General features: G+C 68.1%; 107 protein-coding genes and 2 pseudogenes (2 of these 109 only partly in view). 53 read left to right on the top strand and 56 right to left on the bottom strand.

The window, feature by feature from the left end; translation table 11 throughout:
• A protein-coding gene (locus tag JYA75_RS07465) for a 3-hydroxyacyl-CoA dehydrogenase (protein ID WP_203329839.1) crosses the window boundary here: on the top strand, positions 1-47 show its 3' portion. It extends 820 nt beyond the left edge of the window; only the last 47 of its 867 coding nucleotides appear in the window; its start codon lies off the left edge, out of view; its stop codon occupies positions 45-47.
• A gap of 202 nt (positions 48-249) precedes the next feature.
• Positions 250-1,869, top strand: coding sequence for a bifunctional 3'-5' exonuclease/DNA polymerase (locus JYA75_RS07460; RefSeq protein WP_203329838.1), 1,620 nt, complete (start codon positions 250-252; stop codon positions 1,867-1,869).
• Here JYA75_RS07460 and JYA75_RS07455 read toward each other — a convergent pair.
• Genes JYA75_RS07455 through JYA75_RS07440 form a run of 4 tightly spaced genes read right to left on the bottom strand, consistent with a single transcriptional unit; the run spans position 1,848 to position 4,267 of the window.
• Positions 1,848-2,711 carry a DNA-3-methyladenine glycosylase 2 family protein gene (locus JYA75_RS07455; RefSeq protein WP_168580207.1) on the bottom strand — a complete coding sequence of 288 codons (864 nt, stop codon included), beginning with the start codon at positions 2,709-2,711 and terminating at the stop codon, positions 1,848-1,850. The two genes, JYA75_RS07460 and JYA75_RS07455, sit on opposite strands and share 22 nt — an antisense overlap.
• Positions 2,708-3,295, bottom strand: coding sequence for a methylated-DNA--[protein]-cysteine S-methyltransferase (locus tag JYA75_RS07450; protein WP_168580208.1), 588 nt, complete (start codon positions 3,293-3,295; stop codon positions 2,708-2,710). The genes JYA75_RS07455 and JYA75_RS07450 overlap by 4 nt, the downstream gene beginning before the upstream one ends.
• Positions 3,292-3,783 carry a sigma-70 family RNA polymerase sigma factor gene (locus JYA75_RS07445; RefSeq protein ID WP_006939896.1) on the bottom strand — a complete coding sequence of 164 codons (492 nt, stop codon included), beginning with the start codon at positions 3,781-3,783 and terminating at the stop codon, positions 3,292-3,294. Before JYA75_RS07445 ends, JYA75_RS07450 begins: the two co-directional genes overlap by 4 nt.
• Positions 3,770-4,267, bottom strand: coding sequence for a methylated-DNA--[protein]-cysteine S-methyltransferase (locus tag JYA75_RS07440; protein WP_102800137.1), 498 nt, complete (start codon positions 4,265-4,267; stop codon positions 3,770-3,772). Before JYA75_RS07440 ends, JYA75_RS07445 begins: the two co-directional genes overlap by 14 nt.
• A 390-nt stretch (positions 4,268-4,657) precedes the next feature.
• Here JYA75_RS07440 and JYA75_RS07435 point away from each other — a divergent pair, with 390 nt between their 5' ends.
• From JYA75_RS07435 to JYA75_RS07365, 15 genes and pseudogenes are all read left to right on the top strand, one after another.
• On the top strand, positions 4,658-5,695 hold the full coding sequence (locus JYA75_RS07435) for an AraC family transcriptional regulator (RefSeq protein ID WP_168580209.1): 1,038 nt from the start codon (positions 4,658-4,660) through the stop codon (positions 5,693-5,695).
• A gap of 56 nt (positions 5,696-5,751) precedes the next feature.
• Positions 5,752-6,795, top strand: a complete 1,044-nt coding sequence (locus JYA75_RS07430) for a putative sulfate exporter family transporter (protein ID WP_203329837.1) — start codon at positions 5,752-5,754, stop codon at positions 6,793-6,795.
• Between the two features lie 492 nt (positions 6,796-7,287).
• Positions 7,288-8,088, top strand: coding sequence for a polyphosphate kinase 2 (gene ppk2 / locus JYA75_RS07425; protein WP_082120332.1), 801 nt, complete (start codon positions 7,288-7,290; stop codon positions 8,086-8,088).
• 28 nt (positions 8,089-8,116) lie between these two features.
• Positions 8,117-10,903 carry a cation-transporting P-type ATPase gene (locus JYA75_RS07420; protein ID WP_168580211.1) on the top strand — a complete coding sequence of 929 codons (2,787 nt, stop codon included), beginning with the start codon at positions 8,117-8,119 and terminating at the stop codon, positions 10,901-10,903.
• Positions 10,904-11,384: 481 nt separating this feature from the next.
• Positions 11,385-12,359, top strand: a complete 975-nt coding sequence (locus JYA75_RS07415) for a quinone oxidoreductase (protein ID WP_168580212.1) — start codon at positions 11,385-11,387, stop codon at positions 12,357-12,359.
• 64 nt (positions 12,360-12,423) lie between these two features.
• Positions 12,424-13,323, top strand: coding sequence for a TauD/TfdA family dioxygenase (locus JYA75_RS07410; protein ID WP_050036010.1), 900 nt, complete (start codon positions 12,424-12,426; stop codon positions 13,321-13,323).
• A 42-nt stretch (positions 13,324-13,365) separates the two neighbouring features.
• Complete coding sequence (locus JYA75_RS07405; protein ID WP_006939913.1) at positions 13,366-14,418, top strand: 3-keto-5-aminohexanoate cleavage protein; 1,053 nt, start codon at positions 13,366-13,368, stop codon at positions 14,416-14,418.
• 175 nt (positions 14,419-14,593) lie between these two features.
• Positions 14,594-15,925, top strand: coding sequence for an MFS transporter (locus JYA75_RS07400; RefSeq protein ID WP_006939914.1), 1,332 nt, complete (start codon positions 14,594-14,596; stop codon positions 15,923-15,925).
• 51 nt (positions 15,926-15,976) lie between these two features.
• Positions 15,977-16,570, top strand: coding sequence for an alpha/beta hydrolase (locus JYA75_RS07395; RefSeq protein ID WP_029546440.1), 594 nt, complete (start codon positions 15,977-15,979; stop codon positions 16,568-16,570).
• Positions 16,571-16,667: 97 nt separating this feature from the next.
• Positions 16,668-17,432, top strand: coding sequence for a CoA transferase subunit A (locus tag JYA75_RS07390; RefSeq protein ID WP_006939916.1), 765 nt, complete (start codon positions 16,668-16,670; stop codon positions 17,430-17,432).
• Positions 17,429-18,076, top strand: coding sequence for a CoA transferase subunit B (locus JYA75_RS07385; RefSeq protein ID WP_006939917.1), 648 nt, complete (start codon positions 17,429-17,431; stop codon positions 18,074-18,076). Before JYA75_RS07390 ends, JYA75_RS07385 begins: the two co-directional genes overlap by 4 nt.
• Before the next feature lie 40 nt (positions 18,077-18,116).
• Entirely contained in the window at positions 18,117-19,697 is a 1,581-nt protein-coding gene (locus JYA75_RS07380; protein ID WP_203329836.1) for a long-chain fatty acid--CoA ligase, read from the top strand.
• Positions 19,694-20,101, top strand: coding sequence for a carboxymuconolactone decarboxylase family protein (locus JYA75_RS07375; RefSeq protein ID WP_006939919.1), 408 nt, complete (start codon positions 19,694-19,696; stop codon positions 20,099-20,101). The genes JYA75_RS07380 and JYA75_RS07375 overlap by 4 nt, the downstream gene beginning before the upstream one ends.
• Positions 20,102-20,179: 78 nt before the next feature.
• A pseudogene (locus tag JYA75_RS07370) lies at positions 20,180-20,278 on the top strand (dehydratase); the annotation flags it as partial.
• Positions 20,275-21,105, top strand: a complete 831-nt coding sequence (locus JYA75_RS07365) for an alpha/beta fold hydrolase (protein WP_168580216.1) — start codon at positions 20,275-20,277, stop codon at positions 21,103-21,105. The pseudogene JYA75_RS07370 and the gene JYA75_RS07365, both read left to right, overlap by 4 nt.
• 73 nt (positions 21,106-21,178) lie before the next feature.
• Here JYA75_RS07365 and JYA75_RS07360 read toward each other — a convergent pair whose 3' ends face one another.
• On the bottom strand, positions 21,179-22,915 hold the full coding sequence (locus tag JYA75_RS07360; protein ID WP_006939922.1) for a SulP family inorganic anion transporter: 1,737 nt from the start codon (positions 22,913-22,915) through the stop codon (positions 21,179-21,181).
• 199 nt (positions 22,916-23,114) lie between these two features.
• Here JYA75_RS07360 and JYA75_RS07355 point away from each other — a divergent pair, with 199 nt between their 5' ends.
• Together JYA75_RS07355 and JYA75_RS07350 are read left to right on the top strand one after the other, a co-directional pair.
• Positions 23,115-24,638 carry a serine hydrolase domain-containing protein gene (locus JYA75_RS07355; protein WP_203329835.1) on the top strand — a complete coding sequence of 508 codons (1,524 nt, stop codon included), beginning with the start codon at positions 23,115-23,117 and terminating at the stop codon, positions 24,636-24,638.
• Positions 24,639-24,776: 138 nt separating this feature from the next.
• Entirely contained in the window at positions 24,777-25,265 is a 489-nt protein-coding gene (locus JYA75_RS07350; RefSeq protein ID WP_006939926.1) for a hypothetical protein, read from the top strand.
• Between the two features lie 115 nt (positions 25,266-25,380).
• On the opposite strand, the pseudogene JYA75_RS07345 reads toward JYA75_RS07350, so the two are convergent.
• Positions 25,381-27,468 (bottom strand): annotated as a pseudogene (locus JYA75_RS07345) (type I restriction enzyme endonuclease domain-containing protein); the annotation flags it as partial.
• A gap of 387 nt (positions 27,469-27,855) precedes the next feature.
• Between JYA75_RS07345 and JYA75_RS28730 the strand changes: the two are divergent.
• On the top strand, positions 27,856-28,083 hold the full coding sequence (locus tag JYA75_RS28730; protein WP_239010544.1) for a hypothetical protein: 228 nt from the start codon (positions 27,856-27,858) through the stop codon (positions 28,081-28,083).
• Positions 28,084-28,234: 151 nt separating this feature from the next.
• On the opposite strand, the gene JYA75_RS07335 is transcribed toward JYA75_RS28730, so the two are convergent.
• The 7 genes from JYA75_RS07335 to JYA75_RS07305 form a co-directional block, all read right to left on the bottom strand.
• Positions 28,235-28,591 carry a HepT-like ribonuclease domain-containing protein gene (locus tag JYA75_RS07335; RefSeq protein ID WP_006939933.1) on the bottom strand — a complete coding sequence of 119 codons (357 nt, stop codon included), beginning with the start codon at positions 28,589-28,591 and terminating at the stop codon, positions 28,235-28,237.
• A 13-nt stretch (positions 28,592-28,604) separates the two neighbouring features.
• Positions 28,605-29,063 carry an XRE family transcriptional regulator gene (locus tag JYA75_RS07330; protein ID WP_006939934.1) on the bottom strand — a complete coding sequence of 153 codons (459 nt, stop codon included), beginning with the start codon at positions 29,061-29,063 and terminating at the stop codon, positions 28,605-28,607.
• A 155-nt stretch (positions 29,064-29,218) separates the two neighbouring features.
• Positions 29,219-30,025 (bottom strand): acyl-CoA thioesterase domain-containing protein, encoded by an 807-nt coding sequence (locus JYA75_RS07325; RefSeq protein WP_185713174.1) that lies wholly within the window; start codon positions 30,023-30,025, stop codon positions 29,219-29,221.
• Between the two features lie 43 nt (positions 30,026-30,068).
• Entirely contained in the window at positions 30,069-31,322 is a 1,254-nt protein-coding gene (locus tag JYA75_RS07320) for a hypothetical protein (RefSeq protein ID WP_203329834.1), read from the bottom strand.
• Between the two features lie 748 nt (positions 31,323-32,070).
• The gene (locus JYA75_RS07315; RefSeq protein WP_203329833.1) at positions 32,071-33,690 is read right to left on the bottom strand and encodes an alpha/beta fold hydrolase; all 1,620 of its coding nucleotides are present in this window, start codon (positions 33,688-33,690) and stop codon (positions 32,071-32,073) included.
• 133 nt (positions 33,691-33,823) lie between these two features.
• Positions 33,824-34,084: a Txe/YoeB family addiction module toxin gene (locus JYA75_RS07310; RefSeq protein ID WP_054372088.1), complete on the bottom strand. Its 261-nt coding sequence runs from the start codon at positions 34,082-34,084 to the stop codon at positions 33,824-33,826.
• A gap of 2 nt (positions 34,085-34,086) precedes the next feature.
• On the bottom strand, positions 34,087-34,347 hold the full coding sequence (locus JYA75_RS07305) for a type II toxin-antitoxin system prevent-host-death family antitoxin (RefSeq protein WP_003934441.1): 261 nt from the start codon (positions 34,345-34,347) through the stop codon (positions 34,087-34,089).
• A gap of 315 nt (positions 34,348-34,662) precedes the next feature.
• Here JYA75_RS07305 and JYA75_RS07300 point away from each other — a divergent pair, with 315 nt between their 5' ends.
• The gene (locus tag JYA75_RS07300; RefSeq protein WP_221776141.1) at positions 34,663-34,977 is read left to right on the top strand and encodes a hypothetical protein; all 315 of its coding nucleotides are present in this window, start codon (positions 34,663-34,665) and stop codon (positions 34,975-34,977) included.
• Positions 34,978-35,020: 43 nt separating this feature from the next.
• On the opposite strand, the gene JYA75_RS07295 is transcribed toward JYA75_RS07300, so the two are convergent.
• Positions 35,021-36,214 (bottom strand): RNA-guided endonuclease TnpB family protein, encoded by a 1,194-nt coding sequence (locus JYA75_RS07295; RefSeq protein WP_203329832.1) that lies wholly within the window; start codon positions 36,212-36,214, stop codon positions 35,021-35,023.
• A 25-nt stretch (positions 36,215-36,239) separates the two neighbouring features.
• Between JYA75_RS07295 and tnpA the strand changes: the two genes are divergently transcribed.
• Positions 36,240-36,710 carry an IS200/IS605 family transposase gene (gene tnpA, locus JYA75_RS07290; protein WP_185713179.1) on the top strand — a complete coding sequence of 157 codons (471 nt, stop codon included), beginning with the start codon at positions 36,240-36,242 and terminating at the stop codon, positions 36,708-36,710.
• Between the two features lie 95 nt (positions 36,711-36,805).
• On the opposite strand, the gene JYA75_RS07285 is transcribed toward tnpA, so the two are convergent.
• Positions 36,806-37,264, bottom strand: a complete 459-nt coding sequence (locus JYA75_RS07285; protein WP_185713180.1) for a hypothetical protein — start codon at positions 37,262-37,264, stop codon at positions 36,806-36,808.
• A gap of 311 nt (positions 37,265-37,575) precedes the next feature.
• Between JYA75_RS07285 and JYA75_RS07280 the strand changes: the two genes are divergently transcribed.
• A complete protein-coding gene (locus JYA75_RS07280) occupies positions 37,576-38,208 on the top strand; it encodes a ribulose 1,5-bisphosphate carboxylase large subunit (protein ID WP_185713181.1) in 633 nt (210 codons plus the stop codon).
• Between the two features lie 285 nt (positions 38,209-38,493).
• On the opposite strand, the gene JYA75_RS07275 is transcribed toward JYA75_RS07280, so the two are convergent.
• From JYA75_RS07275 to JYA75_RS07250, 6 genes are all read right to left on the bottom strand, one after another.
• Positions 38,494-40,188, bottom strand: coding sequence for an FAD-dependent oxidoreductase (locus tag JYA75_RS07275; RefSeq protein WP_185713182.1), 1,695 nt, complete (start codon positions 40,186-40,188; stop codon positions 38,494-38,496).
• Positions 40,189-40,240: 52 nt separating this feature from the next.
• Positions 40,241-40,876, bottom strand: coding sequence for a 3,4-dihydroxy-2-butanone-4-phosphate synthase (locus JYA75_RS07270; protein ID WP_203329831.1), 636 nt, complete (start codon positions 40,874-40,876; stop codon positions 40,241-40,243).
• Positions 40,863-41,660 (bottom strand): enoyl-CoA hydratase-related protein, encoded by a 798-nt coding sequence (locus JYA75_RS07265; protein ID WP_185713184.1) that lies wholly within the window; start codon positions 41,658-41,660, stop codon positions 40,863-40,865. Before JYA75_RS07265 ends, JYA75_RS07270 begins: the two co-directional genes overlap by 14 nt.
• A complete protein-coding gene (locus JYA75_RS07260) occupies positions 41,657-42,499 on the bottom strand; it encodes an alpha/beta hydrolase fold domain-containing protein (RefSeq protein WP_239010543.1) in 843 nt (280 codons plus the stop codon). The genes JYA75_RS07265 and JYA75_RS07260 overlap by 4 nt, the downstream gene beginning before the upstream one ends.
• Positions 42,500-42,573: 74 nt before the next feature.
• Positions 42,574-43,098: a flavin reductase family protein gene (locus tag JYA75_RS07255; RefSeq protein ID WP_185713186.1), complete on the bottom strand. Its 525-nt coding sequence runs from the start codon at positions 43,096-43,098 to the stop codon at positions 42,574-42,576.
• A gap of 124 nt (positions 43,099-43,222) precedes the next feature.
• The gene (locus JYA75_RS07250) at positions 43,223-44,119 is read right to left on the bottom strand and encodes an alpha/beta hydrolase fold domain-containing protein (protein ID WP_185713187.1); all 897 of its coding nucleotides are present in this window, start codon (positions 44,117-44,119) and stop codon (positions 43,223-43,225) included.
• A 308-nt stretch (positions 44,120-44,427) separates the two neighbouring features.
• Between JYA75_RS07250 and JYA75_RS07245 the strand changes: the two genes are divergently transcribed.
• Complete coding sequence (locus tag JYA75_RS07245; RefSeq protein ID WP_203329830.1) at positions 44,428-46,575, top strand: acetate--CoA ligase family protein; 2,148 nt, start codon at positions 44,428-44,430, stop codon at positions 46,573-46,575.
• Complete coding sequence (locus tag JYA75_RS07240) at positions 46,572-48,119, top strand: AMP-binding protein (RefSeq protein WP_203329829.1); 1,548 nt, start codon at positions 46,572-46,574, stop codon at positions 48,117-48,119. The genes JYA75_RS07245 and JYA75_RS07240 overlap by 4 nt, the downstream gene beginning before the upstream one ends.
• A 76-nt stretch (positions 48,120-48,195) precedes the next feature.
• On the opposite strand, the gene JYA75_RS07235 is transcribed toward JYA75_RS07240, so the two are convergent.
• Together JYA75_RS07235 and JYA75_RS07230 are read right to left on the bottom strand one after the other, a co-directional pair.
• Positions 48,196-50,058 (bottom strand): acyl-CoA dehydrogenase, encoded by a 1,863-nt coding sequence (locus JYA75_RS07235; RefSeq protein WP_203329828.1) that lies wholly within the window; start codon positions 50,056-50,058, stop codon positions 48,196-48,198.
• Positions 50,059-50,217: 159 nt separating this feature from the next.
• The gene (locus tag JYA75_RS07230) at positions 50,218-51,420 is read right to left on the bottom strand and encodes an acyl-CoA dehydrogenase family protein (RefSeq protein ID WP_203329827.1); all 1,203 of its coding nucleotides are present in this window, start codon (positions 51,418-51,420) and stop codon (positions 50,218-50,220) included.
• A 706-nt stretch (positions 51,421-52,126) separates the two neighbouring features.
• Between JYA75_RS07230 and JYA75_RS07225 the strand changes: the two genes are divergently transcribed.
• Positions 52,127-54,061, top strand: a complete 1,935-nt coding sequence (locus JYA75_RS07225; protein WP_203329826.1) for an NAD(P)/FAD-dependent oxidoreductase — start codon at positions 52,127-52,129, stop codon at positions 54,059-54,061.
• Between the two features lie 76 nt (positions 54,062-54,137).
• On the opposite strand, the gene JYA75_RS07220 is transcribed toward JYA75_RS07225, so the two are convergent.
• The 14 genes from JYA75_RS07220 to JYA75_RS07155 all read right to left on the bottom strand — a co-directional run bounded on the left by JYA75_RS07220 (position 54,138) and on the right by JYA75_RS07155 (position 71,944).
• The gene (locus tag JYA75_RS07220) at positions 54,138-55,355 is read right to left on the bottom strand and encodes an ABC transporter substrate-binding protein (RefSeq protein ID WP_203329825.1); all 1,218 of its coding nucleotides are present in this window, start codon (positions 55,353-55,355) and stop codon (positions 54,138-54,140) included.
• 99 nt (positions 55,356-55,454) lie between these two features.
• Positions 55,455-56,168, bottom strand: coding sequence for an ABC transporter ATP-binding protein (locus tag JYA75_RS07215; RefSeq protein WP_239010542.1), 714 nt, complete (start codon positions 56,166-56,168; stop codon positions 55,455-55,457).
• On the bottom strand, positions 56,165-58,906 hold the full coding sequence (locus tag JYA75_RS07210) for an ATP-binding cassette domain-containing protein (protein WP_203329824.1): 2,742 nt from the start codon (positions 58,904-58,906) through the stop codon (positions 56,165-56,167). The genes JYA75_RS07215 and JYA75_RS07210 overlap by 4 nt, the downstream gene beginning before the upstream one ends.
• A gap of 273 nt (positions 58,907-59,179) precedes the next feature.
• A complete protein-coding gene (locus JYA75_RS07205) occupies positions 59,180-60,718 on the bottom strand; it encodes a long-chain-fatty-acid--CoA ligase (RefSeq protein ID WP_203329823.1) in 1,539 nt (512 codons plus the stop codon).
• 54 nt (positions 60,719-60,772) lie between these two features.
• Positions 60,773-61,183, bottom strand: coding sequence for a hypothetical protein (locus JYA75_RS07200; RefSeq protein ID WP_203329822.1), 411 nt, complete (start codon positions 61,181-61,183; stop codon positions 60,773-60,775).
• Position 61,184: 1 nt separating this feature from the next.
• Entirely contained in the window at positions 61,185-62,252 is a 1,068-nt protein-coding gene (locus JYA75_RS07195; RefSeq protein ID WP_185713197.1) for a phosphotransferase family protein, read from the bottom strand.
• Positions 62,252-63,043 carry an SDR family oxidoreductase gene (locus tag JYA75_RS07190; protein WP_185713198.1) on the bottom strand — a complete coding sequence of 264 codons (792 nt, stop codon included), beginning with the start codon at positions 63,041-63,043 and terminating at the stop codon, positions 62,252-62,254. The genes JYA75_RS07195 and JYA75_RS07190 overlap by 1 nt, the downstream gene beginning before the upstream one ends.
• Complete coding sequence (locus JYA75_RS07185; protein ID WP_185713199.1) at positions 63,040-64,182, bottom strand: acyl-CoA dehydrogenase family protein; 1,143 nt, start codon at positions 64,180-64,182, stop codon at positions 63,040-63,042. Before JYA75_RS07185 ends, JYA75_RS07190 begins: the two co-directional genes overlap by 4 nt.
• 3 nt (positions 64,183-64,185) lie before the next feature.
• Positions 64,186-66,351: a 3-hydroxyacyl-CoA dehydrogenase NAD-binding domain-containing protein gene (locus tag JYA75_RS07180; protein ID WP_185713200.1), complete on the bottom strand. Its 2,166-nt coding sequence runs from the start codon at positions 66,349-66,351 to the stop codon at positions 64,186-64,188.
• A 47-nt stretch (positions 66,352-66,398) separates the two neighbouring features.
• On the bottom strand, positions 66,399-67,607 hold the full coding sequence (locus JYA75_RS07175) for an acetyl-CoA C-acetyltransferase (RefSeq protein ID WP_203329821.1): 1,209 nt from the start codon (positions 67,605-67,607) through the stop codon (positions 66,399-66,401).
• A gap of 27 nt (positions 67,608-67,634) precedes the next feature.
• Positions 67,635-69,194: an AMP-binding protein gene (locus tag JYA75_RS07170; RefSeq protein WP_185713202.1), complete on the bottom strand. Its 1,560-nt coding sequence runs from the start codon at positions 69,192-69,194 to the stop codon at positions 67,635-67,637.
• A 44-nt stretch (positions 69,195-69,238) separates the two neighbouring features.
• Positions 69,239-70,228 carry a hypothetical protein gene (locus JYA75_RS07165; RefSeq protein WP_185713203.1) on the bottom strand — a complete coding sequence of 330 codons (990 nt, stop codon included), beginning with the start codon at positions 70,226-70,228 and terminating at the stop codon, positions 69,239-69,241.
• Positions 70,229-70,253: 25 nt separating this feature from the next.
• Positions 70,254-71,105 (bottom strand): enoyl-CoA hydratase-related protein, encoded by an 852-nt coding sequence (locus tag JYA75_RS07160; RefSeq protein WP_185713204.1) that lies wholly within the window; start codon positions 71,103-71,105, stop codon positions 70,254-70,256.
• Positions 71,106-71,119: 14 nt separating this feature from the next.
• Positions 71,120-71,944 (bottom strand): SDR family oxidoreductase, encoded by an 825-nt coding sequence (locus JYA75_RS07155; RefSeq protein WP_185713205.1) that lies wholly within the window; start codon positions 71,942-71,944, stop codon positions 71,120-71,122.
• A 225-nt stretch (positions 71,945-72,169) separates the two neighbouring features.
• Here JYA75_RS07155 and JYA75_RS07150 point away from each other — a divergent pair, with 225 nt between their 5' ends.
• From JYA75_RS07150 to JYA75_RS07115, 8 genes are all read left to right on the top strand, one after another.
• Positions 72,170-73,354 carry a lipid-transfer protein gene (locus tag JYA75_RS07150; RefSeq protein ID WP_185713206.1) on the top strand — a complete coding sequence of 395 codons (1,185 nt, stop codon included), beginning with the start codon at positions 72,170-72,172 and terminating at the stop codon, positions 73,352-73,354.
• A complete protein-coding gene (locus JYA75_RS07145) occupies positions 73,354-73,809 on the top strand; it encodes a MaoC family dehydratase N-terminal domain-containing protein (protein WP_185713207.1) in 456 nt (151 codons plus the stop codon). The genes JYA75_RS07150 and JYA75_RS07145 overlap by 1 nt, the downstream gene beginning before the upstream one ends.
• Complete coding sequence (locus JYA75_RS07140; RefSeq protein ID WP_185713208.1) at positions 73,806-74,249, top strand: MaoC/PaaZ C-terminal domain-containing protein; 444 nt, start codon at positions 73,806-73,808, stop codon at positions 74,247-74,249. Before JYA75_RS07145 ends, JYA75_RS07140 begins: the two co-directional genes overlap by 4 nt.
• A gap of 24 nt (positions 74,250-74,273) precedes the next feature.
• Positions 74,274-75,500: a TetR/AcrR family transcriptional regulator gene (locus tag JYA75_RS07135; protein WP_185713209.1), complete on the top strand. Its 1,227-nt coding sequence runs from the start codon at positions 74,274-74,276 to the stop codon at positions 75,498-75,500.
• 40 nt (positions 75,501-75,540) lie between these two features.
• Positions 75,541-76,314: an SDR family NAD(P)-dependent oxidoreductase gene (locus JYA75_RS07130; RefSeq protein ID WP_185713210.1), complete on the top strand. Its 774-nt coding sequence runs from the start codon at positions 75,541-75,543 to the stop codon at positions 76,312-76,314.
• Positions 76,315-76,807: 493 nt separating this feature from the next.
• Positions 76,808-78,034, top strand: coding sequence for a cytochrome P450 (locus JYA75_RS07125; protein WP_185713211.1), 1,227 nt, complete (start codon positions 76,808-76,810; stop codon positions 78,032-78,034).
• A gap of 37 nt (positions 78,035-78,071) precedes the next feature.
• Positions 78,072-79,040, top strand: coding sequence for a PDR/VanB family oxidoreductase (locus tag JYA75_RS07120; RefSeq protein WP_185713212.1), 969 nt, complete (start codon positions 78,072-78,074; stop codon positions 79,038-79,040).
• Positions 79,041-79,071: 31 nt separating this feature from the next.
• The gene (locus tag JYA75_RS07115; protein ID WP_185713213.1) at positions 79,072-79,896 is read left to right on the top strand and encodes an SDR family oxidoreductase; all 825 of its coding nucleotides are present in this window, start codon (positions 79,072-79,074) and stop codon (positions 79,894-79,896) included.
• Between the two features lie 670 nt (positions 79,897-80,566).
• On the opposite strand, the gene JYA75_RS07110 is transcribed toward JYA75_RS07115, so the two are convergent.
• Entirely contained in the window at positions 80,567-81,622 is a 1,056-nt protein-coding gene (locus JYA75_RS07110; protein ID WP_203329820.1) for a 2,3-butanediol dehydrogenase, read from the bottom strand.
• A gap of 220 nt (positions 81,623-81,842) precedes the next feature.
• Between JYA75_RS07110 and JYA75_RS07105 the strand changes: the two genes are divergently transcribed.
• The gene (locus tag JYA75_RS07105; protein ID WP_006939953.1) at positions 81,843-83,108 is read left to right on the top strand and encodes a GAF domain-containing protein; all 1,266 of its coding nucleotides are present in this window, start codon (positions 81,843-81,845) and stop codon (positions 83,106-83,108) included.
• Between the two features lie 4 nt (positions 83,109-83,112).
• On the opposite strand, the gene JYA75_RS07100 is transcribed toward JYA75_RS07105, so the two are convergent.
• The 5 genes from JYA75_RS07100 to JYA75_RS07080 all read right to left on the bottom strand — a co-directional run bounded on the left by JYA75_RS07100 (position 83,113) and on the right by JYA75_RS07080 (position 88,057).
• Complete coding sequence (locus tag JYA75_RS07100; RefSeq protein ID WP_203330160.1) at positions 83,113-83,850, bottom strand: SDR family oxidoreductase; 738 nt, start codon at positions 83,848-83,850, stop codon at positions 83,113-83,115.
• 11 nt (positions 83,851-83,861) lie between these two features.
• Positions 83,862-84,893: a phosphotransferase family protein gene (locus JYA75_RS07095; protein WP_029546452.1), complete on the bottom strand. Its 1,032-nt coding sequence runs from the start codon at positions 84,891-84,893 to the stop codon at positions 83,862-83,864.
• Entirely contained in the window at positions 84,890-86,107 is a 1,218-nt protein-coding gene (locus JYA75_RS07090; protein ID WP_043798040.1) for an acyl-CoA dehydrogenase family protein, read from the bottom strand. Before JYA75_RS07090 ends, JYA75_RS07095 begins: the two co-directional genes overlap by 4 nt.
• A 113-nt stretch (positions 86,108-86,220) precedes the next feature.
• A complete protein-coding gene (locus JYA75_RS07085; protein ID WP_203329819.1) occupies positions 86,221-86,841 on the bottom strand; it encodes a TetR/AcrR family transcriptional regulator in 621 nt (206 codons plus the stop codon).
• 88 nt (positions 86,842-86,929) lie between these two features.
• Positions 86,930-88,057 carry an NDMA-dependent alcohol dehydrogenase gene (locus JYA75_RS07080; protein ID WP_203330159.1) on the bottom strand — a complete coding sequence of 376 codons (1,128 nt, stop codon included), beginning with the start codon at positions 88,055-88,057 and terminating at the stop codon, positions 86,930-86,932.
• Between the two features lie 143 nt (positions 88,058-88,200).
• Between JYA75_RS07080 and JYA75_RS07075 the strand changes: the two genes are divergently transcribed.
• Entirely contained in the window at positions 88,201-88,644 is a 444-nt protein-coding gene (locus JYA75_RS07075; RefSeq protein ID WP_006940694.1) for an SRPBCC family protein, read from the top strand.
• A gap of 28 nt (positions 88,645-88,672) precedes the next feature.
• On the opposite strand, the gene JYA75_RS07070 is transcribed toward JYA75_RS07075, so the two are convergent.
• A complete protein-coding gene (locus JYA75_RS07070; RefSeq protein ID WP_050036026.1) occupies positions 88,673-89,485 on the bottom strand; it encodes an ABC transporter permease in 813 nt (270 codons plus the stop codon).
• Positions 89,482-90,441, bottom strand: a complete 960-nt coding sequence (locus tag JYA75_RS07065; RefSeq protein WP_185713215.1) for an ATP-binding cassette domain-containing protein — start codon at positions 90,439-90,441, stop codon at positions 89,482-89,484. The genes JYA75_RS07070 and JYA75_RS07065 overlap by 4 nt, the downstream gene beginning before the upstream one ends.
• 94 nt (positions 90,442-90,535) lie before the next feature.
• Here JYA75_RS07065 and JYA75_RS07060 point away from each other — a divergent pair, with 94 nt between their 5' ends.
• The gene (locus JYA75_RS07060) at positions 90,536-91,228 is read left to right on the top strand and encodes a TetR/AcrR family transcriptional regulator (protein ID WP_231385959.1); all 693 of its coding nucleotides are present in this window, start codon (positions 90,536-90,538) and stop codon (positions 91,226-91,228) included.
• A gap of 160 nt (positions 91,229-91,388) precedes the next feature.
• Entirely contained in the window at positions 91,389-91,832 is a 444-nt protein-coding gene (locus JYA75_RS07055; protein WP_006940686.1) for an SRPBCC family protein, read from the top strand.
• 16 nt (positions 91,833-91,848) lie between these two features.
• On the opposite strand, the gene hppD is transcribed toward JYA75_RS07055, so the two are convergent.
• A complete protein-coding gene (gene hppD, locus JYA75_RS07050) occupies positions 91,849-93,054 on the bottom strand; it encodes a 4-hydroxyphenylpyruvate dioxygenase (protein ID WP_006940681.1) in 1,206 nt (401 codons plus the stop codon).
• A gap of 185 nt (positions 93,055-93,239) precedes the next feature.
• Between hppD and JYA75_RS07045 the strand changes: the two genes are divergently transcribed.
• The 3 genes from JYA75_RS07045 (at position 93,240) to JYA75_RS07035 (ending at position 96,627) form a co-directional block, all read left to right on the top strand.
• Positions 93,240-93,749: a winged helix-turn-helix transcriptional regulator gene (locus JYA75_RS07045; RefSeq protein WP_006940680.1), complete on the top strand. Its 510-nt coding sequence runs from the start codon at positions 93,240-93,242 to the stop codon at positions 93,747-93,749.
• 210 nt (positions 93,750-93,959) lie between these two features.
• Positions 93,960-95,225, top strand: coding sequence for a Glu/Leu/Phe/Val dehydrogenase dimerization domain-containing protein (locus tag JYA75_RS07040; RefSeq protein ID WP_006940679.1), 1,266 nt, complete (start codon positions 93,960-93,962; stop codon positions 95,223-95,225).
• Positions 95,218-96,627, top strand: a complete 1,410-nt coding sequence (locus JYA75_RS07035) for an amino acid permease (RefSeq protein ID WP_006940674.1) — start codon at positions 95,218-95,220, stop codon at positions 96,625-96,627. The genes JYA75_RS07040 and JYA75_RS07035 overlap by 8 nt, the downstream gene beginning before the upstream one ends.
• Positions 96,628-96,708: 81 nt before the next feature.
• On the opposite strand, the gene fabG is transcribed toward JYA75_RS07035, so the two are convergent.
• From fabG to JYA75_RS07015, 4 genes are all read right to left on the bottom strand, one after another.
• A complete protein-coding gene (gene fabG, locus JYA75_RS07030; RefSeq protein ID WP_185713216.1) occupies positions 96,709-97,470 on the bottom strand; it encodes a 3-oxoacyl-ACP reductase FabG in 762 nt (253 codons plus the stop codon).
• A 32-nt stretch (positions 97,471-97,502) separates the two neighbouring features.
• Complete coding sequence (locus JYA75_RS07025) at positions 97,503-98,264, bottom strand: 3-oxoacyl-ACP reductase family protein (protein ID WP_006940669.1); 762 nt, start codon at positions 98,262-98,264, stop codon at positions 97,503-97,505.
• A gap of 152 nt (positions 98,265-98,416) precedes the next feature.
• Complete coding sequence (locus JYA75_RS07020; protein WP_168580228.1) at positions 98,417-99,634, bottom strand: acetyl-CoA C-acetyltransferase; 1,218 nt, start codon at positions 99,632-99,634, stop codon at positions 98,417-98,419.
• A 36-nt stretch (positions 99,635-99,670) separates the two neighbouring features.
• Positions 99,671-100,816, bottom strand: a complete 1,146-nt coding sequence (locus JYA75_RS07015) for an acyl-CoA dehydrogenase family protein (protein WP_006940667.1) — start codon at positions 100,814-100,816, stop codon at positions 99,671-99,673.
• 110 nt (positions 100,817-100,926) lie between these two features.
• Between JYA75_RS07015 and JYA75_RS07010 the strand changes: the two genes are divergently transcribed.
• The 10 genes from JYA75_RS07010 to JYA75_RS06965 all read left to right on the top strand — a co-directional run bounded on the left by JYA75_RS07010 (position 100,927) and on the right by JYA75_RS06965 (position 108,550).
• Positions 100,927-101,529, top strand: coding sequence for a TetR/AcrR family transcriptional regulator (locus JYA75_RS07010; protein WP_029546461.1), 603 nt, complete (start codon positions 100,927-100,929; stop codon positions 101,527-101,529).
• A gap of 32 nt (positions 101,530-101,561) precedes the next feature.
• Positions 101,562-102,167 (top strand): DUF3558 domain-containing protein, encoded by a 606-nt coding sequence (locus JYA75_RS07005; RefSeq protein ID WP_185713217.1) that lies wholly within the window; start codon positions 101,562-101,564, stop codon positions 102,165-102,167.
• Positions 102,168-102,181: 14 nt separating this feature from the next.
• Positions 102,182-102,508, top strand: coding sequence for a hypothetical protein (locus JYA75_RS07000; RefSeq protein WP_185713218.1), 327 nt, complete (start codon positions 102,182-102,184; stop codon positions 102,506-102,508).
• Positions 102,509-102,805: 297 nt separating this feature from the next.
• Entirely contained in the window at positions 102,806-104,086 is a 1,281-nt protein-coding gene (locus JYA75_RS06995) for a WXG100 family type VII secretion target (protein WP_185713219.1), read from the top strand.
• The gene (locus JYA75_RS06990) at positions 104,083-104,841 is read left to right on the top strand and encodes an ESX secretion-associated protein EspG (protein ID WP_065921965.1); all 759 of its coding nucleotides are present in this window, start codon (positions 104,083-104,085) and stop codon (positions 104,839-104,841) included. The genes JYA75_RS06995 and JYA75_RS06990 overlap by 4 nt, the downstream gene beginning before the upstream one ends.
• On the top strand, positions 104,834-105,307 hold the full coding sequence (locus tag JYA75_RS06985; protein ID WP_006940659.1) for a DUF309 domain-containing protein: 474 nt from the start codon (positions 104,834-104,836) through the stop codon (positions 105,305-105,307). Before JYA75_RS06990 ends, JYA75_RS06985 begins: the two co-directional genes overlap by 8 nt.
• Positions 105,307-105,927, top strand: a complete 621-nt coding sequence (locus JYA75_RS06980) for an LON peptidase substrate-binding domain-containing protein (protein WP_029546465.1) — start codon at positions 105,307-105,309, stop codon at positions 105,925-105,927. The genes JYA75_RS06985 and JYA75_RS06980 overlap by 1 nt, the downstream gene beginning before the upstream one ends.
• A gap of 246 nt (positions 105,928-106,173) precedes the next feature.
• Positions 106,174-106,962: a hypothetical protein gene (locus tag JYA75_RS28725; RefSeq protein WP_239010539.1), complete on the top strand. Its 789-nt coding sequence runs from the start codon at positions 106,174-106,176 to the stop codon at positions 106,960-106,962.
• Positions 106,962-108,182 carry a hypothetical protein gene (locus tag JYA75_RS06970; RefSeq protein ID WP_065921963.1) on the top strand — a complete coding sequence of 407 codons (1,221 nt, stop codon included), beginning with the start codon at positions 106,962-106,964 and terminating at the stop codon, positions 108,180-108,182. Before JYA75_RS28725 ends, JYA75_RS06970 begins: the two co-directional genes overlap by 1 nt.
• Before the next feature lie 50 nt (positions 108,183-108,232).
• Positions 108,233-108,550 carry a hypothetical protein gene (locus JYA75_RS06965; RefSeq protein WP_232334139.1) on the top strand — a complete coding sequence of 106 codons (318 nt, stop codon included), beginning with the start codon at positions 108,233-108,235 and terminating at the stop codon, positions 108,548-108,550.
• A gap of 74 nt (positions 108,551-108,624) precedes the next feature.
• Here the strand turns inward: JYA75_RS06965 and JYA75_RS06960 are convergent, their stop codons facing one another.
• From JYA75_RS06960 to JYA75_RS06950, 3 genes are all read right to left on the bottom strand, one after another.
• Positions 108,625-110,133 carry a cation acetate symporter gene (locus JYA75_RS06960; RefSeq protein ID WP_065923364.1) on the bottom strand — a complete coding sequence of 503 codons (1,509 nt, stop codon included), beginning with the start codon at positions 110,131-110,133 and terminating at the stop codon, positions 108,625-108,627.
• 5 nt (positions 110,134-110,138) lie between these two features.
• Complete coding sequence (locus tag JYA75_RS06955; protein WP_006940653.1) at positions 110,139-110,465, bottom strand: DUF485 domain-containing protein; 327 nt, start codon at positions 110,463-110,465, stop codon at positions 110,139-110,141.
• A gap of 109 nt (positions 110,466-110,574) precedes the next feature.
• Positions 110,575-111,141 carry a MarR family winged helix-turn-helix transcriptional regulator gene (locus JYA75_RS06950; protein ID WP_037201204.1) on the bottom strand — a complete coding sequence of 189 codons (567 nt, stop codon included), beginning with the start codon at positions 111,139-111,141 and terminating at the stop codon, positions 110,575-110,577.
• Positions 111,142-111,241: 100 nt separating this feature from the next.
• On the opposite strand from JYA75_RS06950, the gene JYA75_RS06945 reads away from it, so the two are divergent.
• Together JYA75_RS06945 and JYA75_RS06940 are read left to right on the top strand one after the other, a co-directional pair.
• On the top strand, positions 111,242-112,204 hold the full coding sequence (locus JYA75_RS06945) for an MBL fold metallo-hydrolase (protein WP_185713220.1): 963 nt from the start codon (positions 111,242-111,244) through the stop codon (positions 112,202-112,204).
• Between the two features lie 28 nt (positions 112,205-112,232).
• Positions 112,233-113,864, top strand: coding sequence for an FAD-dependent monooxygenase (locus JYA75_RS06940; protein WP_185713221.1), 1,632 nt, complete (start codon positions 112,233-112,235; stop codon positions 113,862-113,864).
• 51 nt (positions 113,865-113,915) lie between these two features.
• On the opposite strand, the gene JYA75_RS06935 is transcribed toward JYA75_RS06940, so the two are convergent.
• The 3 genes in view from JYA75_RS06935 to JYA75_RS06925 are tightly spaced (each overlapping or abutting the next) and all read right to left on the bottom strand, a layout consistent with a single transcriptional unit that may run on beyond the window.
• The gene (locus JYA75_RS06935; RefSeq protein ID WP_185713222.1) at positions 113,916-114,173 is read right to left on the bottom strand and encodes a WhiB family transcriptional regulator; all 258 of its coding nucleotides are present in this window, start codon (positions 114,171-114,173) and stop codon (positions 113,916-113,918) included.
• A complete protein-coding gene (locus JYA75_RS06930) occupies positions 114,170-114,793 on the bottom strand; it encodes an LUD domain-containing protein (RefSeq protein WP_006940643.1) in 624 nt (207 codons plus the stop codon). The genes JYA75_RS06935 and JYA75_RS06930 overlap by 4 nt, the downstream gene beginning before the upstream one ends.
• Positions 114,790-115,343, bottom strand: the final stretch of a protein-coding gene (locus tag JYA75_RS06925; RefSeq protein ID WP_185713223.1) for a LutB/LldF family L-lactate oxidation iron-sulfur protein. It continues 949 nt past the right edge of the window; the window shows 554 of its 1,503 coding nt (coding positions 950-1,503); the start codon falls outside the window, past its right edge — the gene reads right to left on this strand; its stop codon occupies positions 114,790-114,792. The genes JYA75_RS06930 and JYA75_RS06925 overlap by 4 nt, the downstream gene beginning before the upstream one ends.

The raw sequence follows: 115,343 nt of genomic DNA, 5'->3' as shown, positions 1-115,343 counted from the left end.
GTGCGGCGACCGGCGAAGGGTTCTACCGCTACCCCAACGACAAGTAGCGGCAGATACCGCGAAGGGGCGACGCCTCGCGTCCTACAGCAGCCCCGCAAGCCCACAGGGGTGGACGAGAGGACAGCATGGTTCGTCGGGGCCGGGCTCGCCTCCCTGTCCGAAACTGTTGCGTGAGAATCTGATCGCAAAGCTGGAGACGACGGAGATCGGCGACCTGCTCGAGGAGTCCGGCCTGCTTTCCGAGTAACCGTGCGGGTCCGGAGGCGACGGTGGACGGGACCGTCCGCCGGCGGTGTCGGCACGGCGGTGCAGACTGGACGGGTGCGCACCGTACTGGTTCCCGACACCGCCGGCGGGCAGCCGCCCGGCGGATGGACCGTTCCGGTCGGCGCCGACGGACGCCCGCTCGCCGCGGCCGAATACCACGACGACCTCGCGACGGCCGCGCGGACGCTCGAGGCGGCGGACCCGCCGCGGTGGATCTGGACCGGCACCGCGACCGTGTACCCCGCCCTGCTGCACGCCGGGGTCCGGGTGCGCCGATGCCACGATCTGGCGTCCACACGCGCGATCCTGAACGTACGCGCCGGGATTCCCGCACCACCGGAGCAACAACCGGTCGACGAGCGCCCCGGGCTGTTCGACGTCGCCCCCACCGTCGACCCCGAGACCGTGCTCGCCGAGTTCGAGCGGCAGCGCACCGAACTCGCCGGCAATGCCCGGCTCGAACTGCTCGTCGCCGCCGAATCGGCGGGCACGCTGGCCGCCGCGGAGATGGGTTTCGACGGGTTGCCGTTCTCCGCCGACGCCCACCGCCGCGTGCTCGAGCGCACCCTCGGTCCGCGTCCCGCCGACGACGGGCTGCCGCCCCGGATCACCGAACTGAACGCACGGATCGGCGAGGTGTTCGGCCGTGCGCTGAATCCGGCCTCGCACACCGAAATTCTCGAGGCGTTCCGACGCGAAGGCATCGACCTGTCGTCCACCCGCAAATGGGTGCTGCGCGAACTCGACCATCCGGCGGTGCCGCTGCTCTTGCAGCACCGGGATCTGTCGAAGCTGCACAGCACCAACGGGTGGCAGTGGCTCGACACCTGGGTGCGCGGCGGGCGGTTCCATCCGGTCTATGTGCCCGGTGCCGTGGTGTCCGGGCGCTGGGCGAGCCGCGGCGGCGGGGCCCTGCAGATCCCGAAGGCGCTGCGGTCGAGCGTGATCGCCGAGCCCGGGCACGTCTTCGTGATCGCCGACGCCGGCCAGCTCGAACCGCGCATCCTGGCCGCGATGTCCGGCGACCCGCGGATGACGGCGGCGGCGGGCGGCGACGACCTGTACGCACCGGTGGCTGCGGCCGCGTTCGGCGGTGACCGGGCGAAGGCGAAGGTGGCCGTGCTCGGCGTGCTCTACGGTGCGACGGCCGGCGAGTCACGTGCGCTGCTCACCCTGCTGCGCAGGAGCTTTCCCGAGGCGGTGGAGTTCGTGGAACGCGCCGCACGTGCCGGCGAGCGCGGTGAGGTGGTGCATTCGTGGCTCGGCCGCGCGTGCCCGCCGCCGGGTGCCGACTTCTTCGCGCACGGCGACGCGCGGGCGCGGGGGCGGTTCACCCGCAACTTCGTCGTTCAGGCGACGGCCGCCGAATGGGCGCTGTGCGTGCTGGCCGATCTGCGCCTGCGCCTGGCCGCCGACGACACCGGCGAACTCGTCTTCTTCCAGCACGACGAGATCGTGGTGCACACCCGCACCCCGGAGGCCGCGACGGCGCACCTGTCCGCCGCGGTGGAGTCGGCGACCCGGCTGTTGTTCGGTGACACGAAAGTGATTTTCCCCATGCATGTCTCGATACGGGACCGTTACGGCGAGGACGAGCCGTAGGCGGAGTGCGTCCACAGGTGGAACGCGGCGTAGGCCCGCCACGGACTCCACTGCCGGGCCCGGACCGTCGCCTCGCGGGCAGAACCCACGCCGAGGGCCCTGCGCAGCACCAGATCTCCGGCGGGATACGCGTCACGGTCCCCGAGGACGCGGACGGCGAGGTAGTCCACGGTCCACGGCCCGATGCCGGGCAGTGCCGCCAGATCGGTGCGGAACCGCACCGGTTCGGCCGGATCGAGCCCGTCGGCCGCGGCGCGAGCGAGCGCCAGCACGGTCCGCACCCGCGCCCGGGTGAGCCCCACCGCCCCCTGCACCTCGTCGGCATCCGCGGCGGCGAGCCGCTCCGGGGCCGGAAAGCAGCGCATAGCACCGGATCCCGGATCTCCGTAGCGGGCGACGAGCCGACCGGCGAACGTGGCGGCGGCGGCGACGCTGACCTGCTGGCCCAGCACGGTCTGCACGGCGGTGTCGAACCAGTCCGTCGTCCCGAGCACGCGCAGTCCCGGCCGGGCCGCCACCATCGGGGCGAGCTGCGGATCGGCGCCGAGCGCCGCGTCGATCACGGCAGGCTCGGCGTCGAGGTCCAGCCACCGCCGGACCAACTGCTCGACCTCGGGCAGGTCGCGGCGGTCCGCGTCGATCCGGACGGGCACGTGCTCGGCGGCCGGCCGGGGCCGGATCGCGACCACCGCCGGGCCGTGCCGGCCCCGCACCGACCGCACGTGCGTGCCGGTGGCCGCGTCGTGTCGTTCGAGACCGGCGACGGTGTGGCTGCGCAGGGCCGCCAGCATCGGGGCGGTGGCCAGCGGCGGGGTCACCGCCAACCGCAGGGCGACGCTCACGCCGCGGCCTCGAGCCGCAACAGCGTGCGTTTGGCGTCCACGCCGCCCACGTACCTGCCGAGGTCTCCGTCGCTGCGCACCACCCGGTGGCACGGCAGGACGACGGGCAACGGATTCCGCGCGCACGCCGTACCCACTGCCCGGACGGCACGCGGGCTGCCGGCCACGGCCGCCACCTCGGCGTAGCTGGCGGTACGGCCGTAGCCGATGCGCGGCAGGTGCGTGATGACCTCGCGGCGGAAGCCCCGGGCCAGGCGCAGGTCGAGCGGCAGGTCGAACGCGGTGCGGGCGCCGCGGAAGTACTCGTCGAGCTGGCGGGCGGCGTCGTCGAGCCGGGCGGGCGCGGCGAGGATGCGCGGGCTGATGTCGGCGGCGAGCCGGGCGAGGACCGCCTCGTGATCCTCGGCGGCGTAGGCGACCCGCACGAGGCCGGCGGGGGTGGCGGCGAGCAGCAGCGGTCCCACCGGGGTGTCGACGATCCGGTAGGCGACGTCGAGCAGGTCGGCGGCCTCGGCGTCGAGGATCAGCCGCGCGTGCAGGCGCGTCAGGTCGGCAGCATCGACAGGCGACGATTCGAGCGTCATGACGGTTCCTCCGTCGGGTAGCGGCGGCGCAGCGCGGCCCGGCCGTCGGCGGCGGCGCGGCGCGCGGCGTCGGTGGAGTTGCCGAGGATCGCGGCTATCTCGGCGTAGGGCAGGCCGACGACGTGGTGGTAGACGACGGCGGCGCGCTGAGTGAACGGCAGCGCGGCCACCGCCGACCACAGGTCGTCGTCGGGCTCGGGCATCCCGGAGGCGAGGGGGCGTTCCGGCAGGGCGGCGACGGGCACCGGGGTCCGCGCCCGGGCACGGTGGACGTCGACGGCCTTGCGGTGCGCGATCGTGACGAGCCACGCCTCGACGTTGCTGCCCGGACGCAGCGCCGGGTAGGCGCGCAGCGCGGCGAGGAACGTCTCGGACCACGCGTCGTCGGCGTCGACCGGACCGAGCAGCGCGCGGCACACCCGCAGGACGGTGGCGCCGTGCTCGGCGACGACCCGCTCGAACGGCGGCAGCGGGTCAGGGGACGGCATGGGTCACCTGCGCCTCCCGGTCGAGCAGGTAGCGCTTGCGGGCGAGACCCCCGGCATATCCGGTGAGGCTGCCGTCGCGGCCGATCACGCGGTGACACGGCACGACGATGCTGACGGGGTTGCGGCCGTTCGCGGCGGCTACCGCCCGCACGGCCGTGGGGTGCCCGACGGCGGCGGCCAGGTCCGTGTAGGTGCACACCGTGCCGTATGCGACGGTCCGCAGCGCCTGCCAGACGCGGAGCTGGAAGGCGGTGCCGTGCAGTGCCAGGGGCACGGTGAACTCGGTGCGCTGCCCGGCGAAGTACTCGGCGAGCTGCTCGGTGACCTCCTCGAAACCGGTCGCCGCGACGTCTCCGAAGGTGCGCGGGCCGGGCCGGTGCCGGTGTTCGGCGAGGTACAGGCCACTGAGTGCTCCGTCCGTCCGCACCAGGGTCAGCGGTCCGATCGGTGAGTCGACGACCGTGTGGGTTCGCGTCGCGTTCACGGGGTTGATCCTTCCATCCGGCGTATACGAGGTAGACGCATCGGCGGAGAGAAATGTGAGAAACCAGCGATCCGAGATGCAGTTCACCCGGGCGGGGATGGAATACCCGGGACAGGGGCGGTGTTGAAGAGTTCGGATCGGCACGCTCCGTGTCCCCCGGGCTCAGTTGTTTTGCCTTTGCAGAGTTCCGTCCGGCTGGAGCTGCATTGCGCCTGTCGCCGTGAGGCGACCGGACGTGCCGGTCCTTCTTCTTTCTTCCCGTCTCGGCGGGCGTGACCCCGTCCCGGGGCCGGGCGAACCCGCGGTCGCGGCGTCGAGCCTCCCGGTCGACGCCGATATAGTCGTCATCACTCGTCGCGTGGCTTATCGATTCGGGACAGGAAGCGGCAGTTGAAGCCTCTCGCACGCTATGCCTCACTGAACAACTACGTCGAGCTCGCCCACTCGCTGGGCTTGAATCCCGCCTCTCTCGCCAGGAGCGCGGGCCTGGACCCGGCCAGCCTGAGCCTGCAGGACCGCTGGGTGCCGGCGGCGGCGATCGCCGAGTTGCTCGAACGCTCCGCCGCCGAGTCCGGCCGGGACGACTTCGGCCTCGCCCTCGCCGAGCGCCGGCGATTCTCCAACCTCGGCCCGCTGAGCCTGGTCATCAGGGAGGAACCGGACGTCCGCAGCGCCCTGAAGGTCCTCATGCGCCACGAGCACATGTACAACGAAGCCCTGCGCATCCGCCTGAACGAGCATGGCGGTGTCGCAACCCTCCGGCTCACCCTCGACCTGGGGCAGCCGGGGACCTTCCGCCAGTCTGTCGAACTCGCCGTCGGAGTTCTGCACCGGTTGCTGCAAGGCTTTCTCGGGCCGGCCTGGCAGCCCGTCACCGTGTCGTTCGCCCATCCGGCTCCGCGCAGCATGCGCACTCACCTCCGACTCTTCGGACCCGTCGTCGAATTCGAGCAGGACTTCGACGGAATCACCCTCTATGCCAAAGATCTCGACGCCCCCAATACGATGTCCGATCCGCTGTTGCGGCCGTACACCCAACAACTCCTGGACTCCATGCACGCCACACGCGAGGCGACGACTCTCAATCGTGTCCGCGAACTGATCGAACTCCTGCTTCCCACCGGTCGTTGCTCGATCGAGCAGGTCGCTCGCAGCCTGGGGGTGGACCGCAGGACGGTGCACCGCAGACTCGCCGAGGAAGGCCACACCTTCTCGTCGCTCCTGGATTCGGTCCGCGCCGAACTGGCCGGGCACATGGTCGGCAACCGGCGCTACTCCCTGACCGAAGTCTCCGACCTGCTCGGATTCTCCTCGCCCAGCAGCTTCTCGCGCTGGTTCCGGAAGCGCTTCGGGTGCACCCCCAGCCGGTGGCGCGCCAGAGAATCGTCGTCGGATCAGCACCGGGTGCGTCATATCGAATCGATATGACGTGATGCGGAAACACGGTCTATCCGCCCACCCCGGGAGCCGTCAGGCTGGGCACCATGGCCGTATCCCCCACCACGCCCGCACCGCCGGTCTCGGTTCGCCTGCGCACGCCCGTCCCCGGACTCGTTCTCTGCGGCGCGGGTGCCGCGGCTGCGCTCGCTGCGTCGGCACTCGTCGACGGCCTCAGCCCCCTGCTGATCGCGATTCTCGCCGGTGCACTGCTGGCCAACACCACGAGGTTGCCGACCGTCACCGAACCGGGCATCACCATGGCTTCCCGGCGGTTGCTCCGCGTCGGAGTCGCGCTCCTGGGACTTCAGCTCCTGGTCACCGACGTCCTGGACCTCGGCTGGGGCGTGCTCGGCATCGTCGTCGCCGTCGTGTCCTGCGGCATCGCCGGAACCATGGCACTGGGCCGGATCCTCGGTCTCGGCTGGACGCAGCGACTGCTCATCGCGTGCGGATTCTCGATCTGTGGAGCGGCCGCCGTCGCAGCCGCGGACGGGGTCGTCGAGGCCCGGAAGCAGGAGGTGGTCACCGCCGTCGCACTGGTGGTCGTCTTCGGCACTGCGATGATCCCCGGCCTCCCGCTCGCGGCGTCCGCGCTCGGGCTCGACCACACTCGGGCAGGCGTGTGGGCCGGTGCCGCGATCCACGAGGTGGCGCAGGTCGTGGCCGCCGGCGGGGCCATCGACGCCCACGGTGCCGGCGCGGCCGGAGCGACCGCTCTCACGGTGGCGGTGACGGTGAAACTTGCCCGGGTCGCGCTGCTCGCGCCCGTGATCGCCTGGATCGGCGTGGCCTCGCGCCGCGTCACCGCCACGCAGGCCGACACGCGGCGCCCACCGCTGGTGCCGCTGTTCCTGCTCGGCTTCCTCGGCTGCGTGGCCCTGCGCGCCACCGGTCTGCTCCCTGATCAGGTTCTCGGGTCGGCTCGACTCGCGCAGACCGCGCTGCTCACCGCCGCCATGTTCGCGCTCGGGACCGGCGTACGCATCGACGTCCTCCGAGGCGTGGGCTGGCGGCCCTTCGCCCTCGCCGCCGCATCCACGGCATGGGTCTCGGCCCTCGCACTCACGGGAATCATGCTGTTCGGATGAGCGAACCCGTCCGGTGACCGGCACCGAGCAGGGTCGCAGGAACGAGGGCAGGAGGCACCCCGCCGCTCCGCGAAATCGGCACAGCTCCTCGAAATCGGCGCCGATCCTCGAAATCGGCACCACTCCTCGAATTAGGCACCACTCCTCGAATTCGGCACAGCGCCGACCGTCCTGCCGCGAAACGCGGCCAATCGGGCGGGGTGGGGAGGAGAATCCCACCCATGCACGCCATCGACGGAACACGCGAGCGCGACGTCCGGCGATTCCCCCTCGATTCATCCGCATCGTCCGCACCTCCGGTGCAGGACTCGAGAACTCGACGTCGGACCGGAAAGGCCCCGGGCCGGTCCCGGGTTTGATCGCATCGGATTCCTGGTGGCAGGAGATACAGCTGTGGGATCGAAATCCGCACCCTCGAAATCGAAGAAGAAGAAGGGCACGGCGCACAGGGACGCGAAGCACGGGCCGCAGCCTCGTGCCGATACCGGCGAATTGCACGCGCCGACCGTCGAGTTCACCCCACCGATGAAGAACAAGGAGTACCGGCGCCTGCTCAGACCGCTGCACGCCGAACTCGTCGCAGTGCAGGAATGGGTGAAGGCGTCGGGCGCGAAGATCTGCATCGTGTTCGAGGGGCGTGACACCGCCGGGAAGGGTGGGGTCATCAAGGCGATCACCGAGCGGGTGAGCCCGCGGGTGTTCCGCGTGGTCGCGTTGCCCGCACCGACCGAGCGGGAGAAGACGCAGATGTATGTGCAGCGGTATCTGCCGCATCTGCCCGCCGGTGGAGAGGTCGTGATCTTCGACCGCAGCTGGTACAACCGCGCCGGCGTCGAACGGGTGATGGGCTTTTGCACCGAGGAGGAGTCGCGCCACTTCCTCCAGCTCGTTCCGGCGGTCGAACGCGCAATCGTGGAGTCGGGTGTAATCCTGCTGAAGTACTGGCTCGAGGTGAGCGAGGAGCAACAGACCGCACGTTTGCAGAGCCGGATCGACGATCCGCGCAAGATCTGGAAGCTGTCGGACCTCGATCTGCAGTCGTACAGCCGGTGGTACGACTACTCACGGGCGCGGGACGAGATGTTCCGCTTCACCGACACCGGCTGGGCACCGTGGTACGTCGCCGACAACGACGACAAGAAGCGCGGGCGGCTCAACCTCATCAGCCATCTGCTGAGCAAGATCCCCTACGAGCCCCTGGAAGGTCGCGACATCAGCCTGCCGGCGCGGCAAAGCCCCGACGGTTACCGGGTGACGACGCAACCGCTGCACTGGATCCCCACTCCCTACTGACGTCCGCGCCGGGAAGGACCTGCCAGTCATGGCCTCGACAGAACGCACGCCGAAACGGTCGGACACCCCCGCGACTGGGCAAGCACCCACGACGTGGCACACCCAAAGGGCCGACGTCGTGGTGTCCGCACTGGCCACCGACACGCAGACCGGACTGACGAGCGACGAGGCGGTCGAGCGTCGCCGACGCTACGGGTCCAACAGCATCGTCTCCGAACCCGCACCGTCGGCACGGGCGCTCGCGCTGCTCCAGCTGAAGGACCTGATGAACCTGATGCTGGTCGCGGTGGCGGTCGTCAGCGTCGTCATCGGGGAGATCCCCACGGCGATCGTCGTTGCCGTACTCGTCGGACTCAACGTGGTCCTGGGCACCCGGCAGGAGTTGAAGGCCCGCGCCAGCGTCGACGCACTGGCGAAGATGCAGACCCCGCAGGCGCGGGTGACCCGTGACGGGACACTGGTTCAGCTCGCCGCCACCGACCTGGTGCCGGGCGATGTCGTGCAGCTCGAGGCGGGCGACATCGTCCCCGCGGACGGCCGACTGCTCACCTCGGCCACCCTCGAGACGCAGGAGGCGGCACTGACGGGCGAAAGCGCCCCCGTCCCGAAGGATCCCCAGACCCTCGGCGCCGCCGACGTCCCCCTCGGCGATCGCAGCAACATGGTCTTCCAGAACACCTCGGTCACGCGCGGCACCGCCACCATGGTGGTCACCGAAACCGGCATGCACACCCAGATGGGCCGCATCGCCTCGATGCTCTCGGCCGTCACGCCGAGCAAGTCGCCGCTGCAACGCGAACTGAATTCGCTCACCAAGGTGCTCGGCATCATCGCGTGGACCGCGGTCGCCCTCATCGTCGTCCTCGGAGTGATCCGCGGACAGAGCGTGACCACGGTCTTGCTGCTGGGCATCTCCATGGGCGTCTCCGCGATCCCGACCGGCCTGCCGACGTTCGTCCAGGCCATGCTCGCCTACGGCGCCCGCCAGCTGGCCGAGGCGAAGGCCGTCGTGAAGAACCTCACCGACGTCGAGACCCTCGGCGCCACCAGCGCGATCAACTCCGACAAGACCGGCACGCTGACCATGAACCAGATGACCGTGCGGTCACTGTACTTCCACTGCCGCTGGTACAGCGTCGACGGTGAGGGATACAGCAAGTCGGGGCGCGTCACCCACGTCGCGGGCGAGTCGGCCCCCGACTTCACCCTGCTCGCCTACGGGCTGTGCCTCGACAGCGACGCCACCGTCTCCGACACCGGACAGGTGGTCGGCGATCCCACCGAGGCCGCCCTGGTGGTGCTCGCAGCGAAGGTCGGCGTCGACGCTCCCCAGACCCGGCGGACGTATCCCCGCGTCGCCGCCGTGCCGTTCGACTCCGCGTACAAGTTCATGGCGACGTTCCACTATCTACCGGTCGACGGCACCACCCGATTCGTGGAACTGGTCAAGGGCGGACCGGACGTCGTTCTCGCGCGGTGCACGAACGCCTTCCGTCCCGGCCGGCAGGCGGTACCGATCGGCGACGTCCGGCAGGAGCTGATCGCGGCGAACCAGGCCATGTCCGAGAAGGGCCTGCGCGTCCTGGCGTTCGCAGCACGCGTGCTCGACGGGCAGGAGCAGGCCGTGCAAGCCGACCCCATGTCGTTCGTCGAGGACCTCACGTTCGTCGGTATGGTCGGCATCATCGACCCACTCCGGCCGGAGGCAATCGATGCCGTGCGCACCGCCCACGAGGCCGGCATCGAAGTCCGAATGATCACCGGAGACCACGCGATCACCGCATCCGCCATCGCCGCCGAACTCGGCCTCGGACCGGGCGCGATCGGTGGCACCGAACTGCAGGCCATGACCGACGAGGAATTGTCGGCTGCCCTGCCCGACCTGCACGTGTTCGGCCGCGTCACCCCGCAGGACAAACTCCGCCTCGCCGACGTCATGCAGAAGACCGGCGCGGTCGTGGCGATGACCGGCGACGCCGTCAACGACGCCGCCGCGCTGAAGAAGGCCGACATCGGTGTCGCCATGGGATCGGGCAGCGAAGTCACCAAACAGGCCGGCAAGATGGTCCTCACCGACGACAACTTCGGGACCCTGATCAGCGCGATCCGCCTTGGCCGCAACATCTACGACAAGATCGTCTCCTACATCCGTTACCAGATGTCGAAACTGTTCTCACTGGTTCTGCTGTTCCTCGTCGCGAGCATCTTCGACATCAACGACGGCGTCGCACTCACCCCGCTGATGGTGCTGTTCCAGCACTTCTTCATCACTCTGTTCCCGGTCGCCGTCATCATGCTCGACCCGCCGGCGCCCGACCTGATGAACAAAGCGCCCCGCGATCCGAAGCTGCCCATCGCCAACCGGAGGGCGTTCACGCAGTGGCTGGCCTACGGCATCCTGCAGTTCGCCGTCACCCTCGCCGCGATGCTCCTCGCCCCGGGCGAGATGAGCACCACCGAAGCGAACGTCCCCATGACGACGGCATTCGTGGTGCTGTCGTTCGGATCCGTTCTCGCCGGACTCGTCATGCGCCGCGATCCGGAATCCGGCCTGGAGGCCCCGATACTCGGGGCGCTGAAGATCCTGTCGATTCCCGTCGTGGTCACCGTATTCGCCGTCGAAATCGGCTTCCTCCAAGAACTTCTGATGACCACGTCGCTGACCGGAGGCCAGTGGCTCGCCTGCCTCGGCTGGGCGCTGATCGTCCCGATCGTCGTCGAAGCGGAGAAGGCGCTGCGCCGCCGCCGATCGGGACCGCCGGCACTGCTTTCGCCCGAGGCCGCAGTCGGCCCGCAACGAGCCGGTACGCACTGACGTCGACTCCGGCGGGCACGAGCCGGTTCGGTAGTCGACACCGGTGGGGTTGTCGGCCTGCTGCGCCGTCCCCTGGAACCGGCCCGGGACGCGCTGATTCCTCACCGGGTTCGCGGCCCGCGTCGACCTGATCCGATCGACGAGTCCGGATGTGGTGATCCGCCCGGACCGGGAGCCTTCCCCAGTGCACAGGGCATGTCCCCAAATGAACAGAATTACGTCCCTCAGGGATAAGCATTCGGGCATGCACTCCACTACTGTTAGGTCCATCACACAGAGCCGGTTGGGGAGAGGGAACGTCGGCCACGGCCGCGACATCGCCCACCTCCTCCCGCCGGAACACCGACCGCCGTCGAGCACGGCAACGTGCCCTCGACAGCCCGGATCCCGTACAGCGGGAAGCAATTACATCCCGAGAAACATCAAAGGCGCCGAAGCCTGCCCGGTGGAACGGGCCGGCAGGCGCGACAAGGAGAAGACTGTGGCAAAAGCCGTCCGCTTCTACGAAACCGGTGGCCCCGAGGTCATGCGGTGGGAAGCCGTCGAGGTCGGAGACCCCGGCCCGGGCGAGGTCCGGATCCGGCACGAGGCCGTGGGTCTCAACTTCGCCGACACGTACTTCCGCACCGGCCTGTACCCCGCCCCCCTGCCGGCCGGCATGGGCGTCGAAGCCGCCGGCGTGGTCGAGGCCGTCGGACCGGACGTGGCGCACGTGCGGGAAGGCGATCGGGTGACCTACACCGGCAGCCCGCTCGGCGCCTACAGCACCGAGCGCGTGATGCCCGCCGAACACCTGATCCCACTGCCCGATGCCATCGGGTTCGACACCGCCGCGGCGATGACCATGCGCGGCTTGACCACCGCCTACCTGCTGCGCCGCATCCACCCGCTGAAGGCCGGGGACACCGTGCTGCTGCACGCCGCGGCGGGAGGCGTGGGCCTGATCTTCACCCAGTGGGCGAAGTTGTTGGGAATCAACGTGATCGGGACGGTCTCGAGCGAGGAGAAGGCCGAGACAGCGCGCGCCCACGGGTGCGATCACGTCGTGATCTACACGCAGGAGGACGTCGCGCAGCGAGTGCGGGAACTGACGGACGGCGCCGGCGTTCCCGTGGTGTACGACAGCATCGGCAAGACGACGTACTCGACCTCCCTCGATTCGCTGGCGCGCCGCGGTCTGCTGGTCTGCTTCGGTACCGCCTCCGGGCCCATCCCCCCGATCGACGCAATGCAGCTCGCGGTCAAGGGATCGTTGTTCGTGACCCGTCCGGCGCTCGCGGACTACATCGCCGACCCGGCCGAGCGCGCCGAACTCGCCGGAGAGCTGTTCTCCCACGTCGCCACCGGGAAGATCGCGATCGAGATCAACCAGCGGTATGCACTCGAAGACGCGGTCCGCGCCCACCACGATCTCGAAGCCGGTCGCAGCATCGGCTCGTCGGTCTTCACCCTCTGACCCCGGCCGGGCGGGATGTTGCTCCGGACGCCACCGCCATCCCACCACCCACGAAGGATCTGTCATGACTACCACCACCCGGCCGTCGGAGACGACCACGGCCACCACGCGGGAGTTCCGCGTCGAACCGCTCACCTGCACCATCGGCGCCGAGCTGTTCGACGTCGACCTCGGGGAGGTTTCGCGTGACCATGCGCTGTTCGAGCAGCTGCACGCGCTCCTGCTCGAACACAAGGTGCTCTTCTTCCGCGACCAGGACATCACTCGCGCCGAGCATGTGGCGCTGGCCGAACGGTTCGGTCCGCTCGAGGATCACCCGATGGTCGGCAGCGACCCCGACAACCCTGGCCTGGTGCGGATCTACAAGGACGTCGACAGCCCGCCCGAGCACTACGAGAACGCCTACCACTGCGACGCCACATGGCGGCAGAACCCGCCCATGGGGTGCGTGCTGCGGTGCGTGGAGACGCCGCCGGTCGGTGGCGATACCGTCTGGGTGAACATGGCCGAGGCGTACCGGCGGCTGCCCGCGCCGGTGAAGGAACAGGTCGCCGGACTGCGGGCCCGGCACAGCATCGAGGCGAGCTTCGGTGCCGCCCTGCCGATGGAACAGCGCCATCAGCTGCATGCGCGGTACCCGGACGCGGAGCACCCGGTGGTGCGCACCCACCCCGAGACCGGCGAGAAGATCCTGTTCGTCAACGCCTTTGCCACGCACCTGGTCAACTACCACACCCCCGGCAATGTCCGGTTCGGGATCGACTACGCCCCCGGCGCCGGCAATCTGCTGCAGTACCTGATCAGCCAGGCCGCGATCCCCGAGTACCAGGTGCGCTGGCGGTGGACGAAGAACAGCATCGCCATCTGGGACAACCGTTCCACCCAACACTATGCGGTGCAGGACTATTGGCCCGCCGTACGCAAGATGGAGCGCGCCGGGATCATCGGCGACCGCCCCTTCTGACTTCCTCTTCCTTCCTCATCGACTCTGAAACGGAGACCACAGATGCACTTCCTCGACGATTCCCTGTTCCCCGAGAACCAGGAGAAACTGGTCATCACCGCCGCGCCGTACGGCCCGGAATGGGAACTCGACGACTTCCGCGAGGACCTGCCGTTGACCATGGACGAGCACGTCCAGCAGGCGGTGGACTGCTACGACGCCGGCGCGACCGTCCTGCACATCCACGTGCGTGAACTCGACGGCAAGGGCTCCAAGCGGCTGTCGAAGTTCAACGAGCTGCTCGGCCGGTTGCGTGAGGCCGTGCCCGACATGATCCTGCAGGTCGGTGGGTCGATCTCGTTCGCCCCCGAGGGGGAGGGCGCCGACGCCAAGTGGCTCTCGGACGACGCCCGCCACATGCTGGCCGAGCTCGATCCAGCCCCGGATCAGGTCACCATCGCCATCAACACCAGCCAGATGAACATCGTGGAGTTGATGACCCCCGACGACATCCGCGGTACCTCCTTCGAGCGTCCCGAGGTGTGGGAGGCGTACCGTGAGATGGTCGTCCCGGCCGGCCCGGAATGGGTCGAAGAGCACCTGAAGCGCTTGCAGGCCAAGGGTATCCAGCCGCACTTCCAGCTCTCGAGTATCCCGCAGCTCGAAACCGTCGAACGGCTGATCCGCCGCGGCGTCTACACCGGCCCGCTGATGGTGACCTGGGTCGGTATCGGCGGTGGGTTCGACGGCCCCAACCCCTACAACATGATGGAGTTCATCCGCCGCACCCCCGACGGCGCGGTGCTGACCCTCGAGACCCTGATGCGGTCGGTACTGCCGATCAACACCATGGCAATCGCGATGGGCCTGCACTGCCGGGTCGGCAACGAGGACACCCTGTGGACGCCGACCAAGGAGAAGATGACCTCGGTCCAGCAGATCGAACAGCTCGTGCGCATCGCCGGTGAACTCGGCCGGCAGGTGGCCACCGGCAAGGAGGCCCGCGAGATCTACAAGCTCGACGAGCGCTACGCCGACGCCGACGAGACCCTCGCCAAGGTCGGCTTCGCACCCAACCGCAAGCCCGGCCAGCGCGGCTTCACCCAGCACGCCTGAGCCAGGCACACCGGACACCTCCCCGGAGGGGCACGCACACAGCACCGTGCGTGCCCCGGCCGTGGGTGCCACCTCTCCCGTGGCGGTGCCACGGGAGAGGCCCACGACGTCTCGTTCTGTCCTCCTCGCGGTCGTTCCTCCGCATTCACCGCCACCCTCGCCCACAGGAGTTCCCATGGGACTGCCCACCTCCCCCGTGGAGAATCCGACCGGCACACCGGCCGCCGGTCCCCGCCCCCACACGCGCTCACGGACGTACCCGTGGATCGTCTTCGCCCTGACCTTCGGGCTGCTGCTCTCGGACTACATGTCCCGACAGGTCCTCAGCGCCGTCTTCCCGTTCCTGAAAAGCGAATGGGCCCTGTCTGATTCACAGCTCGCCTCCCTCACCAGCATCGTCGCCCTCATGGTCGGCCTGCTCACCCTGCCGTTGTCGCTGCTCGCGGACCGGTGGGGCCGGGTCAAGAGCCTCGTGCTCATGGCCGTGTTGTGGAGCGCGGCCACCCTGCTCTGTGCGGTCGCCTCCAACTTCGAGCAGATGCTCGGTGCCAGATTCCTCGTCGGCGTCGGCGAAGCCGCCTACGGCAGCGTGGGCATCGCGGTGGTGCTGAGTGTATTCGCCCCGCGGGTGCACGCCTCACTCAGCGGCGCCTTCATGGCCGGCGGATCGTTCGGGTCGGTGATCGGCGTCGCCCTCGGCGGAGTGATCGCCGTGCACCTGAGCTGGCGATGGTCGTTCGCGGCCATGGCGGTCTTCGGCCTGATCCTGGTTGCGCTGTTCCGGACGCTCGTCACCGAACGCAGGCTCGCCGAGAACGCCGCCGACGAACACCCGAGGCAGACCGCAACCCCACCCGACGGCTTTCGCGCCCCGGTGTCGAGCCTGTTCACCAATCCGGCAGTGCTGTTCGCCTACATCGGTGGCGGACTGCAGATATTCACCGCCGCAGTGCTGCTGTCGTGGACTCCGAGCTACTTCAACCGGTACTACGGCCTCGCCCCGGACAAGGCCGGAGCCGCCGCCTCGATCGTCGTACTTCTCGTCGGCAGTGGCATGGTCGTCTGCGGCATCATCACCGACCGCCTCGGCCGCCACGACATCACCCGCAAGTGGACCGCTGCCGTCGTCTTCTGCATCATCGCGCTGGTGTGCCTGCTTACCGCCTTCCGACTCGAGGCCGGCCCCGCCCAGCTTGTGCTCATCGGAATCGGTGCCTTCTTCTCCGCCGGCTCCTCGGGTCCAACCGCAGCGATGGTCGCGAACCTGACCCACACGTCGGTGCGCGCGTCCGCGATGGGCACGCTCACCGTCGCCAACAACCTGCTCGGTCTCGCCCTCGGCCCGTTCGTCGTCGGCATCCTCGCCGATCGGCTCGGCTTGCGAGAGGCGCTGCAGCTGTCGCCCCTGGTCTACCTCGCCGCCATCGCCGCGCTGCTGGCCGGCAAGCGCCTCCATCCTGCGGGACTGCGCAAACTCCTCGCACTGAGCACTCCCGTCGCCCGCTGAGGCAGACACTCCTGCTTCCCCGTCACTTCGAACAAGCTCCTGGAGCCGATCTTGAACAGCCCCACCTCTCCGACCGTGGTGATAGTGCCGGGTCTGCGAGACCACGTCGCGGACCACTGGCAGACCCTGCTCGCCGAACGCCTCGACGACGCGCGCACCGTGCCCCCGCTCGAGCACGACAAGCTCGACCGTGCCGCCCGCGTCGCCGCTCTCGACACCGTCCTGAACGACATCTCCGGCCCGGTCGTGCTCGTCGCCCACAGCGCCGGAGTCATGACCACAGTCCACTGGGCCCAGAACCCCACCCGGCCGATCCAGGGCGCCCTCCTGGCGACCCCGGCGGACCTGGAGTTGCCGCTGCCCGCCGGCTACCCCTCCGGCGAAGACCTCGACCGTGGCGGCTGGAACCCCATCCCTCGCCGGAGGCTGCCGTTCCCGAGTGTCGTCGCAGCAAGCCGCAACGATCCACTCGCCTGCTACCGCCGTGTGACCGGCATGGCCGAGCTGTGGGGCAGCCGGCTGGTCGACCTCGGCAACGTCGGGCACCTGAATCCCGCCGCCGGCTACGGATATTGGCCGCGCGCCGAGGAGCTGCTGCAGGAACTGATCGAGCACACCGCAGCATCCGCCGCAGCGCGGTGCTGATTCCGGGGCGGGCCACGACTCGAGGCCGCCGGCCCGCCCCTCACGCCAGCCACACGCCCCCTGCATCGCGCGTCCTGCGCCAGTACGGAGAAAGAAATTGAGCAAGATCTACACAACTGCGGCCGAGGCCGTCGCCGACATCCCGTCCGGTGCCTCGCTCGCGGTCGGAGGTTTCGGCCTGTCAGGCATCCCGGACGAGCTGATCGCGGCGCTCGCGGAGGGGAAGGGCACCGATTTCGAGGTGTTCTCCAACAACTGCGGCGTCGACGGGCACGGGCTGGGAATCCTGCTCGGCGACAAGCGGATCCGCCGCGTCACCGCCTCCTATGTGGGGGAGAACAAGGAGTTCGCCCGTCAGTACCTCTCCGGTGAACTCGAGGTGGAGCTGACCCCGCAGGGCACCCTGGCGGAGAAGATGCGTGCCGGCGGCGCCGGCATCCCGGCGTTCTTCACTCCCGCCGGGGTCGGCACCCCCGTCTCGCAGGGCGGGCTGCCGTGGCGCTACCACGCGGACGGATCCGTCGCACTCGCGTCGCCGCCGAAGGAGATCCGCGAGTTCCGCGGCAGGCGGTACGTGCTCGAAGAATCGATCACCGCGGACTTCGCCCTGGTACATGCGCTGCGCGGCGACACCGAGGGCAACCTGGTGTTCAACAAGGCCGCGATGAACTTCAACCCGCTGGCCGCGATGGCCGGGAAGATCTGCATCGCCCAGGTCGAACAGCTCGTCGAACCCGGCGAGATCGACCCGGACCAGGTGCACCTTCCGGGAATCTTCGTCGACCGCATCGTGCACACCGGAATGCAGGACAAGCAGATCGAGAAGCGCACCGTGCGCGCCGCCAAGGAGGCCCGAGCATGACCGCAGTGATCGACACCCTCGGCTGGTCACGTACCGAGATGGCGGCCCGCGCCGCGCAGGAACTCACGCCGGGGCAGTACGTCAATCTCGGCATCGGGCTGCCGACGCTGATTCCGAACTTCCTACCCGAGGGCGTGCGGGTCACGCTGCATTCGGAGAACGGGATCCTGGGGACGGGCCCCTACCCGACCGAGGACGCCGTCGATCCGGACCTGATCAACGCCGGCAAGGAAACGGTCACCGTCCACCCCGGTGCGGCGTTCTTCGACTCGGCCATCTCGTTCGGGATGATCCGCGGCGGGCACATCGACACCGCGGTGCTCGGTGGGATGCAGGTCTCCGCCACCGGGGATCTGGCGAACTGGATGGTGCCGGGCAAGATGGTCAAGGGCATGGGCGGGGCGATGGACCTCGTCCACGGCGCCCGCACGGTCATCGTGCTGATGGAGCACACCGACAAGACCGGCGCATCGAAGATTGTCGAGCGGTGCACCCTGCCGCTCACCGGGGAGGCCGTGGTGCAGCGGATCATCACCGACCTCGCCGTCCTCGACGTCACCGACACCGGACTGGTGCTGGTCGAGTGCGCACCCGGCGTCACCGCCGAGCAGGTCCGCGCCGCCACCGACGCACCCCTGGGCTGACTCCACCGTCTCCCTCGTCACAACGACAGGACACACTCTCGTGCTCAATCTCTCCGTACTACTGGAAGACTCCGTCCGTCGCTACCCCGATCGCGTCGCACTGGTCTTCGGCACGGAACGCCTCACCTACGCCCACCTCGACGCCCTGGCCAACCAGGTGGCGAACCTGCTCGCCGCCCGGGGCATCGGCCCCGGCGACAAGGTCGCGCTCTCGTGCCCGAACATCCCGCAGTTCCCCGCCGTCTACTACGGGATCCTCAAGGCCGGCGCGATCGTCGTGCCGTTGAACATCCTGCTCAAGCCGCGCGAGATCACCTACCATCTCGACGATTCCGGTGCCGCCCTCTACTTCTGCTTCGAGGGCACCGACGACCTGCCCATGGGCGAATACGGCCGTGCCGGATTCGACAACGCCTCCGGATGCCGCGAGATGATTCTCCTCACCGCGGACCCGGACACGTCGTCGCCGATCCCCGGCGTCGACACCCTCGCCCGGGCCGTCGAGGCCCGTCCGGACACATTCGACACCGTCGTTCGCGAGCCCGGCGATACCGCGGTGATCCTCTACACCAGCGGCACCACCGGCCGGCCGAAGGGCGCGGAACTGACGCACGCGAACATGCTGCTCAATGCCCTGACCGCCAACCGGTTGTTCGACAGCACCTCGCTGCGCCCGGACACCTACCTGCTCACCCTGCCACTGTTCCATTCCTTCGGCCAGACCGTGACGATGAATGCCGGCCTGTCGGTCGGCGCCACCCTCGTGCTCCTGCCGCGGTTCGACGCGAAGGCGGCGCTCGAGCTCATGGTCGGCGAGGACATCACCGTCTTCGCCGGGGTGCCGACCATGTACTGGGCTCTGCTCGGCGCGGTCGACGACACCGTCGACGTCGACCGCATCTCCCGCTCCCTGCGGCGCGCGATCTCCGGTGGCGCCGCGCTGCCCGTGGAGATCCACGCCCAGTTCGAACGCCGCTTCGGCGTGCGGATTCTCGAGGGCTACGGTCTGTCCGAAACCTCGCCGCTGGCGGTCTTCAGCGACCCCGAACGCGACCCCCGCCCCGGCTCGATCGGTGTTCCGGTCTGGGGCATCGAGGCCAAGCTCGTCGACGAGCACTGGAACCCCGTTCTCGGCGACGACCAGGTCGGGGAGCTCGCACTCCGCGGCCACAACGTGATGAAGGGCTACCTCGGCCGGCCCGACGCCACCGCCGAGGTGATGCGCGACGGCTGGTTCCGCACAGGCGATCTCGCACGGCGCGACGAGGACGGCTTCTACTACATCGTCGACCGGGCCAAGGATCTCATCGTCCGCGGCGGATTCAACGTCTACCCCCGAGAGATCGAGGAAGTACTGATGACGCACGCCGCGGTCTCGCTCGCAGCCGTCGTGGGCGTCCCGGACGAACGGCACGGCGAAGAAGTCAAGGCATTCGTCATCCTCGAACCGGGTGCACGGATCACCGAGACGGAGCTGATCGACTGGTGCAAGGACCAGATGGCCGGCTACAAGTACCCCCGGTCCGTCGAATTCACCACGGCCCTGCCCATGACCGCCACCGGAAAGATCCTCAAGCGCGAGCTGGTCTCGGCCGTCGTCGACCAGGTTCGCGGCCGATGACCGCCCACACGCCCGGTGCGGCTCCTTCCATCGTCGACCGCATGAAGGCGGAGGGCACCTGGAACCCGCTGTGGGACGGGATCGAGGAACTCGATCCCGAATGGACCGAGCATTACCTGACGGCGACGATGCAGCCGTACCAGAGCGGCGTGCTCTCACCGCAGGTCGTCCAGTTGCTGTGCATCGCCGTCGATGCCTCCTGCACCCACATGTACGCTCCCGGGCTGCGGCGACACATACGAGCCGCACTCGATCTGGGCGTCACCGCCCGCGAGATCGTCGAAGTCCTGAAGCTCGCGACCACCATCGGCATCCACTCGCTGAACATCGGCGTGCCACTCCTCCTCGAGGAACTGTCCTCCCAGGGTCGGGTGCCCGAATCGGACCGTGCCGGGCACGCCTGACACAACGCCGCTCCCGCGCTCCCCCGGGCAGAACGCCCCACATCTCGAGGAACAATCATGACGCTTCGACTTCAGCACAAGCCGGCAGGTCTCGAGGTGGTCTTCGAGATCAACTGGGAGATCGAAGGTGGGACACGACCGGTGTGTATCGCCGAGATGGTTGTGCTCTACACGTGACCGCCGGAAACGTGCTCGATCACCACACCCGGTTCGAGGAGCGGATCGTCCGCGTCGGCTGCCACCGGATCCGGGTCAGCGTGCGCCACGGGAGCGGAGTTCCTGTGGTGTTGTGCAACGGTCTCGGCGCCGGATTGGAAATCCTCGGTCCGATCGTGGAGTCCTGGAACGCGGGGGCGACGATCGTGCGCTTCGACGTACCCGGCGCCGGTGGGTCGCCGTCGTCGCTGGTGCCGTACGGCTTCCCGTATCTGGCATGGGTCGTGGGCCGGGTCCTCGACGCCCTCGGTCTCCGGGTCGTCGACGTCGTCGGATACTCGTGGGGCGGCGCGCTGGCTCAGCAGTTCGCCCTGCAGAATCCGCGCCGCTGCCGGCGTCTCGTGCTCGTCGCCACCAGCACCGGGGCAGTGTCCGTCCCGGGCAGTCCGCGCACCTTGGCGAAGATGCTCACCCGCCGGCGATTCGACGACGCCGCCTGGGCCGCGGCGAACGTCGCGGAACTGTACGGCGGTACCGCCCGCCCGAACGCCGGCGCGGTCGCCGGCCTGCTCGGCAGGCAGCCCCGCACGACGTCGCGAACCGGATATCTGCAGCAACTGCTCGCCGGGGCCCTGTGGACGAGCCTGCCGATGCTGCCGCTGATCCGGCAACCGGTCCTCGTGGTCGCCGGCACCGACGACCCGATCGTTCCCGCCGTCAATGCCCGCATCATGCACCGGCTGCTTCCCCATGCCACCCTGCATATGCACTCCGGGGGGCACATCGACGTGCTCACCGGAGCCGGCGAGGTCGTGCCGGTCATCGATGCGTTTCTCGCGACCGGATGACGGCTTCTGCGCCGCGACGGTCCGACGAGGAGGCACGTGCCGCACTTCGCTCGTCGGACCGATCCGCGGTACGTCACGAGGTTTCCGGGCCGTCGCCCTCGGGCCGGTCGTCGCCGTGGCGCCGACGCCGTTGCTCGAAGGCGCTCACCGCAGCTTCGATCGTCGGATAGAACCGCGACGTATCGAATCGGTCACCCACGCCGAAGCGCACGAGCCGATCCTTGACGGGGCCTTTCATCTCTGCGAAGACGAGCCTGACGTGCTGGCTCTCCAGATACCGGTCGAGGTCGACCACTTCGTCGACGGCTGTGGTGTCCAATCCGATGATCGGCTCGGCGGCGACGACGACCCATTCGACGGGAGACGCCGAGTCGTTCACCAATGAACGGACGTAGCTGTCGAATATCTCCCCGTTGGCGAAGAACAACGGAGCATCGAATCGAACGAGGACCAGACCCGGGATGCGCCGGCCCTCGGGGTGCCGGGTGATGTCGTGGAACCCGTCCCGGTCCGGAAGGGCGACCAGCTCCGTCCGATAGGGCTGCCATACCCGCACAACCACTGCCACGAAGGACAATCCGATCGCCACCAGGATGCCCTGCAAGACCCCCACCAAGGCGACGCCGACGAACGCTGCAGCGGCCAGACCCGCTTCGACGCGGCTCATCCGCCACATCCGCACCACACCGGGCACGTCGACCAGCGCCCACGCCGCGACGATCACCACCGCCCCCAGCGTGGCCTGGGGGAGATACGCCGTCACTCCGGGTGCGAGCAGAACGAACAACAGCACCGCTGTGGCTCCGACGACTCCGGCCAGCTGGGTGCGGGCTCCGCTCTCCTCTGCCACCGGGGTACGGGAACCGCTGGCCGAGATCGGGAACCCACCGAACACCCCGCTGGCCACGTTCGCGACTCCGATCGCCTTCATCTCCGTACTGCCGTCGACGTTCTCGCCCCGCCGGGCTGCGAAGGTGCGCGACAGCACGCCGGAGTCGGCGAAGGCGATCAACGCGATACCCGCCGCCGGCCCCACGAGCGCGGCCACCTCATCCCAGCTCACCCCGCCGAACGACGGGAGGGGCATACCGCGTGGCAGGGCGCCGACCATGTCGATGTCGTCGGTGAGGTCGATCGCGAAGGCGACGACCATGGCTCCCCCGACCGCGACCAGAACACCCGGAACCTTGGAATGCAGCACCTTGAGCCCGATGATCACCGCCAGCGACACACCGCCCACGAGCGCCGTCGTCGGGTCGACGTCCCCGTCCAGCACCGCCCCGACGATCCCGGCGAGCTCGTCGAGAAGGCCCGAGGCGTCGACCGAGAAGCCCAGCAGCTTCGGCAGCTGCCCGACGATCACGATGAGCGCGATCGCGTTGAGATAGCCCAGGCGCAACGGCTTGGACAACAACTCGGTGACGAACCCGAGCCGCAGCAACCCTCCGAGGATCATGATCACGCCGACCAGCACCGCCAGGACGCCCGCCAGGACCAGTGCGCTTTCCGGGTCCGCGGCCACGGTCAGCGGCAACACCGCCGCAGCGATCAGCGGCGCCAGCGACGAGTCCGGTCCCAGAACGAGAATCTTGGACGGTCCCACGACGGCGTACGCGAGCAACGGCACGATGGTCGCGTACAGGCCCGCGTACGCGGGCAGCCCGGCGGCTTCGGCGTAGCCCATGCCGGCAGGAATGAGCAGTGCGGTCAGAACGAGCCCGGCCGTCACATCCGAGCGCAACCATTCGCGGCGGTAACGGCGTACCGTCACGACACCGGGCAGCCCAGCCAGGGCTCGGCTGAAGGACATTCAGAGAGTATGGCACCGCAGGCCCAGTCGGAAACGCCGATTGTGGGCAACACACGCACCGGTTGCTGCGTCGGCCCGGAACACCCGCGCCCATCGGTGTTCTCTCGCGCGTGTTCTTGCCCGCGCGGACCGCACTTTCGGGCGCGACGCGAGCAACCCACCTACGATCGATTCGAGCCGGGACGCCCGAGGGGGAGCCATGTCCGAGATCGAGAGGCCCGAGCTGCGGGCCGCCGTCGACGAGACCCTCAACCGCCGGCCCGCCGTCGGCCTGGCGGTCGGCGTGGTCCGCGACGGAACGCTGGAGTTCTTCCACGGGCACGGCGTCGCGGACATCCCGTCGAACAGACCCGTCACCGAGGACACGATCTTCCGGATCGCATCGATCACCAAGACGTTCACGGCGATCGCGGTCATGCAGCTGTGGGAACGGGGACTCGTCGACCTCGATGCGCCCGCCGCCGACTATCTGCGCGCCTTCCGGCTGGTCCCCGCGCGGTCCGGCTGGCGGCCCGCGACGGTGCGCCACCTGCTGACCCACACCGCGGGACTCGGCGAGGTGGCGCCGGCGTCCGGCGCGCTCCGACCGAATTTCGGGGAGAACATCGAGCCCGGACGGCCACGATCCCTGGGCGAGCACTACCGAGGAAGACTGCGCATCGACGCGGAGCCCGGCACCAGGTTCCGGTACGGGAACCACTCGCACGCGACGCTCGGCCAGATGGTCGAGGACATGACCGGGCAGCCGCTGCACCGCTACCTGCGCGAGCACGTCTTCGAACCCCTCGGCATGACGAGCACCAGCCTCGTCCGGGCCGACCTGGACGCCGCACGGATCGCGACCGGCTACACCCTGCGCTCGAGCGGCCCGAGGGCGGTCCCCGAGCGGGAACCGGTGACGGCGGGAGCCGGCGCGGCGTACTCGACACCCACGGACATGGCCCGCTACGTCGCGGCGCTGCTGGGCGGCGGCGCCAATGAGCACGGATCGGTGCTCGAACCCGCGACGCTCGCCACCATGTTCGCGCCCCAGTACCAGGCCGATCCGCGGCTGCCCGGCGTCGGCCTGACCTTCTTCCGCGGCGACGTGGGCGGCCACCACGTGGCCGAGCACCAGGGCATTCTGCCCGGCTTCAACTCGCAGATCACCGTCGCCCCGGGCGACGGCGTCGGGATCCTCGCCTTCACCAACGGAGCGCACCGGGCCGTGATGTGGCTGCCGGTGGAAACCGGGACGCTGCTCGGGTCCGTGCTCGGCGTTCCGGGCGAGAAGATCCGCACCGACGTTCCGCAGCGCCCCGAGGTCTGGTCCGAGATCTGCGGGTGGTACTACCTACCCGGCCGGCTCACGGACACCCGCGTCCGGGCCATGATCGGCGCCGGCGTCGAGGTCTTCGTCCGTCGCGGCGAACTCCTGCTCCGGTTCCTGACCCCGCTGCCTCCGCTGTACCGGGGCCTGCCGCTGCACCCCGACGACCCGGCCGATCCGTACGCGTTCCGGTTCGACCTCGGCGACGGGCTGGGCTCCAGCCGGGTCGTGTTCGGGCGCGAGCCCGGAACGGACGACATGTCCGTGCACTTCGAGCTGATGCCGCTGTCCGCCCGGAAGCGGACGCCGGCGACGAACCCGAGGTTGTGGACCGAGGGAGCGGGCGCCGTCGCCGCCGCGACGCTGCTCGTCCGCCGGGTTGCCCGGGGGCGGGGCCACTCCCCCGCACCCTGACCGGCACGGCGTCCGCCCGCACCGACCGGAGTGCCCGGCGGCGGGCAGGGGGGACGAACCGAAGCCCTGGGGTGGGTTACCGTCCGGAAGCCCCGGCGGGATGGTGGTAATGCCCCAGCCCCTTCCTCAGGAGTACACATGACCGTCCGACTTCGGGTGCGCGACATCGATGCTGTCCAACACCTCCGAGTGCCCTACATGATCGATGCCGGCACGAATGGTCTGCTGATGATCCATTCCGGATGGCTCATGTTCGATCTGTCGGCCGAGGACAGCGGCCAGCATGTCGACATCCTCTCGTTCGTCCCCTACGCCGACGACACCATCCAGACGTTCGCCCGCCAGGATGTGGCCGTGCCGATGGTGAGCGCCTCGATGACGAGCCTGCACGTTCGAGATACGGGCGCGATCCTCGCGGTCGACTCCGCCGTCGTCGGCCTGGAACAACGCCAGTTCACGGGCATCCAGGGCAGCCCGTTCGTACTGGTGATGCGCGCGAAAGCCTATGTGCGCGAAGGTGGTGTGGGACGGATGGCCTACCAGGTGACATGGCAGCTGCAACGCGACCGAACCGGGCGTGCCACCGGTCTCGGGCAGCCCATCGATCCGGGGAACACACGACCCTGACGGGTCGACGCGGTGATCCGACGGCCTCGCCCCGAGCGGCCACTTCGCCACTGCGGTATTGGCAGGGACGTGGGGGTTCGTGCCCGCATCTGCCTCACGCGAGACGCGTGCACACTCACGCAGCCATCGTCGGCGCGATCGCCTCCATCTGTTCGAGCACCAGCTTGATCGCGCCTGCCTGCCGGTCCGGCGGGTACTTGTACCGCGTGAGCAACCGCTTGATCTGCGAGCGCAACTTGGCCTTGACGTCCGCCCGCACGCGCCAGTCGGTCCTGACGTCGCGACGCATGACAGCGACGAGTTCCCGGGCGATCTGGGCGAGCACGTCGTCGCCCTGCTCGGTGACGGCGGATTCGTTCTGGGCCACGGCGTCGTAGAAGGCGAGTTCGTGCCAGTCCAGCGGCGGATCGAAGCGGCGGCCGCGGTCGCCCTCGGCCTGCACCTCCTGCGCGACCTCGACCAGCGCGGCGATCACCTCCGCGGAGGTGAGCTGCGAGTTGGTGTACTTGTTCATCAGTTCCTGCAGACGTTGTGAGAACGCTCGCTGACGTACCAGATTGTGCCGTGCAACCTTTCGCGCTTCCTCGTTGATGAGCTTGCGGAGCGCCTCGATCGCGAGGTTCGGGTTCTTCGCATGTTCGGCCCGTGCCAGGAATTCCGCATTGAGTTCGGTGAGCGACGGTCGCGGAATGCCGGCGGCGTCGTAGATGTCGAGTACCTCGCCGGATTCGACCGAGGCGGCCATGAGCTGACGCAAGGCACGCCGCACGTCCTCCGGAACAGCGAGCCCCCGCGCCTGCCGATCCTCGGCGTCGAACTTCGCCATGTAGACGCGGACTTCCTCGAAGAACTTCGCGTCGGCGGCCAGCCCTCCCAGATCGGGATGAGTGCCGCAGATCGCCCAGGCGCGGGACAGTTGGGAGGAGAATTTCCGGAAGCGGGCCGCCAGGGTCTCGTCCCCTTCCGGCACCCGGTTCTCCGGAAGCTTCGGGTCGCGCAGGTAGTTCACGGTGGCGAGCACGGCTTCGATATAGCCACGCGGTCCGGTGGCGGACCGGAGGCGCGACCGCCAGTCGAAACCGTGCAGCATGTTCACGAGCACCGTGAGCAGGTTCTTGACGGCGTCGACGGACTCCTCGATCGGCCGGCCCAGCGGTTTGGTCTCCTGATCCGTCGCCGTGTACTCGGCCAGCGCCTCGGCGAGGTTGTCGGCGACGGGCGCGTAGGCCACGAGCAGCCCGTCGCGTTTGCCGCGGAAGGTGCGGTTGACCCGGGCGAGGGCCTGCATGAGCAGCGCACCCTTCAACGGCCGGTCGAGATAGAGAGTGTGCAGCGGCGGCGCATCGAAGCCGGTGAGGAGCATGTCCTTGACGATGACGATTTCGAGCTCGTCGTCGATGTCCTTGAGCCGCTTCTTGATCGCGGCGTTCGCCGAGTCGCGGCGCACATGCCTGTCGATCGGCGGCTGATCGGCCGCGGTTTCCGAGTAGACGACTTTGATTCGCCCGCTGGAGATCTCGCCCGAGTGCCAATCCGGGCGCAGTGCGACGATCTCGTCGTAGAGATTGGCGCAGATCTCGCGGGTCGCGCACACGATCAGGGCCTTGCCGGGCGCGGTGGGGTTGTCGTCGGACCCGACGAATTTGGCCATCTGCTCGCGGCGACTCTCCCAGTGTTCGACGAGGTCGGCGGCGAGCTTGTGCAGCCGGGCCGGCGCGCCGTAGACGGCGTTGACGACCGCGACGGACTTCTCGATGCGGTCGCGGTCGGTGTCGTCGAGTCCGACGGTGAGTTCGTCGGCGGACGCGTCGATCTGCTCCTCGGTCACGTCGCCGGCGAACGCGACCTTGACCAGCCGGCTTTCGAAGTGGACCGGGACGGTGGCGCCGTCCTCGACCGCACGGGTGAGGTCGTAGACGTCGATGTAGTCGCCGAACACCGCCCGGGTGTCCCGGTCCTCGAACGAGACGGGCGTGCCGGTGAAGGCGATGAGGGTCGCGTGCGGCAGCGCGTCGCGCAGGTGACGCGCGTAGCCGTCGAGGTTGTCGTAGTGGCTGCGGTGCGCCTCGTCGACGATGACGATGATGTTGCGCCGGGCCGAGAGGAGGGGGTGGCTGTGGCCGGATTCGCGTTCGTCACGGCTGCGCCCGAATTTCTGCAGGGTCGTGAAGTAGATCCCGCCGGTTGTCCGGCCGGACAGTTCAAGAAGGGCATGACGATGTCGGACGACAAGACGCCCGCACCCGCCGGCTGGTACCCCGGTCCGAACGGGGGCCAGCGTTACTGGACGGCACCCGGTGGCTGGACTTCCCTGGTTCCGGCGCCGTCGACGGCAAGAAGCGCCGAATCAGGAAGAAGCCGCTCCTGATCGTGCTGGCAGTCCTGCTGCTCGCCGTGGGGGGGTGGGGCGCTCACCTGGAAGCTCAATCACGACGCCCAGGTTGCGGCACAGGTCGCGGCGGCAGAGGAAGCTGCACAGCGCGAAGCGGAACGCCTGGCCGCCGAGAAGGCGGCGCAGCAGCAGCGCGACAACGCCGAGCGCGCCTCCCGCGCGCGATCCGTCTCTGAGATCGAGTCGAGTGTGGAGCAGATGGCGAGCAAGCACATCGACAACGGAATGTTCGACGGGCCGGTGATCGAGGTGACCTGCTCACCCGTCAACGGCGGGTCCACCGACAACCTCACCGAGACGACGACGGTGTTCGAGTGCTTCGTCGCGACCGAGGACAACGGCGACGGCACGATGAGCGGGTACAAGTACCACGCGACGATGAACTGGACGACGGGCAGTTTCACCTACGGGTTCGGGGCGCCGTAGCGACGACGACAACCGCACGCTTCGGCGTCCTGTCGCGCCTCAGGGCGTTACGCCCGTCCCTCCACACCTGCTCCGGACATCGACAACGAAAGCGACGGTTGTCGATGTCCGGCGTTGTCCAGCCTGCGAGGTGAGCGGAGGAGAACCGAGCTCAGCGCCCCAGCCCCAGCGTGGCGCTCAGTTCGGGGATCCGGGTCGCCAAGGCGGAGTAGACGAGACGGTCGTTCACCTTGTCGTAGTGGTGCGCGATCAGGTTTCGCATCCGTCCGATCGCCACCCAGTCGACGCCGGGGAACTCGGACTTGAACGTCTCCGGCAGCTTCTCGACGACCGTGGCCACCTGGATCAGGATGTGCCGACCGTTGTTCCGCAGCACGCGCCCGTAGGGACTGTCCTCCAGGTAGGCATCCAGACCGAGTCCCACCGTGTAGGCGGCATCCGCCGCGAAGTCGGCAAGGTCCTGTAAACGACGGCGAACACGCTCGTCCGCATTCTCCTCCGACGTCACAGCTTCTCCGATGTCACAGCGCCACGGCTTCCTCCCGGGCCCGGTCCCCCACGCGCCCCCCGGCTCGCCCGTCGACGATCTCGACCCGCACGGTGAGCAGGTCTTCCAATGCTTGCTGCAACCCGAGGAGGTCGACGATGTCGTGGCGATCGCTGAAATCCACGATGAGGTCGATATCCGAGGCGAAGTCGTCGTCGCCGCGCGCCACAGATCCGAACACCCTCGGGTTCGGCAGTCCCGCCTCGGCGAAGAGTTCGCGCACTTCTTCACGTCGGGCTGCCAGAGCCTCGGAGGGGCGAACGGGCAGGGCTGCCGTCAGCGCCGAACGGGCCGGCTCGGACGGCTGCCGTCGTCCGGTCTCGATTGCGGCGATCAGAGGCTGCTTGATGCCGGAGCGCTCGGCGAGCTCCCGCTGCGAGAGACCCAGAATCCCCCGCCTGATGCGAACGAAGTCACCGAAGCCGACGGCCACGACATCACGATAACAGATTTTGTTATCGCTTGAAGCGATGTGGGCCGGACGCGGCCCATGCCCCGCGGGGAGTCACGGGTTCGCTCGGATGTGCAGTTCTCGTGACGACACGCCGGGCAACGTCCACGAGAACTGCGCGCTCGGCACAGTGCCGCTCAACCGAAGTTCACCTGACGACGAGCGTTCGCCAGGCACGTGACGGCGCCCGTCCCGAACGGGCCGAGCCGGTCGAACAGCACCGAGGTACCCACCGCGACGCCGTCGGCGCTGAGGTGGTGGTCGGCTTCGACGCCGACCTCGGTGCCGACGGGCAGCCGCGAGAGGGTCAGGGTGAGGTCGCCGTTGATGAAGCCGACGCCCTCGTCGCTCCAGTTGGCCATGAAACTGGTGCCCTCGCCGACAACCGCGGTCCGCACGAACGGCGACATCTTCTCCCCCACGATCACCGGAATCTGCCGGGACCACATGCGTTTCCGGCTCGCGTTCTGGTGTTCGGCCCGCACCTGCGACCAGCCGTCGGGGTGCGCGTCGCTGCCGAACCAGGTGGGTGCGAATCCCGCCTCCGGGCCGTCGAGTGCTTCGGCGGGCGGCGTCGGGTGCTCGTCACGGGTCCAGACGGTGCCCGGCGGCTGCTCGGATGGGCGCAGGTAGACGACGGTCCCGCGGGCGGTGACGTCGTCGCCCTGGATCAGGTAGGCGTCGGCGACGCGGATGCGGTTGCCGTCTCGCACGCGGGTCGTCTCGAACCGGACGGGCGCGTTCTGCACCGGCCTGAACAGGTCGACGGTGAGCCGGGCGGGGACGAACCCGTCGGGACCGTGGTCCTTGTCGAGTTCCCGGGCGAGTAGGCCGGTCACGCACGGTCCGGCCAGCATCGTCGACGACCAGGGGCTGACGGCGTACTTCGTGGGAAGGTACGTGCCGTCCGATTCGGTGAAGTATCCGCGCATGGAGTCAGGCATGCTCGGATTCTCGCAGCACTCGTTTCCTCAGCGAACGTCCCGGTCAGGTTCCGATGTCCTCGCTCGTCCCGCGATGCCGTAGCCACACCATCGCCGCACCGCAGGCCAGGATGGCGGCGGTCGACGCGCCCACCGACGTCCACGTCCACGCACCCGGACTCCACCCGGCTGCGTCGTCTGTGAGCGGAGTGTAGGCCGTCCACCCGAACTGGGCGACCAGCGGCAACGCCAGCACCGACGGCAGAGCCAGCGAGGTGGCGGTCACGGGCGCCGTCGACGGCAGTGACGCGATGATCGTGTATGCGGCGGCGAACGGCACCACGAGGATCGTCGCCGCGAAGTTCACGTTGTCCCACGGCGGACGATCGAAGATCCCGGAAGCCGCGACGAGCGCGAGCAGCCCCACGCCCACCACGGGCATCGGCCGGCGGCGACCCAGCCACGCGCCGACGGCCACGAGGGCAGGCGCGATCAGCAGCGCCGGCCACGCGGCCGGCGACCACGAGACGGCGCCGCCCACGGCGACGACCATCGCCGTCGTCGCCAGGAGCACCGTCCCCGTCCGTCCCCGCAGCCACAGCGCCGCGACGATGAGCACCGGCACCGCCACCAGACCCCACAGCCACCGACCCTCCCCGAAGTCGTCCAGAGCGAACAGCGCGTGGTGGAACGACCAATACAGCCCCACCCCGAGGATCGGCACACCGATACCGACGGCCACCTCCCGCCCGCGGGCCCGGGACGCGTCGACCGGCGCCGTGTCGTTTCCGGCGGTCAGCGCCACCACCCCCGCCGCGACGGCAGTCACGATCGCCAGCGACAGCCACACGGCATTGACCGGCTGAACGCTCGCTGCGAGATAGGACGCGTACCGCTGAGGCGCCGAGTCCAGCTCCCGGAACTGCGCGAGCGGCTCGGCCGTCAGCAGCCCGGCGACCACCGCTCCGGCCAGCGCAGTGTGCAGCTTCTCGGCGCCCAGCACGACGAGCGCGCCGAGCAGCAGGCCCGCGCCGATCGTCGCCACGTACACGTCGAACCGCCATCCTCCCGGCAGCGCGACGACGGCCACGACCATCGCGCCGACCAGGGCGGTCGCGAGCACGCGCCGGCGAATCGCTGTCGCCACGGCCAGCGCCGCGAGCCCCCCGGCTGCGGCGGCAGCAACGTCGGATGTGAACACCGGGCCGGGCAGCAACCCGTCGGCCAAGGGATAGGTGTCGACGCTCGGGGCGGCCAGCACCAGCCCCGCAGTGAACCCGCCGACGACAAGAAGGACATATCGGAAAATTGACGCCACGCCCTACCATCGCCGGGCGTCCCACCTCGGGCGTGCTCGACGCGCCGGACTCTCTTCGGATTTCGCCACGCGCGCCCCAGAATCCGAACGCGCGTTCGAGTTGACGGCACGCGTCGGCCGTGCCACCATCCCTCCATTGGCCTGAAAACAGGTCGACCCCGGCAGGTGTTGCAGCACCGCACCGGGGTCTGGGCACACGACAGAAAGAGCTGTCATGCACCGTAGGGTGGAGTCTATCCACACGCCCGGCAGGGGCGTGTATCCGCAACCGCGCGCACGTTCCGTTGCGCCGATCTCACACCGCCGCGCCCGGTCGACGTCCTGACGCACGAGCCCCTCGGCTTCGAGGGGCTCGTCGTGCATCGCTGTTCCCGGTGTGCGCAACGGTAACCGAGACACACCGGTCCACGTCGCTACTCTCCCGTGGTCCGACGTCAGCGCACGGACGCTGCGAGCGCGACTTCGTCGTGCTCGAAACCGACTGGGCACCAGTACCTTTGTCCCCGTAGCTGGTGGCGGGGCACCTGATCGCGCGGGTCGACACGTTCGTTCGGGTCCAGCACAGCCGCACGTCGCCCGCGACGTGGGGCCGAAAGTGCTGGCCGAGACGGTCTATCGGGGTATGGCGACCGGGCAGCGTTGGGGAAGGGGCCGAAGAACACAGGGACCCGCAGGGTCTCCGCTCGGTCGAGGGCAGCCGCCCGCAGGGCGTCCGCTTCCGCAACGTGCCTCATCCTGGGCACATTCGTCATCCGCCGGGAACCCCGCCACCGAGGAAGTCCGTCACCGCCTCCATAACCTCGGCGGTCTGCTCGTCGTGCGGGTTGTGCCCGGCACGGTCGATGATCCGAAGGCGCGCATGGGGAATGCCGGCGGCCAGCTCCAGTTGGCACTGCGGCGGGAACACGAAGTCCTCGCGCCCGGCCACGACGAGCGTGGGGGCGGTGATCTCACCGAGCCGATCCACGACCGTCCAGTCCCTCATCAGGTGCCGGCCCGCGAAGATCAGCGGCTCCGCCCGCGGCCTCGAGCGCCACGCCCCGCTGCTCAGTTCGCGCGCCAGCATGGCGAGGCCGGAGCCGTGGAAGTACGCGTCCCCGATCTGCGAGAAGATCGAAAAGTACTCGCGGGGGGTGAATTCTCCGTTGAACCACCGCCGCGCCAGCTCCGCCTTCTCCCGGCCGTAGCCGCGTGCGATCAGTACCTCGGACGCGTTCTGCCGCTCCCAATGACTGTCGGCGCCCGTGTCGAGCAGCACGAGGTGCGTGACCCGCTCGGGGTAGCGCAGAGCGTACTCGAGCGCGACCTGCCCGCCGAACGAGTGGCCGAGCACCGCCCACCGCTCGAACCCGAGCCGCTCGCGCAGGGCGTCGGCATCCGCAGTGAGGTTCTCCCACGTCATCGTTTCGACGGGTGGCCCGATCGAGCGTCCGTTGCAACGGTGGTCGTAGAACACCAGGGTGAACCGGTCCGCGCACTGCCGGAAGGCCTGCATCGTCCACAGGTCCGCCGACGGTCCGCCGTGCATGACCACCAACGGAGGTCCCTGCCCGACCACATCGACATAGAGGGAGGTGTCCCGGATCGGGACCCGACCGGGCCGGACGCGGTGCAGGCTGCCGCGCCATTTCACCGCTACCGACGAAAGACCACGAGAGTGACGTCGTCGCACCTCGCCTGTTGCCGTGTTCGAACCCGTTGCCCGCGAGCTATTTTCGATGTTGCGCTTGAGGACTGCCAGCATGCGTGCCTGCATGATCCACACGACCGGCGGAAAGATCCCGGAGTAGACGAGGCGCGCGACCCATCGCGGTCGGCCCGCTTGATACCCACTGACGACGAGGCGGGTGCGTCCGCCGGGCAACTCCTTCAGCTGGAAGCCCCACAGTCCTTCCAGATAGGCGGACGGGCGCGGCTGACCGGGGTCGAGGGTGCCGCCCCGCAGATCGATCAGCCCGTACAGCCCGAGGAACCGGTTCGGCTCGACCCGCGCGACCTTGTACGCGTCCAGAGGTCCCGCCCCGGGCGCCCAGTACTTCAGTTGGTCGCCGGGCCGGATGTCCTGCCATTCCGGGTGCACTTCCCGCGCGCTCGGACGACCGGCGTTGTCCAGGTGATCCCAGGAGTACCAGCCGCCGCGGTCCCAGCCCATCTGCACCAGCCACGGCCACACCTGTTCCGGCGGCGCGTCGATGGTGACGGCCATCGCGCCCGATCTCTCCCCGTCGGGCACCAGATCGGCGCCGGGGAACGGCCCGCTGACCTCCTCATCGGTGGCGCCCCACCGCACGAGCCGCGGGCGCACGAAGCGTCCGTAGACCACGGCTGCCGCCGCGCCTGCTACCGCCACCTTCGGTGCGACTGCCATGTGTCCAGCGTGCGCCGGTTTCCCCGTGCTTCACAAGGGACAAGCGGCCCTCGTCATCGCAGCTCAGCCGCCGGTAACACGGCTGCCGCTTCGCAGGCCCGAATCCCTGGTTCGAGAGTCTCGCCGAGGCCTCTCACCGGCCGTAGTGATAGCGGCACGCAGCGATGCGGACCTCTGTGTCGGTGATCTTGTAGACCAGGCGATGTTCATCCGTAATGCGCCGGGACCAATAGCCTGCGAAATCATGTTTCAACGGCTCAGGCTTGCCGATTCCTTCGTTACCGTTGCGCAGGATGTCCTGTACCAATGCGTTGATGCGTCTCAATACCTTCCGATCCTGGGTCTGCCACCACAGGTAGTCCTCCCAGGCATTGACGTCCCACACCAGCCGCACGGTCAGTCGTCACCCTCGATCAGTTCGTGCACTTGCCCCTCGCCTGCCTCGAGCCGTTCCATCGCGTCGAGCAGACGTCGAGCGTTCGCCGGTGAACGCATCAGGTAAGCCGTTTCCCGCAGCGACTCGAAGTCCGCCAGGGAGACGATCACAACGGGCTCGTGGCCCGAGCGGGTAATGACGATCTCCTCTCGGTCGTTGACGACAGAGTCCAAGACCTCGGCGTACCGGGCGCGCGATTCGCTGTAGCTCATAGTTCGCATGACGACCTCCATCCTTGTACAGAAAATTGTACCTCTAGCCGCGGCGGCTGGCCCGTTCCCCTCGATCCCCCTGATCGATATCGGTTGCGGACCATTGGGGGCTTGCTCGCGCTGCCGCCGCCGACTCGATCGGCCAGTACGTCGACTGACGGCTCACCCCTACGTCCGCCGCGGTCTGAAGCGAGCCCACCTCTCCGAGCGAAATCGGCCGAACCGGCAGATGGTCGACGACTCCGGCCGAAAGGGAGCCCTAGGATCGAGGATGGAAGCCTGGAGATGCGTCCCGAGGACGCACAGCTCACGAAAGAGATAGCCATGGCCGACGAACAGTCCTTCTGGCAGTCCCATCGCACTCTTGCCGGTGTGGCCCGCGACGCCGAACGCTTCGCGGTGCACCTGCCCCTGGTGGGCCGGCTCGGCATTCCCCGGCCCGAACAACTCGCCTATTTCGCCGGCCTCGGCCTGCTCGTGGCGTTGGATCTGATCGAGTGGCCCGTGGCGGTGGCGATCGGTGTGGGCCAGGTCCTGGTCACCGAGCATGCCAAGTCCGCCGCCGAAGGTCCTGGCTCGCCGGCCCAGGCAGCGGCGACGGACGGCAGCCCGGGCACCGCGGTCGTCCCTGCGACTTGACGTCCTCCCCGCCGTGAACGGCGGGGATTCCGGTCTGCGCCGCTCATGCGGTGCTCCCGGCGGGTTCTCGCTTCACGGCCGGGTGCGGGACCGGGGTCCCGGCTGACACCGGCTCCACGAGCGTTGGGCTGTCCGCGCGTCCCGCGGCCAGGATGTTCTTCGCGGCGTTCACATCTCGGTCGTGGACCGCGCCGCACGGGCAGGTCCACGACCGGACGTGCAGGGGCTTGGCCTCCCCGATGGCCCCGCACACCGAGCACGCCCGCGTGGAGGGGAACCACCGGTCGACCCGGGCGAAGGTGCGCCCGTGCCGCCGTGCCTTGTACTCGATCATCGCCGTGAACGTCGACCACCCGGCATCGTGCACCGAGCGGGCGAGCCTCGTCCGGGCCAGCCCGGACACGGCGAGGTCCTCCACGTACACCGCTTGGTTCTCGCGGACGATCGTGGAGGAGAGCTTGTGGAGCCAGTCCCGGCGGGTGTTCCCGACCCGGGCGTGGCAGCGCGCCACCTTTCGGCGCGCACGCTCCCGGCGGGCCGAGCCCTTCTGCCGCCGGGCGAGTTCTTTCTGCGCGGTCCGCAGCTTGGCCTGCGCCTTGCGGGCGATGCGGGGGGCGTCGACCTTCGTGCCGTCCGACAGTACCGCGAAGTGTGTCAGCCCCAGGTCGATCCCCACCTCGTGCGGCACGAGGGGCAACGGCTGGTCGGGGACGTCGACGACGAACGAGGCGTGGTACCGCCCGGCCGCGTCCATCGTCACCGTCACGCTCGACGGCGCCGAGGGCAGGTCGCGCGACCAGCGCACCGGGACGTCCCCGACCCCCGGCAGCCGCAGCCGCCCGTTCGGGAGCACCCGGAACCGGGCGGCCCTGGTGAACCGGATCGACTGGGCCCGGTCCGCCCGTGACCGGAACCGGGGCGCGCCGAGCTTGCGACCCTTCCGGGTGCCGTCGAGGGAGGCGAAGAAGTTCCGGTAGGCGGCGCAGGCGTCGGCGAGGGCCTGTTGCAGGACGACGGCGGACACCTCGGCCGGCCATGCCCGTTCCGGGGTCCGTTTCGCCGCGGTCAGCGCCTTCGACAGCGCCGCGTCGGTCGGGAACGGCGCCCCCGCCTCGTGTGCCGCCCGCCGAGCGGCGATGGCGTCGTTGAACACCACCCGGGCGCAGCCGAACACTCGCGCCGACACCCGGCGTTGGGCCGGGGTCGGGTCGAGCCGGTAGGCGTACCGGAGCTGCACACAGACCACGGTACCGTATTGGTTTATGGGCGATGACGACAACATCCGCACTGGCAGACACTGCACGTTCCTCTTGCATGTGCACTTGGTTTTCGTCACGAAGTACCGGCACCAGGTGTTCGGTGACCGGCACCTGAACCGCATGGAAGAGATCATGCGCGCGGTGTGCACGGACTTCGAGGCCGAGCTGGTCGAGTTCCACGGCGAGGCCGACCACGTACACCTGCTGGTCCACTACCCGCCCAAGGTCGCCGTCTCGAAGCTGGTCAACAGCCTGAAAGGCGTCTCCTCCCGTCGTCTGCGCCAGGAGTTCCCCGAGCTGGTCCGGCACTACTGGCGCGCGCAACGACTGTGGTCCGGGTCCTACTTCGCCGGGTCCGTCGGCGGTGCGCCGCTGAGTATCGTGCGCCAGTACATCGAGCAGCAGAACCGTCCCGTCCAGGGCACGGCTCGGCCCTGGCGGGCCTTCCCGCGCGGGCCTTCACCACCGCCGTGAACGGCGGCGCACTGGCCCACATCCCGGTAGCCGAGCGCACCGGACGCCGTCCCCGCGGCGGTGCACTCAGGACGGCGGTGCACTCAGGACGGCGATCACCGCTTCCGTGCCGGTGCCTTCTTTGCCGGTCGCTCCCCCGTCGTCGACTTCCCGGCCGACGGCTTCGCCGCTGCCGCGGTCGGGGCCGCGCCGGGGCTCGTCGGGGTGGCGTCCGAGGCCGGCGCCGGCGCACGCTCGGTCGTGGAAGGGCCGGGTGTCGGGGTGGGGCGGGGTGTGAGCAGCCGGATGGCCAGGGCCGTGGCGCCGAGTCCGGCCAGCACGGGCGCGGCGGCAATACCGGTTGCCAGTCCGGTAGCGCCCAGCACGACGATCGTTGCCGCTGCCGTCGTCGTCGACTCGGCTCCACTGCCGAGACCGGAGCGAGCTCCTTCGGCGGCGCCGCGCACGCTGCCTGTCAGTGCGCCCAGGGCGGCGCCGCCGACGGCACCGGCGGCGCGGGTGGTGGCGTCGGCGGTGCCGACGACTACCTGCGTGGTCTTGTCGAGGACATTCATCACTGCTACCTCCCGATCCGAGCGAAATGCGTCGCGGGTTGCCCCCGACCGCAGTGTCGCGCGACCGCAGCGGCCCGGGCTCGGAATCGGCAGGTTCGAATGCCACTTGCGGAGACGCGCTCCCGGATCTCCGGTCGACACGGCCGATGCTCGCCCGAAGACCTGGTGACGAAAACGATACGGCGTCCGCCACTGCGGTGTCACACCCCGACGATCGGCGCCGATCTCGGAATGCCGTCGAGACTGTCGGCGCCCAGAACCGTCGCCGGTCCCCGCGCGGGCCGGGCACCTCCGTCCGGCAGGATGAGCACATGATGTCGCTTCTCGCCGCGCCCGTCGGAGCCGCCCGCCTCGTCCTGGACCGGACCGTGGAGGTCGCCGAGTTCGCGGTGTCCGTCCCCGGCCGCGTCGTCAACCTGCTCGAGACGACCGAGGCCCTGGTGGGGCGTATCGACGGCGTCGTCACCGAGGCCCGCGAGATCGTCGCGCGGATCGACGACGTGGTCACCGACGCCCGCGCGACCGTCGGGAGGGTCGGCGAGGTCGTCGACAGCAGTTCGGCGGTGGTCGGCGAGGCGGCGACCGTCGCGCACCGCGCGCAGGACGTGGTGGCGTCGGCCGGCCGCACGTCCGACTCGGCGGGCGAACTGCTCGACACGTATGCCCCGATGGCGACGCGGGCCGCGCCGCTCGCCGGCCAGTTCATCGACGAGCTCAGCGCCGAGGAGGTGCACGCGGCGGTCGTGCTGCTCGATCAGCTGCCCGAGCTCGCGGACCGGATGACGGCTCTGATGCCGATCCTCGGCACGCTCGAGACCGTCGCCCCGGAGATCCACGAGCTGCTCGGGGTGGCGAAGGACGTGCGGCAGGCGATCGTCGGCGTGCCGGGGTTCAATTTCCTGCGCCGTCGCGGCGAGGACAAGGAGAACGACGACGACGACTGAACCCGGATCCACCGCTCATCGGCTGGTCCCGCGCTCCACTCAGTGGAGGAGTGGTCATCCTGACCGAGTGTCACCGGACCTGACAGCTACCCGGTCTCGGCCGCCGGTCGTGACTTTTCTGCGCCAGCCGCACGGAATCGGCAGCGAACCGCACAGTGTCGGGATCACAGCGTGTGACAAGCGCCGACTGTTGACGTGCCAATGCAAGGATTCACATCACCGGCAAATCCGGCGGATCGCCGTACTCGCGGATTCACCTGGTACCACACAACTGCGTTCAGCGTCTCACAGATGTACCGATTCCCTTGCAGCCTCGAGCATTTCGCCGACATCGACGAACTTTACGCGCGGGCGTCCTTCGTCTCGTCCGCGTGCCCGTTCCGCCGCGTCGATGGCAAGCCACTGCTTCCTGTCGACACGGTCAGGCCGACGTTCACGGATGAACTCGGCGAGTGCCTCTCGGCTGCTTTCGAGCGACGGGTGCATCAAGCGTCCCGTAGTGAAGTCGTCGATCACGGCCTTCACGGTATCGTTCGCACACTGCTTGTTCGTGCCGATCACACCGGACGCCCCTCGCTTGACCCAGCCTGTGGTGTAGACCCCACGAACGGGTGACGCAGTATCCGGATCCACGACCCGACCGTCCACGTTGGGGATCACACCCGATCTGTCGTCGAAGGGCACATCGGGCACAGACCTACCCAGGAAGCCGATCGATCGCAAGACCAACCCGGCTTCGAGCACTTCGCGGCTCTCGGACGCCCTGGCTTCCAGATCGCCCCGCTCGTTCCGGACCAGTTCGTTCCGGACGACCTCCACGCCTTCGACTCGATCCTTCCCAAGGACGCGGATCGGCGCCGTCAGATACCGAAGGACGATGCGCTTGTGTGCGGGGTTCGGGACGATGCCTGCGTACTCTCGCGCGACCCGGGTCTTGAGACCCGTCGCGAAGGGCAACTCCGCATCCACCTCGTCTCCGAGATCGAGTTCGGCCGGATCGACTACGACATCCACACCGGATAATCGCCCGAGCGCCAACAACTCGGGAGTCGTATAGGCAGCCTGCGCCGCTCCCCTTCGTCCCAGCACGACGACTTCTCGAATCCGACTTTCCCGAAGGGCTTCGAGTGCATGTTCTGCCATGTCGGTCCGTACGAGATCATCGGGATCGGTAACCAGGATGCGGGCGACATCGAGCGCGACATTTCCGTTTCCGACGATCACCGCCCGCTCACCGCTCAAGTCGAATCTTCGGTGCGCGTAGTCCGGATGACCGTTGTACCAGGCTACGAACTCTGTGGCTGCTTCATTACCGGATAGATCTGCGCCAGGAATGTCGAGTTTGCGGTCTTCGAGTGCGCCGACGGCATAAATGACGGCGTGATGGTATTCGAGCAACTCGTCGTGCGTGAGATGCCGACCGACCTCGACGTTGAGATGGAAACGGAAGCCCGGCTTCCCCGAAATTCTGTGGAAGACGTCGGTAACGGCCTTAGTGGCAAGATGGTCAGGGGCGACACCGGCCCGGACAAGTCCCCACGGCGTAGGTAGACGCTCGAACATCTCGATCTCGACGCTGCCGGTGGGCATTCGTCCCATCAGTTCTGCCGCTGCATAAATTCCGGCCGGCCCCGATCCGACCACCGCAACCCGCAACGGTGCGTTCGGCTTCGACACCTTGATCGGTACCGGCCTCTCGTAAGGTGCACCGGAGGAGTCGAGGGGATACCGTTCGAAGTACTCCGCATTGATGTCGCGGTACCGCACCTGGTCGTCGGGAAGTTCGTCCTCGTGGTGGATCGCTTCGACCGGGCACGCTTCCATGCACGCGCCGCAATCGATGCACGACTTCGGATCGATGTACAGCATCTCCGTGGAACGGAACTGCGGATCGTCCGGCGTCGGCCGAATGCAGTCGACAGGACACACCTGGACACAGGCAGCATCGTTACAGCAGGGCTGGGTCACGACGAAGGACAAGAGGACTCCTCGAAACGGAAGCGACCGGAGCGAACGGGTCGGGTCGCAGGACTCAATGCGAATACACGGCCAGGTCGAACACGGACAGGAAAGCAAGTTCGTGATCGGTTGCGAAGTGGACGCTCTCCTTCTCGGTCGCCATTCTCGTCGCGTCCACCGGAGACACCAGTTCGCACATGGCAGCCATCGGGCGCATGCCGGCGGTGCGCATCAACTGCACCACCTTTTCGGCTGTTCCCGTACCGGTGTTCCGGGCGATGACGGGGGCCACATGTCCCGGTCTGGACAGTGCCGACCGATCCGTACGTGGGTCCGCGATGGTTCTGATCGTGTGGGCCCGGTCGGCTGCGGAGATACCGGTACCTACACCTTCCACTGCATCCACGGTCACGGCAGGTATCGAGCTCGCCGATCCGTCGAAGGGCCACATGCGCGGCAGATGAAGCCGTTCGCAATCTTCTTCGGGTACGGCAATATTCACATATCCGGAGGTGTGGCGGATCATGAATGCCATAGACTCGGTGGTCGCACACTCGGCTGCGACGACGAGAGTCGACTCTCCACACGTGGGATCTACCAGGACCGTCATCCTGCCGGCGGAGATGTCGGCTGCCGCACGACGAACCCGGGCACCGGCGGGACACCGCGGATCCAGACGGGATGCCCGACGGAATTCAGCGATCGACATGACCACTCCTCGCCGGATCCGCGGACGCTGTTCGCTTCCGCCCGGAAGCGAACTTCGATACCGCATCCCGGAATTCGTCCTTCGTCGTCAATCGGATCTGGCCGTCCCGCTCACGTGAGAACGCGTTGTCAAGCTCGCCGAGACACGCGCCGTTGACGGCGAGCTTCGTCTCCGTGACCGCTTCGCACGAGATTCCGCTCAGTCGTGATGTCAACCTATCGAGTTCCGCTTCGAACGCGTCCGGTTCGTACACCGCCGCGATCAGGCCGGTGCGCAGGGCCTCGGACGCGCTCACGCGCTCCGCGAGCAACGACATCCGCATCGAGACGGCACGACCCGCAGACGCAGCGACCAGAGCCGTGGCACCCCCGTCGGGCATGAGACCGATCGCGGTGAACGGCATCGAGAAGTAGGTGTCGGAGCGGACGACGGTCAGATCCGCCGCCAGCGCGATCGAGACACCCACACCGATTGCCGGTCCACGTACCGCCGCGACAATCGTGCGCGGCGCGCGGGTGATCGCAGCGATGCAACGGGCAGCGGCGTCGGAGGTGTCGGCGGTGTTCTGGATCGAGAGGGGATCGTCGACGTCGAGATCGCCACCTGCACAGAAGGCCCGGCCGGTGCCCGACAGCACGATCACCCGCACCGCGGGATCCTCGCCGGCGGCGTCGATCGCATCGGCCAGCCGGTACAGTGTATCCTTGTCGACGGCGTTCATCCGCTCGGGCCGGTCGATCAGGATGTGGCGAACCGAACCGTTGTCGGTGATGCTGACGGTCATGGCAGAACCTTCCTGGCGAAATCGGCGATCTCGGCGACGCCGTCACGTGCTCGTGGAAGAAAATCGGTGAACAGCGTCCATGCGTGGCAGGTGTCCGCGTAGACGGACAGTGTGCTGTCACCACCGGCGGCGTGCACGCGCTGATGGATCCGCACCGCATCGTCGAGCAGGATCTCACTGTCGCTGGCCAGCAGCAGGATCGGTGGCAGTGCGGACAGATCGGCGAACACCGGTGAGGCGAGGGGATGGTCCCGGTCGTGCCCGCGGAGATAGGTGGCGGCAAGCATGCCGAGAGAACGCTCGGTGATGACCGGATCGGTGTCGCGGTTGGTGGCGACGCTGCCTCCCGACGCGGTGAAATCCGCCAACGGCGACACGGCCACCGCAGCTGCGGGAAGCACCGCTCCTCGGTCACGGGCATGCACCAGCGACGCCACCGTCAGCCCACCGCCTGCCGAATCACCACCGACGACAGTGTGTTCCGGTCCGTACTCGGAGACGAGCGCATCGACTACTGCAGCGGCATCGTCGAGCGCTGCCGGAAACGGATGTTCCGGGGCAAGTCGATAATCGGGGAGGACGACCGCCGATCCGAGAGCGCGCGACAGGGCCGCGGCGGCATGCCGGTATCCGTGCGGACTGCCCATGACGTATCCCCCGCCGTGGAACCAGACGAGAACGTTGTCGTCGATATCCGATCCGGCCGTCACGCGAAGCGACTCGACTCCCCCGACGATGATCTCTTCGACGGAGATGTCCTCGGCGAGTTCGGATTCGAGCATCATGGTGTCGAGATTGCGCCGGAGCTCGTCGAGCGACAACCGACCGTTCCCGAACACGGCGGCAAAAGACTCCCGCGCCCTCTGCAGAGCGGAGTCGGAATCCGCTGCACTCTCGACCCGTTCCGCATGTGTCATCGTTGCGCCCCGCCGATCGTCGTAACAGTCTCGGGAAGCGCTGCGTGGGTCCCGAATACCCGTGCGTGGTAGGTCAGGGGTGGAATCTCCGCGCTCACGACCTGCACCACCCGGCCGAATACGACGGTGTGGTCGGCGGCATCGACGGTGTCCATCACCTCCGCTGCGACCCAGTGCGGGACATCGGCCAGGCGCGGCACTCCCCGGTCGACGCTCCAGGACACCCCGTCGAATTTGTCGGTGCCCTTGCGGGCGAACTGCGCGGCAAGCGCGGACTGGGCACTGCCCAGGACGTTCATTCCGAAGGTGCCCGTGCGGAGAACGAGGGCCAACAGGTCCGAACCGTGATCGAGGGAGACGAGGACCGACGGCGGCGACATCGACAACGAGGCGAACGCACTGACCGTCGTGCCGTGGGGACGTTCACCGTCCATCGCCGTCACCACCGCGACGGGCGTGCACACCGCAGCCATAGCGTCGCGAAATCGCATCGCCAGGTCGTCGAGTTGTCGTTCGGCCATGTCGGGTGCCTTTCGTGTGCGCTGGTCGGGGTGGGAGGAGGCAGAGATGTTCGCCCCCGACCCGATCTTTGGAACGCGGGTGCCGCGCCGTCAGCACGGCACCCGCGGGTCTGGTGCCGGACCGTCAGAGTCCGAGGTTCTTCTTGATGAACGCTCCGGCTTCGTCTGCGGCCTGGATACCCTCGGGAAGAATCGAGGAGAACAACGGCCACACGTGGACCATGTCGTCGTAGGTGGACACGCTCGCCGAGCCACCGCGTTCGACGATCCCTGCCGCGGCCCGACGCGAATCGTCCAGAAGGACCTCGCGGGAACCTACCAGGAACAGTGCGGGCGGGATGTCGTGCAATTCGGCGAACACCGGTGATGCCAGCGGGTCTTTCGGATCGTGGCCCTGCAGATATGCCTCGCCGACGTTTCCGATGGACCCACGCGAGACCGCGACGTCCTGGCCGTCGAACTCGTCGACGCTGCTGCCGCTCGCCGTGAGATCGAGCAGAGCCGAGATGAACACGGCTGCTACAGGGAGCTTTTCACCCTTGTCGCGAACCGCGGTCAGAGCCGCGAGCGCGAGCCCACCGCCGGCGGAGTCCCCACCGGCAGCGACGTTGCCGGCACCGTACTGCGCGACCAGTGCCGACACGACGGCGACACCGTCGTCGAGCGCGGCCGGGAACGGATTCTCCGGCGCACGCCGGTAGTCGGGCAGAACGACGGTCACGCCGGATGCCCGTGACAGGTTGTGGCCGAGCTCCTGGAAACCACGCGCGCTGCCCATGATGTAACCGCCCCCGTGGAACCACACGAGGACCTTGTCCTGCGTCGCACCTTCCGCGGTGACGAACAGGACGGGAACGCCGCCGACCTCACCTTCGACCGGTTCGATCCCCTCGGGCAGGGGGAACTGCAGGAACAGCCGGTCGTAGGCCTCACGTAGATCGTCGACGGTCGCCGTCGCGGGGTCGGGGAAGCCTTCCACCCACATCTTCTCGGCACGTACGAGCGCTTCGCTCCTGGCCATGGATCCTCCGAAAGATCGAGTTCGATTCCCGACACCGCATCAAGTCGGGTTGTGAGCGATGTTACATAGTTACCATTAACTATGGAAGTCATTTCCCTGGACTTTTTTGCGATGGGAGCACATCTAGCCATAACGAGTGTTCACGGTGTTAAATTTCGAGGAGTAGATGCCACAGTCCGCACCGACACCGGTTCGCGGCCTGCGCACCCCTTCCGACGCACAACCGGCATCGGCGCCTTTCCCGTCCGGCGCAGCCGTACCCCGGCACCCCACCCAGACGTCCCCCTCTCGATCGGAGGTCCCCGACCATGACCCTCATCTCGGACGACGAATCTTCCCGCGCAGAGCATCTCGATGCTCGCGCGACGTCGTCGTTGGAACGTGTACTCAATCCTTCGACGATCGCGATCGTCGGGTTGAGCGACAAGTCCCCCGTCGCCCCGTTCATACGCCCGACGCTCGACAGTGTCTCGCGGGTCTTCTTCGTCCATCCGACCGTACCCAGCGTTCTCGGAGTGCCCACCCATCGCTCCGTCTCGGACATCGGTGAACCGATCGACGCCGTGTTGTCGGTGATGTCCGCCGAGCGCACCGTCGCTCTGGCCGAGGAATGCGCCGAACTCGACTGCGGAGGACTCGTCATCTACGCGGCCGGTTTCGCAGAGGTCGGGCAGGAGGGGGAGTCCCTGCAGCGCAGGCTCGTCGCCGCCGCGGATCGGGGCGGGATGGCCCTCGTCGGCCCGAACAGTCTGGGTTACATCAGCGTTCCCCGAAGTCTCAACCTGACGGCTTCGGCCGACTATCACCCGCCCGCGGGTGGCATATCGATCGTCTCCCACAGCGGAGCCATGATCGGAGGTGTCGCGGTCACCGCGGGTCGCCGCACCGGCATCGGTATCTCACGCCTCATCTCTGCGGGGAACGAGGCGACCACCGACATCGCCGACTACGTCGATTTCCTGGCCTCCGACCCGGAGACCGCCGCCGTCGGTCTCATCGTGGAGGGCATCCGCCGACCCGAAGCGTTCTTCCGCGCGGCCCGGCGCTGCATCGCCGCCGGCAAGCCGATCGTGGCCCTCAAACTCGCGCGCAGCAGCCGTACCCAGCAGATGGCTGCCTCGCACACCGGAGCACTCGCCGGCAACGCGTGGGCCTACGACGTGGCGTTCCGCCGGGCGGGCATCCAGCTCGCACACGACCTCGAGGAGCTCGTCGACCGCCTCTCGATCGTCGGACAACTCGACCCCGGCAAGTGGAACACCGTCGAACGCGTGGGGGTCGTGGCGGGAACAGGAGGTTTCGCCTCTCTGGCATACGATCTCGCCGAGGCCGAAGGCCTCTCGCTGCCTCCCCTCGACGACCTCGCGGAGTGGGTGCGTACCACCATCCCCGGTATCACCGTCCCCAATCCCCTCGACACCACCGGCTTCGGTGCGACCTTCTGGACGGACATCGTCGAACGCTACGTCGGCTCGCCCGAACTGGACGCCGTCGTGTTCGTGAACATGTGGGGCGAGACCGACGATTCCCCCGTCTACCGTCGCCTCATCGACGACGTCGCGCAGGCCGCGCGACGGTTCGGAAAGCCTGTCGCCATTGCGGCCGGCGCCGGTCCGGTCGGCTCGTTCGCCAGGGAAGTGATCGGTGACGACGGAAGTGTCGCCCTCGGGTACGGCCTTCGAGGCACGCTCCGTGGTCTCCGCACGATGGGCACCTTCGTGCGCGATCGTGCCACCCATCGTCCGCTCGCCGAGCCCGTCGCACCGATCGCTCCTCCGTCCGTCCCCACCATCGACACCGGCGATGGACGGCGGTTCCTTCCGTTCTCGCAGGCCATGGAGCTACTGGACCGTTTCGGTATCCCGACAGCCCCGTACTGCACCGTCGACTCCGGCGGGCACGCTACTCCGGACTTCGCCGGCCCCTATGCGGTGAAGCTCGCCGACGTCCCACACCGCACCGAGCTCGGCGCCGTGGCCCTGAACATCGACACCGCGGACCTCGCGGACACGGTGAACCGTATGCGCGAGCTCGCGCACCGGCACCAGGTCCCCGACGTCGTCGCGATCCAGCCCATGACCGCCGCCAGGGGCGAGCTGCTGATAGGGATCGAAGGTCGCAGCGAACTCGGCCCCATGGTGGTCCTGGGCATCGGCGGCATCCTGGTCGAGATCCTCGAGCGAGTCGGTGGACGTCCCGCACCGCTGACCCGGACCGATGCGGAAGAGCTGATCGAGGAGTTCCGCGATCTGAAATTGATGCACGGCTACCGTGGATCGGCGCCGTGGAACCTGGAGCGGCTCACCGAGCTGCTCGTCGGTTTCGGGAACCTCGCTGCAGCCTGCCACGGCTGGATCGAGTCGCTGGACATCAACCCACTTCTTGTCACCGACGACGGGCTCGTCGCAGTCGATGCGTTGTGCATCGTGCGCGCCGACCTGGAGGAGCGGCAATGAACGGACTCGCAACGATCAGGTGCGGCAACGACATCCGAACCCACACACAGGTCCGCGATCGGGCGTCGCGGCTCGCCGCGGCTCTGTCCGCGCTGGGAGTGGCGCACGGCGACCGCTACGCCATCGTAATGCGCAACGAGATCGGCTTCGTCGAGGCGACACTTGCCGGCGCCGCCATCGGCGCCGTGCCCGTTCCCGCGAACTGGCACGGCAACACCGACGACCTCGGTCACGTGCTCACCGACAGTGGTGCCCGGATCGCGCTGGTACACACCGACCTGTTGCCGAAGGTCGAGTCGGTACTGCCTGTCGGTGCGACGATCGTCGAGGTTCCGGTCCCGGCGGTCCTGGCCGACGCCTACGGCACCGACATCCCGCCGTTGTCGGGGCGGTACCCGAACATCGAGGATCTGATCGCCGCTCACGAACCGCACGCGACCGGGATCACCGATCCTCCGATGAGCGTCATCTACACGTCCGGAACCACAGGACGTCCCAAGGGCATCCTGCGACGACCGACACCGCCCGAGAAGGTCGCGGCCCTGCATGAGGTCGTCGTCGAGGCGTTCGCGTTCGGAACGGCTCGGTCGACGCTCGTCGCGGCTCCGATGTACCACACGGCTCCGAACACCCAGTTCCAGTTCGCGTTCGCTCTGGGGATGAATGTGGAGATCATGCCGCGGTTCGATCCGGAGGGTCTCCTCCGGACGATCGAGGAACGTCGGATCGAACATCTGCAGGTCGTTCCCACCATGTTCGTCCGGTTGCTGAAACTCCCGGAGAAGGTCCGCGCTCGGTACGATCTGTCGTCCCTGATCTCGGTCGTCCATGCCGCCGCGCCGTGCCCGGCCGATGTCAAGCGTGCCGTGATCGATTGGCTCGGTCCCATCGTGCACGAGTACTACGGTGGCTCCGAATCCGGTGCGGCCGTGTGTTGTACGAGCGAGGAGTGGCTCGCTCATCCGGGCACCGTCGGTAGGCCGTTGTCCGACGCCGCAGTACGCATCGTCCTCCCCGACGGTCACGATGCACCCGTCGGGGAGGACGGCGACATCTACCTCCGGCCCTTCTCGGCCTGGCCGGATTTCACCTATCTCGGTGACGACGCCAAGCGTCGCGGGATGGAGATCGACGGTTACGTCACCGTCGGGGACATCGGGCATGTGGATGCCGACGGATATCTGTACCTGAGCGATCGCCGCAACGACATGATCATCTCCGGTGGCGTCAACATCTATCCCGCCGAGATCGAAGCGGCGATCCTCGCCCTCGATGGGGTCGCCGATGCGGCGGTGTTCGGGATCCCCGATCCCGAGTTCGGCGAAGCCGTGGCCGCCCACGTGCAACCGGACCCCGGCGTGATCCTCACCGAGGACGAAGTCCGTCACCACGTCGAACGGCGCCTTGCCCGATTCAAGACACCGAAGGTCGTGATCTTCGAGGAGAGCTTGCCCCGAGAGGACACCGGGAAGTTGTTCAAGCGCCGGCTGAAAGCGCCGTACTGGGAGACACAGATAGCGGAGCCGGCCGTCGGCCCGTCCTGACCCTCCCATCCCGCACGCACGATGATGCGCGCCCGATCGGATCGGGCGCGCATCGCGTGTTCTCGGAGAAAATCTGTCAGAACGCCGCTTCGTCGAGGTCCATGACGGAGGCGTCCACGTCGGACGCGATCCGTGCTTCCGCGACCGTCAGGGGAAGGATGTTGCGGGTGAAGAAGCGGGCCGCAGCGATCTTGCCTTCGTAGAACGCGCGGTCGGCGGCATCGACATCGCCGCCGAGTGTGCGCAGAGCGACCGCGGCGCTGCGCAGCAACAGCCACGCCACCACTAGATCCCCGAGCGCGTACAGCAGCCGGGTCGCGTTGAGGCCGACCTTGTAGATGTTGCGTTCGTCGCCGTCGGGGACGGTCGGATTCGATCGGGCAAGATCGGACGTCATCGTCTCCACGATCGACCGGACACCGTCGGTGGCCTCGAGCAGCAGGTCTCGTTCGGTTGCAAGATCGGTTACGGCGGAGGCGTCGTCGGCAAACAATGCGATCTCACCCAGTAGATGGCCGAATGCCGCACCCCTGTTCCGGGCGATCTTGCGGAAGAACAGGTCCTGCGCCTGGATCGCGGTGGTGCCCTCGTAGACGGTGTCGATCTTGGCGTCGCGCACATACTGCTCGATCGGGTAGTCCTGGAGGTAACCGGATCCGCCGAAGGTCTGGAGGGTTTCGGTGCCCAGGACGGTCCACGAACGTTCGGAGCCGTACCCCTTGACCACCGGGAGAAGCAGATCGTTGACAGCTTCTGCGAGCGTCGTGTCCTCCCCTGCCGCACTGCGCACCGCGATCTCGTCCTGCCAGGTCGCCGTGTACAGCACCAGCGACCGCAGTCCTTCGGCGTACGACTTCTGTGTGAGGAGTGATCGCCGGATGTCGGGGTGGGCGGTAATGGTCACGCGTGGTGCGGATCGGTCGGACGAGCGGGCGAGGTCGGATCCCTGCACACGCACCTTGGCGTACTCGAGAGCATGGAGATAACCGCTGGACAGCGTGGCGATGGCCTTGGACCCCACCATCATCCGGGCGTCCTCGATGACGTCGAACATCTGGTTGATGCCGTCGTGGACCTCCCCGAGGAGCCAGCCTCGTGCCGGCTCGTCCGCCCCCAGGGTCATTTCGCAGGTGGCCGAGACCTTGACGCCCATCTTCTTCTCGACGTTGGTGACGTACACGCCGTTGCGTTCGCCGGTGAGCTCACCGGTCTCGAGATCGAAATGGAACTTGGGGACGAGGAACAAGCTCAGGCCCTTGGTCCCCGGTCCGCCCGCGCCTTCGACACCCAGCGGGCGAGCGAGGACCATATGGATGATGTTGTCGGTCAGGTCGTGTTCGCCGGCGGTGATGAATCGCTTGACACCGGAGATGTTCCAGGTTCCGTCCTCGTTCGGGGTCGCTTTGGTGCGACCGGCGCCGACGTCGGAACCCGCATCGGGTTCGGTGAGCATCATCGTGGCGCCCCAATGCTTTTCGGCAGCCAGCCGGGCGATCCTCTTGTCCCGTTCGGTCCCGTGCTTCCACACCACGCGGGTTGCCGTGGGGAAACCCACGTACGTCCACAGCGTCGGATTCGCCCCCAGCACGAACTCGCCGAGGGCCCAGTTCAGCGAGCTGGGCGCGTTCGTCCCACCGAGTTCGGGAAGTACACGTAGACGCCACCACTCCGCATCCATCCACGTCTTGTAGGTCGCCGCATAGGAGGGGGGCACGGTGACCGTGTGGGTCTGCGGGTCGAAGACGGTCGGGTGGCGGTCGGAATCCTCGAACGACGTGGCGAGTTCCTCGCGGGCGAGGCGGTCGACCTCGCTCAACGCGATCCGCGCCGTCTCGGGGTCGACCTCCTCGAACGGGCCTGTCCCGAGCACGCGGTCTCGGCCGAGCAGCTCGAACAGGTTGAACTCCACGTCGCGGAGATTGCTCTTGTAGTGGCCCATCGTGGGTGCCTCTCACACTCGTCGGCCCACCCGATGGTGGGCCGGTCGGGGGTACACAGCGCACCGAACCCGGAGACCCGTGGTGCGCCGGGTTCGGAGTTCACCGGAGACCGGCCGCACGACACGGGTCGTCCGGGTTCGAGGTGCGAGGTCGATCGGTCAGGCCTCGGCCTGCGCATAGATCGGCAGCAGGACCGTTGCGGCATCCGCCAGCATCTTCTGGTCGACGAGCAGATGCTGTGTCGCCACGTTCATGTCGCGGACGAAACGGCCCAGCGTGCTCGTCGAGGCGATACTCGCACTGCCGCCCCACCGATGAGCGAATGTCACGACGTCCGCGCAGACTTCGTGCACCCACGCGAGCATCTGCTGGGCGCGCGCGGTGTGTTCGGGCGTGATCGGTCGGCCGGAGTTCACGGCATCCTCGGCCGACCGGACGACGTCGTAGCAGTACAGTCGCGCGGCCTGCAGTTCGGCTTCCTTACGACCGAAGTCGATCCGGAAGATCTCGGACTCCCCCACCGGCACCGAGTAGGTGGGGCGGACCTTTCCGGCGGTCAGGGATGCCACCAGTTCCAGCGCACGCGAAGCGATTCCGAGCGCGATGGGGGCGTGCGGAAGACCGCCGGCGAACTCGTTGGTCAGTCTGTACATCGTTTCCGAGCGGGTCGGCGTGCCACCGAATGTCGGGGTGGTGTGCTCGGCGGGGACGAACTTCTCGGTGATCGTGTAGTCGTGGCTGCCCGTTCCGGCGAGTCCCCAGACTTCCCAGTTCTTGTGGAACTCCGCTTCGCTCCTGGGAAGCAGGGCGATACGGGCCTGCGGCTGCCCGTTCTCGCCGAGGATCGGGTTCCCCTGCTCGTCTGCGACGAAGAAGCCGGCGCCGACCCACGTCGCGTGGTCGGAGCCGCTCGCGAACGAGTAACGGCCGTCGATGATGTAGCCACCCTCGACCTGGATGCCAGGGTACCGGGGAAGGAGCTGGCCGGCCACGATGAACGGCTCGTCGCGGCTCAGAAGGTCTTTCGCGACATCCGGGGCCAGATATCCGATGACACCGGCGGTGCCCCACTCGCTGGCCATCCACGCCCATCCGGTCGAGGCGTCGGACTTCGCGACTTCTTCGAAGACCCGCATGCCCTCGCTGGGCAGCAGCCCTCCGCCGCCGAGCTCTTCCGGGACCAGCATTCCGTGGAGGCCCTGTTCGACGAAAGCGTCGGCAACCGGCTTCGTGAGGGTGCGCTCGCGCTCGATGGCGGCAGCTTCCTGCCTGATGAGAGGTGCGATGGAACGCGCGCGCTGGAGGTAGTCGGCTTCGCGGGCGCTACTGGCGACCGTCTCCGGGCTCAGCGTCTCGGTCATGTTCATGCCTTTCGTGCGGAGGTGATCCGGCGGCGTGCCCCACCATTCGAGTGTCTTCCACGCAACCGGCGTTCTTGGTCCCTACGGAGCCCCCGAAGCAGATTCACGAAGCGCTCCGGTGTGATCAACCTAACATAGTTACCGCTAATGTCAAGGTACTAATTCCCAGGTAGACGCATTTCCTAGTTGTACGTGCGCATAACCGATACTCACATCGCAGCGAGTTCGGCGCGCAAGGAGTCGCGCCCTGGAAACAGTGATCCTTCGAGAGGGGATTCGTACGGGCCCGGCGCCCCGGGTAGCCGGTACGGTTGTGAACCGTAACTCTAGGGATTCACCGCGTCAATACCGCCTCCTACTGGCATGCATGCCCGTACTGTTAGTAACGACTAAGGTACGAACGATCTCGCGACAGAGTCCTCACACAGATTCGATCATCGCAACATTCGGCCACAAGTCCACAACAGCGACTAACTAAAGACCCAGATATCCCTAGTGGACGTGCCATTGACTCTCGCGCATCGCCATAGTTACGATTAACACCACGTCAGGACAGAGTGCATCCGGAACCCGAGAGCGCTCGCCGCTCCGCGACACCACGGGTCACCTTCGATGAAAACGACTCCTCTCGAGCACCTTTCGTGAATCCCTCAAGATTCCTGACCGCCCGAACCACTACTTCGTCCCACGACCGGAAGGACGCGATATGAGCCCGGCAATCCCCCCGGATCCCGCACTCGACCGCGATACCGTGCGCACAGCCGTCGCCGCAGGCAACATCCCGTGCCTGCTCCCCGTCCTCTATCAATTGACCGGCGAGGAGAAATGGCTCTCGGCCCCGTATGTTCCGACACCCACCAAGGGGTACGAGGAACACAACGACGGCGGTCTCGACCCGCAGATCCAGGCCGAGATCCGTGAAGCTGCGACCGACGCCGTGCTGGACTGGTGCAACGGCAAGCCGATCGCGCACCCCGCACCGACCGGCACGGAACTCGCCCGGTTGATGAGCACGGTCATGGGTGAGCCCGTCTCCGAACGCTACTCCCCGATGATCGCCGAGCAGCTCGGTTTCGCCCCCTACACGCCCACCGACGTCGGTGAGAAGATCCGCTCCGACCGACAGGATTTCGGTGTCGTCGTCGTGGGAGCCGGCATCTCCGGCCTGACCTGCGCGATCAACCTGGAGAAGGCCGGTATTCCGTACACCGTCCTGGAACGGAACGACCGTCTCGGCGGCACCTGGTGGGAGAACCGCTATCCCGGGGCACGGGTGGACATCCCCAGCGACCTCTACTCGTTCTCCTTCCGTCCGAAGAACTGGTCCGAGCACTTCGCCCGCCGCGACGAGATCTTCGACTACGTCTCGGACGTGGCCGCCGAGTACGGCATCACCGATCGGATCCGGTTCGGCCATTCGGTCGACACGGCCACATGGGACGAGAGCGAACAACTCTGGGTCCTGTCGGTCACCGGTCCCGACGGTGAGAAGCAGGAACTGCGCGCGAGCGCGCTGGTGACGGCAGCCGGGCTGCACAGCACTCCGAACGTTCCGGATTTCGCGGGGGCTGCGGACTTCCGCGGCGAGATCGTCCACTCCGCACAGTGGCCGGAGGACCTCGACCTGCGCGGCAAGCGCGTCGCGGTGGTCGGCAGCGGTGCCAGTGCGATGCAGTTGGTGGTGGCGATCTCCGACCAGGTCGAGAACATGGTCGTCCTGCAGCGTCAGCCGCAGTGGATCGCCCCGAACGAGAACTACTTCCGGCAGACCGACGACAGCAAGAACTGGTTGTTCGACCACATCCCCTTCTACCGGGGCTGGTACCGCTTCCGGCTGTACTGGCTCTACACCGAGCGAACCTACGCCGCACTGCCGGTCGATCCGGAGCGCGAGACGAAGGGCAAGCTCGTCAGCTCCCTCAACGACGCCTACCGCGCCTATCTCACCGCCTATCTCGACAACCAGACCGCAGGCGACGAGGAGTTGCGCCGCAAGACCCTTCCCGACTATCCGCCCTTCGGCAAGCGCCTTCTCATCGACAACGGCTGGTTCACCACCCTGCGCAAGCCGCATGTCGAACTGCTCACCGACAGCGTCGCGCGGCTCACCCCGACCGGACTCGTCACGGCGGACGGGGAGGAACGCGACATCGACATCCTCATCCTGTGCACGGGATTCCAGCAGCAGCGGTTCCTGTTCCCCATGGACATCCGCGGACGCGAGGGCACCTCGCTGCGCGAGATGTGGGACGACGACAACGGGCGCGCCTATCTCGGTATCACCACCCCGGGATTCCCGAATCTGTTCTTCCTGTACGGGCCGAACACGAATCCGCCTGGCGGCAGCTACATCACGATCGCCGAGGCCCAGGTGCGCTACGTCGTCGAGGCGATCGGCCGGCTCGTGTCCGAGGATCTGGCGGCGCTGGAATGCAAGCCCGAACCGTACGAGCGGTACAACGCCGAACTCGACGAGGCGAACTCGACGATGGTCTATGCGATGGACGGCGTGACGAGCTACTACCGCAACTCCCGCGGCCGGGTCGTCACCAACTCCCCGTGGCCGGTGGCCGACTACTGGGCCCGCACCGAGCGTCCCGATCCGGCGGACTTCACGGCGACGAAGCGCCGCATCGGCTGAACTGCTCCGACCACACGAACGGGCCGGATTCCCTCTGGGAATCCGGCCCGTTCCGTTCGAGCGACGGTAGGTGTTCTCAGCCGGCGGAGACGAACAGCTCCGACTGCAGATCGGTCTCGTCGAGGCAGACCGTCTCTCCCTCGTTGCGCGCCTTCAACTCCCCGTCACGGATTTCACCGACGTAGTAGCAGGTCGGATAGGTCCGAGCGGTTCCCGAATAGGTCAGCGGCGGTGCCAGTCCGTCCAGGGTCTCCCCGTCCAGCTCGCGCAGTCCCCGCGTGACGTCGGCGCCGGTCGAGTCCGAGGTGAGCTGTACCTGCTCGGCGGCCGCCTCGAACAGCTTGCCTGCGATCCACTGGTCGAAGGCGACGGCCGAGAACTGTTCGGATTCGGTGAGATCGTCGTAGTGGGAGTCGAGGATCTCGTGCGCCTCCCCCACGGCGGGAACCGACGGATCGAAGTACGGGGCGTTGGACTGGGTGAACAGCACACCGTCCGTCGCCGAGGACTGCACGAACTCGTTACCGAGTGCCCCTGCGGAGGTGTAGAACTGGGGCTTGTAGCCGATCTTGTGGCAGTCCTCCGCGATCCGCACGTCCACGCTGGCGATGTGGGCGAGGAAGATGCCGTCGACACCTTCGTTCTTCATGGTCTGGCATACGGCCGTGTAGTTCGGTGCGGCGGCCGCGGCCTTGACGGACAGGTATTCGAGATCGAGGTCCGCCGCGGACTTCGCCGCCAGCGCATCGGAGTCCGCGCACACCGGGGATTCCGAGCAGTACACGACACCGAACTTGGAGGTCCCATCCTCCTTTGCCAGTTTCACCAGACCGTAGGTGATCACCGGATTCGGCGACCCGGCGATGTAGAAGTCGTCACTGACGAGGAAGGTGCCGTCGGAGGGCACACCCCCGACCACCGGAATACCCTTCTCCTCCACGTACTGGCGCCACGACCCGGTCGTTCCCGTGATGGGTCCGACGATCGCGACCGCGCCTTCCTCCTCGACGAGGCTCTTGACGGCGGCGAGCGCCTTCGACGGTTCCTGCCCGATGTCCTTGACGACGATCTTCACGGGATGACCGTTGATGCCGCCCGAAGCGTTGACGCTGTCTGCCCACGCCTGGGCGACGTCGTCCACGCGCCCGTGGGTCGGCGCGGACACACCGGAACAGCCACACACCGTTCCCACGACGATCGGTGGCCCGGTCAGCTCGGGCGCCGCGGCGGGTTCGCTCTCCTGCGCTCCCGAACAGCCCGCCAGGACGAGCATGCTCAGGGCGGCCGCGCTCACGACGCACCTTCGGATCGTGTTCTTCACAAGGGCTCCTCTGCTGGAAAGAGTTGGTACGTTGTCGTCTTCCGCACCGGTCGAGGCGGAAGGAGAATCCGGTCAGGCCGTTGCCACGTCGATGCCGAGATAGCGACTCGTCAGTTCGTCCTCGTCGAGGGCGGACGGCTCGAGTGCTTCCGACAACCGTCCGCGATCGAGCAGGTGCACCACGTCGGCGCCGGCGAGTGCCCGTCCGACATACTGCTCGACGAGCAGAACGGACTTCCCCGCCTTCCGGAGCACGGCCAGTGCCGCGAAGATCTGGTCGACGACCAGAGGCGCCAATCCCATCGACACCTCGTCGAGTACGACGATCGAACTGCGCGGGACGAATGCGCGGGCCAAGGCGACCATCTGCTGCTGGCCACCGGACAGACTTCCGGCCTTGGCGTTCAGGCGCCGGCCGATCTCGGGGAAGACCTCCAGGGCCAGGTCGTAGTGATCGCTCAGGGGACCGTCGACGGCGAGGAGCAGGTTCTCCCGCACCGTCAGGCCGGGGAAGACACCGCGACCTTCGGGGATCACGCAGATCCCGGCCGCGGCACGCTTCGTCGCTCCCTGGCCGGTGATATCGACCCCGTCGAGCCGGATCGACCCGGACATCGGGGCCAACAAACCACCGATGGTTTTCAGCAGGGTCGTCTTGCCGGCACCGTTCGGCCCGAGCAGGGCGACGACGGACCCGGGTGCGACGGTCAGGTTCACCTCGCGCAGCACGGTCGTGCGGCCGTATCCCGCTGTCAGTGCGGATGTTTCCAGCGCCGATGTCGTCACTTGATCTCCTCCAGTTCGGCCGCGGCGACAGCGCCGGCGGTGTCCTCCTCGGTGCCCAGATAGGCCGCCTGCACGACGCTCGACCGCCGGGCCTCGGCCGGAGTTCCCTCGAAGATGATCCGGCCGAATTCGAGGACGTAGACCTCGTCGCAGATGCCGAACACCAGGGAGACGTCGTGCTCGACGAGGATCACGCCGATGCCGCGTTCATCGGCGACCTTCCAGATCAGTTCGCCGAGGCGGGCGGACTCGTTGTGGTCGAGACCGGCCGACGGCTCGTCCAGGAGCAACACCGGATATCCGCCGGCGAGGCAGCGGGCGACCTCGACGATGCGCCGGATACCGGTGGGCAGGCTCATGACGTGCCGGTCGGCCATCTCCTCGAGTCCGCACGCGACGAGCGCGGCATCGGTGGCGGCGTCGATCCGTTCACGTTCGGACGGCGACGAGTGCAGGTGAGTGCGCGGATCGAGTCGTACGGTGCGGCCTTCCGCACCCGCCGCGACGTTCTCCCGGACCGTCATCGACTCGAACAGTTCGGCCGTCTGGAAGGTGCGGCCGATCCCGGCCCGTGCGCGGGCCGATGGGCTCTTGCGTCCGAGATCCGCGCCACCGAGGGTCACCGAACCCGAGGACGGATCGACCAACCCGGTCACGGCGTTGAACATCGTGGATTTACCGGCACCGTTCGGACCGATGAGCCCGGTGATCCGCCCCGGACGGCACACGATGCGGGCACCGTCGAGTGCTTTGACCCCGCCGAAGACGACGTCGATGTCCTTCGCTTCGAGGACCACACCGTCGGTGGCGACTTCCGGGAGTACAGGGCTCTCGGACGACTCGCTCCGCTCGGCGGCGCGCTCGGGCGACGCGCTCCGCTCGTCCGTCGGGCGGCGGAACCACCGGTCGATCGACTCCGTCACCGCGCGGGGCAGGCCGATCGGGGGGAGCAGGACGAGGCCGATGGCGCTGAGGCCGAAGAGCAACTGGAGGTAGGTGCCCACCTCGGTGCTCGGGAAGTAGCTGGGGACCAGCGTGTAGGCGGCGGCTGCGACGATGCCGTTCCACGGGGTCGCAGGGCCGTTGAGCACGATGATGACGAACACCGTCAGCGACACGATGGGGGCGTAGCTGTCCGCCGAGATCGTCTGCTGGGCCGCCCCGGCGAGAGCACCACCGATCGCGGCGAGGAAGGCGGCGGCGCAAAAGACGAGGACGCGGGTCACCGCAGCCGGAACACCGCTGGCCTCCACCGCTTTCGGCGACTGCTTGATGTAGGTCAGCAGGCGTCCGAGCCGGCCTCGCTCGAGCACCGCCACCGCGAGCACGGCCACCGCGACGATCGCCAGGACGAGATAGAAGTACCCGGTGTCCGAGGTGAAGTCGACCAGCGGGGTGACCGGCCGACGGACCTCGAGTCCCGACGACGCGGCGCCGAACATGAAGTCCTGGGTGTAGAACATCTGCTGCAGGAAGATGCCGAACCCGAAGGTCGCGATGGCCAGGTACAGGCCGCCGAGCCGGATCGCCGGCACCGCCAGCACCAGGCCTATCGGTACCGCGACCACCCCGGCGAGGACGAGGGCGAGCGGCCAGCTGAGACCGGCACCCTGCAGCAGATGGGAGAACGTCACCGCACCGATGGCCATGAACGCGATTTGTGCGAGAGAGACCTGTCCGGAGGTGTGGACGAGCAGCGACAGTGACAGGAAGACCAGGACCATCGCCAATGCCACGGTCCAGTCCACCAGGTGGATGCCTGCGAAGGCCGGCACGGTCGCCAGGAAGACAAGCACGACGACGCCGGCGGTCACCTGGAGCCGGAGCGAGGCACGCCAGGCCGGTCGCGGGTGCACCCGGACCGCGGTTCGGTCGGCCAGATACTTCTTCGGGAAGAACAACAGGACGACGAAGAGCACGGCGAACGGGAGTGCGGCCGGCAGGGAGGCGAGGATGCCGTCGGTCAGCCAGCGTGTCGCCAGGGACGCGAGTACGCCGACGACGAGTCCACCGGCGAAGGTGCCCGGAAGATTGCTGAATCCCCCGATCGCCGCGGCGGCGTAGGCCGCGACGACCAGCAAGGTCAGCTGGACGGGGTCGAGCGGCATGATCGGGGCGAGCAGGACGCCGGACAGCGACGCCATCACGGTGCCGAGCATCCACGCCCAGCGGCGGACCCGGGTGGCGCTGCGCCCGACCAGTTCGAGCAGGTCGGGGTTCTGCACCACGGCCTTCATGGCGATGCCGGTACGGGTCCAGCGCAGGAAGGCCCACAGTCCCGCCGTCGCCAGCGCTGCGATCACGAAGGTTGCGATGTCCTCGAACTGCACGAAGGTGCCGCCGACCTCGATGCTGCCCTCGGGCAGGAAGGGCGGTACCCGCCGGACCTTCTGGGAGCCGAAGATCAGCTCCACGCCGGCCTGGACGACGAGCAGGATGCCGACCACTCCGGCCACCTGCAGCGTCAGGGCTGCGCCCTGTAGTCGGCGGGCGAGGAATTCGAGGAGCACCCCGGCGGCGGGTCCGATGACGAACACCGTGATCGCCGCCGCGACGAGCCAGGGGAGTTCCCACAGCACCTCGAGCACGTAGAACGAATAGGCGGCGAGGGCGGCCAACGCGCCGTGGCCGATGTTGAACACGCCGGACGTCTTGTAGGTCAGGACGAGTCCGACCGCGGCGAGACCGTATACCGAGCCCGCTACCAAACCGATGATCAGAAAAGGAAAAATGTCCACTCTTGCACTCCTCGAGCAAGGACACGTGCTGCTGAGCGGGCCACCGAGCGCGCCTTGCGTTCGGACCATGCATCGACTGCACGCTGAGAGACCGCGCGATATGCGCTGGATCACATATCTACCCGACCGTGCCGGGAACCGCAACGGAACACGCGATCTCCGCGAATTCCGATTACGTTGCGGTACTGCATGTTCGGGTACGACTGCACGACGAACAGCCGGTGACCCGTCGCGTGGGGAACGCGACGGGCACCGGCCGATGGGCGACGGGGATCAATTCACGTTGCGGCCGTGTCCCTCCCAGTACGGCGCACGGAGTTCGCGTTTGAGGATCTTTCCGACCGCGCTGCGCGGCAGGGTGTCCGCGAAGACCACCGAGACAGGGCATTTGAACCGGGCGAGATGCGCGCGGCAGTGGTCGAGCACGAGGTCCTCGGTGAGCTCGGCACCGTCGGCGGCGACCACCACGGCCACCGGACTCTCTCCCCACCGTTCGCTGGGGACACCGATGACGGCGACATCGGCCACGCCTTTCAACCCGAACAGAACCTCTTCGATCTCCCGGGGATAGATGTTCTCCCCTCCCGAGATGATCATGTCCTTCACGCGATCGGAGATGTACAGGAAGCCGTCGTCGTCGAGATATCCGGCATCGCCGGTGCGGAGCCATCCGCCGTCGAGAACCGCACGGGTGGCGTCCTCGAGCTTCCAGTACCCGCTCATGAGTTGCGGCCCACGGACCGCCACCTCCCCCACCGTGCCGGTCGGGCACTCGTGACCGTCGCTCGAGACCACACGAATCTCCGAGCCGATGACGGCGCGTCCCGCGGAGGCGAGGACGCCCGGATCCGACCGAAGCGCACGATGATGGTCCTCAGGCGCGAGGATGGTTGCCACCGCGCAGCATTCGGTCATCCCGTAGGCCTGCGCGAAGTCACATCCGAAGACGTCCATGGCCTTTCTCAGCAGCTCTACCGCCATCGGCGCCGAGCCGTAGACCATCAGATCCAGAGCGGTGAAGTCGAGTTCCGCGACCACCGGATCGGTGATCATCTCCTGGATCATCGCGGGCGCCAGTGTCAGCAACCGGATGCGCAGCTCGGACATCGCCCGCAGTACGCTCGTCCGGTCGTACTCGCGTACGACGCGGATCGAGCAGCCCCCTGCCGTGTACGCGAGCACCTGAAGCGCGGCACCTGCGTGGAACAACGGCATCACGCACAGCGTGCGCTTGCGATTCGCGTCGAGCGCAAGCTGGATCTGCAGAGCATTGATGCACGCAGCGCGGTGGGACACCATGGCACCCTTGGGTTTACCGGTGGTCCCGCTCGTGTACATCTGGTGGTACACCGCGTCCTCCGGGACGTCGCGGTCCACAGCACTCGTCCCGCAGGAGAGCACGTCGCCGGAGAATCCCAACACGGCCTCGCCTCCGCCGCGGAGAATCGACACCGTCGTCTCGGCCGGGACCACATCGGTGAAGGCCTCGGCGTAGTCCTCGTGGACGACAGCGAGCGCACATCCGGCGTCCTCGACGATGTACGTCCATTCGGCCGGCGCCAACCGGAAGTTGAGAGGGACCGGGACGACACCCGCCCGTGAGGCACCGAAGTAGAGCGCGATCATCTCGAGCGAATTGCGGTCGAGGACGGCGAATCGGTCGCCGGGTTCCAGGTTGTCGGCCAGCCAGTTCCCGACCCGATGCGTCCACTGCTGCATCTCCCGCCAGGTCAGGGTCCGGATTCCGTCGTCGACGTAGATCTCGTCCGGGAATCGTCGTGCCCAGTGGTCGAGCAGGTCGTGCACGCGCATGGATGTCATCCTCGAGTGTTGCGGTCGGAAGGTAGCGGGGTGCCGATCGGACCGTCAGCCCGGAAGACCGCCGCGCAGGGCCACGGAGATCTGGTCTCGTACATCGTCATCGGTGAAGCGCACTACTGCCGAGACGATCTCGCCTTCGTTCACACCGGATCGGTAGGTTGCTGCGAGCATCTCGGCCACCTCGCTCCGGCGTCGCCGCAGGGTCGCCGCGTCACCTTCGCTGCCCTCGACGGGATCCAGGCCCAACGCAACGGCGAGTTCCTCGGTGCGGTCGAGGCTGCGCGCGAGCCCGTCCGGATCCCACGCCAGGCGTGCGACGAGATTGTCGAGTGCCTCGACCACACCTGCGAGTTCCAATCGGGCGGTACCACCGGTGACATCCGGTGCGACCCGCTCGACGAGCGTGTCCCTGATCGTGCGCAGCACCTGCTGCGGATCGGTGGAGTAGACGGTCATCTCAATGTCCCCATTCCCCGTCGCGCAGCATCTGCCCGAGCCAGCCGAGGCTGTAGTAGACGCTGTGCGCCATGTTCGCGTACCGCAACTCGTCACGTTCTCCGCGCGAGTAGATGTCGACGGCCTGCAGGCATCCGACGGCGGTCTTCACCAGCGACTGGACCGTCCACCACGTCAGGGTGTCCGGACGTGGACGCCAACCGCCGGCCGCCTCGTATTCGTCGAGGAACGGCTCGATCTCGATGAGCTTGCACAACAACGGGGAACGCCCGCGGGAGGTCCGTTGCGCGAACCACGCGATGTCGGCGGTCGGGTCCGAGAAGTGCGCGGTCTCCCAGTCGAGGACACCGGTGATCGTGTCGTCCTCGACCACGAGATTGCCGATCCGGAAGTCGTTGTGCACAAGCGCCACCCGACCTGAGACCGCATCGCGCCGATGGTCCAGCCATGCGAACGCGAGATCGAGGATCGGGATCGGGATGTCGACGACGTCCCGATAGACCCGGTGCCACTTGTCGTTCTCGTGCTTACCGGTGTCCGCCTGTTCCGGAACCGGACCGAGCGCGGTCAGGTTCAGACCGTGTGGGTCGGCGGCGTGCAGGCGTGCCATGTCCCGGGCGACGTCCAGCCCGAGCCTCCACCGGGTCTCCTTGTCAGGAACGACACGGGAGACTGTGTTCGGCATCGGGATCAGGCCCTCGACCTTCTCCATCGCGAACCATCCGCGGCCGGTCTCGGGCACCGAGTAGGCGATCACCTGCGGAACGCGCATCCCGATGCCGGCTGCGGCCTCGAGAAGCGCGACCTCACGAGCGACGTCGTAATCGCCGACGATGCCGCTGATCGGCTGGCGCTTGACCGCGTAGGTCGCGGTCGAATCGCCGGTGCCCGCCGTCCACGTCGCGGTGACGAGATAGGTCTCCCACGAGTTCCCCTCGCCGCGCAGGTCCACGTCGGTGAGGGTCAGCGAGCCGCCCGCACCGACGGCACGGTCGAGCTCGGCGGTGAGTTCGTCGAGGAATTCGTTACGCATGCCGGTCACCTCGGTATCGATGTCCGTGACGCTCATCAGAACACCGCCGCCGTGGGTCCGCCGCCGTCGACGACGAGACGCTGACCGGTGACGTACCCGGAATCGGGTGACACCAGGAAGGCCACGGCACCGGCGACGTCCTCCGGACGGCACACCCGGCCGAACGGGGACGACGCGTCGAGTTCGGCGATGTCGGTGCCGCGCGACGCGGAGACGAGTCGTCGTCCCATCTCGGTGGCGATGAGGCCGGGCGCGACGATGTTCGCGTGGATGCCGTTCGGACGTTCCTCCTGGGCGAGGGTCCGGACGCAGGTCTCCATGGCCGATTTCGCCATCGTGTACGGCGCCGAGTTCGGTGGCGCGGAGGCGGTGGTGGTGCTCGAGATCATCACGATGTCCCCGCGGCCGCCCGGCTCGGACGCGACCTTCCGCATTCCCGGCAGGACGAGCTGGATCAGGCGGATCGGGCCGAGCGCGTGGACGTTCAGCAGCTGTTCGAACTCCGCGCGGGTGGTGGTGGCCACATCGAATCCCCGGCTGGCCGAACCTGCGTTGTTGACCAGCAGGTCGACCGCGCCCAGGTCGTTACCGATCGATTCGACCATCGCCGCGACGGCGGTTTCGTCGTCGATCGAGGCCCGGTAGGCGCGGGCCGTGCCGCCGGCGGCGACGATCTCACCGACCACTTCGTCGGCGGCATCGGCCTCACGGCGGTAGTTGACGGCGACGGCCGCGCCGTCGCGGGCGAGCCGCAGGGCCACGGACCGTCCGAGGCCTCGCGAGCTCCCGGTGACGAGAGCGACACGTCCTGCGAGCGGCCCGGTCATCGTGCCACCACCCTTCGACCCACCAGATCCTTCATCACTTCGTTCGCTCCTCCGTAGATCCGCTGGATACGCGCGTCACGCCAGATCCGGGCGATCGGGTATTCCTCCATGTAGCCGTAGCCGCCGAACAGTTGCAGGCACCGGTCGACGACGTCCCACTGCAGTTCGGTCGCCTTGTACTTGGCTCCGGCCGCATCGTCCGCGGTCAGTTCGCCCTCGTTCAGCGCGAGCACACACTTGTCGACGTAGTGCTGCATCACCTGGACATCCGTGTGCATCTCGGCGATCGCCATCCGGACGGACTGGAGTTCGGACAGTGGAGCGCCGAACGCGACCCGGTCGCGCACGTGATCGAGGGCCAGGCTCAGTGCGTGCGCGGCCGACGCGACGCCCGAGACGGCGATCGAGAGGCGTTCTCGCGGGAGGTTCGCCACCGCCGAGCCGAATCCGCGTCCCGGTTCGCCGACGATGTTCGAGACCGGGACCCGGCAGTCGGTGAAGACCAGTTCAGCGGTGTCCTGGGCCTTGCGCCCAATCTTGTGCATCGGCCGGCCACGTTCGAAGCCGGGGGTTCCGGCTTCGACGGCGACGAACGACGTCCCGCGGCCGTCGCGTTCGCCGGTGCGCACCAGCACGATCGCCAGGTCGCAGGTCGCCCCGCTCGTGATGAACGTCTTCGTGCCGTTGATGACGAGTTCGTCGCCGTCCCGCCGTGCGGTGGTGCGGATGGATGCCAGGTCGGATCCGGCCCCGGGTTCGGTCATGCCGAGGGCGGTGACGCAGTCGCCGCTGGTGAACTTCGGAAGCCAACGTGCCTTCTGGGCGTCGGTCGTCAGGTCCCTCAGGTACGGCACGATGATGTCGTTCTGCATGCTGAAGGTGTCGCCGGCCATTCCGGACGCGACGACCTCCTCCGTCATGACGGCGTTGTACCGGAAGTCGCTGATGCCCAGACCACCGTATGCGGTGTCGAATTCGAAGCCGAGGAATCCCGACTTCGCGGCCGCGCTGATGAAGGCACGGTCGACCGTCCCGTCACGTTCCCAGTCCTCGACGTAGGGCACTGCCTCACGGTCCAGGAAGGACCGGAAGGCGGACCGGAAGGCCTCGTGCTCGTCGGTGTAGATGTCCCTGCGCACCGGTCAGCCCTCCGTCAGCGACGCCGGGGGCGTGAATCGGGGACCGTACTTGTCGGCCAGTTCCTGCGCGCGCCGCACGAACGCCGCGGTGCCGCCGGGGTAACCCGCGATGAACTGGCTGGTGCCGCCGGTCCACGTGGGGAATCCGATGCCGAGCAAAGATCCGACGTTGGCGTCGGCGGTCGAGCGCAGGACGCCGTCGTCGTGGCAGCGCACCGTCTCGAGGACCTCGGCGAACAGCAGACGGTCCTTCAACTCGTCGAGGTCGGCGCGTTCACCGTTCACCGGGAAGCGCTCGGCGAGACCGGACCACAGCGCGCCGCGCTTGCCGTCCTTGTACTCGTAGAAGCCGGCACCCGCGACACGGCTCGGGCGACCGAGCTCCTCGACCATCGCGGTGAGCACCGCGTCGCCGGGATGCTCGGGCAAGGGTGTGCCCGCGGCCTCGGCGACCTCACGGAACTGGCTGCGGATCTTCAGCGGGAGTGCGGAGGTGACCTCGTCGAGCAGCGCGAGCGTACCGAGCCGGTAGCCCGCCTGCACCGACGCCTGCTCGATCGACTGTGGGTCGATACCCTCACCGACCATCGCGGCGGCCTCCGTGAGGCGCTGCAGGATCACACGGCTGGTGTAGAAGCCCCGACCGTCACCGACGACGATCGGCGTCTTGCCCAGTTGCCGCGCGATGTCGAACGCCTTCGCGAGGGTCGCGTCGCTGGTCTTCTCCCCCACGATGATCTCGAGCAGATCCATCCGCTCGACCGGCGAGAAGAAGTGCAGACCGATGAAGTCCTCGGGGCGGTCCACCCCGGCGGCGAGGTCCGTGATCGGCAGCGTCGAGGTGTTGGAACCGAGCACCGCGTCGGGCGCAACGACGCCCAGCACCTCACCGAAGACGGTCTTCTTGAGCGCCGGATCCTCGAACACGGCCTCGACCACCAGATCGGCACCGACGAGGTCGGCCGCATCGGCGACCGGCGTGATGAGTGCGAGGATCTCGTCGGCCGACTCCTGCGTACGGCGACCGGACTTCACCTGCTTGGCCAGGAAGCGACGCGCGTAGTCCTTGCCCTTTTCGGCGGCGGCGAGATCGACGTCCTTGAGACCCACCTTGATTCCGACGAGCGCACACGACAGTGCGATGCCCGCGCCCATCAGGCCGGCGCCGAGCACTGCCGCGTACGTGGCCTTGTGCGTCGGGTAGCCCTCGGGTCGGCTCGCGCCGGACGCGATGGCCTGCCGGTCGAAGAAGGTGCCCTGGATGATGTTCTTGGAGATCTGCCCGGTGGCGAGGCCGACGAAGTAGCGGGTCTCGATTGCGGACGCGACGTCGAAGCCGACCTGCGTGCTCTCGACCGCGGTGGCGAGGATCGCCTCGCGTGCCGGGTTGGGTGCGCCCTTCGCGGCGGCGCGCACTGCGGCGACACGAGCCGGGACCAGTGCCTCGACGGACGGTGAGTACGCGGTGCCGCCCGGGATGGGTGCCTTGCGATCCCACGGCTGGGTCGCGTCCGGATTCGCGGCGATCCAGGCGCGCGCGGCGGGGACGAGGTCGTCGGCCGAGTCGACGACCTCGTCGATCAGGCCGATCTCGAGCGCCTTGTCTGCGGTGAACGACGCGCCCGTCAGCAGCACCTTGTCGAGGGCGGGGCCGAGGCCGAGCAGCCGTACGGTGCGGACGATGCCTCCGCCGCCGGGCAGCAGTCCGAGGGTGACCTCGGGCAGGCCCACTCGAACGGACTTCGCGCGCACCGCGATCCGATGGTGGCACGCGAGGGCGATCTCGAGTCCGCCGCCGAGGGCAGCACCGGCGATCGCGGCGACGACCGGGACACCCGCGGTCTCGATACGGCGCAGCATGGCCTTCGCGCCGTCTGCGAACGCGGCGAGCTCACCGGCCTGCTCGGGGGTGGCAGCGTAGATGTCGTTGAGGTCGCCGCCCGCGAAGAACGTCTTCTTCGCCGAGGTCACGACGACGCCGGTGACGCCGTCCTTGTTCTCGGCGAGGCGGTCGAGCACCCGGTTCAGCGAGTCGGACCACGCGGCGTTCATCGTGTTGACGGACTGGTTCGGGTCGTCGAAGGTCAGGACGACGATGCCGTCGTCGCCCTGCTCCCACAGGATGGTGCCGATACGTTCCGTGCTGGTGGGTTCTGCAATCTGGGTCATCGTGTGCTCACAGCTTTCTGGAGGTCGCGGAGGAGAAGTATTCGGGCTCAGACGCGTTCGACGATCGTGGCGATACCCATGCCACCGCCGACGCACAGCGTCACGAGCGCACGGCGCTGGTCGCGGCGCTCGAGCTCGTCGATGACGGTCGAGATGAGCATCGCGCCGGTCGCTCCGAGCGGGTGCCCCATCGCGATCGCGCCACCGTTGACGTTGAGCTTCTCGTGCGGGATGTCGAGGTCCTTCATGAAACGCAGCGCGACCGAGCTGAACGCCTCGTTGATCTCGAACAGGTCGATGTCGTCGACGGTCAGCCCCGCGACCGCGAGTGCCTTGCGGGTGGCGGGTGTCGGTCCTGTGAGCATGATGGTCGCGTCCGAGCCGCTGACCGCGCCCGCGACGATCCGGGCCCGCGGGGTCAGGCCGAGGTCCTTGCCGACCTGCTCGTTGCCGAGCGCGACCAGTGCTGCACCGTCGACGATTCCGGACGAGTTTCCCCCGGTGTGCACGTGGTCGATGCGCTCGACCCAGTGGTACTTCTGCAGCGCCACGGCGTCGAAGCCGGCCGCGCCGATGCCGGCGAACGCCGGGGTGAGCCCGGCGAGCGTCTCGACCGTGGTACCGCGGCGCAGGTGCTCGTCGCGGTCGAGGACCGCGATGCCGTTCTTGTCGCGGACGGGGACCACCGAGCGGTCGAACCGGCCCTCGTCCCATGCCTGTGCGGCGCGGCGCTGCGATTCGGCGGCGAAGCTGTCGACGTCCTCACGGGTGAAGCCCTCGAGTGTCGCGATCAGGTCGGCGCCGATGCCCTGCGGGACGAAACCGGTCGTGAAGTTGGTCTCCGGGTCGTTGGCCCATGCGCCGCCGTCGCTGCCCATCGGCACGCGCGACATCGACTCGACGCCACCGGCGAGCATGAGCGACTCCCAACCCGATGCGACCTTCTGCGATGCGGTGTTGACCGCCTCGAGGCCGGATGCGCAGAAGCGGTTCATCTGCACGCCGGCGACGGTTTCGGGTAGGCCGGCATTGACCGCGGCGATGCGCGCGATGTCGGCGCCCTGGTCACGCAGCGGGCTCACGACGCCGAGCACGATGTCGTCGATGCGGGCGGGATCGAGCGACGGATTGCGCTCCTGGATCGCTTCGATCAGTCCGGTGATCAGGGACATCGGCTTGACGCCGTTGAGCGCGCCGTTGCGGCCCTTTCCGCGGGGGGTCCGGATCGCGTCGTACACGAAAACGTCGTGGGGCATGGAACTTCCTGTTCTGGGTGAGGTGGTTCAGCGAGATGCGGCAGCGGGCTCGGTCCAGTACACGGCGCGCAGACCCTTCTTGTAGAGCTTGCCCGTGGGCAGCCGCGGCATCTCGTCGATGAAGTCGAACGACTTGGGGCACTTGAACTTCGCGAGCTCGGAGCGGCAGAAGTCCGAAAGCTCGGACGCCAGTTCCGGGCCTGCGGCCGTCGGGTCCGCGGGCTGGATCACGGCTTTCACTGCTTCCCCGAAGTCGTCGTCGGGGACGCCGAAGACCGCGGCGTCGAGAACTTTCGGGTGGGTGACGAGCAGATTCTCGATCTCCTGCGGGTAGATGTTCACTCCACCGGAAATGATGACGAAGGCCTGGCGATCGGTGAGATACAGGAAACCGTCCTCGTCGAGGAAACCGATGTCGCCGATCTTCGACATCGTTCCGTCGGCACTGCGCGCGTCGGCGGTCTTCTCCGGGTCGTTGAAGTATTCGAAGGTGCTTCCCGTCCCCCGGAACCAGATGGTTCCCGGGACACCGGGCGGACATTCGTTGCCGTCGTCGTCGAGGATCACCGGTTCACCCATGTAGGGCCGGCCGACGGTTCCCTTGTGCTCGAGCCATTCTTGCGGGGTGCATCCGCACATGCCGTTCGCCTCGGTGCCGCCGTAGTACTCGTAGATGACGGGACCGAACCAGTCGAGCATCGCCTCCTTGACGGCGACCGGACACGGTGCCGCACCGTGCACGACGACCTCGAGCGAGGAGACGTCGTGGTTCCGCTCCTCCTCGGGGAGTTTGAGCATGCGCGAGAACATGGTGGGAACGACCATCGAGTGGGTGATGCGGTACTTCTCGACCAGCGCGAGATACTCGCGGGCGTCGAACTTCTCCATCACCACGATCGTCGCGCCGAGGCGGATTCCGATCGCCACCGAGGACTGCGGTCCGGAGTGGTAGAGAGGCGCTGGCGACAGGAATCGCATCCCTTCACGGAGGTGGAAGAGTCTGCGTCCGAAATCCTCGATGTCGAGGATCTGTCCCGGGTGCGCGTCGGGAAGGGATCGCTTGATCGCCTTCGGTCGTCCGGTGGTGCCGGACGAGTAGAACATCGGCGTGCCGAGTCGTTCGTTCTCCACGGGGGTGCCGTCGAATTCCGACACGGCATCGGCGTAGGACTCGAAGGGCGGCGGGACCGGCGACACGGCGTCCGCATCGACCAGCAGCCAGCTGCGCACGTTCGGACACAGGCCCGGAAGTTTCTGCGCTACCTCGAATTTCGCTGCGGTAGTGATCACCAACTGGGATCGAGAGTCTCCGATGATGTACGCGGCCTCGGCTGCGGAGAGGAAGGAGTTCACCGGGGTGTAGAACAGCCCGGTGCGTTCGGCCGCCGACATGGCGACGATCATGTCGGGATGGTTCTCCATGAACAGGGCGATGTGGTCGCCCGGCGCCAGTCCCTGCGCCCGGAACAACGCGGCGAGCCGGTTGGCCCGGGTGTCGAGATCCGCGTAGGTGACGATCTCGCCGCTGGAGGCCATGATGATCGCCGGGCGGTCGGGGTGCTCGACAGCGTGACGTCCTGGGTACATGACAGTGCTCCTCGATGACGATCCGGTACGGGCGGCTGCCGCGCCTACGGCCTGATCGGACGCAGGAACTCGGCGACCGCCCAGCCCCCATGACCCTCGGCGAGATCGACGGTCATCTGGGCCATCCGGACGGCACGGTCCTCGGTGCGCTGCGTGACCGGCACGAAGTGCCGGATCGATCCGTCGACGACGATCGTCGGCAGCCCCACTGCGGTGATGATCCCGACATGCCTTCCGTTGTAGGTGGATTCACCCGCGTAGTCGGTCAGGACCTTGTAGTCGGTGATCGGATGGGCGACATGGTCGGTGGTCATCACAGCACCCGCACTGACACGCACGCCCGAAGGCTCGTATTCACCGTACGCGCTGAAGGCAGTACCGTCGGCGAGCCATCCGGCGAGCCATTCACCCGTGTACGAGGCCCACTCCCGAGGTCCCCACGAGTGATCCCGGAATGACGTGACCTTGTCGAGCACCCAGGTTCGACTGCCCACCCGGATGGTTCCGGACAGGTGCCCGAACTGCTCGTAGTGATCACTGGCGATCGTCGAACTGCCCGGCGTGCAGTCGCCGTCGCCGTCGCCGTTGATGACGAACATGGGGCTCGTCGCCTCGTAGGTGAGCGAGATCTCGCACTCCTCCGACGGGGCGTTCTTCAGGGCGAGACGGCCCTGCTCGGCCATCATCGACGGATGGGCGACACGTGCGACGGTATTGCGGTAGGTGATCTCCGCCGTTCGCGTCGGCTCCTTGATCACGATCTCGAGTCCCTGGCCGGCGAATTCGTCGTTGGTCTCACAAGGCCGCCGGCCGGCCCGGAAGGCGATGGCTCCGCCGGGCAGGGTCAATTGCACCGAGGTCTCGCTGTACCCGAGGTTCGGCCTGTTGCCGATTCGGACCAGCCCACCGAGTTGCGAGACCGGGTCGACGAAGTTGAAATAGACGCTCTCGTTGAAATTGTGGATGCCGGCGAAGTCGTGAGTCCCCTCCGCGTCGGCCCCGTACTTGCATACGGTGAACGGGTCGGTGGTCATGGCACTCCTGGGTGATCCGTAGGGGTCAGAATCGTTCGGCGGGGGTGGGGTCGAGCGGCGGGAAGACCGCCGGCCGGCGTTCGAGGAACGACTGGATTCCTTCACGGGCGTCGGCGGAGTCGACTCTGCCGGCGTACGTGCGCGATTCGTCTGCTGCGGCCCGACCCGGATGCGAGTGCGACCACGCCGAGGCGAGAAGGCACTTGGACAACGCGACCGATGTCGGGGACGTGTCGCGCACGAACTGCTCTGCGTAGGAACGAGCTTCGGTCATCACCCGGTCGGCTGGAACCACCCGGGTGAGGAATCCGGCCTCGTACGCCTCCGCCGCGTCGAACACCCGACCGGACAGGATCCAGTCGGTGGCCCGTCCGATCCCGACGAGCCGGGGCAGGAACCACGAGGAGGCGCCCTCGGGAACCACGCCCCGGCGGGTGAAGACGAATCCGAACCGTGCTTCTTCACTTGCGATTCGAATGTCCATTGCCGCGGCGATGGTCGCACCTCCGCCGATCGCGTGGCCGTTGATCGCAGCGATCACCGGCTTCTGCATCTCGAAGATCCGCTCGCTGATCCGTCCGGCCGGCTCGCGGTAACCGGTGGGCGTGTGCCCGTCGACGTCCTCGACGAGGGCGCGCGTCAGGGTCTCGGGACCGTCGAGCGCGGCGCCGACCGAGAATGCCTCACCGGCACCGGTGACGATCACGGCGCGCACGTCGGGGTCGCGGTCGGCGCGATCGAGCGCGCGTAGCACGTCGACGAGCATGCGCACCCGCATCCCGTTGCGCCGTTCGGGTGCGTCCAGAGTCACCACCGCGACACCGCCCGAGACCTCGTAGGTCACGTCCTCGTAGTCGTCCACGGCGTGCTCCTGCATGCTAGGGGCCTCGGTCACAGCCCGCCGCCACACACGAGGACCTGGCCCGTGATGTAGCTCGATTCGGGGCTGCACAGCAGGTAGACGGCGCCGGCAGCTTCTTCGACGGTGCCGGCCCGGCCGAGCGCGATCTGCTTCGTCGCAGCCTCCATGACCGCGGGATCCACGCCGACCTTGATCTCCCGGCCCTCGACGTCGATCGTCTTCGACTCGGTGGTCACCGAAGTGAGTCGGGTGTTGATCACGCCGTAGGCGACCGCGTTGGAGGTGACGTTGTAGCGGCCCCATTCCTTGGCGATCGTCTTCGTCAGGCCGACCATGCCCGCCTTGGCGGAGGAGTAGTTGGCCTGGCCGGGATTACCGAGCAGCCCCGAGGTGGACGAGATGTTCACGACCTTGCGGCACGGAACGAAGCCTTCCTCGCGCTCGCGCTTGACGGCGGCGCTGATGACGGGCTGGGCGGCGCGCAGGATGCGGAACGGTGCCGTGAGGTGTACGTCGATGATGTCCGCCCACTGCTGGTCGGTCATCTTCTGGATCACGTTGTCCCAGGTGTACCCCGCGTTGTTGACGATGATGTCGATCCCACCGAAGTTGTCCACCGCAGTGGCGACGAAGCGGTCGGCGAACTCGGCGTCGGTGACGCTGCCGATGCACGCGACGGCCTGACCGCCGAGCGCCTCGATCTCTGCGACCACTTCCTTCGCCGGCTCGGCGTCGAGATCGTTGATCACCACCCGCGCCCCTTCGGACGCAAGCTTCACGGCGACGGCTCGACCGATACCGCGGCCCGAGCCGGAGACCAGCGCCACCTTGTCCTGAAGTTTCTGGCCGCTCACGTGTTCCTCCTGAGTGTTCGCGTCGAGCGCTCGACCTCCGGATACCGCGAGGTCGTCGCATTGAAGATCATGTGACTCCAGTCACTGGCGTGAATACTAACTTCAGCCTGTGTGTGGAGTCAATGGCAATTTTTACTGGCTTTATCCTCTTCTTGTTAATCGCGAGTATGTATGGTCTGCTCAAGTCTGAACTTCACAAGCCCACTTCGACCGAAAGGCGGACCCATGCGCAATGTCTGCATCAGCGGCGTCGGAATGATGCCGTTCACCAAACCCGGCAAAAGCGAAACCTACGACCGGATGGGAGCTGCGGCGGCGACCGCGGCACTGAAGGACGCCGGTCTCGAATACACCGATGTCCAACAGGCTTTCGTCGGGTACGTCTACGGCGACTCGACGTCGGGACAGAACGCCCTCTACGAGATCGGGATGACAGGCATCCCGATCGTCAACGTCAACAACAACTGCTCGACCGGATCGAGTGCACTCTGGCTCGCCCGCCAGGCCGTGGCCTCCGGAACCGCCGAATGCGTCCTCGCGCTCGGCTTCGAACAGATGCAACCGGGCGCACTCGCCAACGCGTACGGTGATCGCCCCAGCCCGACAGCGCGCGGCGAGAACATCGCCGTGTCGATGCCCGGAGGCGACGAGGTAGCGCCGATGGCCGCGAAGATGTTCGGCGGCGCAGGTGTCGCTTATATGGCCCGCTACGGGGTGTCGTCCGACATCTTCGGCCGCGTTTCGGTCAAGGCACGTTCGCACGCAGCGCGAAACCCGCTCGCGGTCTTCCGCGATCCGATCGACCTCGCCACCGTGATGTCCTCCAAGCAGATCTGGGGACCGCTCACTCTCCTGATGTGCTGCCCGCCCACCAACGGCGCCGCGGCAGCCATCGTGTGCAGCGAGGAGTTCGCTCGCGCACACGGACTGGATGCGAGCATCCGCATACGCGCCCAGTCGATGGTCACCGACCTCCCCGGCACCTTCGACACCACCGACATGATGCGCGTTGCCGGCTACGACATGACCGCCAAGGCCGCAGCAGAGGTCTACGAGCAGTCGGGCATCGACCCGCTGGACATCCCCGTCGTCGAACTGCACGACTGCTTCAGCACCAACGAGGTGATCACCTACGAGGGCCTCGGCCTGACTCCGGAAGGTACCGCCGAGAAGTTCATCCTCGACGGCGACAACACCTACGGTGGCCGCGTGGTCACCAACCCGTCGGGAGGCCTGCTGTCCAAGGGCCACCCCCTCGGCGCGACCGGTCTGGCCCAGTGCGCCGAACTGGTCTGGCAGCTCCGCGGGCAGGCAGGGGAACGCCAGGTCGACGGTGCCCGGATCGCACTGCAGCACAATCTGGGTCTCGGTGGCGCGTGCGTCGTCACCCTGTACGAGAAGGTGGCCTGATGTCTCTTGATCACGCAATCCTCGAGGTCGCGGTTCCCCCGACCATCGCCGATGTCGAACGCGGCCGGATCCGGCAGTTCGCCATCGCGATCGGCGAAGAGAATCCGATCTACCGCGACCGTGAGGCCGCGATCGTCGCGGGGCATCCGGACGTCCTCGCTCCCCCCACCTTCCTGTTCGGCCTCGAACTCGAGAACTCGAACGTCTTCGCCGACCTGGCGGCTCACGGAGTGGATCTCGGCAACGTCCTCCACGGCGAACAGCGGTTCCGTTACTTCGCCGATGTTCACGCCGGCGACCGCGTCACCTTCGAATCCGAATATGTCGACGCATACACCAAGGCAGGCGGCGCGCTCGACTTCCTCGTACGTCGCAGCACCGTGACCCGCGACGGAGCCGTCGTAGCAGAACTCGAGAGCGTCAGCGTCATCAAGAATCCCGGGGGTAAGAAATGACCTCGCCCACACCCACCGCAACCGACGTCGTGGCCGAACTGCGGCCCGGCGCCGTGACCCGCACGACGCTGGCACTGTTCGCCGGCGCGTCCGGCGACCACAATCCGATCCACATCGACATCGATTCCGCGCGCGCGTCCGGCATGGACGACGTCTTCGCACACGGAATGCTGTCGATGGCCTATCTGGGGCGCCTGCTCACCGACCGGTTCCCTCAGAGCAGCATCCGCGAACTGTCGACGCGGTTCACCGCGATCACACCCGTGCTCGCCGAACCCACCCTGACCGCCACGATCAAGGAAATCGTGACCGTCGACGGCGAACGACGTGCCGTGCTGGACCTCGACGCTGTTCTGGCGGACGGGACCAGGACGCTGGCCGGGACCGCAGTCGTGGCGTGGCCGGAGTCCGACGCCGGGGATGCGAAACTGGTCCCATGATCGAGCCCACAGGAGACAACTGAGATGGCACGTTCGACGACGTCCCGTGCCGCAACCGCCCCCGCTTCCGCCCGGAGCGGTCATCGAGTCGAGCAGATCGTCCGAGCCGCGACCCACCTGTTCCAGGATCTCGGGTACCAAAACGTGAGCATCGACCAGATCGGCGCGGCGGTAGGTCTGACCGGACCCGCGGTCTACCGGCATTTCAAAGGCAAGCACGACATCCTCGTGCAGGCGTTGATGGCCCAGGTAACGCTCGTCGAACAACTCGCAGATCGTGCCGACGACGAGGGCGCGACACCTCTCGAGCAGCTCGACCTGTTTCTCGACGGTTTGAGTGATCTGACGGCAAATGGTGACGAGGCCACTCTGTGGCGGCGGGAACAACGGCACCTCCAGGAGGACGAACGTCGAGTCTTCCGGAACTACTTCTCCGTCAATCGCGACCGTATCGCCGCGAGGATCACTGCCGCTCATCCCGAGATCACCGCGCACCGCGCCGAACTGCTGGGCTTCGCGGTCCTCACGATGTACTCGAACACGACGACCATCCGGGGCACGCTCACGCCCGAGCGGTTGATCGAGATCCAATTGGCGATCGCGCGGGCGATCATCGCCTGCGAACTACCCGAGGCAGGGCCGGATTCCGCACCTGCACCGAGCCCGGTCCCCCGTCGGCCGGCGGGACGCCGCGAGCGGATCCTCGAGGCCTCCTCACAACTGTTCGTCGAGCGCGGTTTCTACGACGTACGCATCGACGACATCGCGAAGGCGTCGGAGATGTCCGTGGCGACGCTGTATCAGCACGTCACCGGGAAGACACAGGTACTGCGTGCGATCCTGGAGCGCGGCGCGGAGGGACTGTTGTACGTGACAGCCGACGCCCTCGCCCAGGCGACCTCGTCGCAGCAGGTGCTCGACTCGTTGATCGGCACGTACATCCGGCAGGCGTTGGGTGTGCACGGCCGGATCATGCACATCCTCACCACCGACCTGCTGTATCTCTCCGAAGAGGAACAGGCCGCACTACGGGAGACCCAGCGCGAATACGTCGCCGAATGGATCGAAACCATCTGCGCCATTGCAGAGAACCTGTCGGCGGCGGATGCACGGGCCCTCGCCCAGGCCGTCATCGGCGTGATCACCGACGTCTCGCAGAACGCCGAGCTCCGTGAGCGCCCCGGCATCACCGAGGAACTGTCCGCTCTGGCACACGCCATGATCCTCCCGGCCGGCCTCGTGTCCTCATGACCACCACATTCCATCTCCCTCCAGGAAGGGAACGAAGAATATGTCCCCGAACGATGCACGCTGTGCGGTCGTCGTAGGTGGCGCCTCGGGTATCGGTGCCGCGATAGCCCGGGCACTGGCCGGCGACGGCGCCACTGTGACCGTGGCCGACCGCAACCTCACGGCGGCGAAGGAACTCGCAGCCGAACTCGGCGAACCCCACGACGCCGTCGAAGTGAACGTGACGGACGAGAATTCGGTCCAGGAGTTGTTCGAATCCGTCCGCACACGACGCGGCCGACTCGACATCGCAGTGAACAGCGCCGGACTCAGTGTCGCCGGTTCGATCACCGACCTGCCCGCCGACAAGTTCCGTCTCGTCGTCGATGTCTGCCTCACCGGCGCCTTCCTGGTGGTCAAGCATGCGGCCCGCGCAATGGACGACGGCGGAGTGATCATCTCCATCTCGTCGTTGAACGCGCGGCAACCCGGCACCGGAATGAGTGCCTACTGCTCCGCCAAGGCCGGACTGGCGATGCTGACGCAAGTCGCCGCCCTGGAACTGGCGCCACGGGGCATCCGGGTCAACGCCATCGCCCCCGGAATCGTCATGACCCCGTTGACCACACCGTCGATGGCCGTGCCGGGTCTTCAGGACGACTACCTGGCCAACACACCGCTCGGCCGCTCGGGTACGCCCGAGGAGATCGCCGACGCTGCCGTCTACATGACTCACGCGTCCTGGCTCACGGGTGAGAGTCTCGACATCAACGGCGGTGCACATCTGGTGAAGTATCCGGATCTGCTGGCCCACTTTCGCCGGGCCACCGCCTGACCCCACACCGACCAGCACGTCGACCCGTCGTGCGCGACATTCGACTCTCTCGCGGCTCCGCGGGGGACGCCGACGTCGTGCACGGCGGACGTGTTCTCGGCCCGGGAAAACCCGGCGCATCCTCAGAGTTACCACTAACGTCAAACGCTCACCGACGCTCTCGACCTTCCGCGCAGAAGCGTTCGATTCAACTGATCTTCGATACCGCCCAGAGCAATCCGATCCGTAACATGTTGTCTTTCAATCGATTTCAATATCTCTGTTGATTGCACGCACCCACACACGAATCCCCTCCTCGAGAAATGTTCGAACTTCGCATTGACGATCGATCGATGGAATGCCACGATATGAACGTTCACTGATTATGTGCCCCCCGTCACATTCCACGGGTCGCCCTTCCGAATCGGTCGAACCGCAGCAGCACACGTTCATCGCTGTACGGATCCCGGACCGGAGGTCACGGCACACTCCCGCCGCTACCGAAGGACATCAGATGACAACCACACCTGCAGACGACGTGATCGGCAACGACACCGCGGGAAGCACGGAGCTCCCCCGCTTCCCGTTCGGTCGCACCTGTCCGTTCGCGCCCCACGACAAGTACGAATCGTTCAGCGACGACAACCTGCAGAAGGTCGATTTCAAGGGGACCCCCGGATGGCTGATCACCGGGTACAACAACGTGCGCTCGGTGCTCGCCGATCCTCGGATGAGCGTGCGCGGCATCGACGACTCCTCCCGCGGTGATGCCGGCGAGGAAGCGGTTCCCGGCTTCTTCGTGGCCATGGATCCGCCGCAGCACGACGATCTGCGCAGGATCCTGGCGAAGGAGTTCACGCCCCGCCGCATGGCGGCGATGCGACCGAACATCGAACGGATCGCGAACGAGCTCGTCGACGCGATGCTGAAGTCCGACGAACCGGTCGACTTCGTCGATGCTGTTGCGCTGCCACTCCCCTCGCTGGTCATCTGTGAACTGCTCGGCGTCCCGTACGACAAGCACGACTTCTTCCAGGAACGCACTCGTGCGGTCCTCGCCGCCGACAGCACTCCCGAGCAGATCGCCGCTGCGATCGGCGATGTGATGACCTACCTGGCCGAACTGGTCACAATCAAACAGCAGACCCCCGGCGACGACCTGGTCAGCCTCCTGGTCAAGCACATCGAGTCCGGCGATCTCAGCATCGTCGACGTGGCAGGCATGTCGACCTTCCTGCTCATGGCCGGCCACGAAACCACCGGCAACATGCTCGGTCTGGGACTGTTCGCGCTGCTCGAGCACCCCGATCAGCTGGCCGAACTCCGCGAGGACCCGGAGCTCATGCCCCAGGCCGTCGAGGAACTGCTCCGTCACCTCGACATCATCGGAAGCCTTCCCCGCACCGCGACCGAGGACATGGAGGTTGCCGGACAGCAGATCGCCAAGGGCGAACTGCTGATGTTCTCGACGGAGGCAGGCAACCGCGACCCGTCGGTCTTCGACGAGCCCGATCGCCTCGACTTCCATCGGGATGCCAGCCGGCATCTGACCTTCGGCCACGGAATCCACACGTGCCTGGGCGCTCCGCTTGCACGCCTCGAGTTGCAGGTGGTGTTCTCCATCGTGCTCGAGCGCATTCCGGGCCTGCGTCTCGCAGTGCCCGCGGCGGACATCGGGCTCAAGAACGACGCCCGCATCTTCGGTGTCCACGAACTCCCGATCACGTGGGACCGAGCCTGACGACCCATTTCGGACTCTACGGAGAGGAGGAGGCCGGGTGAGCACCCGCGCTTCGTACGACGACGAGATCGATGTCGTCGTGGAGAAGGTCGACACTGTGGCCACCGGAGTCAAGGCACTCGTCCTGCGGCCGGTAACAGGCACGAGCCTTCCCACCTGGACACCCGGGGCACACATCGACGTCCTTCTTCCGTCGGGACCGGTTCGCCAGTACTCGTTGTGCGGCGACCCATCGGATTCCGACGCATGGCGGATTGCCGTCCTCCGGGAACCACCGGCGAAGGGACGCGGCGGATCCGAGTACATCCACACTTCCGTTCACGCAGGAACGAAGCTCCGGGTCGGATTACCCCGCAACAACTTTCCGTTCGTCGAGTCGAGCCGGTACCTGTTCGTCGCCGGGGGAATCGGGATCACCCCCATCCTCCCGATGATCGCGCGGGCCCAGGATCTCGGTGCGGACTGGCATCTGGTCTACGGAGGCCGGACCGCCGAATCGATGGCCTTCCGCGACGAACTGTCCCGATACGGAGATCGGGTCGAGATCCTTCCCGAGGACAACCACGGTCCGATCGATCTGGACAGAGTGCTCCGTGAGCCCCGGAACGACACCGCCGTGTACTGCTGCGGCCCGTCCGGCCTGCTCGAGGCAATCGAGCATCGATTCGCATCGTGGCCCGAAGGTGCTTTGCACACCGAGCGTTTCATTCCGGCAGTGGCGCCGGAGGCCTCCGGAGACACCGCCTTCGAGGTTGTGCTGGCCAAGCAGAACCGCAGTTTCGTAGTCCCCACCGGCGAGACGATCCTTCACACCCTCGAATCGAACGGAATCGACGTCCTGTCGTCCTGCCAGCAGGGGATGTGCGGACGATGCGAGCAGACGGTCCTGGAGGGGATCCCCGACCATCGGGACGAGATCCTCACTCCGGAAGAACAAGCCGCGGGCGAATACATCCTGATCTGTGTATCCCGGTGTCGAGGCGATCGCCTGGTACTGGACCTGTAAGTCCACCAAAATTTCGACAAGGAGTGAAGAAATGGGCCGTGTAGAGGGCAAGATTGCCATCGTCACCGGTGCGACGAGCGTTGAACCGGGAGGTCTCAACATCGGTGGCGCCACCGCTACCGAGCTGGCAGCCGAAGGTGCACGAGTCGTTCTCGCCGACATCAACATCGAAGGCGCTGAGCGTCTTGCGGCGATTCTCAACGAACGTCACGGCGACAAGACCGCTCTGGCGGTCGAAATCGACCTACGGCACGAAGACCAGATTCAGAAGCTCGTGCAGCGGACCGTCGACTACTTCGGTGCTCCCGACATCGTCATCAACAACGCCGGCATCTTCCCCGGCGACGACGGTGATGTCGCCAACATGGCAGTCGAAGTATGGGACAACGTCATGGCCGTCAATGTCCGCGCGGCCATGCTGCTCACCAAGCACACGTTGCCATATCTTCGCAAGAACGGTGGGGCCATCGTCAACACCTCGTCCACCCACGCGTTCGCCGGCGACACCAGCCTCACCGGCTACGGCGCCACCAAGGCAGCCCTCATCGCCCTGACCAAGTTCACCGCGACGCAGTACGGCAAGGAAGGAGTGCGTTGCAACGCCATCTGCCCGGGCACCACCACCACTCCTCCCGCGCAGGCGTTGCCCGAGGCAATCAAGGACATCTACGTGGGGCACACAATGCGTCCGAGCCTGAACGGACCGACAGAACTGGGCAAAGCATTCCTGTTCCTCGCGTCGGACGACTCCCGAGGCATCAACGGTGAGGTCATCCGGGTGGACGGTGGACTGCTCGCTCACCAGCCGTTCGTTCCGGATATGCACCGGCTGGGCATGGTCACGGCGCCTGCCTGATCGCCGCTGCCACGGGAATCACCGGCTTCGACGCCGGTCTCGATACACGGAGGATCTGCTCGGCATCCGCGACGAGCCCTTGCGGATTCGGATCCGCAAGGGCGATTCCTCCGGCCGGCGCTCAGCGGCCGAAGGTAGCGACGGCTGCGAAACCGTCGCCGAGGAACTGGCGCGGTTGTGAGCGGAGACCCGGCTGCGCAGCGCGGAGACGACGTGCGCTGTGTGGACGGGTGATCTTCCACAGTGATCGGTGGCGCACGAGTACGAGGATCGGTCCCCGGAGTCGTCGGCGTCGCCGCCCGGTCCGCGACGCCGACGGCACCGTGGTGGCCGCGATCAGCGTCACCGGTCCGTCTTACCGCTTCCGCCCGAGGCCCACGCCGTGGCCGTGCGCGCGGCAGCCGACGGCATCGGCCTCACCCTCGCCCGCCGGACACGGTTGCTCACCGCCGACCGGCCGTGACCGCCGGCTGACATTCCTTGCGGCGTCGCGCGACGGTGGCACGGCGCACGGTTCTCGATCCGGCGGAGGGTCCTGGCGGGCGGAGGGTCCTGGCGGGCGGAGGGTCCTGGCGGGCAGAGGGCCTTGTCGGGCAGAGGGCCTTGTCGGGCAGCGGGCGGTCCGTGACGATGCTCGCCGGTCAGGCACTCTGCCCGCAGGGCGGGCGACTCACGGCCGGACGAGGATTTTGACGTTCTCCTCCTTGTTGGAGATCAGTTCCTCGAACCCGTGGGCGACGATGTCGTCGAGGTCGATGCGGCCGGTGATGAACTGGTAGGGGTCGACCTTGCCGGAGGCGATCATCTCGATCGTCGCGGGATGGTCGTTCGCGTAGGCCAGGCTGCCGAGCAGGTTGACCTCGCGGAAGACCAGGTCGTTCATCGCGACGGACGCCTCGTGGCCCCAGATCGCGACGTTGACGCACGTGCCGCCCGCCCGGGTGGACAGGATCGCGGACTTCAGCACCGCGTCGATGCCGGCGCATTCGAAGGAGACGTCGGCGCCGCGGCCGCCGGTCAGCTCGAGGACCTGCTCGGTGACGTCGCCGTCACGCGGGTCGATGATGTGGTCGGCACCGGCCGGTTCGGCCTTCTTCTTCCGCACGTCGGCGGGTTCGACGACGATGATCTGGTCGACCCCGGCGGCGCGCAGCGCCGACGTGGTGACGAGGCCGATCGGCCCGGCACCGAACACGAGCGCCGAGTGGCTCGGTCGCGCTCCGGACAGGCGCACCGCGTGATACGCCACGGCGAGGGGCTCGACGAGGGCGCCGACGTCGGTGCCGAGTTCGCCGAGCGGGTGGATCCAGCGCCGCTCGGCCACGACGAACTGGGAGAACCCGCCCCCGTAGCCCGACAGGCCCACGAATCCCAATGTGCCGCAGACGTTGTAGCGTCCGTTGCGGCAGGCGTCGCAGCGTCCGCAGATGATGTACGGCTCGACCGCGACCCGGTCGCCGACGCGCAGATCGTCGACGCCGTCCCCGACTTCCGCGACGACGCCGGCGAACTCGTGTCCGAGGGTGATCGGCACGGTCTCACCGGTGATGGGGTGCGGTGCGTCGGCGGGCGGGGCGAAGATCGGGCCCTCGAGGTACTCGTGCAGGTCGGTGCCGCAGATGCCGCACCACTCCACCTCCACCTTGACGGTGCCGGGGCGGGTGGCCGGTTCGGGAATGTCCTCGACCCGGATGTCCCCGGGGCCGTGGAAGCGGGCTGCCTTCATGCGTCGATCTCCTCGCTGTACGGGCGTCGGATCATGGTCGGCCGAGTCCGACGCGGGATCATCCGGGTGCGCCGCTGCCGAGGTCGGCGCGTGATCCAGCACACAGCCGGCACGGCGCCACGGCAAACGTTGCAGTGCGTTGCGCGTACCGCCGGGTGTGGTGCCGGACACACCCGAGGGCATATGCTCGCGGCAACTCGACCGACGAGAGACGGAGACCGTGGGCAACTTCAGCGCCATCGAACCGGGCACCGACCTGCACCGATACGCGCGTGAGCTGGCGCGCATGCACGATGCGGTCATCGGCGGCGGCCGGTCGCCGCTGCGGCCGCGGTCGGTGGTGGCCCGGTCCTGGTCCCGGGTGCTCGTCGCGGGGCTGGCTCCGGACGGCAGCAACGCCCGCGCCCTGCTGCCGCTCGCCGAGGTCGAACGGCGCCGGCGGAACTCCCCGCTGTCGGGGGTGATCGGCGACCTCGAGCAGGTGGTGTGCTCCGTGGCCGAGGCGTCGCACATGTTGATGGTCGTGACCGACGCGGACGGGATCGTGCTGTGGCGGGCCGGGTCGGCCAAGGTGCGCAGCCGCGCCGACAGCCTCGGATTCAGCGAGGGCGCCCGGTGGACGGAGGCGACCGTGGGGACCAATGCGATCGGGACGGCCCTCGCCGAGGCCGCCCCGGTACAGCTGTTCTCCGCCGAGCACTTCGAGCAGTCCCAGCACCCCTGGTACTGCACCGCGGCACCGATCCACGATCCGCGCACCGGGGAACTGCTCGGCGTGGTCGACGTGAGCGGCCCCGCCCTGACCATCCATCCCACCATCAGCGCGCTCGTCGAGACGGCGGTGCGGCTCGCCGAGGCGCAGCTGTGGCGGTTGCACGAGAACCGGCTCGAACGGCTGCGCACGGCCGCGGCGCCGGTGCTCGCCTCGATGAGCGGGCCGCTGCTGCTCGTCGACGAGCACGGGTGGGTGGCGCACGCGTCGGGCGTTGCGGCCACCAAGCGCGTGGCGGCGCCGACGTCCGAGCGGACCTTGAGCGTGCCCGGCCTGGGCCTGTGCGTGCCGGAGCAGCTCGCGCACGGCTGGCTGATCCGGCCAGCGGGTGGCCCGGCGCGGATGGCGATCGAACTGGACCTGTCCGGCACGCCGACGGTCGTCGTCAGCGGCGCCGACTCGGCGTGGCGCAGCCCGCTGTCCGCCCGGCACGCCGAGATCCTGCTCCTGCTGCACCTGCGGGGGCCGCAGGGAATGACGGTGACCGAGGTGAGCAACGGCATCTACGGCGACCCGGACCACGCCGTCGCGGTGCGGGCGGAGGTGTCCCGGCTGCGCCGCGTCCTCGGCTCCGTCGTCGAGAGCCGGCCCTACCGGCTCGCCGACTCGGTCGACATGACGCTCACCCTCGGAACGGCCGAACGCCTCGCGGACTGCGCGTTCGTCCGGCACGCGACCAGCCCGGCCGTCCGCGCGCTCGCGGACGGCCGGTGAGAGCTCAGGCCCGGTAGGCGTCCGTCCCGGCCCGGCTGAGCACCAGGCGCGGCAGCACCGCACGGGAGGACAGCCGCAGCACCGCGTCGACGAGTTCGACGACGTCGTTCACCTCGAGCATCTCCTCGGCGGGGATGTGGTCCTTGATCCAGTCGGACATGTCGGTGTCGACGTAGGCGGGTGCGATCGCGGACGCGCTGACACCGTTGCCGGACTCCTCGGCGTTGAGCGTCTCGACCAGAGAGATCAGCGCCGCCTTCGTCGCACCGTACACGGCCAGGCCGGCCTCGGCGTAGACGCCGGTGATCGACGACAGCGCAACCACTTTCGCACCGCGGCCTGGGGCGGCGGTCGCGGCCTTGCGCAGCAGCGGCAACGATGCCTGGATCAGGGCGAAGGGGGTCTCGAAGTTGACGGACACCGTCTTGCCGAAGCGCCGCATCGGGAACTCGGCGATGGTGCCGGCGGTGCCGACGCCGGCGTTGAGCACGAGCGCCCGCATGCTGCCGAACGTCTCCTCGTGCGCCGCGACGACGCGTGCCGCGGTGTCCGGGTCGCCGAGGTCGGCGGCGACGACCCGGACCTCGGGCGCACCGGCGTCGCGCAGGCCGGCGGCCACCGCGTCGAGCCGCGCCTCGTCGCGCGCGGTGAGGGTCAGACCGTAGCCCTGCTCCGCGAGGCGGGTGGCGACACCGAGCCCGATGCCGCGGGATGCGCCGGTGACCAGGGCGCTGGGGTTCACGAGATCGGTTGTCACGCTGCGCCTCCCCGCAGTGCCTCCAGGCCGGCGGCCGCGAAGACCGGTACGGCCTCCCCTGCCCGGTCGAAGCCGTCGCCGACGGTCGCCCCCACGCGCCAGCGGTGGTTGATGCCCTCGGCGATGACGGCGAGCTTGAAGTTCGCCAGGCCCATGTAGAAGTTCCAGTGGGCGAGTTCGCGGCCCGTCGCCACCGCGTAGCGCTGTGCGAGGTCGTCGGCCGACGGCAGGCGCGGGCTCGTCCACGCGGCGGATTCGCCGAGCACCTGATCGAGCGCGGGGTTGCGGTACACGCACATCAGGGCGACGTCGGTGAGCGGGTCACCGAGCGTGGACAGTTCCCAATCCACCACCGCCGCAATCTTTCCGGCATCGGCAGGATCGAGAATGGTGTTGTCGATCCGGTAGTCGCCGTGCACGATCGACGCCGCCGACGACGCGGGGATCGCGTCGGCGAGGGCGGCGTGGAGCCGATCGAGGTCGTCGAGGTCGCGGGTCTTGACCCGGTCCCACTGGCCGGCCCACAACTTCACCTGCCGGGTGACGTACCCGTCGGGGCGGCCGAGGTTTCCGAGGCCGACGGCCTCGTAGTCCACCGAGTGCAGGGCGGCGAGCACGCGGACGAGCTCGCCGGTGCACGATTCGATCTCGTCGTCGCTCAGGGTGGCGAGGTCCTCGGTCGTGCGGATCACCCGCCCGGTGACGTGCTCGACGACGGTGAACGGAGCGCCCATCACGGAGTCGTCCTCGCACAGGACGACGGTCTGCGCGACGGGCACGCCGCAACCCTGCAGCGCCGACGTGATGCGGAACTCGCGGGCGACGTCGTGTGCGGACGGGGTGAGCCCTGCCGTCGGCGGCCGGCGCAGCACCCACCGCGACGTGTCGTCGAAGATCGCGTACGTCAGATTCGACTTGCCGCCGGAGATGAGTTCGGCGCGCAGTTCGCCGTCGAGGGCGATGCCCGAGTCCTCCAGGTAGCGGTGCAGGGCACTCAGGTCGAGTCCCTCGTGCTGTGCGGTCTTCATGCCCGGCTCTCCTTCGCGGCGGCGGCCTTCTTCGCGGCGCCGACGGCGCGCTTGGCGATGGCCCAGCGGTGCACCTCGGAAGGCCCGTCGTAGATGCGGAACGGGCGGACCTCGCGGGCGAGCCGCGCGACGGGCAGGTCGGCGGAGACGCCGAGGCCGCCGCACATCTGCATCGACCGGTCGACGATGCGGAACACCGCCTCGGCCGCGAAGGTCTTGGCGATGGACGTGGAGTTGGACGCGTGCGAGCCCTGGTCGAGTTCCCAGCACGCCTGCGTCAGCAGGGCACGGGTGGCGGCGATGTCGATCTCGTTGTCGGCGACCATCTTCTGGATCATGCCGAGGTCGCCGAGCTTGCCGCCGAAGCCTTCCCGCTCGGCGACGCGGGCGACGGCGATGTCGTGGCCGCGGCGCGCCGCGCCGAGCCAGCGCATCACGTGCGTCATGCGGGCGGGCCCGAGCCGCACCTGCGCGTAGGCGAAGCCCTGGTCGACCTCACCGAGGACGGCGGAATCCGGCACGAACAGGTCCTCGAAGAACACCTCGCAGTGACCGCCGATCATGGCGCGGTCGATGGTGTCGATGTGCCGGCCGACGGTCAGGCCCGGGGTGTCGGCGGGGGCGAGGAACATCGTGGCGCCGCCGCGCTGTCCGGGTTCGCCGGAGGTGCGAGCCATGATGATGAAGAAGCCGGCGCCGTCGGCCCCGGTGATGAAGTACTTGCGGCCGTTGATCTTCCAGCCGCCAGGGACCTTCTCGGCGCGGGTGGTGAGCGCGTTGGGATCGGACCCGGCGCCGGGTGCCGGTTCGGTCATCGCGAATCCGGACCGCACGTCGCCGTGGGCGAGCGGCGCGAGGAACTGCTCCTTCTGTTCCGGGCTGGCGATGTGCGCGAGCATGTGCACGTTGCCCTCGTCCGGGGCGGCGATGTTGAGTGCGATGGGCCCGAACAGCGAGTAGCCCGCCGCCTCGAACACCGGGGCGCGGTCGACCATGCCGAGTCCGTGGCCGCCGTACTCGACGGGCGCGTGCGGCGCGAAGACGCCGGCGTCCTTGGCCGCCTGCTGCAGCTTCACCCGCAGGTCGTCGCCCCCGGCGGCGGTGATGTCACCGTTGTGGGCGTCCTCGACGGGCAGCACGTGCTCCCGGACGAACTCCTCGGTCCTCGCCACCAGTGCCTGGACGTGTTCCGGGTACGACAGATCGACAGCCATCGCGATTCCTCCTCCTCACCCCGACCGATCGATCGCTCGGTTACGACAACCGTGACACACCCCACCCCGCGCGGTCAACCCGGACGATCTACCGGGCGCCCACGGCGCAGTCCCTACCGTGCGCCCACGGCGCAGCGCGCGATGGCGAGGTAGCGGCGGACGACCTCGTCGGGAGCAAGCGGCCCGTCCGGTCGGTACCACCCGGCGACGGCGACGCACATGGTGGTCACCGCCCGGCTCGCGTCCTCCGGGAACTCGGTACCGAACTCCCCGCTCGTCACCCCGTCCCGGACGATCTCGTCGAGCATCCGCTGCTGCTCGTCGCGCAACGCGATGTAGGCCTTCCTGCTGTCCGGTTCCATGCTGCGCATCTCGGTGGAGGCGACGAAAGCCTGATTGCGCCGGAACATGTGGAACCGCAACAGGGACTCGACGACCGCGTCGAACCGCTCGGAGGCCGTGGGGCCGGCCTCCGCCAGAGCCCGCCGGCTGCGGTCGAGCAGATCGCCCATCACCGCCGTCGTCAGCGAGACCAGCAGCGCCTGCTTCGACGGGTAGTGGTGGTACAGGCCCGGCACCGACAGCCCGGCCCGGGCGGCGATCTCCCGGATCGAGGTGCCGTCGTAACCGCGCTCGGCGAACGCCTCGAGGGCGGCCTCGAGCGGCTTGGGCAGGGTCGACGGCCCGTACTGCCGCCACGATCCCGATTCGACGGCTTCCTCACGCGTTTCCATGGCATCACCGTAGGCGACCCCGGCGGGCCGGCCGAACGTCACCGCCGGCCGGCCCGTCACCGGATCGCGGTGCCGGTGCCGGCTCCCGTCAGTAGTCGTCGTCGCCGTAGAGCACCATGCCGCGCAGGTTTCGGCCCTCGTGCATGTCGGCATAGCCGTCGTTGATGTCCTCGAGCCGGTATGTCTTGGTGACCAGCTTGTCGAGCTCGAGCTGTCCACTGCGGTAGAGGTCGAGCAGCTTCGGGATCTGCGAGCGCGGGCCGACACCACCGAAGATCGCGCCCTGCAGGCGCTTCTGCAGCAGGGTCAGCTCGAACAGGCTCAGCGTCACCTGGGTGTCGGCGGCGCTGCCCATGCCCACCACGACCACCTGGCCGCCCTTGCCGGTCAGCGCCATCGACGGGGCGATGATGTCCCCGTGGATCTCACCGACGGTGATGATCGTGACGTCGGCCATCGCACCCCAGGTGATCTCGCCGATCACCGGCAGCGCCTCCTCGATCGAGGCGAACGTGTGGGTCGCCCCGAATTTCTTGGCCTGATCCCGCTTGAACTCCACCGGGTCGATGGCGACGACGTGCCGGGCACCCGCGTGCGCGGCCCCCTGCACCGCGTTGATGCCCACGCCGCCGATGCCGATCACGACGACGGAGTCGCCCACCTTGGTGCCGCCGATCGCCGTCGCGGAGCCCCAGCCCGTGGCAACGCCACAGCCGAGCAGGGCGGCCTTGTCGAGCGGGATGTCGTCCTCGATCTTGATGACCGAGGCCTCGTGCACGGTGACGTAGGGCGCGAACGTGCCGAGCAGGCACATCTGGATGACCGGATCACCATTGAGGGTCACCCGGTGCGTCTTGTCGGCGATGGCCTGCCCGGCGAGGAGGTTCGCCCCCTCGTCGCAGATGTTCTGCAGGCCCTTCGCGCACGCGCGGCATCGCCCGCACGCGGGGATGAAGGCGAGCACGACGTGGTCGCCCTCCCGGATGTTGGCCACCCCCGGCCCGACCTTGGTGACCACGCCGGCGCCCTCGTGCCCGCCGAGGACGGGGAAGGACGCCATCGGCGTCGCGCCGGAGCGTAGATGTTCGTCGGAGTGGCACAGTCCGGACGCGGCCAGACGCACCTGCACTTCACCGGCGACCGGGTCTCCGAGGTCGATCTCCTCGATCTCCCATGGCTGATTGAGCCCTTTGATCACCGCAGCCTTGGTCTTCACGAACCCTCCCACCGGATCCACTGTGAACTGTGTCACCATGAGTAGAGCAGGACGAGCGTCCGCATGGACGACTTTGAGGATCTCCCCGGGACGCGAGTTACCTGATACCGTGGGTAACGGAAATGTCCTCATGGAGGTACACGATGATCCACATCCGCCACACCGCCGTTGCGGAGGTTCCCCTCGAGGTGGCGTTCGCCTACCTCGACGATCACCGCACGGTCCCCGAATGGATGTACGGCGTCAACCGCTTCGTGCCGGTGGGACCGCAGGTCAACGGCCTCGGCGCGGTCTTCGACGCGACCATGCAGATCGGACCGAGGGGCCTCGACTCCCGCCTCGCGATCGTCGACTGGGAACTCGACCGCAGGATCGTTCTCGACTCCATCGCGGGGTTCCGCACCGCCTCGTCGTGGGAACTCGCCGACCTCGGCGACGGGCGGATCCGCCTCGACGTCGACTTCGGGTACCAACTTCCCGGCGGCCTGGCCGGACGGGCGCTCGGCAAGCTCATCGAACCGGTGGTGGGCACCGCGATCCGCCAGACCGAGCAGGCGCTGCGCTCGAACCTCGGCCGCGTCGCCTGAGCGACGCGCCACCTGCGCAAGGATCCGATCAGCGGGAGGATGCGTACCCTCGCACGGCGATCGGCACGGACACGGCAAGGATCACCGCCGTCCAGGCGAAGGCCGCGACGACCGGATGCTGCATGGGCCAGGCCGCGTCGGCGGCGACCGTCGTCCCGGATCCGAACAACTGCCGCAGGGCCGCGACCACGGCGCTGACGGGGTTCCATTCGGCGATCGTCGCGACCACGGCCGGCATCGTCTCGGTGGGGACGAAGACGTTGGAGAACATGACCGCCCCGAAGATCAGCGGCGCCACCTGCTGCAGCATCTGCTCGTCGCGGATCGAGGCGCCGAGCACGATCCCGAGCCACGCGAGCGCGAACCGGAACGCGAGCAGCAGCAGCACGGCAAGCGCCACGTCGGCGGGGGTGGCCTCGACCCGCCATCCCGCGAGAAATCCCACGGCGGCCATCGTCGCCAACGCCGAGGCGCCGGTCACCGTCTCCGCGAGTGCGAGGCCCGCCGGCACCGCGACCGGCGGGACGGGCAGAGCCCGCAGCCGGTCCGTCAGGCCGCTGCGGAGGTCGGCGTTCACGGTCGACGCGGTGACGACGATCCCCATGGCCGCGACGAGGACGAGGACTCCGGGCGTCAGGTACGACCGGTAGGCGGCAGCGTCGGATCCGCCGGCGAGCGCGCCGCCGAATACGAAGCCGAACAGCAGCATCATTCCCAGCGGTGCCGCGAGGGTCACCGCGAGCAGGCCGGGCGCGTTCCGGTACGTCGCGGCCACCCGCAGGAACAGAATCCAGGCACCCGCCGCCGGCGAGACGGTGCGGGTGGCGGTGGGGGCAGTCATGCGGGAATCCCTTCGGTCGGGCGACCGGTAAGTGCGAGGAAAGCGTCGTCCAAGGTGGCGCGCCGGCGGCCGATGTCCTGCACCGCGATGCCCTCCGCGTCGAGGGCGCGCAGGATCGGCAGCAGGGCGGCCGGCTCACCGTCGAATCCGAACGTCAGCCGCAGCGGCGCATTCTCGTCCCGGGCCGGCGCGTCGACGGGTCTTCCGCCGAATCGCTCGACGATCGCGGCGACGTCGCCCCGCCGGTGCGGATCGAGCACGACGACGTCGAGGCCGCTGCCCACGGTGCGGGCTATCGCCTCCGGCGTCCCGGTGGCGACGACCCGACCGGCGTCGAGGATGGTGACCGTGTCCGCCAGCCGCTCGGCCTCGTCGAGGTACTGGGTCGTGAGCACGACGGTGGTGCCTTCCTCCACGAAAGACCGTACATACCGGTAGATCTCGTTGCGGCTGCGGGGATCGAGGCCGGTGGTGGGCTCGTCGAGGAAGAGCACCGCGGGACGGACGACCATGCCCGCGACGATGTCGAGCCGCCTTCGCATGCCGCCGGAGTACGTGTGCACCTGCCGGGCCGCGGCGGCGGTCAGGTCGAAGCGCTCGAGCAGGTCGTCTGCGTGCCGGCGGGCGCCCCGGGCGCTGTACCCGTTCAGGCGGGCAACCATCGTCAGGTTCTGGGTGCCGGTGAGGCGGGGGTCGACCGCGTGGTACTGGCCGACGAAGCCGATGTTGCGCTTGACGTGAGCAGCCTCGCGGACGGTGTCGTGACCGAGGATCCTGGCGCTGCCGGAGGTCGGTCGCAGCAGGGTCGCCAGCATCCGCACGGTCGTGGTCTTGCCGGACCCGTTGGGGCCGAGCAGCGCGTGCACCCGACCGGCGGGCACCTCCAGGTTCAGCCCGTCGAGCACGAGATGGCTGCCGTACCGCCTGGTGAGCGCCTCGGTTTCCAGAACCGTCATTCCGACCTCCACGATTGGGAACATCGTTCGCAATTACACCGTACGCGTCTGCGAACGTCGTTCGCAACTGTCCGGGTAGTGCATGCTGGCACCCATGCCGCATGCCGAACCCCCGACCTCGCTGTGGTTGCGTGCCGACGACCCCAGGCCCGGGCCGCGCCCTGCCCATACGCTCGAGCAGCTCGCCGAGGCGTGCGTCGGCCTCGCCGACGCAGACGGGCTGCGTGCCGTTTCGATGCGGCGCGTCGCGCAGGAACTCGGGACGGCGGCCGCCTCGCTCTACCGCTACGTCGCAGGCAAGGACGATCTCGTCGCTCTCATGGTCGACCGCGTCGCCGCGGAGTACCGGTACCCGCCCCTGACCGGGGACGTGCGGACCGACGTCCTCGCCCTCGCGGAACAGGCCCGGCAGCTGCACCGTCGGCATCCGTGGTTGAGCGTCGCGGGCACGACGACACTGGGTCCGCACTCGATGCGATACCTCGACCACATGGTCGGCGCCCTCGCACCGACCGGCCTCGACGCCACCGCGACCATGATGGGAATCGCCCTGCTCTCAGGCTGGGTCACCACCTTCGCCGCGCAGGAGGCGGCGGGGTTGTCCGCCCCCACCGCCGGTGGCGGCGCCGAGCACATCACCGCCATGCTGGCCCACGGCGACTACCCCCACCTGGCCGGCCTGCTCGCTTCCGCGGGCGGGAACGCCGGCGCCACACCCGTCGACAACGATGCCGCGTTCCGGGCCGGGATCGAGGCACTGCTGTTCGGCATCGCGCCGCACCCGTGAGCGAGCCCGCTCGCTTCGGGCGACAAATTCTTGGAGAACAAGGGAATTCACGCGCCCTTCCGGAATCCGCCCACACAGTTGCGCGGGCGGATCCCGGAGACGTGAGCAACTCCGCTAGGTTCACCGGCGGAGGTGCCGCCGGATGACTGACGATCGCCGCATGATCCACGTGTGCCACGACGGCGTGGCGCACGTGGACCGCCAGGCCGCCTTCGCCTACGTCGCCGATCACCGCACGGTCCCGGAGTGGATGTTCGGAGTCACCCGCTTCGAGCCCGTGGGTGATCGGGTCCGCGGCGTGGGCGCGCGCTTCGACGCGAGCATGCGGATCGGGCCGGCCACCTTCGACTCCCGGCTCGAGATCGTCGAGTGGGAAGACAACCACCGGATCGTGCTGAGCTCGATCTCCGGCTTCCGCACCCTGTCGTCGTGGCAGTTCGACGATCTGGGCGACGGTCGCATGCGTCTCGCCGTCGACTTCGGCTACCGGCTGCCCGGCGGCGCGGCCGGTCGCGCGGCGGGGCTGCTCATCGAGCCGCTGGTGGGCACGATCGTCCGCCGGACCGAGCACGCGCTGCGGGAGCAGGTCAGCCGGATCTCCTGACCCGCCGCGCGTCCGGTCAGAAGTTGCCGCGCGCCGCCTGCTCGCGCTCGATCGCCTCGAACAGGGCCTTGAAGTTGCCCTTGCCGAAGCCGAGCGAACCGTGCCGCTCGATCAGCTCGAAGAACACCGTCGGGCGATCGGTGATCGGCTTGGTGAAGATCTGCAGGAGGTAACCGTCCTCGTCCCGGTCCACGAGGATGCCACGCTTCTGCAGTTCCTCGATCGGCACCCGCACGTTCCCGATCCGCGCGCGCAGCTCGGGGTCCTCGTAGTAGGCGTCGGGCGTGGCGAGGAACTCCACGCCCTCCTCGCGGAGCCGGTCGACGGCGGTGAGGATGTCGTTGGTTGCCAGCGCCAGGTGCTGCGCGCCGGGACCACGGTAGAAATCGAGGTACTCGTCGATCTGCGAGCGCTTCTTCGCGACGGCCGGCTCGTTGAGCGGGAACTTGACGCGGTGGTTGCCGTTGCAGACCACCTTGCTCATCAGGGCCGAATAGTCGGTGGCGATGTCGTCACCGATGAACTCGGCCATGTTGGTGAAGCCCATGACGCGGTTGTAGAAGCCGACCCACTCGTCCATGTGGCCGAGCTCGACGTTGCCGACCACGTGGTCGAGGGCCTGGAAGATCCGCTTGGGCGCGCCGTCGCGCTTGCGGTAGGTCGACGACTTCTCCACGTAGCCGGGCAGATACGGGCCCGTGTAGCGGGACCGGTCGACGAGCGTGTGGCGCGTCTCGCCGTAGGTGGCGATCGCGGCGAGCCGCACCGTGCCGTACTCGTCGCTGATCTCGTACGGCTCCTCGAGGACCGTCGCGCCCTGGGCCCGGGCGTGCGCGATGCACTTGTCGACGTCGGGCACCTGCAGCGCGATGTCCACGACGCCGTCGCCGTGCCGGCGATGATGCTCGACGAGAGGGCTGTCCGGATCGACCGCACCCTTGACCACGAACCGCACCGCCCCGCTGCGCAGGACGTAGGCGTGGTGGTCGCGGTTGCCGGTGGTGGGACCGGAGTAGGCGATCAGTTCCATCCCGAACGCGGACTGGTAGTAGTGCGCGGCCTGGGTGGCGTTGCCCACCACCCACACCACCGCGTCCCAGCCGCTGACGGGGAACGGGTCCCGCTCGGCGTCGTACTCGACGAGGCCGACGAGCTGCCGCAGTTCCTCGGGGTTCAGCTGGGCGAGCTTCTCGCTGTCGGTGAGGGTGAACTCGAGAGTCATGGCAATTCCTCCTGCCGCCGGACGCGGCGCCATCGGTGTGTCGTGTGTCACCAGGAAAAACCCCGTCGCGGCGACGGTGCAATCTCGCCTCTCCCAGCTGATCGACCTGACTGGAAAAGGCGGGATGCCGGGCGAGCCGCTATACAATCGGCACAGTTTCCGCCGCCTCTTCGGAAGGAACGGCCATGCGTGACGCCGTGCAGCTGGACGAGTTGGATTTCGCGCTCCTGGACACGCTGCACACGGATCCGAAGATCGGCGCCCTGGAGCTGTCCCGGAGGTTGCGGGTGGCGCGCGCGACGGTCTCGGCACGGCTGCGCCGGCTCGAGGAGTCCGGGATCATCGCCGGCTACGAACCGCGGCTGGACCTGGCGGCCGCCGGATTCGAGGTCCAGGCCTTCGTGACGATGGAGATCGTCCAGGGCGCGCTCGAAGCGATCACCGATGTCCTCGAAGCGATTCCGGGGGTGCTCGAGGCGTTCGCGACGACCGGCGCCGGCGACATCCTGTGCCGGATCGCCGCGGACTCCCACCTCGGTCTGCAGCAGACGCTGATCGAACTGAACCGGTCGTCGATCGTCGCCCGGTCGACCAGCGTCATGGTGCTGTCGGAGGTGGTGCGGTACCGGGCCATGCCGCTGCTCCGCACGCTGCAGCCGGGCAAAACCGCCAAAGCGCCCGCCTACCGTCGGTAGAGCTGAAGGTCGGCGCGCTCGCCCCCGCCCGCCGAAAACGTCGAAACAGCTCTGCACACTGCACAGAAAAACGACGGGCGGCTGCGCTACAGCTCTTCAGCCTGACCAGTAGTGCAGGCCGCACTTGCGCCCCCTCTGTAACCACGGTCACAGTCTTCTTCATTCGCCCGCTCCCCGGGCATCGCACCGTCCCGACTCCCGAGAGAAGACATGAAGAACCTGCTGACCCGTTTCGAGGACAAGGCCCCCGAGATCGTCTTCGAGTGGCACGACACCGAGACCACCGCCCGCGGCTGGGTCGTCATCAACTCCCTGCGCGGCGGCGCGGCCGGTGGCGGCACGCGGATGCGCCGCGGCCTCGACCGCCGCGAGGTCGAGTCGCTGGCGAAGACGATGGAGGTCAAGTTCACCGTCTCCGGTCCGGCCATCGGCGGCGCCAAGTCCGGCATCGACTTCGACCCCTCCGATCCCCGCAAGGACGGCGTGCTGCGGCGCTGGTTCCGGGCGGTCGCGCCGCTGCTGCGCGCCTACTACGGCACCGGCGGCGACCTGAACGTCGACGAGATGACCGAGGTGGTGCCGCTCACCGAGAGCAACGGGCTGTGGCATCCGCAGGAGGGCGTCGTCAACGGGCACTTCGCGGCGGACGACCGCGAACGCGTCCAGCGGGTCGGGCAGCTGCGGCTCGGTGTCGCGAAGGTCGTCGAGGACACCCGGTTCACCCCGGCACCGGATGCGAAGTACACGGTGGCCGATCTGATCACGGGCTGGGGCGTCGCCGAGTCGGTGCGCCACCACTACCGCATCTACGGCGACCCCGCGGGCAATCACGGGCTCGGGGGCAAGCGGGTGATCGTCCAGGGCTGGGGCAACGTCGGCGCGGCCGCGGCCTACTACCTGGCCCAGGCCGGGGCTCGCGTGGTCGGCATCATCGACCGCGACGGCGGCATCCTCGACACGGCCGGTCTCGACTTCGACGAGGTGCGCACGCTGCTGCTGAACAAGGACGGCAACGCGCTCCGCAGCGACCGGATGCGTCCCTTCACCGAGGTGCACGACGCGATCTGGGACCTCGGCGCCGAGATCTTCCTCCCCTGCGCGGCCTCCCGCCTGGTCACCCGCGAACAGGTCGACCGTATGGTCGCGGCCGGCCTCGAGGTGATCGCCAGCGGAGCGAACGTGCCCTTCGCCGACGACGAGATCTTCTACGGCCCCACCTACGAGCACGCGGACAAGTCCGTTTCCGTGATCCCCGACTTCATCGCCAACAGCGGCATGGCCCGCGCCTTCGCCCAGCTCATGGAGGGTGACGTGGAGGTCTCGGACGCGGCAATCTTCGGCGACGTCTCGGACACCGTCGCGGGTGCGCTGCAGCGCTGCCACGACCGCTGCGCCGACCATACGGGCGTCGCGGCCACCGCGTTCGAGATCGCCCTCGACCAGCTGGTGCCGGCCGGGGAGCGCATCGATGACTGACACCTTGGCCACCACGCCGGCCACCACCACCGAGCCGGCGCCGCGGGCGATGCTGCACCAGGCGATGCGGCCGCGACAGCTGGTGATGATGAGTCTCGGCGGCGCGATCGGCGCGGGACTGTTCGTCGGCTCCGGCGCCGGCATCGCCGTCGCGGGCCCGGCCATCCTCGTCTCGTTCCTCGCCGCCGCGGCTCTCGTCGTCCTCATCATGCGGATGATGGGCGAGATGGCGGCCGCGAACCCCGCCAGCGGCGCCTTCTCCGTGCACGCGGAGAACGCCCTCGGCTCCGTCGCCGGCCGCACCATCGGCTGGCTGTACTGGATCCAGGTGGTCATCGTGATCGCGGCGGAGGCGACCGGCGCCGCCGCCATCACCGCCGCCTCGATTCCCGGGATCCCGCAGTGGGCCGCGGCACTGTTCTTCATGGTGGTGCTCACCGGCGTGAACCTCGTCGGCGTACGCCGGTTCGGCGAGGTCGAATTCTGGTTCGCGGCACTGAAGATCGTCGCCATCGTCGCCTTCCTCGCGATCGGCGTCGCGATGATCGCGGGATGGGTGCCCGCCTTCGACAGCACCGGGTTCGCGAACCTCACCGCGCACGGCGGCTTCGCGCCCACCGGTATCGCCGGTATCGCCGCGGGCCTGCTCATCGTGGTGTTCGCGTTCGGCGGCACCGAGATCATCGCCATCGCGGCCGCCGAGACCTCCGATCCGCGCCGGAACGTCGGCCGCGCGGTGCGCACGCTGATCTGGCGCATCCTGGTCTTCTACATCGGCTCGGTGCTGATCATGGTGACGGTGCTGCCGTGGACGTCCGAGGATCTCGTCACGGGCCCGTTCGTCGCGGTGCTGAACGCCGGCGCCGTGCCGGGGGCGGCCGCCGTGATGACCGTGATCGTGGTGGTGGCGCTGCTGTCCTCGCTCAACGCGATGCTCTTCAGCGCCTCACGGATGATCTACTCCCTCTCGCAACGCGGTTCGGCTTACCCCGCGTTCGGTCGGGTGGCCGCCAACGGGGTGCCCCGCAACGCGGTCCTCGCCTCGGTCGCGTTCGGATTCGTCACCGTCGCACTCAACTACGTGCGTCCCGACAAGGTGTTGCCGCTGCTGCTCAACGCCGTGGGCTCGACCATCCTCGTACTGTGGACGTTCGTGGCGGTCTCGCACCTCGTGCTGCGCCGGCGGGCCCGGCGCGACGGCACCGAAGACGCCCTGCCGCTGAAGATGTGGGGCTTCCCGTACCTGTCGTACGCGACCCTCGGCCTGCTCGCCGGCATCGCCGTGCTCGCGCTGTTCGACACGGCCGCCCGCACCCAGCTCATCGCGACGGGCGCACTCACCGCCACGATCGCGGGCGCGTGCTGGCTTCTGCACCGCCGGCAGACGGTCCGGCAGCCGTAGCCGACCGCACAGACGACGACGCCGTGCGTCCTCCCGCAGGGGGGAGGGACGCACGGCGTCGTCGTGGATCGGTCCCCGCCGTCAGTCCTTCGGACCACCGGCGACGTAGATGACCTGACCCGACACGAATCCCGCACCCTCGCTCGCGAGGAACGAGGCGGTGTGCGCGATGTCGTCGGGCTTTCCGGTGCGGGCGACGGGGATCTGCGAGGCCGCGGCGGCCTTGAAGTCCTCGAACGACATGCCCACCCGCTCGGCCGTCGCAGCGGTCATCTCGGTCTCGATGAAGCCGGGGGCGATCGCGTTGGCGGTGACGCCGTACTTGCCGAGCTCGATCGCGAGGGTCTTGGTGAAGCCCTGCATGCCGGCCTTGGCGGCGGAGTAGTTGACCTGACCGCGGTTGCCCAGCGCGGAGGTGCTCGACAGGTTGACGATGCGGCCGAACTTGGCCTCCACCATGTACTTCTGCGTCGCCCGGGACATGAGGAACGCGCCCCGCAGGTGCACGTTCATCACGGCGTCCCAGTCGTCGACGGTCATCTTGAACAGCAGGTTGTCGCGGGTGATGCCGGCGTTGTTGATCAGCACCGTGGGATCGCCCAGCTCGTTCGCGACCTTCTCCACAGCCGCGGCGACGGACTGCTCGTCGGCGACGTTCGCGCCCACCGCGAGGGCCTTGCCGCCGACCGCCTCGATGGCCGAGACGGTGTCGCCGCATGCGGACTCGTCGAGGTCCAGGACCGCGACCTGGAATCCGTCCTGCGCCAGCCGCTTGGCGACTGCGGCGCCGATGCCGCGCGCGGCTCCGGTGACGATGGCGGTGCGGGTGACTGTTTCGCTCACTGCTTACCTCCGTGCTGTTGTGGTTGGAAACTTCAGTTGATGGTCAGGCCGCCGTCGACCGCAATCGTCTGGCCGGTGACGTAGCCGGCGGCCTCCGAGGTGAGCCACACGGCGGTGGCGGCGATCTCTGCGGGATCACCGGTGCGGCCCAGGACGATTCGCGGCTTCATGCTGTCGAGGTAGCCGGGCTGGTACTCGTCGGTCATCTCGGTCTCGAAGAATCCCGGCGCGATGGCATTGACGCGGATGCCCTTGCGTGCCCCCCACTGCTGGGCCAGGTCCCGGGTCAGGCCGATCACGCCGGCCTTGCTGGCGGCGTAGGCGGCCTGCGGCAGTCCCGCGGTGGTGAGGCCCAGGACGGAGGAGATGTTGACGATGGAGCTGCCGGGCTGCATGACGCGCCCGGCGGCCTGCGCGGCCCAATAGGAGCCGTTCAGGTTGATGTCGATGACGCGCCGGAACTGTTCCGGGGTCTCCTTGGTGGCCGGGACGGCAGTGCCGATGCCGGCGTTGTTGATGAGGATGTCGACCTTGCCGAAGTGTTCGATCGCGGCATCGACCATCCGTTGCGCCTGCTCGGGCTCGGCGATGTCGGTCTCGACGCTCAGCGCGCGGCGGCCGGCGGCGCGGACGAGTTCGGCGGTCCGCTCGAGCCGGTCGGCGCGACGGGCCGCGAGCACGACGTCGGCCCCGGCCTCCGCGAGAGCCTGGGCGAAGGCGACGCCGAGGCCCGAGGAGGCGCCGGTGACGATCGCGACGCGGTCGTCGAGGCGGAACTTGTCGAGCACGGACATGTGTGTAGTCTCCTCCGATAGTCGATACCTATGCGAATTGTATAGTTGAATTCGCGCTCGAGTTCAAGACTTGATATTCGAAAAAGGCGCGGCCACAAGCCCTTTCGGGCCCGCGACCGCGCCTCATCCGACTTCCCGGTCCGAGGGGACGATCAGCTCAGGCGCTCGAGCACCATCGCCATGCCCTGACCGCCGCCGACGCACATGGTCTCCACGCCGAACTGCTTGTCGTGGGTCTGCAGGTTGTTGAGCAGGGTGGCGGTGATCCGCGCGCCGGTCATGCCGAACGGGTGACCGAGGGCGATCGCGCCACCGGAGACGTTCAGCTTGTCCTCGTCGATGCCGAGCTCGCGGGCGGAGCCGAGCACCTGCACGGCGAACGCCTCGTTGATCTCGAACAGGTCGATGTCGGAGATGGTCTTGCCGGCGTGGGCGAGCGCCTTCTTCACGGCCTCGATCGGGCCCAGACCCATGATCTCCGGCGACAGGCCGGACACGCCGGTCGAGACGATCCGCGCCAGCGGGGTCAGCCCGAGCTCCTTGGCCTTGGTGTCGGACATGATCACCAGGGCCGCGGCGCCGTCGTTGAGCGGGCAGGCGTTGCCGGCGGTGATGGTGCCGTCGGGGCGGAACACCGGCTTCAGCTGGCTCACGGCCTCGTAGGTGGTGCCGGGCCGCGGCCCGTCGTCGGTGGTCACGACGGTGCCGTCGGGCAGGGTGACGGGGCTGATCTCGCGCTCGAAGAAGCCCGACTTGATGGCTTCCTCGGCCCGGTTCTGCGACCGCACACCCCACCGGTCCTGGTCCTCGCGGGAGATGCCGGTGAGCGAGGCGACGTTCTCCGCGGTCTGGCCCATCGCGATGTAGACGTCGGGCAGCAGGGCCTCGCTGCGCGGGTCGGTCCACGCGGTGCCGCCCTCGGCGAGCGTGGCGGTGCGGGCCTCGGCGTCGGCGAAGAGCGGGTTCTTGGTGTTCGGCAGGCCGTCGGCGTTGCCGGTGACGAAGCTGGAGACGGACTCGACACCGGCGGAGACGAACACGTCCCCCTCGCCGGCCTTGATCGCGTGCAGCGCCATGCGGGTGGTCTGCAGCGACGACGAGCAGTAGCGGTTGACGGTCACGCCGGGCAGGAAGTCGTAACCCAGCTGCACGGCGACGACGCGGGCGATGTTGAACCCGGACTGGCCGGCGGGCTGGCCGCAGCCGAGCATCAGGTCGTCGATCTGGGCCGGGTCCAGCTCCGGCACCTTCGCCAGGGCGGCCGCGACCATCTGGGTGGCCAGGTCGTCCGGACGCACCGTCCTGAGCGACCCCTTCATCGCCCGCCCGATGGGAGAACGGGCGGCGGACACAATCACAGCTTCGGGCATCACGTGCTCCTTGTTTTGTGTTGACGCTTCGAGTCTCTACAGGCCCAGATCGCGGCCGATGAGTTCCTTCATGATCTCGTTGGTGCCGGCCCAGATCTTGGTGACGCGGGCGTCCTTCCATGCACGAGCCACACGGTACTCGTTCATGAAGCCGTAGCCACCGTGGATCTGCACGCACGCGTCCAGGACCTCGGACTGCGTCTGCGCGGTCCACCACTTGGCCTTGGCCGCGTCCACGGCGGTGAGCTTGCCGTCGGCGTGGGCCTCGACGGCCTGGTCGACGTAGGCCTCGGCCACCTCGATCTTGGTGATCAGCTCGGCGAGCAGGAACTTGTTGTACTGCATGGCGCCGATGGCCTGGCCGAACGCCTTGCGCTCCTTCGCGTACTCGATGGTCTCGAGCAGAATGTGCTTGGCGTGGTGCACGTTGTTGACCGCGGAGCCGAGCCGCTCCTGCGGCAGCATCTTCATCATCGAGATGAAGCCCATGCCCTCCTCGCCGATGAGGTTGGCGTGCGGGACGCGGACGTCCTTGAAGAACAGCTCCGCGGTGTCGGCCTCGGGCTGGCCGACCTTGTCGAGCTTGCGACCGTTCTCGAAGCCCTCCATGCCGCGCTCGACGGCGAACAGGGAGATGCCCTTCGCGCCCTTCGACGGGTCGGTGCGGGCCGCGACGACGACGAGGTCGCAGTTGTAACCGTTGGTGATGAAGGTCTTGGCGCCGTTGAGGATCCAGTCGTCACCGTCGCGCACGGCGGTGGTCTTCAGGTTGGCGAGGTCGGAACCGCCGGAAGGCTCGGTCATACCGATGGCGCAGATGAGCTCACCGGTGGCGCAGCGCGGCAGCCAGCGCTCACGCTGCTCCTCGTTGCCCAGGTGGACGATGTAGGGAACGGTGATGTCCGAGTGGATGCCCATCGACGACGACAGCGCCATGTTCGCGCGGGCGAACTCCTCGCCGAGGATGGCGTTGAAGCGGTAGTCGTTCGCCTCCATGCCACCGAAGCGCTCCGGGATCTCGAGTCCCAGGAAGCCGGCCTTACCGGCCTCGATCCAGATGTCACGGGGAATCTCGTGACGTTCGATGAGCTCCTCCGCACGGGGCATGACGAACCGGTTCACGAACTCGCGCGCCGACTCGCGGAACGCCTCGTGATCGGGGCCGTACAGGGTGCGTTGCATCAACCGCTCCTCAAATCTGTAAGCATCTGCTTATTTTCTAAGCGTGCGCTTATAGTGAACCGCGGCCGCTATCTTGTCAACCAGGGCCGTAGCAGGAACGGGAGCAGGACGTGAGCACATCGAGGGACGCGGTGATCAGCGGATCGAAGGCCGCGGCCCGCCTACGCGAGGCGGCCGTCGAGGTGTTCGCCGAGAACGGCTACGGCGGCACCACCACCAGGCTGATCGCCGCCCGCCTCGACATGAGCCCGGCCGCGATGTATCCCCACTACAAGTCCAAGGAAGAGCTGCTCTACGCGATCAGCTACGAGGGCCACGACCTGGCCCTCGAGGTCGTGCGCGACGCCGACCTCCCCGGCGAGGACGCCACCACTCGGCTGGCCAACGTCATCGGCCGGTTCGCCGAGTGGCAGGCCGAGCACCATCGCCGCGCCCGCGTCGTCCAGTACGAGCTCACCGCCCTGACGCCCGAGCACTACCGCGTCATCACCGGCCTGCGGCGGCGCACCACCCAGGTCGTCCGCACCATCGTCGACGCCGGCGTCGCCTCGGGTGAGTTCACCGTCCCCGACACCGAGGGCGTCACCCTTGCCCTGATGTCGCTGTGCGTCGACATCTGCCGCTGGTACCCCTCCGGCCGCTACCACGAGCCCCACGCCCTCGCGCACCTCTACTCCGATCTCGCCCTCCGGCTCGTGGGCGCCGTCCGCTAGCATCTGTCCCCACACGACGGATCGGGGGGTCCATGGGTGGGGGGCAATGTTCGCGCGGCTGTCGCGGATGGATCGTCGCCCTCGTCGCGGCGGCGGTCAGCGCGTGCACCGCCGTCACGCCCGCGGCACCCACGGAACCACCCGCCACCACCACGACGACACGCACACCCCGCATCGTCGACGAATCCGACCGCCCCCCAGTCACGTTCGACCCCTGCCTCGACATCCCCGACCGAGTGCTCGTCGAGGCAGGCTACGACCCGAGGTCGGAGGAGATCAGCGACTTCGCCGCGACGCACTACACCTTCCTCGGGTGCAGCTATCACGGCACGCTGCGCATCCCCGGCGTTCTCCGTCGCTACGGACTCAATCTCAATTCCGGCAACATCACCTTCGCCGAGGTGCAGGAGAAGGTCGCCGAGTACGCCACTCCCATCGAGATCAACGGACGACGCGCCCTCCTCGAGGTCGACCCGAGCTTGCGTCAGTCGTGTGCCGTCACTGTGGAGACGTCGTACGGGGTTCTCATCATCTCGCGCATCTATCACCCCGACCACGGCAATGGAGTCCCGAACAACGAATGGTGCGCCGGGCTCGAGGACACAGCCTCGCGCATGGCCGCCGTCATCGACGACTGATCGAAAGGCCCGAGGTGAGCGAAGCGCTGCGACTCGACCCACATACCATCGACGAGATCGTCGCCATCTGCGACACCATGCTCGCGACACTCTCCGATGCGATCGACAATTCGGAAGACCTGGCCAAAGTCGGAAGCTTCGGTGGATTCGAGTCCGCGGAACAGCTTCGGCAAGGTTTCCTCACCAAGGCCAGAGGCACCCCCACGTCCGCCTACGAGCGGCTCACCCAATTCCACGAGGCCCTCTCCCGCATGCGCGACACGTTCGCCGCCGGTGGACAGGGCTTCCTCGACGCCGACTACGACTGGGCCCGGCAACTCGGCACCACCGACTCCGCGTGAACCGCCGCCACTGCGCGTCACTCCGAAACCCGGAGAATTCCACGAGTCGTGCTGTATCCGCGCGGGCGCCAGTCGTCCGCGACCACAATTGGGGGAGCGCATGACTGGAAAAGTCGCGGATGGCTGATGCCGTTCGTTCCTCGGCACGACTCGCCACGAGACCGCACGGTCCGCTACGATGCTGCGCACTACCACGGAATCGGGGGGACTCCATGGACACGTCACTTGATGTTTCGCACGGCACCGGAAGACGCACGGCGCAGCACGTCGCGACCGTGAGCGAAAGCACCGAATAGGGTGCCGGAGAACGAGAATCCCGTCGCAGCGATGCTCGAACCGCTGCTCGAGCATCGGGTACCGGAGCGGGTCGGCGCGCTGGCGGACTGGCACACCAGACTGGTGGCACGGCTCGAAGGCAGCTTCGATCCCGACTACGCCACCGCATTCGAGAACTTCCACAGCATGGAGCACGACGCCATCTATCGAGACGTCCAGAGAATGGACCCGGGCGCGATGCGAAGCCTGGCGGAGAGCTGGCGCAAGATCGCGACCGACATGAGCGTCGGTTTCATCTTCGGAACCCAGATGATCTGCAACAAGATTGCCGAGGGGTGGGATGGTGACGCGGCGCGCCGCGCCGTGGCGGCGACCCGCTCCTTCGCGAGGTCGACCGAACAACTCGTGACCGCGCTGCTTGCGGTGTCGACCAAACTCGCTGCGGCATCGGAGGTCGCTTCGGCTGTGCGGAACAACGTGCCACCACCGCCGGCGCAGATTCCGATGCCGTTGGGCGTGGTGGTGCCCCAGGACACGGCCGAGTTCGCGCGGGCGGCGGAGGCGGCGCACGCCGAGGCGGTACGCGTCATGGAATTGCTCTACGTCCCGCATTACCGTGAATCCGGCACGGCGGTTCCGGTCCTGCCGTCGCCGCACGAGGCGACGGCAGGATCCGGTCCGGTCGGGGCAGATCTGTCGCGGCACCCCTCGGGCAGCGCGGAGGGCCGGGGCGGCGGCATCGGCCCCTCGGCCTCGGCGGCCGGCACCGGGCCCTCGGCCTCGGTGGCCGGCGCCGACGACGGGCAGGTCACGGACGCTCCGTCCCGCGGCACCTCCGCGACAGACGGGGAAGCAGACCCGGGCGGCCCGGCGCCGGGCGCCGGCGAGCCTGCAGCCACCACCCCGGCCGCGACGACGACGGCCGGCGCGACGTCGGGCCCGGAGCGGTACCCGGGTTCGGGTGGACCTCCGGGCGGACCCGGTGGTCCAACGTCCGGAGGCGCCGGCGGTGGAAGCGGCGGCTCCGGCGCTGCCGGTCCCGGCGGGCTCGGACCCGTGGGTGGCCTACCGGTCGCGAACGGTACGACGAACCCGGCGACGTCGGGCGCCGGCGCCCGCGCCGGGTCGGCCCGTCCGGGCGGCATGTACCCGGGCATGCTGGGCGCCCCGGCGCGTCCTGCGCGCGACGACGAGGCCGCCCGCACGGTGCCCAGTTATCTGGTGGGCGCCGACAACGGGAACGAGCTCGTCGGTCCGATCCCGCTCACCGCGCCGCCGGTGCTGGGGGTCGATCCGGCGTGAGGTGGCGGCTCACCCCCGACCGGTTCCTGGCCCTGTGGACCGCGACGGGACTCGACGAGATTCCGTTTCCTCTGCGCTACCGCTCCACCGCGCTGTGGGAGGACGAGCACGCCGCGAACCTCGAGGCGGCCCACCGGTGGCGGCGCACGAATCCCGACGAGCGGCTCACCGCGGCGATAGCGACGATGCGATACGCGGAGGTCGCCGTCGAGGTGTACGGGCAGTTCTCGGAGGGCTCCGAGTTGCGGCTGCGGGGATGCATCAGGCACGACTCCGCCGTTCTGGCGCGGCAGGATCCGGGACGTGCCGGCGATCTCGTCGTGACGGCGACCGCGGCGCACACACTGGCGGAGGCGGTCGTACAGTGCCTACCCGGCGCGCCCCCGGGTACGGCGCCGGCGCTGTCGGCACCCACCGCGGAAGTGGCGGAGTTCGCGCGCCCGACGCAGGTGCTCCGGACCGCGCAGGCGCCCCCGGCCGTCCGGTTGCGGCGGCTGCTGACCGATCCGCGGTCCGGGACGGGCAGCGTACGGGTGCTGTGCTCACCGGACGGTCTGAACTTCACGCCGGTCACCGATCTCGGCTGGTTCGACGTCGCAGGCGACGGGCGGTACCTGTTCCGGACCGGCCACCACACCCACGTCTGCCCGGCCACCCCGGAGCTGCTGCGCGACGAGCTGGCCTACGCGGTCGACGAGGCGCGCGAGAAGCGGGGTCGCGTCGGCGCTGCCGGTTTACGCTGGGTGCATGGCTGAACGGGATCGAACGGTCGACGGCAAACCGCAGAACGCCCGCCCGCGCGACGCCCTGGGGCGCCCGTTGCCCTACGGCGAGGAGGGAGTCGAACGGGTCCCGGAGGACCTGCAGCTCGAGCCCGACGAGGCGATCACCGAGGCGCAGCGGCTGCTCGACCACGGGTATCCGTTCCATGCGCACGAGGTGCTGGAAGGCACGTGGAAGTCGGCGCCGGCCGACGAGCGGACGCTGTGGCAGGGCTTGGCGCAGCTCACCGTGGGGCTGACGCATCTGCTGCGGGACAATCCGGCCGGGGCCGCGTCGCTGCTACGGCAGGGGGAGGCTCGGATCCGCCATTACGAGGACGAGCCGCCGCACGGGCTGGACATAGACGGCCTCGCGGCATGGGCGGAACACCTGTTGACGGAGATCGCGCGCGGCGAGCCGATCCCGGCGCCGCCGATACCGCGGCTGCGGCTGCCCTGATGCCCGTGCTCCCGATGTTCCCGCTGGGAACCGCGCTGCTTCCGGGCGACGCCCTTCCACTCCACGTGTTCGAACCGAGGTATCGAGAGCTGGTCCGGGACTGCCTCGCAGATCCGGACGGGCCGCGGTTCGGCGTGGTGCTCATCGAGCGAGGCCACGAGGTGGGTGGGGGCGAGACCCGCCACGACGTCGGCACGGTCGCGCGGATCGTGATGGACACCGAACTCGACGACGGTCGCTACTTCCTGGAATGCATCGGCGAGGAACGCATCCGGGTGATCGACTGGCTACCGGACGACCCGTATCCGCGGGCGGAGGTCGAGCCGTGGCCGGACATGGAGTCCGGTCCGGTGGACTTCTCCGGCCTGAGCGTGGGGCTCGGCCGGCTGTACGGTCTGCTCGACCGCCTGTCGGGCGGCCGGATCGAACCCCCGAGCATCACCGAACTGCCCGACGAGCCGGGTGCCCGGCTGTTCGCGCTGGCACGCTTCGTCCCTATGGGTGAGGCCGACCGGCTGCAGGTACTCACGGCGCACGGACCCACCGAACGATTGGCCGTGCTGACCGAATGCATCTCGAACGCTGTCCAACTCGCGCAGTGGCGCCTCGACAGTACGTAAGGGCGAGGGCGAACCGCCTCGCGGACAGCGCATGACCTCCCTCGACCGCACCCGCGCGTCTGCCGGTCAACCGCTGCCGCACCCCGTCGGTCGCCAGGACGACCGCGCACGTCGCCGACGGTTGCATCCCGACAGCCGGGAACGAACACACGACGATCCGGGTATCTGCGCGGCCCAGAAAAGCTCAATCCCCATGCGGAACACATCAACTGGTATGGTTCTGCCGTCGATAGGGGGGATCGAACAATGTCGAAATGGGGCGTCGTTGTCCTTCAGCTGGCCAAGGTGGCGTTGTGGTACGTGGGGGGCTTGCTGGCCATCGGTGGAATATCCGCAGCAGCGAGCCTGCTGAGGCCGGACCTTCCGGATTCCGGCTGGGCGCCACCACCACCGATCACGACGACACGCACCGAGTCGCCCACTGCCGCAACACCACCGCGCGAACTCCCCCCGGGTTTCCCGTCGATGGAGCGCGCTCCGCTCCCGCCGGAGGTTCCCGAAGGGCAACCGCAACCGGTACCGACACGGTTCGGGCTCACGTACACCACTCCAGCCGGCTGGTTCGGGCAGGGCCAATCGGTCATGGGCTGGAGAAGCCGGGACGGTGCAGCGATGATGATCGGTTCGGCATCCGCTTTCGGGAAGGAGTACTGCGAGGCGGACGACATGTCGATGCTGGCCGCAGTGGGGATCACGGGGCGCCCAGCGGGCGACCTCCTGACCGTCGCTGCTCACGAAGTCCGGGCGGTCGAATGGATGTACTCCGACGACGGACGACTGCCGACGATCAACTATTCGGACCCCGTCCATTTCGAGATTGCCGGAAACCCGGCAGTCCGGATCACGGCTCTGGTGTCCGACATCCCACCCACCGACGAATGTGCCCCGCCGGCAGCGCGGTTGGACGTCGTGGCCACCACCGGCCTTGCAACAGCGGAGGTCGCGGTCTTCGTCGTCCGGGCGGATCGCGGTGTGGCCGGACAGCTCGACGACAGCTCTATCGATGATCTCGTCGCGTCGCTGAGGAGATCGTGATGTCCGGGACGCACGAGGAATTCTCCGCCACCACACGCCGGATAGCCGGCGCTGCCGTCGCCGTGCAGGAGATCGGACACGATGTTGTGCGGGCGAACCGGTATCTCGCCGTCCACGGTGAGCCGAACGGCAATTTCGACGGTGTGCTGTTGCAGACGATCCGGGCCGGGTTCCAGGCGGTTCTCCCGTCGGCACAGTCTCGATACTTCCAGGTTGCCGATCTCTGCCTGAAGACCAGCATCGAACTGAACCGGTGCGCGTGGATGTACGACGACACCGAGGCACGGAATTACGAACGGCTCAATGCCAACATGCTCTTCCCGGAGTCGGTCGACGCATTCGATCCCGACACACCGGCGCCCGGTCCGGCGCGGCCGTATCCCGGCACCTTCCCGCATGGCGGTCCGGACCGGATCGAACTCGGTCACCCCGAAACCCTCCCCGAGGACGTCCGCCAGGTCGTCGCGGATGCAGCCGGTTGGCTCGGCGATGTCGACGAGGCGATCGACATGCTGACCGGGTGGAGCCCGATCGCGCAGGTCGTCGAACCGCTGGGCGGAAACTGGAACGAACTCGAGCGCCTCGGCGACGCCTATCGCATCGCCGGGGAGGCGGTAGAGACCAGCGGCGGGAACCTCGCCGCCGTCGTCCGGACCCTGGATCCCCACTGGGGCGGGCAGGCCGCCCGGGCGTTCACGGACTACGCCGACCGCATCGTCGATGCCCTCCGATGGGAGGGACCGGTCGGACGCGTCATCAAGGAGACGTGCTACCTGGTTGCGGAGAAGATCCGGGAGGGGATCGTCACGGCGGTTCGGTCACTGAAGGAGATGCTCGAAGAAGAAGTGGCATTCGACGACGCGTTGCAGAAGTTGAAGTTCCTGCTGAAGAAGACTCCGTTCGTCGGTACGGCCGCACAGATCGTCACGATCACCAAAATCGTTCAGAACACGATGGAATTCGTCGACGATGTAGTGGACCGGATCCGCGAGCTCGCCGACGCATTGAAGGAATTCCTCGACGCACTGTCGTCGCCGGCGGACGTCCTGAAGGATCGGGTCGAGCAGAAGCTGGCGCCGCTGACCGAGGCGCACGAGCGCACCGAGCACAGGGCGGAGGTGGCCATCGACCTCGCCGGCGTCGCAGACGTGAGCGGCCCCGTGAACAAGCCCTCCAGCGCGTATTCGGTCGGTGAGGACCCGTGGGCGGATGCGATATGAGGGAAGTACCGCCGCACCTCGACAGTCCACTGCGGCGAATCCACCAGGCCGTGACCGACTTCGAAGCTGCCGTGATCCGCGCACGAGGGTTCGCCGGCGCCGACCGGGACCGACGCATCGAGGTCGACGATGCGTTGATGGAACAACTCGCAGCGACCGCGGAAGCGTCCCCCGAGTTGCGGCTGTATGCGTCGAGAGTCGCTGCCGGACAGTGCCGGTGGTCCGAGATCGAGGTGACGGCGCGTCCGGTTCCGCCGGAGGTGGCCGAACTCAAGACGAATCCGCGGCTCCGGTGGTTCCCGGAACCGCCGCGTACCTCGACTGCGGAAGGGCAGGAATGGGAGTCCTACCGGATCCCCTGGCAGTAGCTCCCCTACCCGTGGTGGCCGCGGCGGTGTGTCCTTCGGGCTGTCCTGGCAGCCCGAAGGACACACCGGCCGTGTCAGCGGCCGATGAGTGCGAGGCGTTCGATCTCGGCGAAGTCGGTGCCGGCGGCCTCCGGCCGGGAGCGGCCGACCAGCGAGCCCACATAGGCCAGCAGGAATCCCGCCGGCACGGACACGAGGGCCGGGATCGTGAGCGGGAAGATCGGGTCGATCCCGTGGATCAGCCCGGTGGGTCCCAGGATGTTGGGACTGATCGCCACCAACCCGAGGCTCACTGCGAGGCCGCCGACCAGGGCCCAGGTCGCGCCGACGCGGTTGAATCCGCGCCAGTAGATGCTCAGCAGCAGCACAGGCAGGCTGGTGCTCGCGGCGACGGCGAACGCGACGTTGGCGAGGAAGCCGAGGTTGAAGCCCTTGGCCCCGAGCGCGAGGAACATGGCGACGACGGCGATGCCGAGCAGTGACAGCCGGGCCACCTTCAATTGCTGTTCACCGGTGGCCTTTCCGCCCTTGACGACGTGAGTGTAGAGGTCGTGCGCGAACGCTCCGGAGGTGGCGATGGCGACGCCGGCGAGGACCGCGAGGATCGTGGCGAGGGTGATGCCGATGATCACGGCCTCGAGGGCAGGACCGCCGAGGGCGCCGGCGAGCTGAACGACGGCGAGGTTACCCTGTGGATGCGCGGCGGCGATGGCGTCGGATCCGAGGGCGCGGATCGCGCCGTATCCGACGAACGGCAGCACCACGTAGAAGGCGCTGAAGATCCACAGTGCGACCACACCGGATTTGCGGGCGGCGCGGGCGTCCTTGACGGTGAGGAACCGGACCATCACGTGCGGCAGACCCATCACGCCGAGGGCAAGGGCGAGCTGCTGGGAGATGATGTCGAAGGTCTTGGTGGTGTTCTGCGGGTGCGACGACGTGACCGAGTCCGGCAGCGGCTCGACGACGTGCAGCGGGCTCGGCCCGTACTTCGCGAGCACCAGGAACAGGATGAGAGCGGTGCCGGTCAGCAGCAGCCCGGTCTTGAGCACCTGCACCCAGGTGGTGGCGAGCATGCCGCCGAACATGGTGTAGACGACCATGAGCAGCCCGAGGACGATGACGGCGACCCAGAACTTGATGCCCAGCAGGGCCTGCACGAGCAGTCCCGCGCCGACGAACTGGATCACCATGTACATCGCGGAGATGACGATCGTGGTGACGGCGAGAGCGGCGCGCAGTCCGCGGCCGTCGAACCGGGCGGCGACGGCGTCGGCGAGCGTGAAGCGGCCGAGGTTGCGCAGCGGTTCGGCGATGATGAGCAGCACCAGCAGGTACGCCAGAGGCACCGCGGTGGCGTAGTAGAAGCCACTGAACCCGGCGATCCCGATCATGCCGGTGATACCGAGAAACGAAGCGGCCGACACGTAGTCGCCGGAGATGGCCAGTCCGTTGCCGACGGGCCCGACCTGCCCCTCGGCGACGTAGTGCGAGTCCGTGGAGGTGTTGCGCTTGGCGGCCAGGTAGGTGATGCCGAGGGTGACACCGATGATGGCGACGACGATCGCGACGCTGAGTCCCATGCCGGTCACCGCCCTTCCAGCGCGGCAAGGTGCGCATCGACGACTGCATCCATGCGGCGCGCCCAGCGGGTGTAGATCTGCGCGACGACGAGGATCGCGGCGAAGACGGCGAACCCGACCCAGTACGCGATGCCGAGTCCGCCGAGGCGGCCGGACAAGACCGTGGTGGAGGTTGTCAGGACGATGTAGCCCATGAACACCGCGAGCAGGACGGCTGCGGAGCCGAGCGACAGGCGTCGGCGTTGCCGAGCAAGGGCGAGGACGGCGTCGAGACCGGCGTCGTCCGGCCGGGTCGTGCCGCCGCCGGCGGCCGTGGAGATGTCGAGCGACATGATCACCTCAATGGGGTGTGAAGGGATCAATCAATCAATGCTTTGATTGATTGGACGCCCTACCGTAAGTGAGGGCCATCACAAAGCGCAAGTACTCCGGCGCCGCGACTCAGTCGCGGGTGTGGATATCGAGGTCGTCGGCCGCGGTGGCGAGCTTCTCCAGCAGGCCGATCAGGATGGTCTGCTCGGGCTTGGTCAGCACGCTCGTCCAGGTCCGTTCGCGCTTGTTGTGCGCCGCGTAGGTGCTGGTGATCGCGTCGACGCCGGCCTGGGTCAGACTCAGCTCGACCGAGCGCCGGTCGCGCTCAGAGCGCCGCCGGGTCACGAGGCCGTCCCGTTCCAGCGTGTTGACCAGCGCGGACACGGCGGCGCGGCTCATACCGGAGAGCTGGGCGACCCGCTTGGCATCGCTCGGCCCGGACAACCACAGCATGAACAGCACCCGGAAGCCGGGCCAGCTCCAGCCCTGCGGGCGGTGCACGGTGGACTCGAGGTCGTAGACGAGTGCACTCGCGACCCGGGTCAGTTCGAGCACGAGCCGCATCGACTGGGGATCGACCTCGGGCATGACGCGCGTCGTCTTGCGCACGGCGAAGTCGACAAAGCTCAGAAAGTCCAGGTTGTCCACGTCGTCCGCAGGCTCGCTCACCCCGCCAGCGTAGAGGTGGCGCCGCATGCACCGTGCCGAAGTGGTCAAAGGCTTGCGCATCCGGTGTGACGCCACTTACATTGGTCACAGATTCGTTCAAACCTTTTACTAACTGGGGTGGTTCCATATGACCGCACTGTCCTTCGCTTCCTCCGCCGATCTGGGCGAGAAGGAGCAGACCCTCGAGATTCTCGCCGACGGGGTGTACGCGCTGACCGCCGAGGGCGATCCCAACCTCGGGGCTGTCGAGGGCGAGGACTTCCTCGTGTGCTTCGAGGCGCTCGCCACCCCGGTCGCGGCGCGCGACTGGCTGGCCAAGCTGCGTGAGCACACCGACAAGCCCGTGCGCTACCTCGTGCTCTCGCACTACCACGCGGTGCGGGTGCTGGGAGCGTCCGCCTTCGACGCCGACACCATCGTCGCGCACGAGAACACCTACAACCTCATCGCCGAGCGCGGCCGGGAGGACTGGGAGTCCGAGTTCGGCCGCATGCCGCGCCTGGCCAAGGGTGCCGACTCCGTGCCCGGCCTGACCTGGCCGACACTGACGTTCAGCGACCGGCTCACCATCGACCTCGGTGGCGACCGCGGCAACCTGGTACTCCAGCACCTCGGCCGCGGCCACACCGAGGGCGACATCGTCGCGTGGCTGCCGCAGCAGAAGATCCTGTTCGCCGGCGATCTCGTCGAGGCGCAGGCCGCGCTGTACACGGGCGATGCGTTCCACCGCGACTGGTCCACCGGCACACTCGACCGGATCAAGGCGCTCGGCGCCGAGGCGCTCGTCGGCGGGCGCGGCGCGGTCAGCCGCGGCCGCGAGGAGGTCGACGCCGCCATCGAGCAGACCCGGCACTTCCTGAACGTGATGCTCACCGAGGTAGGGACCGTGCAGCGGCGTGGCGGCACATTGAAGGAGGCGTTCGAGGCGACGCGCGCGGCACTGTTCGACCGCTACGGGCACTGGCCGATCTTCGAGCACTGCCTGCCGTTCGACGTCTCCCGGGTGTGGGACGAACTGTCCGGCATCGAACGGCCCGTGATCTGGACCGCCGAGCGCGACCACGAGGTCTGGGCCCAGCTCCAGAGCTGACCCCACCACGGTACGAGAAGGAAATGTGATGACAGTGCGGAACATTCACAACGGCACCGTCGCGGTGCTCGGGAACGGACCCGTCGGGCAGACCACCGCCCTGCTGCTCGCCCGGTGGGGCATTCGCGTGATCGTCCTGGACGCTCGCCCCGAACGCGACCCGATCGGCTCGAAGGCGATCTGCCAGCAACGCGACGTGCTCGAAGTGTGGGCCGCCGTCGGTGTCGGCGAGCAGGTCGCCGCGGAGGGCGTCACGTGGGACACCGCGAGCACCTTCTACCGCGACGAGAAGCTGTTCACCCAACCGTTCGTCGACAACGGCCGCTCCGCGTTCCCGCCGTTCGTCAACATCTCCCAGGCCCGCACGGAGCAGCTGCTCGACGAGCGCATCGCCGAGGAACCGCTCATCGAGGTCCGGTGGGGTCACCATGTCGACGGTATCGACCAGGACGACGCCGGCGTACGCGTGCTGTGCACGACCCCGGACGGTCCCGCCGTCGTGCCCGTCGCCTACGCGGTCGCGACGATGGGGGCGCGGGCCGACGGGTTCCGCACGCACCTCGGGCTGGACTTCGCGGGTCGCACGTTCGACGACAAGTTCCTCATCTGCGACATCAAGGCCGACATCCCCGGCTGGGCACACGAGCGCAGGTTCTACTTCGATCCCGTGTGGAATCCCGGACGCCAGGTGCTCATCCACCCGTGCCCGGATTCGACGTTCCGCATCGACTGGCAGGTCCCCGGCGACTACGACCTCGAGGCCGAAACGGAGAGCGGCGCCCTCGACCGCCGGATCCGCCGGATCATCGGCGCCGAGCTGCCCTACGAGATCGTGTGGAAGTCCGTGTACCGCTTCCATGCTCGTCTCGTCGACCGGATGCGCGTGGGCCGCGTCCTCGTCGCCGGCGACTGCGCTCATCTCGTGTCGCCGTTCGGTGCGCGCGGCCTGAACTCCGGGGTCGGCGACGCCGAGAACGCCGCGTGGAAGCTCGCGTTCGTGCTGCGCGGCTGGGCCGACGAGTCGCTCCTGGACACCTACGACCTGGAGCGGCGGGCCGCGGCGCGCGAGAACATCGAGGTCACCTCCGCGACAATGGATTTCCTGGTGCCGCAGACCGACGAGCAGCGCGCACACCGCCTGCGTATCCTCGAGGCGGCGGCCGACGACGCCGACGCCCGCGCCCAGGTCGACTCGGGCCGCCTCGCGGAACCGTTCTGGTATGCCGACTCGCCACTGACCACCGCGGACCCGGCCCGTCCCTTCGCTGGTCGGCCCGCCAGGGGTGTTGCTCCACAGCCTGTTCCGGGCGTTCTGCTGCCGGACATGCCGGTCGCGGTGTGCGGTCGGGCCACGCGCCTGCGTGCGCTGGCCCGGGCGGGAATCCTGCTCCTGCACGGCCGCGACGTCGACGCGACCACGCTGCGCACGCTCGCGCTGGACGCCACGAGCGCGCCGGTTCGGATCCACGCCATCGGCGACATCGACGCGACCGGCGCGCTCGCCGAAAGCCTTTCCGCGGCAGCGCACGAGGTGTGGGTTGTCCGGCCCGACGCGCACATCGCCGCGGTCGTCGACACCGCGGACCCGGCCGTGCTGACCGATGCGATCCGCACCGCCACCGGACGGCGGGTCGTGGCCCCGCTGGTGGCCGCGGTGTGACACAGAAGTGGTACGCGCTCCCCGGTCACAAACCGGGGAGCGCGTCCGCGGTCAGCGCCGGGTGCGGCGTTCCCGCTCCGACAGGCCGCCCCACACACCGTGCCGCTCCCTGCCGAGCATCGCGTGGGTTCGGCACTCCGTCAGCACCGGGCAGCTCGCGCAGATCCGCTTCGCGGCGGCCTCGCGCCGGCGCCGGACGTGCGATGGTTCGTCGTCCGGGGCGAAGAAGTAGAATTCACCGGCGGATCGGCAGCTACCGCGGAACCGCCAGCCGAGGGTCGGCCGGGTGTGCTCGCTCAGCAGGCTCACCCAACGATCACCACGTCCAGGGTCCGCGGACCGTGCACACCCTCGACTCGTTCGAGTTCGATGTCGGAGGTTGCGGACGGGCCGCTGATCATGGTGGTGGGCCGCTCCGGCACCAGCCGGGCCAGTGCCTCCGGGACCCCGACCTCGACGTCGGCGAGCGGCACCACGCACACGTGCAGGTCCGGCACCAGGGTCAGCGCACGCCGCCCCTGGCCCGGGCTTCCGTCGAGGAAGATCGTGCCGGTCTCGGCGCACGTGACGGCGGAGGCGGTGACGACGCCGTCGAGTGCGCCGAGGTCCGGCGCGGGGATCTCGGCCGAGTCCACCACCACGTCACCGTCGAACCGCGCCAGCCACGAGGGATCCAGTCCGGCGGGAATTCCCACGCGCCGCACACCCCGCTCTGCGAGGACCCGTGCGAGCACGTCGGGCAGGTCGCCGGGCGTGCACTCGTGGACGTGTGCCTTGTAGTCGACGAGCCGGTCCACGAGCAGTTCCCGGCGCTGCGCGTCGGGCAGGGTTCGTCCGGTGCGATAGTCGCGCGGAACCTGCACGGGCTCCGGCGGAGCCAGGGTCAGGGCGTCACGGATCCGGCCGAGGATGACATCCCGGGTGCTCACTGCTGTCGTCCCTTCTCGCGAGCCTGCGCCAGCGCGGCCCGCCCCTCGTCCGAGTTCCACCATTGCCGGAACGTCTGTTTCGGTGGTGCCGGAATGTCACGCGCCTCGGTCCAGCCTCCCAGCGGCCCGGGCAGCGTCGTGATCTTCCCCTTCCTCCCGGCGAGGAGCCGGCCGAGTCCGACGGCCTTCTGCGCGGCCGTCCACCGGCGCGACGACGACATCGCCAGCGAGGCCGCCTTCATCGCCGCGGCCTCGACCCCGAACGGCGCGTGCTCGACCTTCTGGTGCCGCAGTTCGACCAGCAGCGACGGGATGTCGATCTTGACCGGGCACGCGTCGAAACATGCTCCGCACAGGCTCGACGCGAACGGCAGGGTCGCGTTGGGGTCACCCGGTGTGTCCATGCCGGCGAGTTGCGGGCTGAGCACGGCGCCGATCGGCCCGGGATACGTCGAGCCGTAGGCGTGCCCGCCGGTGCGCTCGTACACCGGGCACACGTTCAGGCAGGCCGAGCACCGGATGCAGTGCAGCGCTTCGCGTCCCACCCCGT

Origin of the sequence: Rhodococcus sp. PSBB066, from assembly GCF_017068255.1 — a bacterium.
Taxonomy (GTDB): Bacteria; Actinomycetota; Actinomycetes; order Mycobacteriales; family Mycobacteriaceae; genus Rhodococcus; species Rhodococcus aetherivorans.
This window is presented reverse-complemented; position numbering and strand designations above follow the sequence as displayed.

Coding starts and splice junctions, on each gene's coding strand:
- JYA75_RS07090 (WP_043798040.1), bottom strand. CDS start 86,107: ATGGCTGTCGATCTGTCGTACCCGGAACACGTCCAGGCACTGGTGGCG.
- JYA75_RS07315 (WP_203329833.1), bottom strand. CDS start 33,690: ATGGCAGTCGCACCGAAGGTGGCGGTAGCAGGCGCGGCGGCAGCCGTG.
- JYA75_RS07040 (WP_006940679.1), top strand. CDS start 93,960: ATGAAGAACCTGCTGACCCGTTTCGAGGACAAGGCCCCCGAGATCGTC.
- JYA75_RS07025 (WP_006940669.1), bottom strand. CDS start 98,264: ATGTCCGTGCTCGACAAGTTCCGCCTCGACGACCGCGTCGCGATCGTC.
- JYA75_RS07165 (WP_185713203.1), bottom strand. CDS start 70,228: ATGACCACCGACCCGTTCACCGTATGCAAGTACGGGGCCGACGCGGAG.
- JYA75_RS07065 (WP_185713215.1), bottom strand. CDS start 90,441: ATGACGGTTCTGGAAACCGAGGCGCTCACCAGGCGGTACGGCAGCCAT.
- JYA75_RS06945 (WP_185713220.1), top strand. CDS start 111,242: ATGACCGCACTGTCCTTCGCTTCCTCCGCCGATCTGGGCGAGAAGGAG.
- JYA75_RS07280 (WP_185713181.1), top strand. CDS start 37,576: ATGATGTCGCTTCTCGCCGCGCCCGTCGGAGCCGCCCGCCTCGTCCTG.
- JYA75_RS07085 (WP_203329819.1), bottom strand. CDS start 86,841: ATGGAAACGCGTGAGGAAGCCGTCGAATCGGGATCGTGGCGGCAGTAC.
- JYA75_RS07445 (WP_006939896.1), bottom strand. CDS start 3,783: ATGCCGTCCCCTGACCCGCTGCCGCCGTTCGAGCGGGTCGTCGCCGAG.
- JYA75_RS07035 (WP_006940674.1), top strand. CDS start 95,218: ATGACTGACACCTTGGCCACCACGCCGGCCACCACCACCGAGCCGGCG.
- JYA75_RS07150 (WP_185713206.1), top strand. CDS start 72,170: ATGCGCAATGTCTGCATCAGCGGCGTCGGAATGATGCCGTTCACCAAA.
- JYA75_RS07385 (WP_006939917.1), top strand. CDS start 17,429: ATGACCGCAGTGATCGACACCCTCGGCTGGTCACGTACCGAGATGGCG.
- JYA75_RS07230 (WP_203329827.1), bottom strand. CDS start 51,420: ATGACCGAGACGCTGAGCCCGGAGACGGTCGCCAGTAGCGCCCGCGAA.
- JYA75_RS07270 (WP_203329831.1), bottom strand. CDS start 40,876: ATGTCGATCGCTGAATTCCGTCGGGCATCCCGTCTGGATCCGCGGTGT.
- JYA75_RS06960 (WP_065923364.1), bottom strand. CDS start 110,133: ATGGGACTCAGCGTCGCGATCGTCGTCGCCATCATCGGTGTCACCCTC.
- JYA75_RS07020 (WP_168580228.1), bottom strand. CDS start 99,634: ATGCCCGAAGCTGTGATTGTGTCCGCCGCCCGTTCTCCCATCGGGCGG.
- JYA75_RS07285 (WP_185713180.1), bottom strand. CDS start 37,264: ATGAATGTCCTCGACAAGACCACGCAGGTAGTCGTCGGCACCGCCGAC.
- JYA75_RS07170 (WP_185713202.1), bottom strand. CDS start 69,194: ATGTACCCAGGACGTCACGCTGTCGAGCACCCCGACCGCCCGGCGATC.
- JYA75_RS07400 (WP_006939914.1), top strand. CDS start 14,594: ATGGGACTGCCCACCTCCCCCGTGGAGAATCCGACCGGCACACCGGCC.
- JYA75_RS07045 (WP_006940680.1), top strand. CDS start 93,240: ATGCGTGACGCCGTGCAGCTGGACGAGTTGGATTTCGCGCTCCTGGAC.
- JYA75_RS07325 (WP_185713174.1), bottom strand. CDS start 30,025: ATGCCTGACTCCATGCGCGGATACTTCACCGAATCGGACGGCACGTAC.
- JYA75_RS07200 (WP_203329822.1), bottom strand. CDS start 61,183: ATGACCGTCTACTCCACCGATCCGCAGCAGGTGCTGCGCACGATCAGG.
- JYA75_RS06955 (WP_006940653.1), bottom strand. CDS start 110,465: ATGTCGCTCGACATCTCCACGGCCGCCGGCGGCGGCACGACCCGGCCG.
- JYA75_RS06985 (WP_006940659.1), top strand. CDS start 104,834: ATGGCTGAACGGGATCGAACGGTCGACGGCAAACCGCAGAACGCCCGC.
- JYA75_RS07430 (WP_203329837.1), top strand. CDS start 5,752: ATGGCCGTATCCCCCACCACGCCCGCACCGCCGGTCTCGGTTCGCCTG.
- JYA75_RS07190 (WP_185713198.1), bottom strand. CDS start 63,043: ATGACCGGGCCGCTCGCAGGACGTGTCGCTCTCGTCACCGGGAGCTCG.
- JYA75_RS07055 (WP_006940686.1), top strand. CDS start 91,389: ATGATCCACGTGTGCCACGACGGCGTGGCGCACGTGGACCGCCAGGCC.
- JYA75_RS06970 (WP_065921963.1), top strand. CDS start 106,962: ATGTCCGGGACGCACGAGGAATTCTCCGCCACCACACGCCGGATAGCC.
- JYA75_RS07245 (WP_203329830.1), top strand. CDS start 44,428: ATGACCCTCATCTCGGACGACGAATCTTCCCGCGCAGAGCATCTCGAT.
- tnpA (WP_185713179.1), top strand. CDS start 36,240: ATGGGCGATGACGACAACATCCGCACTGGCAGACACTGCACGTTCCTC.
- JYA75_RS07265 (WP_185713184.1), bottom strand. CDS start 41,660: ATGACCGTCAGCATCACCGACAACGGTTCGGTTCGCCACATCCTGATC.
- JYA75_RS07135 (WP_185713209.1), top strand. CDS start 74,274: ATGGCACGTTCGACGACGTCCCGTGCCGCAACCGCCCCCGCTTCCGCC.
- JYA75_RS07140 (WP_185713208.1), top strand. CDS start 73,806: ATGACCTCGCCCACACCCACCGCAACCGACGTCGTGGCCGAACTGCGG.
- JYA75_RS07250 (WP_185713187.1), bottom strand. CDS start 44,119: ATGGCCAGGAGCGAAGCGCTCGTACGTGCCGAGAAGATGTGGGTGGAA.
- JYA75_RS07355 (WP_203329835.1), top strand. CDS start 23,115: ATGTCCGAGATCGAGAGGCCCGAGCTGCGGGCCGCCGTCGACGAGACC.
- JYA75_RS07115 (WP_185713213.1), top strand. CDS start 79,072: ATGGGCCGTGTAGAGGGCAAGATTGCCATCGTCACCGGTGCGACGAGC.
- JYA75_RS07255 (WP_185713186.1), bottom strand. CDS start 43,098: ATGGCCGAACGACAACTCGACGACCTGGCGATGCGATTTCGCGACGCT.
- JYA75_RS07015 (WP_006940667.1), bottom strand. CDS start 100,816: ATGCAACGCACCCTGTACGGCCCCGATCACGAGGCGTTCCGCGAGTCG.
- JYA75_RS07075 (WP_006940694.1), top strand. CDS start 88,201: ATGATCCACATCCGCCACACCGCCGTTGCGGAGGTTCCCCTCGAGGTG.
- JYA75_RS07405 (WP_006939913.1), top strand. CDS start 13,366: ATGCACTTCCTCGACGATTCCCTGTTCCCCGAGAACCAGGAGAAACTG.
- JYA75_RS07110 (WP_203329820.1), bottom strand. CDS start 81,622: ATGAAGGCAGCCCGCTTCCACGGCCCCGGGGACATCCGGGTCGAGGAC.
- JYA75_RS07180 (WP_185713200.1), bottom strand. CDS start 66,351: ATGACCCAGATTGCAGAACCCACCAGCACGGAACGTATCGGCACCATC.
- hppD (WP_006940681.1), bottom strand. CDS start 93,054: ATGACTCTCGAGTTCACCCTCACCGACAGCGAGAAGCTCGCCCAGCTG.
- JYA75_RS07375 (WP_006939919.1), top strand. CDS start 19,694: ATGACCGCCCACACGCCCGGTGCGGCTCCTTCCATCGTCGACCGCATG.
- JYA75_RS07350 (WP_006939926.1), top strand. CDS start 24,777: ATGACCGTCCGACTTCGGGTGCGCGACATCGATGCTGTCCAACACCTC.
- JYA75_RS07420 (WP_168580211.1), top strand. CDS start 8,117: ATGGCCTCGACAGAACGCACGCCGAAACGGTCGGACACCCCCGCGACT.
- JYA75_RS07070 (WP_050036026.1), bottom strand. CDS start 89,485: ATGACTGCCCCCACCGCCACCCGCACCGTCTCGCCGGCGGCGGGTGCC.
- JYA75_RS07235 (WP_203329828.1), bottom strand. CDS start 50,058: ATGGGCCACTACAAGAGCAATCTCCGCGACGTGGAGTTCAACCTGTTC.
- JYA75_RS07060 (WP_231385959.1), top strand. CDS start 90,536: ATGCCGCATGCCGAACCCCCGACCTCGCTGTGGTTGCGTGCCGACGAC.
- JYA75_RS28730 (WP_239010544.1), top strand. CDS start 27,856: ATGGCGAGCAAGCACATCGACAACGGAATGTTCGACGGGCCGGTGATC.
- JYA75_RS28725 (WP_239010539.1), top strand. CDS start 106,174: ATGTCGAAATGGGGCGTCGTTGTCCTTCAGCTGGCCAAGGTGGCGTTG.
- JYA75_RS06980 (WP_029546465.1), top strand. CDS start 105,307: ATGCCCGTGCTCCCGATGTTCCCGCTGGGAACCGCGCTGCTTCCGGGC.
- JYA75_RS07305 (WP_003934441.1), bottom strand. CDS start 34,347: ATGCGAACTATGAGCTACAGCGAATCGCGCGCCCGGTACGCCGAGGTC.
- JYA75_RS07360 (WP_006939922.1), bottom strand. CDS start 22,915: ATGTCCTTCAGCCGAGCCCTGGCTGGGCTGCCCGGTGTCGTGACGGTA.
- JYA75_RS06940 (WP_185713221.1), top strand. CDS start 112,233: ATGACAGTGCGGAACATTCACAACGGCACCGTCGCGGTGCTCGGGAAC.
- JYA75_RS07225 (WP_203329826.1), top strand. CDS start 52,127: ATGAGCCCGGCAATCCCCCCGGATCCCGCACTCGACCGCGATACCGTG.
- JYA75_RS07095 (WP_029546452.1), bottom strand. CDS start 84,893: ATGAAGACCGCACAGCACGAGGGACTCGACCTGAGTGCCCTGCACCGC.
- JYA75_RS07300 (WP_221776141.1), top strand. CDS start 34,663: ATGGCCGACGAACAGTCCTTCTGGCAGTCCCATCGCACTCTTGCCGGT.
- JYA75_RS07145 (WP_185713207.1), top strand. CDS start 73,354: ATGTCTCTTGATCACGCAATCCTCGAGGTCGCGGTTCCCCCGACCATC.
- JYA75_RS07205 (WP_203329823.1), bottom strand. CDS start 60,718: ATGCGCGTGCACGACCTGCTCGACCACTGGGCACGACGATTCCCGGAC.
- JYA75_RS07160 (WP_185713204.1), bottom strand. CDS start 71,105: ATGCAGGAGCACGCCGTGGACGACTACGAGGACGTGACCTACGAGGTC.
- JYA75_RS07410 (WP_050036010.1), top strand. CDS start 12,424: ATGACTACCACCACCCGGCCGTCGGAGACGACCACGGCCACCACGCGG.
- JYA75_RS06950 (WP_037201204.1), bottom strand. CDS start 111,141: ATGCGGCGCCACCTCTACGCTGGCGGGGTGAGCGAGCCTGCGGACGAC.
- JYA75_RS07125 (WP_185713211.1), top strand. CDS start 76,808: ATGACAACCACACCTGCAGACGACGTGATCGGCAACGACACCGCGGGA.
- JYA75_RS07005 (WP_185713217.1), top strand. CDS start 101,562: ATGGGTGGGGGGCAATGTTCGCGCGGCTGTCGCGGATGGATCGTCGCC.
- JYA75_RS07450 (WP_168580208.1), bottom strand. CDS start 3,295: ATGACGCTCGAATCGTCGCCTGTCGATGCTGCCGACCTGACGCGCCTG.
- JYA75_RS07130 (WP_185713210.1), top strand. CDS start 75,541: ATGTCCCCGAACGATGCACGCTGTGCGGTCGTCGTAGGTGGCGCCTCG.
- JYA75_RS07175 (WP_203329821.1), bottom strand. CDS start 67,607: ATGCCCCACGACGTTTTCGTGTACGACGCGATCCGGACCCCCCGCGGA.
- JYA75_RS07195 (WP_185713197.1), bottom strand. CDS start 62,252: ATGAGCGTCACGGACATCGATACCGAGGTGACCGGCATGCGTAACGAA.
- JYA75_RS07240 (WP_203329829.1), top strand. CDS start 46,572: ATGAACGGACTCGCAACGATCAGGTGCGGCAACGACATCCGAACCCAC.